Origin of the sequence: Duganella vulcania (assembly GCF_009857655.1) — a bacterium.
GTDB classification, from domain to species: domain Bacteria; phylum Pseudomonadota; class Gammaproteobacteria; order Burkholderiales; family Burkholderiaceae_D; genus Rugamonas; species Rugamonas vulcania.
Window position 1 is genome coordinate 55902 of the sequence record NZ_WWCX01000005.1, and the last position, 90385, is coordinate 146286.

74 protein-coding genes, 4 tRNA genes and 1 pseudogene (1 of these 79 running past the window's edge) are annotated in these 90385 nt (G+C 63.4%); 34 read left to right on the forward strand and 45 right to left on the reverse strand.

The features are described from left to right. Positions 1-380, reverse strand: partial view of a hydroxypyruvate isomerase gene (gene hyi, locus GTP90_RS06285; RefSeq protein ID WP_161082688.1) — the 5' end (the start) only. Its footprint begins 400 nt before the window's first position; the window shows 380 of its 780 coding nt (coding positions 1-380); its start codon is at positions 378-380; its stop codon lies off the left edge, out of view. Between the two features lie 12 nt (positions 381-392). Then, positions 393-2168, reverse strand: a complete 1776-nt coding sequence (gene gcl, locus GTP90_RS06290) for a glyoxylate carboligase (protein ID WP_161082689.1) — start codon at positions 2166-2168, stop codon at positions 393-395. A 131-nt stretch (positions 2169-2299) separates the two neighbouring features. Here gcl and GTP90_RS06295 point away from each other — a divergent pair, with 131 nt between their 5' ends. The 4 genes from GTP90_RS06295 to GTP90_RS06310 all read left to right on the forward strand — a co-directional run bounded on the left by GTP90_RS06295 (position 2300) and on the right by GTP90_RS06310 (position 6186). After that, positions 2300-3208 carry a LysR family transcriptional regulator gene (locus GTP90_RS06295; protein WP_161082690.1) on the forward strand — a complete coding sequence of 303 codons (909 nt, stop codon included), beginning with the start codon at positions 2300-2302 and terminating at the stop codon, positions 3206-3208. 58 nt (positions 3209-3266) lie between these two features. Beyond that, a complete protein-coding gene (locus tag GTP90_RS06300; protein ID WP_161082691.1) occupies positions 3267-4013 on the forward strand; it encodes a DUF481 domain-containing protein in 747 nt (248 codons plus the stop codon). Positions 4014-4169: 156 nt separating this feature from the next. Then, complete coding sequence (gene purT, locus GTP90_RS06305) at positions 4170-5381, forward strand: formate-dependent phosphoribosylglycinamide formyltransferase (RefSeq protein WP_161082692.1); 1212 nt, start codon at positions 4170-4172, stop codon at positions 5379-5381. A gap of 46 nt (positions 5382-5427) precedes the next feature. Then, entirely contained in the window at positions 5428-6186 is a 759-nt protein-coding gene (locus GTP90_RS06310; protein ID WP_161082693.1) for a substrate-binding periplasmic protein, read from the forward strand. A 2-nt stretch (positions 6187-6188) separates the two neighbouring features. On the opposite strand, the gene GTP90_RS06315 is transcribed toward GTP90_RS06310, so the two are convergent. Then, entirely contained in the window at positions 6189-8276 is a 2088-nt protein-coding gene (locus GTP90_RS06315) for a 3-hydroxyacyl-CoA dehydrogenase NAD-binding domain-containing protein (RefSeq protein WP_161082694.1), read from the reverse strand. A 377-nt stretch (positions 8277-8653) separates the two neighbouring features. On the opposite strand from GTP90_RS06315, the gene GTP90_RS06320 reads away from it, so the two are divergent. The 7 genes from GTP90_RS06320 (at position 8654) to GTP90_RS06350 (ending at position 15947) form a co-directional block, all read left to right on the forward strand. Further along, positions 8654-10351, forward strand: coding sequence for a methyl-accepting chemotaxis protein (locus GTP90_RS06320; protein WP_161082695.1), 1698 nt, complete (start codon positions 8654-8656; stop codon positions 10349-10351). 2 nt (positions 10352-10353) lie between these two features. Further along, a complete protein-coding gene (locus GTP90_RS06325) occupies positions 10354-11169 on the forward strand; it encodes a CheR family methyltransferase (RefSeq protein ID WP_161082696.1) in 816 nt (271 codons plus the stop codon). After that, a complete protein-coding gene (locus GTP90_RS06330) occupies positions 11166-11702 on the forward strand; it encodes a chemotaxis protein CheD (protein ID WP_161082697.1) in 537 nt (178 codons plus the stop codon). The genes GTP90_RS06325 and GTP90_RS06330 overlap by 4 nt, the downstream gene beginning before the upstream one ends. Next, the gene (locus GTP90_RS06335; protein ID WP_161082698.1) at positions 11689-13209 is read left to right on the forward strand and encodes a chemotaxis protein CheW; all 1521 of its coding nucleotides are present in this window, start codon (positions 11689-11691) and stop codon (positions 13207-13209) included. Before GTP90_RS06330 ends, GTP90_RS06335 begins: the two co-directional genes overlap by 14 nt. Before the next feature lie 64 nt (positions 13210-13273). Then, positions 13274-13966, forward strand: coding sequence for a DUF4197 domain-containing protein (locus tag GTP90_RS06340; RefSeq protein WP_161082699.1), 693 nt, complete (start codon positions 13274-13276; stop codon positions 13964-13966). Positions 13967-14070: 104 nt separating this feature from the next. Continuing rightward, positions 14071-14520, forward strand: a complete 450-nt coding sequence (locus tag GTP90_RS06345; protein ID WP_161082700.1) for a MarR family winged helix-turn-helix transcriptional regulator — start codon at positions 14071-14073, stop codon at positions 14518-14520. Further along, positions 14517-15947: an MDR family MFS transporter gene (locus GTP90_RS06350; RefSeq protein WP_161082701.1), complete on the forward strand. Its 1431-nt coding sequence runs from the start codon at positions 14517-14519 to the stop codon at positions 15945-15947. The genes GTP90_RS06345 and GTP90_RS06350 overlap by 4 nt, the downstream gene beginning before the upstream one ends. Before the next feature lie 7 nt (positions 15948-15954). Here GTP90_RS06350 and GTP90_RS06355 read toward each other — a convergent pair whose 3' ends face one another. Further along, positions 15955-17601 carry a 3-(methylthio)propionyl-CoA ligase gene (locus GTP90_RS06355; protein ID WP_161082702.1) on the reverse strand — a complete coding sequence of 549 codons (1647 nt, stop codon included), beginning with the start codon at positions 17599-17601 and terminating at the stop codon, positions 15955-15957. A 209-nt stretch (positions 17602-17810) separates the two neighbouring features. Here GTP90_RS06355 and GTP90_RS06360 point away from each other — a divergent pair, with 209 nt between their 5' ends. From GTP90_RS06360 to GTP90_RS06395, 8 genes and pseudogenes are all read left to right on the forward strand, one after another. After that, on the forward strand, positions 17811-19208 hold the full coding sequence (locus GTP90_RS06360) for a protein adenylyltransferase SelO (RefSeq protein WP_254451757.1): 1398 nt from the start codon (positions 17811-17813) through the stop codon (positions 19206-19208). A 120-nt stretch (positions 19209-19328) separates the two neighbouring features. Then, a complete protein-coding gene (gene msrB / locus GTP90_RS06365) occupies positions 19329-19724 on the forward strand; it encodes a peptide-methionine (R)-S-oxide reductase MsrB (RefSeq protein ID WP_117015030.1) in 396 nt (131 codons plus the stop codon). A gap of 13 nt (positions 19725-19737) precedes the next feature. Further along, positions 19738-20367 carry a septation protein A gene (locus GTP90_RS06370; RefSeq protein WP_161082703.1) on the forward strand — a complete coding sequence of 210 codons (630 nt, stop codon included), beginning with the start codon at positions 19738-19740 and terminating at the stop codon, positions 20365-20367. Then, positions 20364-20636: a BolA family protein gene (locus tag GTP90_RS06375; RefSeq protein ID WP_161082704.1), complete on the forward strand. Its 273-nt coding sequence runs from the start codon at positions 20364-20366 to the stop codon at positions 20634-20636. The genes GTP90_RS06370 and GTP90_RS06375 overlap by 4 nt, the downstream gene beginning before the upstream one ends. 122 nt (positions 20637-20758) lie before the next feature. Then, positions 20759-21538, forward strand: coding sequence for a peptidylprolyl isomerase (locus GTP90_RS06380; protein WP_161082705.1), 780 nt, complete (start codon positions 20759-20761; stop codon positions 21536-21538). A 102-nt stretch (positions 21539-21640) separates the two neighbouring features. Beyond that, positions 21641-22417: a peptidylprolyl isomerase gene (locus tag GTP90_RS06385; RefSeq protein ID WP_161082706.1), complete on the forward strand. Its 777-nt coding sequence runs from the start codon at positions 21641-21643 to the stop codon at positions 22415-22417. A gap of 92 nt (positions 22418-22509) precedes the next feature. Beyond that, positions 22510-23133, forward strand: a pseudogene (locus GTP90_RS36365) (methyl-accepting chemotaxis protein); the annotation flags it as partial. Between the two features lie 39 nt (positions 23134-23172). Beyond that, the gene (locus GTP90_RS06395; RefSeq protein WP_161082707.1) at positions 23173-23841 is read left to right on the forward strand and encodes a DNA alkylation repair protein; all 669 of its coding nucleotides are present in this window, start codon (positions 23173-23175) and stop codon (positions 23839-23841) included. A gap of 36 nt (positions 23842-23877) precedes the next feature. On the opposite strand, the gene GTP90_RS06400 is transcribed toward GTP90_RS06395, so the two are convergent. After that, positions 23878-24348 (reverse strand): PEP-CTERM sorting domain-containing protein, encoded by a 471-nt coding sequence (locus GTP90_RS06400; protein WP_254451758.1) that lies wholly within the window; start codon positions 24346-24348, stop codon positions 23878-23880. 215 nt (positions 24349-24563) lie between these two features. Beyond that, positions 24564-28613 (reverse strand): phosphoribosylformylglycinamidine synthase, encoded by a 4050-nt coding sequence (gene purL / locus GTP90_RS06405; protein WP_161082708.1) that lies wholly within the window; start codon positions 28611-28613, stop codon positions 24564-24566. Positions 28614-28881: 268 nt separating this feature from the next. Between purL and GTP90_RS06410 the strand changes: the two genes are divergently transcribed. After that, entirely contained in the window at positions 28882-30522 is a 1641-nt protein-coding gene (locus tag GTP90_RS06410; RefSeq protein WP_161082709.1) for a response regulator, read from the forward strand. Here the strand turns inward: GTP90_RS06410 and GTP90_RS36370 are convergent, their stop codons facing one another. The 5 genes from GTP90_RS36370 to GTP90_RS06430 all read right to left on the reverse strand — a co-directional run bounded on the left by GTP90_RS36370 (position 30523) and on the right by GTP90_RS06430 (position 35720). Then, positions 30523-30666: a hypothetical protein gene (locus GTP90_RS36370; RefSeq protein WP_175047992.1), complete on the reverse strand. Its 144-nt coding sequence runs from the start codon at positions 30664-30666 to the stop codon at positions 30523-30525. It abuts the gene before it with no gap. Positions 30667-30784: 118 nt separating this feature from the next. Beyond that, entirely contained in the window at positions 30785-31291 is a 507-nt protein-coding gene (locus GTP90_RS06415) for a Clp protease N-terminal domain-containing protein (RefSeq protein ID WP_161082710.1), read from the reverse strand. Between the two features lie 21 nt (positions 31292-31312). After that, positions 31313-31525 carry a helix-turn-helix domain-containing protein gene (locus GTP90_RS06420; RefSeq protein ID WP_161082711.1) on the reverse strand — a complete coding sequence of 71 codons (213 nt, stop codon included), beginning with the start codon at positions 31523-31525 and terminating at the stop codon, positions 31313-31315. Positions 31526-31575: 50 nt separating this feature from the next. Beyond that, positions 31576-32109, reverse strand: a complete 534-nt coding sequence (locus tag GTP90_RS06425) for a GNAT family N-acetyltransferase (protein ID WP_161082712.1) — start codon at positions 32107-32109, stop codon at positions 31576-31578. Beyond that, on the reverse strand, positions 32106-35720 hold the full coding sequence (locus tag GTP90_RS06430; protein WP_161082713.1) for a hydantoinase B/oxoprolinase family protein: 3615 nt from the start codon (positions 35718-35720) through the stop codon (positions 32106-32108). Before GTP90_RS06430 ends, GTP90_RS06425 begins: the two co-directional genes overlap by 4 nt. A gap of 97 nt (positions 35721-35817) precedes the next feature. On the opposite strand from GTP90_RS06430, the gene GTP90_RS06435 reads away from it, so the two are divergent. Continuing rightward, the gene (locus GTP90_RS06435) at positions 35818-37323 is read left to right on the forward strand and encodes an NAD(P)H-hydrate dehydratase (protein WP_161082714.1); all 1506 of its coding nucleotides are present in this window, start codon (positions 35818-35820) and stop codon (positions 37321-37323) included. Positions 37324-37327: 4 nt separating this feature from the next. Here the strand turns inward: GTP90_RS06435 and GTP90_RS06440 are convergent, their stop codons facing one another. Next, complete coding sequence (locus tag GTP90_RS06440; protein WP_161082715.1) at positions 37328-38047, reverse strand: ABC transporter ATP-binding protein; 720 nt, start codon at positions 38045-38047, stop codon at positions 37328-37330. Between the two features lie 31 nt (positions 38048-38078). On the opposite strand from GTP90_RS06440, the gene GTP90_RS06445 reads away from it, so the two are divergent. Both GTP90_RS06445 and mnmH read left to right on the forward strand, forming a co-directional pair. Then, a complete protein-coding gene (locus tag GTP90_RS06445; RefSeq protein WP_161082716.1) occupies positions 38079-38738 on the forward strand; it encodes an arylesterase in 660 nt (219 codons plus the stop codon). Beyond that, entirely contained in the window at positions 38735-39796 is a 1062-nt protein-coding gene (gene mnmH / locus GTP90_RS06450; protein ID WP_161082717.1) for a tRNA 2-selenouridine(34) synthase MnmH, read from the forward strand. The genes GTP90_RS06445 and mnmH overlap by 4 nt, the downstream gene beginning before the upstream one ends. Positions 39797-39886: 90 nt before the next feature. Here the strand turns inward: mnmH and GTP90_RS06455 are convergent, their stop codons facing one another. From GTP90_RS06455 to GTP90_RS06515, 13 genes are all read right to left on the reverse strand, one after another. After that, positions 39887-40393 carry an FxDxF family PEP-CTERM protein gene (locus tag GTP90_RS06455; protein WP_161082718.1) on the reverse strand — a complete coding sequence of 169 codons (507 nt, stop codon included), beginning with the start codon at positions 40391-40393 and terminating at the stop codon, positions 39887-39889. Between the two features lie 219 nt (positions 40394-40612). Next, on the reverse strand, positions 40613-42526 hold the full coding sequence (locus tag GTP90_RS06460; protein ID WP_161082719.1) for a SurA N-terminal domain-containing protein: 1914 nt from the start codon (positions 42524-42526) through the stop codon (positions 40613-40615). Positions 42527-42974: 448 nt separating this feature from the next. Continuing rightward, positions 42975-43051: transfer RNA gene (locus tag GTP90_RS06465), tRNA-Asp, on the reverse strand. A 27-nt stretch (positions 43052-43078) separates the two neighbouring features. Next, positions 43079-43155, reverse strand: a tRNA-Asp gene (locus GTP90_RS06470). 36 nt (positions 43156-43191) lie between these two features. Beyond that, positions 43192-43267 (reverse strand) — tRNA-Val (locus GTP90_RS06475). Between the two features lie 49 nt (positions 43268-43316). Beyond that, on the reverse strand, positions 43317-43589 hold the full coding sequence (locus tag GTP90_RS06480; RefSeq protein WP_008448340.1) for an HU family DNA-binding protein: 273 nt from the start codon (positions 43587-43589) through the stop codon (positions 43317-43319). Positions 43590-43803: 214 nt separating this feature from the next. After that, positions 43804-46215 (reverse strand): endopeptidase La, encoded by a 2412-nt coding sequence (gene lon / locus GTP90_RS06485; protein WP_161082720.1) that lies wholly within the window; start codon positions 46213-46215, stop codon positions 43804-43806. A 284-nt stretch (positions 46216-46499) separates the two neighbouring features. Next, positions 46500-47768 carry an ATP-dependent Clp protease ATP-binding subunit ClpX gene (gene clpX / locus GTP90_RS06490; RefSeq protein WP_008448338.1) on the reverse strand — a complete coding sequence of 423 codons (1269 nt, stop codon included), beginning with the start codon at positions 47766-47768 and terminating at the stop codon, positions 46500-46502. A gap of 162 nt (positions 47769-47930) precedes the next feature. Beyond that, entirely contained in the window at positions 47931-48548 is a 618-nt protein-coding gene (clpP, locus tag GTP90_RS06495) for an ATP-dependent Clp endopeptidase proteolytic subunit ClpP (protein WP_020703301.1), read from the reverse strand. An 88-nt stretch (positions 48549-48636) separates the two neighbouring features. Beyond that, on the reverse strand, positions 48637-49977 hold the full coding sequence (gene tig, locus GTP90_RS06500) for a trigger factor (protein WP_161082761.1): 1341 nt from the start codon (positions 49975-49977) through the stop codon (positions 48637-48639). 32 nt (positions 49978-50009) lie between these two features. Continuing rightward, positions 50010-50096, reverse strand: a tRNA-Leu gene (locus GTP90_RS06505). Positions 50097-50258: 162 nt separating this feature from the next. After that, positions 50259-53348 (reverse strand): efflux RND transporter permease subunit, encoded by a 3090-nt coding sequence (locus GTP90_RS06510; protein WP_161082721.1) that lies wholly within the window; start codon positions 53346-53348, stop codon positions 50259-50261. Further along, the gene (locus GTP90_RS06515; protein WP_161082722.1) at positions 53345-54523 is read right to left on the reverse strand and encodes an efflux RND transporter periplasmic adaptor subunit; all 1179 of its coding nucleotides are present in this window, start codon (positions 54521-54523) and stop codon (positions 53345-53347) included. Before GTP90_RS06515 ends, GTP90_RS06510 begins: the two co-directional genes overlap by 4 nt. Before the next feature lie 115 nt (positions 54524-54638). Between GTP90_RS06515 and hpnC the strand changes: the two genes are divergently transcribed. Beyond that, entirely contained in the window at positions 54639-55481 is an 843-nt protein-coding gene (hpnC, locus tag GTP90_RS06520) for a squalene synthase HpnC (protein ID WP_161082723.1), read from the forward strand. Positions 55482-55583: 102 nt separating this feature from the next. Beyond that, a complete protein-coding gene (locus tag GTP90_RS06525; RefSeq protein ID WP_161082724.1) occupies positions 55584-55781 on the forward strand; it encodes a hypothetical protein in 198 nt (65 codons plus the stop codon). Here the strand turns inward: GTP90_RS06525 and GTP90_RS06530 are convergent. The 3 genes from GTP90_RS06530 to GTP90_RS06540 form a co-directional block, all read right to left on the reverse strand. After that, positions 55770-56069, reverse strand: a complete 300-nt coding sequence (locus GTP90_RS06530) for a hypothetical protein (RefSeq protein ID WP_161082725.1) — start codon at positions 56067-56069, stop codon at positions 55770-55772. The genes GTP90_RS06525 and GTP90_RS06530 overlap by 12 nt on opposite strands. Positions 56070-56153: 84 nt before the next feature. Then, complete coding sequence (locus GTP90_RS06535; protein WP_161082726.1) at positions 56154-56564, reverse strand: VOC family protein; 411 nt, start codon at positions 56562-56564, stop codon at positions 56154-56156. Continuing rightward, positions 56561-56995, reverse strand: coding sequence for a VOC family protein (locus GTP90_RS06540; protein ID WP_161082727.1), 435 nt, complete (start codon positions 56993-56995; stop codon positions 56561-56563). The genes GTP90_RS06535 and GTP90_RS06540 overlap by 4 nt, the downstream gene beginning before the upstream one ends. 148 nt (positions 56996-57143) lie before the next feature. On the opposite strand from GTP90_RS06540, the gene hpnD reads away from it, so the two are divergent. The 5 genes from hpnD to GTP90_RS06565 all read left to right on the forward strand — a co-directional run bounded on the left by hpnD (position 57144) and on the right by GTP90_RS06565 (position 61254). Then, positions 57144-57977: a presqualene diphosphate synthase HpnD gene (gene hpnD, locus GTP90_RS06545; protein ID WP_161082728.1), complete on the forward strand. Its 834-nt coding sequence runs from the start codon at positions 57144-57146 to the stop codon at positions 57975-57977. Continuing rightward, complete coding sequence (gene hpnE / locus GTP90_RS06550; protein ID WP_161082729.1) at positions 57970-59376, forward strand: hydroxysqualene dehydroxylase HpnE; 1407 nt, start codon at positions 57970-57972, stop codon at positions 59374-59376. Before hpnD ends, hpnE begins: the two co-directional genes overlap by 8 nt. A gap of 116 nt (positions 59377-59492) precedes the next feature. After that, complete coding sequence (locus tag GTP90_RS06555) at positions 59493-59630, forward strand: hypothetical protein (protein ID WP_161082730.1); 138 nt, start codon at positions 59493-59495, stop codon at positions 59628-59630. A 4-nt stretch (positions 59631-59634) separates the two neighbouring features. Next, on the forward strand, positions 59635-60435 hold the full coding sequence (locus GTP90_RS06560) for a DUF1700 domain-containing protein (protein WP_161082731.1): 801 nt from the start codon (positions 59635-59637) through the stop codon (positions 60433-60435). Positions 60436-60447: 12 nt separating this feature from the next. Then, positions 60448-61254: a head GIN domain-containing protein gene (locus GTP90_RS06565; RefSeq protein WP_161082732.1), complete on the forward strand. Its 807-nt coding sequence runs from the start codon at positions 60448-60450 to the stop codon at positions 61252-61254. 1 nt (position 61255) lies between these two features. Here GTP90_RS06565 and GTP90_RS06570 read toward each other — a convergent pair whose 3' ends face one another. Further along, positions 61256-62491, reverse strand: a complete 1236-nt coding sequence (locus GTP90_RS06570; protein ID WP_161082733.1) for a TIGR03862 family flavoprotein — start codon at positions 62489-62491, stop codon at positions 61256-61258. Positions 62492-62529: 38 nt separating this feature from the next. Here GTP90_RS06570 and GTP90_RS06575 point away from each other — a divergent pair, with 38 nt between their 5' ends. Next, positions 62530-62781 (forward strand): hypothetical protein, encoded by a 252-nt coding sequence (locus GTP90_RS06575; protein WP_161082734.1) that lies wholly within the window; start codon positions 62530-62532, stop codon positions 62779-62781. 10 nt (positions 62782-62791) lie between these two features. Here GTP90_RS06575 and moaD read toward each other — a convergent pair whose 3' ends face one another. The 3 genes from moaD to thrC are packed head-to-tail and all read right to left on the reverse strand — an operon-like array spanning position 62792 to position 65762. After that, a complete protein-coding gene (moaD, locus tag GTP90_RS06580) occupies positions 62792-63046 on the reverse strand; it encodes a molybdopterin converting factor subunit 1 (protein ID WP_161082735.1) in 255 nt (84 codons plus the stop codon). Next, on the reverse strand, positions 63046-64281 hold the full coding sequence (locus GTP90_RS06585) for a molybdopterin molybdotransferase MoeA (RefSeq protein ID WP_161082736.1): 1236 nt from the start codon (positions 64279-64281) through the stop codon (positions 63046-63048). Before GTP90_RS06585 ends, moaD begins: the two co-directional genes overlap by 1 nt. Positions 64282-64283: 2 nt before the next feature. After that, complete coding sequence (gene thrC, locus GTP90_RS06590; protein WP_161082737.1) at positions 64284-65762, reverse strand: threonine synthase; 1479 nt, start codon at positions 65760-65762, stop codon at positions 64284-64286. 189 nt (positions 65763-65951) lie between these two features. Between thrC and GTP90_RS06595 the strand changes: the two genes are divergently transcribed. Continuing rightward, positions 65952-69080, forward strand: coding sequence for an EAL domain-containing protein (locus GTP90_RS06595; protein WP_161082738.1), 3129 nt, complete (start codon positions 65952-65954; stop codon positions 69078-69080). Here GTP90_RS06595 and GTP90_RS06600 read toward each other — a convergent pair whose 3' ends face one another. The 3 genes from GTP90_RS06600 to kbl are packed head-to-tail and all read right to left on the reverse strand — an operon-like array spanning position 69081 to position 72732. Beyond that, positions 69081-70484: an L-serine ammonia-lyase gene (locus GTP90_RS06600; RefSeq protein WP_161082739.1), complete on the reverse strand. Its 1404-nt coding sequence runs from the start codon at positions 70482-70484 to the stop codon at positions 69081-69083. 44 nt (positions 70485-70528) lie between these two features. Continuing rightward, a complete protein-coding gene (locus tag GTP90_RS06605; protein WP_161082740.1) occupies positions 70529-71500 on the reverse strand; it encodes an NAD-dependent epimerase/dehydratase family protein in 972 nt (323 codons plus the stop codon). Positions 71501-71526: 26 nt separating this feature from the next. Further along, complete coding sequence (gene kbl, locus GTP90_RS06610; protein WP_161082741.1) at positions 71527-72732, reverse strand: glycine C-acetyltransferase; 1206 nt, start codon at positions 72730-72732, stop codon at positions 71527-71529. Positions 72733-72891: 159 nt separating this feature from the next. On the opposite strand from kbl, the gene GTP90_RS06615 reads away from it, so the two are divergent. Then, on the forward strand, positions 72892-73467 hold the full coding sequence (locus GTP90_RS06615) for a helix-turn-helix domain-containing protein (RefSeq protein WP_161082742.1): 576 nt from the start codon (positions 72892-72894) through the stop codon (positions 73465-73467). Here the strand turns inward: GTP90_RS06615 and GTP90_RS06620 are convergent, their stop codons facing one another. The 6 genes from GTP90_RS06620 to GTP90_RS06645 form a co-directional block, all read right to left on the reverse strand. Further along, the gene (locus tag GTP90_RS06620; protein WP_161082743.1) at positions 73468-74670 is read right to left on the reverse strand and encodes an ammonium transporter; all 1203 of its coding nucleotides are present in this window, start codon (positions 74668-74670) and stop codon (positions 73468-73470) included. It lies immediately after the preceding gene. Positions 74671-74853: 183 nt separating this feature from the next. Then, positions 74854-77352: a zinc-dependent metalloprotease gene (locus GTP90_RS06625; RefSeq protein WP_371875028.1), complete on the reverse strand. Its 2499-nt coding sequence runs from the start codon at positions 77350-77352 to the stop codon at positions 74854-74856. Continuing rightward, the gene (locus GTP90_RS06630) at positions 77349-79520 is read right to left on the reverse strand and encodes a prolyl oligopeptidase family serine peptidase (protein WP_175047994.1); all 2172 of its coding nucleotides are present in this window, start codon (positions 79518-79520) and stop codon (positions 77349-77351) included. The genes GTP90_RS06625 and GTP90_RS06630 overlap by 4 nt, the downstream gene beginning before the upstream one ends. A 157-nt stretch (positions 79521-79677) precedes the next feature. Continuing rightward, positions 79678-80760 carry a DUF5694 domain-containing protein gene (locus tag GTP90_RS06635; RefSeq protein WP_161082744.1) on the reverse strand — a complete coding sequence of 361 codons (1083 nt, stop codon included), beginning with the start codon at positions 80758-80760 and terminating at the stop codon, positions 79678-79680. Between the two features lie 129 nt (positions 80761-80889). Beyond that, positions 80890-83307, reverse strand: a complete 2418-nt coding sequence (locus GTP90_RS06640) for a putative bifunctional diguanylate cyclase/phosphodiesterase (RefSeq protein WP_161082745.1) — start codon at positions 83305-83307, stop codon at positions 80890-80892. Between the two features lie 14 nt (positions 83308-83321). Further along, entirely contained in the window at positions 83322-83966 is a 645-nt protein-coding gene (locus GTP90_RS06645; RefSeq protein ID WP_161082746.1) for a methylamine utilization protein, read from the reverse strand. Positions 83967-84132: 166 nt separating this feature from the next. On the opposite strand from GTP90_RS06645, the gene GTP90_RS06650 reads away from it, so the two are divergent. Next, positions 84133-85953, forward strand: coding sequence for a GGDEF domain-containing protein (locus GTP90_RS06650; protein ID WP_371875029.1), 1821 nt, complete (start codon positions 84133-84135; stop codon positions 85951-85953). Positions 85954-85958: 5 nt separating this feature from the next. Here the strand turns inward: GTP90_RS06650 and GTP90_RS06655 are convergent, their stop codons facing one another. The 4 genes from GTP90_RS06655 to GTP90_RS06670 form a co-directional block, all read right to left on the reverse strand. Then, positions 85959-87344: a tetratricopeptide repeat protein gene (locus tag GTP90_RS06655; RefSeq protein ID WP_161082747.1), complete on the reverse strand. Its 1386-nt coding sequence runs from the start codon at positions 87342-87344 to the stop codon at positions 85959-85961. A 106-nt stretch (positions 87345-87450) separates the two neighbouring features. Beyond that, positions 87451-88233: a metal ABC transporter permease gene (locus GTP90_RS06660; protein ID WP_161082748.1), complete on the reverse strand. Its 783-nt coding sequence runs from the start codon at positions 88231-88233 to the stop codon at positions 87451-87453. Next, positions 88230-89135, reverse strand: a complete 906-nt coding sequence (locus tag GTP90_RS06665; RefSeq protein WP_161082749.1) for a metal ABC transporter substrate-binding protein — start codon at positions 89133-89135, stop codon at positions 88230-88232. The genes GTP90_RS06660 and GTP90_RS06665 overlap by 4 nt, the downstream gene beginning before the upstream one ends. A 9-nt stretch (positions 89136-89144) precedes the next feature. Then, a partial coding sequence (locus tag GTP90_RS06670) for a putative porin (RefSeq protein WP_161082750.1) occupies positions 89145-90385 on the reverse strand: 1241 nt, incomplete at its 5' end.

Here is a 90385-nt window from a genome sequence, read left to right on the forward strand (position 1 = left end):
CGCAGGTTATCCACCAGCGTGACCTGCGCGTCCTGCCGCGTCACGCCCTGGGGCAGGATGCCGACCAGGCAGTTCACCTGCTTCACGCCCAGCTCCTTGGCGTAGGCAATGGCCGTCCAGACGCCATCACGGAACTCGGCCACGCGGTCCGGATGGCACGCGATGCCGCGCTCACCGGATTCCCAGTGGCCCGCCGGCAGGTTGTGAAGCACCAGTTCCAGCTTGTTGGCCTTGAGGCGCTCGGACAGGTCGCGGGCGCTGTACGCATAGGGGAACAGGAACTCCACTGCCTGGAAGCCCGCGCGGGCCGCCGCTTCGAAGCGGTCGACAAACGGGAGCTCGGTGAACAGCATGGTGAGGTTGGCTGCAAGTTTGGTCATGTGGTTTTCCTCTCAGTCCAGCAGGGAGATCGCGGTCGGCGCATCGGATCCGCGCAGCGCCAGCTCTTCGAATTCGTTGATCTTGTCGATGTCGGTACCCATGGCGATGTTGGTCACGCGCTCAAGGATCACTTCCACCACCACCGGCACCTTGAACTCTTCCATCCATTTGTTAGCCTGCTCGAAGGCGGCCGGCAGCTCGTCCGCATTGGTCACGCGGATCGCCTTGCATCCCAGGCCCTCCACCACGGCGATGTGGTCGACGCCGTAGCCGTTCAGTTCCGGCGCGTTGATGTTCTCGAACGACAGCTGCACGCAGAAGTCCATGTCGAAGCCACGCTGCGACTGGCGAATCAGGCCGAGGTAGGAGTTGTTCACCACCACATGCAGGTACGGCAGCTTGAATTGCGCGCCCACGGCCAGTTCTTCGATCATGAACTGGAAGTCGTAGTCGCCCGAAATGGCCACCACTTTGCGCTGCGGGTCGGCCGCGGCCACACCCAGTGCGGCAGAGATGGTCCAACCCAGCGGGCCGGCCTGGCCGCAGTTGATCCAGTGGCGGGCGTTATATACGTGCAGGAACTGCGCGGCGGCGATCTGCGACAGGCCGATGGTGCTGACGTAGCAGGTGTCGCGGCCGAAGGCCTTGTTCATTTCCTCATACACGCGCTGCGGCTTGACCGGCACCTGTTCGAAGTGGGTCTTGCGCTGCATGCTGCGCTTGCGCTCATTGCACTGCGCCACCCACGCCGAACGGTCTTTGAGCTTGCCGGCGGCCTTCCATTCGGTTGCCACTTCGATCATCAACTTGAGCGCGGCGCCGGCATCGGAGACGATGCCGAAGTCCGGGCCGAACACGCGGCCGATCTGGGTGGGCTCGATGTCGATGTGGACGAATTTGCGGTCCCTGGTGTACACCTCGATGGTGCCCGTATGGCGGTTGGCCCAGCGGTTGCCGATGCCGAACACGAAGTCGGACGCCAGCAGCGTCGCATTGCCGTAGCGGTGGCTGGTCTGCAAACCGACCATGCCGACCATCAGTTTGTGGTCGTCCGGGATCGCGCCCCACGCCATCAGGGTCGGGATCACCGGCACGCCGGTCAGTTCCGCGAACTGCACCAGCAGGTCGGACGCATCGGCGTTGATAACGCCACCGCCGGCGGTGATCAGCGGGCATTCGGCGTCGTTCAACATCGTCAACGCTTTTTCGATCTGGGCACGGGTGGCTTTAGGCTTGTAGGCTTCCAGCGGCTGGTAGGTGTCCGGGTCGAATTCGATTTCGGCCATCTGCACGTCGAACGGCAGGTCCACCAGCACCGGGCCGGGACGGCCGGAACGCATGATGTGGAAGGCCTGCTGGAACACCATCGGCACCAGCGCCGGCTCGCGCACGGTGACGGCCCATTTGGTGACCGGCTTGGCGATCGACTCGATATCGACCGCCTGGAAGTCCTCCTTGTACAAACGGGCGCGCGGAGCCTGGCCGGTAATGCAGAGGATTGGTATGGAATCCGCCTGCGCCGAATACAGGCCGGTGATCATGTCGGTGCCGGCCGGGCCGGAGGTGCCGATGCACACGCCGATATTGCCGGCCTTGGCGCGGGTGTAGCCCTCGGCCATGTGCGATGCGCCCTCGACGTGGCGCGCCAGGATGTGCTTTGCGCTCCCCTGCTTCTTCAATGCCGCATAAAACGGGTTGATCGCGGCGCCCGGAACTCCGAACACCTGATTCACGCCCTCTTTTTCCAAAACGATTGCTGCCGCCTGCGCTGCTGTCATCCGTGCCATGCTTGTCCCCTGATGGTTAAGTACTGAACTTGATGGGATCATCGTAGCGGGAAAGGCGGGCCTTGATAAGAAGACAAACTCTCGCTTTATTCGATACTCAAAATATCGAATATGTGTGGAATAATCGAGCCATGGACAAATTGACGCAAATCGAGGCCTTCGTCGACGTGGCCGAAAAGGGCAGCCTGGTACGGGCGGCGATGGGCCAGCACATCACGCCCGTGATGCTGGGCCGGCGTATCGACGCGTTGGAGAAGCGCCTGGGCGTGAAGCTGATGCACCGCACCACGCGCCACCTGACGCTCACCGAACAAGGCACGCTGTACCTGGACCATTGCCGCAAATTGCTCGCGGATCTGGGCCATGCGGACCGCATGGTGTCCGAAGGGAGGCACCGCGCCACGGGCCACCTGATCGTCTCGGCGCCGGCCGCCTTCGGCCGCAAGCACGTGGCGCCCCATGCGGCGGGCTTTGTGCGCGCGCATCCCGACGTGCAGATCTCCTTCAACCTGACCGACCGCGTGGTGGACCTGGTGCGGGACGGTTACGACGTCGGCATCCGCATCGGCGGCGTGATCGATCCGAGCTTCGTCGCCGTCAAGCTGGCGAGCAACCGGCGCGTGGTGTGCGGCACGCCGGAGTACTTCGACCGCCACGGCATTCCACGCACGCTGGACGACCTGGCGCAGCACAACTGCCTGGCGTTCAACCTGCAGGGCGGGCAGCAGCGCGGCTGGTATTTCCAGGATCACGGCAAGCAGGTGACGGTACGGGCGGACGGTAACCTGAACTGCAACGACGGCGAACTGCTGCACCGCTGGGCCACCGAGGGCCTGGGGCTGGCGTGGCGCTCATCGTGGGAGATCCAGTCGCAGCTGGCATCCGGTGAGCTGATCACGGTACTGGACGATTACGCGCTGCCGCAGTACGACATCGTCGCGGTCTATCCGCAGCAGCGGCACTTGCCGGCCAAGGTGCGCTTCTTCATCGACATGCTAAAGGATATTTACGCCCGTCCGGACTACTGGCTCACCAGCTGATTCGCACCCGCGATCCGGTTGGATGCGCTGATTTTCGGGCTAAGGTACAATATTCGGCATGAAAGCGATCCTACTTATTCCCGCCCTCACCCTCTCCCTGGTCCACGGCTACGCCGCCGCTGAATCCATCCTCGGCCACGACTGGAACAACTCCGCGGAGTTGGGCGCCATCTCCACGTCAGGTAACACGGTCGGTACCTCGGTCACCGGCAAGCTGGATGCCAAGCAGGAGCTGCCCGACTGGAGCAACGAGTATGTCCTGGCCGGATACTTCAAGGACGAACAGGTCTCCAAGGCCGATGGCGAAAAGGTGCGCGAGCGTTCCGCCCAGCGCTATTCGTTCTCCGCCAAAGCTGCGTACAAGCTGCTGCAGGACCATGACAAATTGTTCGCGCTGGCCACCCACGTCAACGACAAATTCGGCGCGTACACCCGCTACTCCACGGTGGGTGTCGGTTACGGCACCGAGACCTACAAAACGCCGGACCACAGCATGGACGTTGAAATTGGCCCGGGCTATTTCAACGGCATCCGCTCGACCGGTGAAATGGAAAGCGGCATGACCGTACGCGGCGCGGCCAACCTGAAATGGAAACTGAGCGACACCGCCCTGTTCAGCCAGAACCTGAGCGTCGAACGCGGCACCTCGAACATTCACTCGCTGGCCGAGACGGCGCTGCGCACCAAAATCAACAGCACCATGCAGATGAAGGCCGCGTTCAGCGTCCGCAACGACACCAACGTGCCGGAAGATAAAAAGAACACCGACACCCAAACCTCGGTGACGCTGGTCTACTCGTTCTAAAAGTGCCGCATGCCCCTGAACCGGTGCCGGGAGCGCCGGCTCACGGGCAGCTGGTCACCCGCCGCTGTCCAAAACAGCCGGATTTTGCTATAGTCGGCCCGCGCGGCGCTACGGCGGCGCACTGTCAACCGTTATCCCTCACTCCCGGACTTCCACATGAACACTCCACGCATTTTCGGCACTCCACTGTCTCCCACCGCTACCAAAGTCATGCTGCTCGGCTCCGGTGAACTAGGCAAGGAAGTCATCATCGCCCTGCAGCGCCTGGGCGTGGAAGTGATTGCCGTGGACCGATATCCGAACGCGCCAGGCCACCAGGTCGCGCATCGCGCCCACGTCATCAACATGGCCGACGGCGCCGCGCTGGCCGCGCTGATCGAACAGGAGAAGCCTGACCTGATCGTGCCGGAAATCGAAGCCATCGCCACCGACACGCTGGCCGCGCTGGAAAAAGCCGGCAAGATCACCTGCATCCCGACCGCGCGCGCGGCCCAGCTGACCATGAACCGCGAAGGCATCCGCTGCCTGGCCGCCGAAACCCTGGGCCTGGCGACGTCGCCGTACCGCTTCGCCAGCAGCCTGGCAGAACTTGAAGCCGCCACCGCCGCCATTGGCTTCCCATGCGTGATCAAGCCAGTCATGTCGTCGTCGGGCAAAGGCCAGTCCAAGATCGACAGCGCGGCCGAAGTCAAGGCCGCATGGGACTACGCCGCCGCCGGCAGCCGCGTGGATGCGGGCCGCGTGATCGTCGAAGGCTTCATCGACTTCGACTACGAAATCACCCTGCTGACGGTACGCTCCATCGGCGCCGACGGCCAGGTCGAAACCCAGTTCTGCGATCCGATCGGCCACGTGCAGGTACAAGGCGACTACGTCGAATCCTGGCAGCCTTGCCGCATGAATCCACTGGCGCTGGCGCGTGCCCGCGACATCGCCGGGAAGGTCACCGGCGACCTGGGTGGCCTCGGCCTGTTCGGCGTGGAGCTGTTCGTCAAGGACGACATGGTCTGGTTCTCGGAAGTGAGCCCGCGCCCGCACGACACCGGCATGGTGACCATGGCGACCCAGGTGCAAAGCGAATTCGAACTGCACGCCAAGGCCATCCTCGGCCTGCCGGTCAACGTCGCGCTGAAAGCGCCGGGGGCATCGGCCGTCATCTACGGCCAGCATGAAGCGGCCGGCATCGCCTTCGAAGGCGTGGCCGAGGCGCTGCGCGTGCCGGGCACCGACATCCGCCTGTTCGGCAAGCCGGAGTCGTTCGCACGCCGCCGCATGGGCGTGGCGCTGGCCACCGCCGACGACGTTGAAACCGCCCGCGCCCGCGCCAAGGAAGCGGCGGCCAAGGTCAAGCCGGTATTAGGTAAGTAAAATCCTGCGCCGCCTGCTCTTTGCGATAACGGCGCTGGCGGCGTCGGTGCCGGCGCTCGCGCACGCGGAGCCGGAAAGCGGAGAGCATACGCTGATCCTGGCGGTCAACAAGATGCTGCCCTGGATTACCGAGGAGGATGGCGTCTATGGCGGCGCCTATACCGAAATCGCGCGCGAGCTGGCCCGGCGCGCCGGCCTGACCCTGCAGATCAAATCCTGCCCGCTCAAGCGTTGCCAGTTCATGCTGGAGCAAGGCACGGCAGACATCATGATCGGCCTGCGCGAGACGCCGCGCCGCGACACCTTCCTGTACTTTCTGCAGACGCCATACCGCGAACGCAGTGCGGACCGCGTGTTCTACGTGCGCAAGGACGGCAACGTCACCATCAACGACTATGCGGACATCGCGCCGCTACGCATCGGAACCAAATGGGGCGCGGAGTATCTGCGGCGCTTCGACCGCGATTGGTCGGTGCAGAGGGATCCAGCCAAGGACATGGAGGCCAACTTCCGCAAGCTGGTGCTGGGCCGCATCGATGCGGTGCTGATCCCCGAGGACCAGGGCGATGCGCTGGTGTCGGCGCTACACATGGACGGGCAGCTGGAGAAAGCGGCCTTCCGCATGCCCTCGGACGGCCAGCCACGTTCGATAGCGGTATCGCGCGCATCCGTCTCGCCGGAGCGCCTGGCGGCGCTGGAAACCGCCATGCACGATATGCACAAGGCCGGCGCCCTGACGGCGATCTACAAGCGCTATTACTACGACGCCTATCACATCCCGCAGGGCACTGGCCTGGTCAAATAAGATCAGCTATTGAAGCCCTTGCCCTCTTCCGCCAGCTTGACCAGCAGCGGCGCGGGTTTCCAGGCGCTGCCCTGGTGGCCCTTGGCGTACTTGTTGATCGCCGCCAGCACGTTCGGCAAGCCCACCGTATCGGCATAGAACATCGGGCCGCCGCGGAACAGCGGGAAGCCGTAGCCGGTCAGGTAGACCATGTCGATGTCCGAGGCGCGCAAGGCGATGCCCTCTTCCAGGATATGGGCCGCTTCGTTGACCATCGAGTACACCAGCCGTTCGACGATTTCCTGGTCGCTGATCTTGCGGCGCGCGACGCCGATGTCGGCCGAGTGCTGCACGATCATCGCATTGACCTGCTCATTCGGATAGGCCTTGCGGTCGCCGGCCTTGTAGTCGTACCAGCCGGCGCCGGTTTTCTGGCCGTAGCGGCCCATCTCGCACAGCAGGTCGGCGGTCTTGGAGTAGCTGATCTCCGGCTTCTCCACATAGCGGCGCTTGCGGATGGCCCAGCCGATGTCGTTGCCGGCCAGGTCGCCCATGCGGAACGGGCCCATGGCGAAGCCGAACTTCTCCACCGCCTTGTCAACCTGCTCAGGCAGCGCGCCTTCCTCCAGCAGGAAGCCGGCCTGGCGGCTGTATTGCTCGATCATGCGGTTGCCGATAAAGCCGTCGCAAACGCCGGATACCACGCCGGTCTTCTTGAGCTTTTTCGACAGCGCCAGCGCGGTGGCCAACACGTCCTTGCCGGTCTGCGCGCCGCGCACGATCTCCAGCAGCTTCATCACATTGGCGGGACTGAAGAAGTGGGTGCCGATCACGTCCTGCGGACGCTTGGTGAAGCTGGCGATCTGGTTCAGGTCCAGCGTCGACGTGTTGGAGGCCAGGATGGCGCCCGGCTTCATCACCTCGTCCAGCTTGCGGAACACGGTTTCCTTCACGCCCATGTCCTCGAACACGGCTTCGACCACGATGTCGGCCTGGCCGATATCCTCATACGCCAGCGTGCCGCTGACCAGGGCCATGCGCTGGTCGAACTTCTCCTGCGTCAGCTTGCCCTTCTTCATGGTGTTTTCGTAGTTCTTGCGGATCGTGGCCAGGCCCTTGTCCAGCGCTTCCTGTTTGGTCTCGAGCATGACGACCGGGATGCCGGCGTTCAGGAAGTTCATGGCGATGCCGCCGCCCATGGTGCCGGCGCCGATCACGGCGGCCTGTTTGATGGCGCGCACCGGCGTGTCGGCCGGCACGTCCGGCACCTTGCTGGCGACGCGCTCGGCGAAGAAGGCGTGGCGCAGCGCTTTCGATTCGGTGGTCTGGATCAGGTGCAGGAAGCGTTCGCGTTCGAACTTCATGCCGTCCTCGAACTTCATCGTGACCGAGGCGGCCACGGTTTCCACGCACTCCAGCGGCGCCGGGAACGGGCCGGACATGGCCTTGACCGTGTTGCGCGAGAATTGCAGGAAGGCTTCGTGGTTCGGGTAATCGACCTTGCGGTCGCGCACTTTCGGCAGCGGACGCACGTCGGCGATGGTTTCGGCGAGGGCCACGGCCGAGCTGACCAGGTCGGCGTCGGCGGTGAACACGGCATCGAACAGCGCGGTGTTGGCCAGCTTGTCGGACGCGACCGGCGTGCCGGAGACGATCATGTTCAGCGCCATTTCCAGGCCCAGCACGCGCGGCAGGCGCTGCGTGCCACCAGCGCCCGGCAGCAGGCCCAGCTTCACTTCCGGCAGCGCGATCTGCGCGCCCGGCATCGCCACACGGTAGTGGCAACCGAGCGAGAGCTCCAGGCCGCCGCCCATGCAGACGGTGTGGATGGCGGCAACCACCGGCTTGGTCGAGCTTTCGGCGGTGGCGATCAAGGTGTGCAGGCTGGGCTCGGCCAGCGCCTTGGGCGAATTGAATTCCTTGATGTCGGCGCCGCCGGAGAAGGCCTTGCCGGCGCCGGTGATCACGATGGCCTTGACGGTGTCGTCCGCCAGCGCCTGCTGGATGCCCTTGACCGCCGCCGTGCGGGTGGCCAGGCCCAGGCCGTTGACCGGCGGATTATTCAGCGTGATGACGGCAACCGTGCCGTGGACTTGATATTCAGCAGTCATGTCTCTTCCTTATGTTTTAGTGGGAACCTCAGCCCACTTACTATACCCCATAAAAGAACGGTCGTATTATTTTTTTTGTTGTCCTGACAGCATGGTACAGGATGGCCCGGTGGGCAGCCACGCAAACTTGCCTCTTTCACCTGCGCTTTTGAATGCGGAGAAACCGCTTTTTAAATAAGCGAGATTCTCACGCATATACACGCCAGCATTAATTCCTCGTAGCAAATTCAGTACAGACGCGTTGAAATAATAAATACCGGCCTTGTGCTTTGTCAGAGTTCGGATAAATAATAAATCCGAATGCCGTGGAATGCCCTGTCGTGCCGCGATCAATATTTCCCGCAAATTAACTCTCACAAAATATAACGGAGTCCAAAATGGATGCAGACAGCGAGGCAATCAAATCGCAGGATCTGGATATTCAGGCAATTAACACCGCGCTGAACCGGGTACAGGCGTTGATCGAGTTCGATCTCGACGGCACCATCCTGCATGCCAACGAAAACTTCCTGAAGACCGTCGACTACACGCTGGCGGAAGTCCAGGGCAGGCACCACTCGATCTTCTGCGACCCCGAATACGTAAGCTCCCCGGAGTATCAGCAATTCTGGGCCCGGTTGAGGAACGGCGAGTACGACCGGGGCGACTACAAGCGGCTGGCCAAAGGCGGCCGCGAAGTGTGGATCAACGCCTCCTACAACCCGATCATCGGCCCTGACGGCAAGGCCTACAAGGTCATCAAGTTCGCCACCGTCATCACCGACAGCAAAATCAAAGCCGCCGAGTACGAAAGCAAGCTGGCGGCCATCTCCAAGGCCCAGGCGGTGATTGAATTCGACATGAGCGGCCATGTATTGAATGCCAACGATAATTTCCTTAACACCATGGGTTACACCATCGAGGATATAAAAGGCGAACACCATCGCATGTTCTGCGAGCCGGAATATGGCAATAGCTCGGAATATAAGCGCTTCTGGCAAAAACTGAATCGTGGCGAATTCGATAGCGGCCGTTATAAACGAATTGGCAATAATGGAAGAACCATATGGATCCAGGCCACTTATAATCCGGTGCTGGACCTGAACGGCAAGCCGTACAAGGTGGTGAAGTTCGCCAGCGATATCACCGACCAGGTCAACCTGGAAAACTCGGTGGCCGCCAAGGCCGAGTCGGATGGCAGAAAAATCAAGCGCCTGCTGGAATCCGTGGACCGGGCCGCCTCGGGCGACCTGACCAGCAAGATCGCCATCGATGGCGACGAACCGCTGGATCACCTGGCCGAAGGCATCAGCAAGATGATCACCGACCTGCGCAAGGTCATCAGCGACGTGGTGGCGTCGGCCAATGGCTTCGCGGAAGCATCGACCACCATCGCCGAACGCTCGAATGGCGTGGCCGTGGGCACGCAGGCGCTGGGCGCCACGGTGGAGGAAATGAACGCCTCCATTGACGGCCTGACCAACTCCATCAACACCATCGCCCAGAACACCAACGACGCCGATACGCTGGCCAAGGCCACCCAGCAGGAAGCCCAGGCCGGCGCCAAGGCCGTGGCCAAGTCGATCGAGGCAATGGACCTGATCAACCGCTCGTCGGAGGACATCGGCGAAATCGTCAAGGTCATCAGCGAGATCGCCAACCAGACCAATATGCTGGCTTTCAACGCCGCCATCGAGGCGGCCCGCGCCGGCGAACACGGACTGGGCTTCTCGGTGGTCGCCGACGAGGTGCGCAAGCTGGCCGAGCGCTCGTCGCAGGCCACCAAGGAAATCTCCAAGCTGATCAACGAGTCGGTCAAGCGGGTCTCGGCCGGCAGCGAGATCTCGCGCCAGGCCAGCGACGCGTTCGACAAGATCGTCGACGGCGTGGCCAAGACCACGGTCGCCATCTCGGACATTTCCACCGCCACCAACGAGCAGCTGCTGACGGCGCGCGAAGTGAGCACCGCCGTGCAGTACATTGCCGAGGAGGCCGAGAAGTCGGCCGCCGCCTGCGACAGCATCGCCCGCCAGACCGAAGGCTTGAACCAGCGCGCCGGCGACTTGAACAAGACCGTGGCCGGCTTCGTGGTGTAGGCATGAACATCGGCGCAGGACTGTCCCCGGCCACGCTGAGCGCCCTCATCGCGCTGGTGCGCAAGCACACCGGCATCGCGATGAACGAGCGCAAGAGCGTGCTGCTGGAACGGCGCCTGCGCCCGCGCATGCAGGCGCTGGAGATCGCCAGCTACCAGGCCTATCTGGACAAGGTGGAGCATGACCGCGCCGAAATCCCGCATTTCATCGACCTGGTCACCACCAACGACACGCTGTTCTTCCGCACCCCGCAGGTGTGGGACTACGTGGAGCACGAGTTCCTGCCTGCGTGGTGGGACACGCAACGCGGCCGGCGGCTCGATATCTGGTCGGCGGCGGCCTCCAGCGGCGAGGAACTGTACTCGATGGCGATGCTGTGCGAAGAGTTCCAGGCCACGCATCCGGGCTTCAGCTACCGCATCCTGGCAAGCGACATTTCGCGGCAGATCCTGGCGGTGGCGCGCGCCGGCGAGTACGGCGGGCGTTCGGTCGAGCGCATCCACCTGTCGCATCCGGAATGGGTGAGGAAGTACTTCAAGGCCGGCGGCAAGGGGCTGCGCGTGGTCGACGCGCTCAAGCAGCATGTGGAACTGGCCCAGCACAACCTGCTGACGCCACTCAAGCCGCACCGGCAGTTCGACCTGGTCTTCCTGCGCAATGTGCTGATCTATTTCGACCAGGAACACCAGGAAGCCGTCTTGAGACTGGCCCGCCACAGCATGGCGCCGCACGCCAGGCTGATCCTGGGGGAATCCGAATCGATCGGCGGCCTCAACACGGCCTACCGCTACGAACGTCCGATGATTTATACGATATGAAAAACACCGCCACCGCCCCTTCCGCCAAGTCCACTCCGGCCACCATGCCGCGCTGCCTGCAGGTGCAGATCGGCAAACTGGAGGTTGGGGAGCGCAGCGACCAGCTGCATGCGTTGCTCGGTTCCTGCGTCGGCATCGCCTTCCTGTGGAAGAAGCGCGGCTGCTGCGGCCTTGCCCATTGCCTGCTGCCCGAGGCGCCGGCGCGCGAGCCGGCATTCGGCGCGCGCTACGTCAGCCAGGCCGTGCCGTCGCTGTTGCGGCTCATGGGCGCGGCCGAGGCCGACTATCCCGACATCGAGGTGGTGGTGGCCGGCGGCGCCCATATGTTCCAGCATCAGACACCGCGGCTCCAGGTCGGCCAGAAAAACGCGGCCGCCGCCCACAAATACCTGCGCCAGTGGGGGCTCAACGTCAGCTATTGCAGGCTGGGCGGCCACCATGGCCGCACGCTGACCGTCGATTGCACCACCCAGAGTTTCGCCGTCACCGACATCATCGCCACCCAGGAGGAGCGTCCCCATGCACGCCAATAGCAGCAGCGCGGCCCCCGCCACCGAACTGTTCGGCTCCTTCGTGCTGGACGGCGACGAGTTCGCCCTGCCCGCAATCTGCATCCGCGAGGTGGTGCACATGCCCGAAAAGATCAGCGCCCTGCCGCTGTCGCCGGCTTTCCTGGAGGGCGTGTTCACCTTGCGCGGCACGGTGATCCCTGTGGTCAACCTGGGCCGCGTGTTCCGTCCGCAGGCGCGTGCCGCCCAGGCTGGCGACAAGATCGCCATCCTCGATTACCAGGGGGTGCTGGTGGGCATGCTGTTCCACGCCACCGGCGAGATCCTGCGCGTGCGTCCCGAGCAGCGCAGCACGCTGAGCTACGCCGATGGCGACACCCGCGGCGTGGTGGCGGGCACCATTCTGCTGGACGACGGCGCCCGCCTGGTGCAGGTGCTGGACCCGGCCGCACTGGCGCGCATCGAGAACGTGCCGCAGGTGCTGGCGCTGCAGGGCGCCCACCGCCAGGCCGCGCGCCGCAGCCAGGGCGAACGGCGCAAATGCGTCAGCTTCCGCGTGGGCGCCTCGTCGTTCGCGCTGGAGATGGGCGCGATCCAGGAAATCATGCGCGTGCCGGCGTTGCAGGCGTCCGTGCTGAACAGCGCGCTGTGCCTGGGCCGGTTCAACTTCCGCGGCAGCCAGGTGGCGGTGGTCGACTTCGCCGCGCTGCTGGACGCCGCCCACGGGGCCGCACCGGACGGGCGCGAGTTCCTGCCGGAACAGCGCGTCATTGTCGCCCGCATCGACGACGCCACCGTCGGCTTCCTGGTCGATTCGGTCGACAACATCGTCAGCTTCTACAGCGAAGAAGTGATGGCGATTCCACTGCTGAGCAAGGCCCGCGCCGGCATGTTCGGCGGTTGCCTCTCCAAGCCGGACCTGGGCGACATCATCGTCCTCGACCACCGCCAGATCTTCAGCAGCAACGAGATCCGGGAAATGCGCGCCGGCCACGCCAACCTGTACCCGGCCGACGCCGCCGTCAAGGCCGAGGGCGCCACACGGCGCGGGCAGCGCCAGGTCTACATCACCTTCGCGCTGGAGAGCAGCTACGCGGTGGAGATCAGGCAGGTGCGCGAGATCATCGACTATTCCGGCGACATCAGCTGCCCGCCCGGCATGCCGGCCTTCATGCGCGGCATGCTGAACCTGCGCCAGCAGATGATCACGGTGATCGACCTGCGCAGCCTGTACCAGATGCCGCCGCTGGCCGGCGTCGGGCAGTCCAAGATCCTGATCGTCGAGCGCGGCGCGGACCTGTACGGGCTGGTGGTGGACGCGGTCGAGAATATCCTGACCATCAACGACAACCGCCGCTTTGCGGCGCCCAAGATGATGCGCAACACCGGCGCGCACGACGATCCGCGTAGCGAGATGGACGAGGTGATCGACATCGAGGGCGAAGGCGACAGCCACAAGACGCTGAGCGTGTTCGAGTGCGACCGACTGCTGCAGCGGCTGGCGCGCGAGATGCCGGCGCTGGCGGCATGAGCGGCGCTGGGGTAAAGTAGCGGCGAACCGGCAGCCGCCGGCCCAGCCAACTTCGAGGTCCACCATGTCCATCTCCCGCCGTTCCATCGCCCTGCTGCTTCCCCTGACACTGGCGGCTGCCAGCGCCTATGCGCTGTCGCTGGCCGACCTGAGCAACCAGGACGCCTCGGGCGGACTGAAGGCGGCGCTGGAAAAAGGCTCGACGCTGGCGGTCTCCAAACTGGGCGCGGAGAACGGCTTCCTCAACAACGAGAAGGTCCGCATCCCGCTGCCGAAGATCCTGGAGCAGGCGCGCCCGCTGCTGAAGATGACCGGCAAGAGCCAGCAGCTCGACGACCTGGTGGTGCAGATGAACCATGCGGCCGAGGCCGCAGTACCGATGGCCAAGCCGCTGCTGCTGGACGCCGTCAAGTCGATGACCATCACCGACGCCAAGAACATCCTGACCGGCGGCGAGACCTCGGTGACCGACTTCTTCCGTGAGAAGACTTCGCCCAAGCTGGCGGTGCAGTTCCTGCCGATCGTGAAAAAGGTCACCGACCGCTCCGACCTGGCCAACAAGTACAACACCGCGATGGCGATGGCGCCCAAACTTGGCGTGCTGGCCAAGGAGCAGTCGACGGTGGAAGGCTATGTCACCCAGCGCGCGCTGGACGGCCTGTACACGATGATCGGCGAAGAGGAAAAAGCCATCCGCGCCGATCCGCTCGGCGCCGGCAGCAAGCTGATCGGCAAGGTGTTTGGCGCCCTCAAGTAACAACGCGCTCCGCCCTGAGCCCGGTTCGCCGGGCTTTTTTTTCGCCTTGAAGTCCGGCCGGCCATCGCTTAATATAGATAGGTAGCCTACCTATATTGAAAGCCATGATCAAAGAAACCCCGGTCCCCAAGGACGCCATCGCGCTGGCGGACGATCTGCGCACTGCCCTGCACCACGTCTTCCGCCGTATCCGCCAGGAAGGCGACAGCGATCCCTACGGGCTGTCGCTGCAGCACAAGCTGCTGCTGTCCATCATCAGCCAGACGCCCGGCATCGGCGTGGCCGAGCTGGCACGCATGGAGAAGCTGCGCGGCCCGACCATGAGCGGCCACATCAAGGCTCTGGAAAACGCCGGCCTGGTGCGGCGTGACACGCCCAATCCCGAGGATCGCCGCCGCATCGGCCTGCTGCTGACCGAGCAAGGCGCGGCCGTGATCGACGACATCCGCGGCCGCCGCCGCGACTGGCTCGCCCGCAAGCTGGCGCAACTGCCGCCGGAAGGCGCGCGGGCGCTGCGCAACGCCATCCAATACCTGAACGAGATCGGCGAATGACCATGCATGCAGACAACGCGCCCATCACGGCCAAGGAAATCCGCGCCATCTACATGGGCCTGGTCATCATGATCGGCCTGTCCGCGCTGGACCAGAGCATTGTCGCCACCGCGTTGCCGCGCATCGTCACCGACCTGGGCGGCATCGCCCACCTGTCGTGGGTGGTGACGGCCTATGTGCTGGCCTCGACCGCCATGATGCCGCTGTACGGCAAGCTGAGCGACCAGTACGGCCGCAAGCCGCTGCTGTACACAGCCATCGCCACCTTCCTCGCCGGCTCCGCCTTGTGCGGGCTGGCGCAGAACATGACCGAGCTGATCGCCTTCCGCGCGATCCAGGGCCTGGGCGCGGGCGGCTTCCTGCCGCTGGCGCAGATCGTCATCGGCGACCTGGTGCCGCCAGCCGAGCGCGGCAAGAGGCAAGGCAGCATCGCCGCCGTGTACGCGGTGGCCAGCGTGCTGGGGCCGGTGCTGGGCGGCCTGCTGACGGACTGGCTGTCGTGGCACTGGATCTTTTACGTCAACCTGCCGATGGGCGCGCTGGCGCTGTATGTGATCTCGAAATCGCTGCACCACACCAGCCCGCATCACGCGCACAAGATCGACTATCTCGGCTCGGTGCTGCTGACCGGCGCGGTGACCGCCGCGCTGCTGGTGCTGGCCCTGGGCGGCACGCAATGGCCGTGGAACTCCGATGAGGTGAAATATCTGAGCCTGCTGGCGGCGGCACTGGCGGCGGCGCTGCTGTGGCACGTGCGCCGGGTGCCGGAGCCGGTGCTGCCGCCGGACCTGTTCCACAACCGCGTGTTCAACGTGGCCAGCGCGGTGCTGGCGCTGACCTTCGTCGGCATGATGGGATCGAGCGTGTTCTTTCCGCTGCTGTTCCAGATGGTGATGGGCGTCAGCCCGGCCCACTCGGGCCTGCTGACGATGCCGATGATGATCGGGCTGGTGATCGCGTCGACCCAGAACGGCCGCGTGCTGGCCAAATTCCACGGCCGCTACAAGCCGGCGCAGACCATCGGCCTTGGCCTGGCGACGCTGTCGTTCGCCGTGCTGGCCTGGGGCATCGCCAACTCGGCCGGCTACCTGGTGCTGGAGCCGGCCATCTTCACGCTGGGCGCCGGCCTGGGCCTGGTGATGCCGAACATGACGATGGCCGTGCAGAACGCCCTGCCCGCCAACCGGCGCGGCGTCGGCACCGCGATGATGACCTTCTTCCGCTCGCTGGGCGGCCTGATCGGCGTGACCGGTTCGGGGGCCATCCTGGCCCAGCGCCTGCACGGGCAAACGGCCACGGCCGGCCTCTACCGCCATGCCATCGGCAATATCTTCGCCACCGGCACCGTGCTGGTCGGCCTGGGGCTGCTGATGCTGGTGTTCCTGCCGGAGCTGCCCATGGGCCAACATGCTCCGGCCAGGAAATAGCGCCGCCTCAGATGTTGGGCAGGCGGTAGTTGCGGTACTGTTCGCGCAACTTGTTCTTCTGGATCTTGCCGGTGCCACCGACCGGCAGCGCATCGGCGAACACCACGTCGTCCGGCAGCCACCATTTGGCGACCTTGCCGTCGAAGTGGGCCAGCAGGTCTTCACGCTTGAGCTCCTGGCCGGGTTTCAGCACGACGACCAGCAGCGGCCGTTCGTCCCACTTGGGATGCGCCACGCCGATGCAGGCGGCCTGCATCACCGCCGGGTGCGACATGGCGACGTTCTCCAGGTCGATGGTGCCGATCCACTCGCCGCCGGACTTGATGACGTCCTTGCTGCGGTCGGTGATCTGCATGAAGCCGTCGGCATCGATGGTGGCCACGTCGCCGGTCGGGAACCAGCCGTCCTCCAGCACGTCGCCCCCCTCGTCCTTGAAATAGCGCGAGATGATCCACGGGCCTTTGACCATCAGGTGCCCATAGCTGACGCCATCCCACGGCAACTCCTTGCCATCGTCGTCGGTGATCTTCATGTCGACGCCGTAGATGCCGTGGCCCTGCTTTTGCAGGATCTTGCGCTGCGCTTCCTTGCCCAGGCCCAGATGCTTGGTCAACAGGCCGCCGGCGGTGCCGAGCGGCGACATTTCCGTCATGCCCCAGGCGTGCACGACCTCGACACCAAATTCGTCGATGAGCGTGTCCATCATCGCCGGCGGGCAGGCCGAGCCACCGATCACCGTGCGGCGGAAGGACGAGAACTTGAGCTTGTTCTGCACCGCGTAGTTGATCAGGCCCAGCCACACGGTCGGCACGCCGGCCGAGAACGTGACCTGCTCCTGCTCCATCAGCTCGTAGACCGACTTGCCGTCCAGCGCCGCGCCGGGGAACACCATCTTGGCGCCGGACAGCGGCACCGAGTACGGCAGGCCCCAGGCATTGACGTGGAACATGGGCACCACCGGCATCACGGTATCGCGTGAGGACACGTTGAGCACGTTGGGCAGGGCCGACGCGTAGGCGTGCAGCACGGTCGAGCGGTGCGAGTACAGCGCGCCCTTGGGATTGCCCGTGGTGCCGGAGGTGTAGCACAAGGTGCAGGCGGAATTCTCGTCGAACAGCGGCCACTCGAACTCGGCGGAATGGGAGTTGATCAAGTCCTCGTAGCACAGCAGGTTCGGGATCCTGGTCTCGGCCGGCATGCGGTCGGCCGCGCCAAGCAGGATGTAGCCCTTGATGGTCTTGCACAAGGGCGCGAACGCTTCCACCAGCGGCAGGAAGCAGAAGTCGAACATCAGGTACTGGTCTTCGGCGTGGTTGCAGATGTAGGCCAGCTGCTCGGGATGCAGGCGCGGGTTCATGGTGTGCAGCACGGCGCCCGAGCCGGACACGGCGTAGTAGGCTTCCAGGTGGCGGTAGCCGTTCCAGGCCAGCGTGGCCACGCGTTCGCCCATGCCGACGCCAAGACCATGCAGGGCGTTGGCCAGGCGCTTGACGCGCTGTTGGCAGTCGCGGAAGGTGTAGCGGTGCAAGTCCCCTTCAACGCGGCGCGAAACGATCTCGCTGTTGGCGTAATGCCGGGCGGCGAAGTCCAAAATGCTCGAAACGAGCAAGGGCTGGTTCATCATCTGGCCCATCAGCGGACTCTGGGGATACATGTGTGGACTCCTGGGAAAGTTTGGTATTGGATGAATGAGTTTGTAGCGCCCACGCGACGACCGTCAACGCATTTCGATGCTGCAGCGCAGCACCTGCGCGCTGGGGTAAAATCGGGACTTACTTCGAACCGGGAACTGCCATTACTGCCTCTAAACTGCCCCTGGACAATTCCTTCGCGTCCCTGCCGCCCGCTTTTTACACCCGCCTGATGCCGACGCCGTTGCCGGCGCCTTATCTGGTCGCCATCAGCGCGCCGGCTGCGGCGCTGATCGGATTGACGCCGGCGCAAGTGGCCGACAGCCTCGACATCCTGGCCGGCAACGCCGCGCCGGAGCGCGCCGAGCCGCTGGCGGCCGTGTATTCCGGCCACCAGTTCGGCGTCTGGGCCGGCCAGCTGGGCGACGGCCGCGCCATGCTGTTCGGCGACGTCGCCACCGCCGATGGGCCGATGGAATTGCAATGGAAAGGCGCCGGCCTGACGCCCTACTCGCGCATGGGCGATGGCCGCGCCGTGTTGCGCTCGTCGATACGCGAGTTCCTGTGCTCGGAAGCCATGCACGGGCTCGGCATTCCGACCTCGCGCGCGCTGTCGGTGGCAGGCTCGGACCAGGGCGTGATGCGGGAGACCGTCGAAACCTCGGCCGTGGTGGTCCGCATGGCGCCCAGCTTCGTGCGTTTCGGCTCTTTCGAACACTGGTTCTACCGCAACAAGAACGATGAGCTGAAGGTGCTGGCGGACTACGTCATCGACCGCTTTTACCCGGAATTGCGCGCGGAAGCCAATCCATACCAGGCGTTCCTGGCCGAAGTCACGCGCCGTACGGCGCACATGATCGCCCACTGGCAGGCGGTCGGCTTCATGCATGGCGTGATGAACACCGACAATATGTCCATCCTGGGCCTGACCCTGGATTACGGCCCGTTCGGCTTCATGGAAGCTTTCGATTCCGACCACATCTGCAACCATACCGACCAGCAAGGCCGCTATTCGTATGCAAATCAGCCACAGGTTGGCCACTGGAATTGCTACGCACTGGGTCAGGCCCTGCTGCCTTTGATCGGCGAAGTGGATGCGACGCAGGCCGCGCTGGACGTCTACCAGCCCGCGTTCGCCGCCAAAATGGATGAGCTCCTGCACGGCAAGCTGGGCTTGGCCATGCTGCCCGAACACGCTGATGCCGACCGCGCGCTATGCGACGCCATGTTTGCGCTAATGCAGGCCAACAGCGTCGATTTCACCCTCTTCTTCCGCCGTTTGAGCGGCTTGAAAGCGGCTGATGCCAGCGGCGACGAGCCGTTGCGCGACCTGTTCATCGACCGCCCGGCCTTCGACGCCTGGGCGATTCAATATCGCGCCCGCCTGCAGGCCGAGGCCAGCGACGACGCCACGCGCAAGCTTGCGATGAACAAGGTCAACCCCAAATACGTGCTGCGTAATTATTTAGCGCAGGTTGCTATTGAAAAGTCTCAGAATAAGGACTTTACTGAAGTGGAACGTCTGCTCTCAGTTTTGCAGCGCCCATACGACGAACAGCCTGAGCATGATCAATACGCCGCCTTGCCTCCGGACTGGGCAAGCCACCTTGAAGTAAGCTGTTCTTCATGAAATTGCTCAAAAAGGCCATGGCTTTGTTGCAACTCCTCGCCGTGCTAGCGCACTGCCTTCGTCGTTGCGCCTAGCCCTGTCCATTTTGAACAATTTCATCTTTTAAGCGAGCAATAAGCCATGACCAATAAAGTCACCAAATCCGACGCCGAATGGCGCGCCATGCTGGACCCGATGGAATATCAAGTCACGCGCCACGCCGCCACCGAACGCGCTTTTACCGGCAAGTTCTGGGATCACCACGAACACGGCATCTACACCTGCGTGTGCTGCGATACGCCCTTGTTCCGCTCCGACGCCAAATTCGATTCCGGCTGCGGCTGGCCGAGCTATTTCGAAGCGCTCGATCCCGCCAATGTCATTGAAAAAACCGACCGCACCCATGGTATGCTGCGCACCGAAATCATCTGCGCGGTATGCGACGCCCATCTGGGCCACGTGTTCCCGGACGGCCCGCCCCCGACTGGGTTGCGCTATTGCATTAATTCGGCGTCCTTGCGCTTCGATCCACAATAACATTTAAAACAACATGAAATTTCTGTTCGACCTGATCCCGCTGCTGCTGTTCTTTGCCGCCTACAAGCTGTCGGGCTGGAATGCCGAGGCGGCCCAGCACTTCATCAATACCTACCTGAGCGGCATGATTTCCGGCGGCTCGGTGAAGCCGGACGAGTCCCCGATCGTGATCGCGACGCTGGTCGGCATCCTGGCGACGATGGCCCAGATCGGGTATATCAAGGCGCGCGGGCGCAAGGTCGACTTCGTGCTGTGGTTCTCGCTGGCCATGTTTGTATTCTTCGGCGGCCTGACCATTTACTTGCACGACGAAGATTTCATCAAATGGAAATTGAGCATCGTCTATTGGTTCTTTGCATCCGGCCTGCTGGTTAGCGAACTGGTCTTTAAAAAGAACTTGATGCGCAAATCGATGGAAGAGATCATCCAATTGCCGGACCTGATCTGGGCCCGCCTGAACCTGGCATGGATCTGTTTCTTTGTCGCGATGGGCTTCCTGAACTGGTATGTCGCCTTCGTTTTGTTTAAAGGCGACACCAGTTCCTGGGTCAGCTTTAAGGCGTTTGGTTCGACCGCGATCATGTTTGTGTTTATCGTCGGCCAGACTATTTATCTGTCCCGCCACATCAAGGATGAAGCATGACCGATACCCGCATAGACCGCATGCGCAGCCGCTTCCAGGCCGCCCTGGCACCGCTGGAACTGACGCTGGAGGACGATTCCGCATTGCACGCAGGCCATGCCGGCGCCGCCTCGGGTGGGGGTCATTACAACGTTAGAATTGTTTCGTTACAATTCGAGGGGCTCAAACTCGTCACAAGACATCGACTCGTGTATGATTCCGTGCACGATATGATGCATAAAGAAATTCATGCATTGGCCATTACCGCATTGGCTCCGTCCGAAGTATGATGTAGCGCTTGGTCTGGGAACGGTCGCTATCGGTTTCAAAATAATTGAACACAAAGACAGATAGCTGATCTAACTCCTGCCCAGGCAATTTCGCTAAAACTTTCCCCTTACAGGAATTAATAATGACTTTCAAGCCAGCCAGTTTGCTGATTGCACTTCTCGCCGTTGCCGCAGTACCTGCTTTCGCACAAAACGTTGCCGTAGTTAATGGCAAAGCCATCCCTACCTCGCGCGTGGAGGCGGTTGTCAAGCAGGTCGTCGCCCAAGGCCAGCAGCCTGATTCGCCACAACTGCGCGAACTGATCAAGAAGGACCTGATCGGCCGCGAAGTGATGATGCAGGAAGCGGAAAAGCAAGGTTTCGGCAAAGATGCAGCGGTAAAAACGCAAATCGAAAACGCCCGCCAAGCCATCATCATCAACGCGCTGGTCGGCGACTACATTAAGAAGAATCCGGTTTCGGACGCCGACATCAAGGCTGAATACGACCGCTTCGTGGCCCAGAACGGCGACAAGGAATACCACGTACGCCACATCATGCTGGCCACCGAAGCCGAAGCCAACGACGTGATCGCCAAGATCAAGGGCGGCGCCAAGTTCGAAGAGCTGGCCAAAGCCTCGAAAGACACCGGTTCGGCAGCCAATGGCGGCGATCTGGACTGGGCAGTGCCTTCGTCCTTCCCACCAGCGTTCTCGGCAGCCTTCGTCGGCCTGCAAAAAGGCCAGGTCACCGAGAAGCCAGTTCAAACCCCGAACGGCTTCCACGTGATCAAGGTGGACGACATCCGTCCAGCCAAGCTGCCTACCCTGGAAGAAGTGAAGCCGCAAGTTGCGGAAGCACTGGCCCAGAAGAAATTGCAAGCCTACCAAGAAGAACTGGTCAAGAAAGCAAAAGTGCAGTAATGTTACAGATGAAGGCGGCGCCCTGCGGGGCGCCGTTTTTAATTTTGCGTTGATACAATGCACCGCCGAGTGCGATTTCTAGTTTTTTTATAGGATTTAATAATGATGTTGAAGCCAGCCCGCCTGTTGTTAGCACTGATCGCTGTCGTAGCAGCACCGGTATTCGCGCAAAACGTCGCGACCGTCAATGGCAAGGCTATTCCCGCCGCCAAAGTGGATCAAATGGTCAAGCAAGTGGTCGCCCAAGGCCAGCAGCCTGACAGCCCGCAACTGCGTGAAATGGTCAAGAAAGAACTGATCGGACGCGAAGTCATGATCCAGGAAGCGGACAAACAAGGTTTCGGCACCAAGCCGGAAGTCAAGGCGGCAATCGAAAACGCACGTCAGAGCATCATCATCAACGCGATGCTGGCTGACTACGTTAAAAAGAATCCGGTAAAAGATACCGAAATCAAAGCCGAGTACGACAAGTACAAGGCCGCCATGGGCGACAAAGAATACCATTCGCGTCACATCCTGGTCGCCACCGAGCAGGAAGCCAAAGACATCATCGCCAAGCTGAAAGCCGGCGGCAAGTTCGAGGAACTGGCCAAGGTATCGAAAGACGGCTCCGCCAACAACGGCGGCGACCTGGGCTGGATGACTCCAGGCAAACTGGTCAAGCCTTTCGCCGACGCGATGGTTGCCCTGAAAAATGGCGAGATCACCCAGACCCCGGTGAAGACCGAGTTCGGCTACCACGTCATCAAGCTGGAAGAATCCCGCGCCACCAAGCTGCCTTCGCTGGAAGAAGTCAAAGGCCAGGTCGCAGAAGCCCTGCAACAGCGTAAGATCGCCGCCTTCCGCGACGAACTGACCAAGAAAGCCAAGATCCAGTAATACTGTTTCTTGCTGTCCAAAGGGCGCCCTTCGAGGCGCCTTTTTGTTTTTGGCGGCGACGCAACAGGCGCCGATCTGTGCACTTCCCTGGTATGACGTCGACGGTTAAACAGAATGCCGCCAATGCCAACCAGGCGAATGGATTGGCCGCCAAAGCCTCCGAGGTGGCGATGAAAAGTGGCGCGGTGGTTTCTGAAGTCGTCAATACCACGACTTCAATAAACGCTTCCTCCCGATATTATCTCGGTTATTGATGGCATCGCGTTCCAGACTAATATCCTTGCATTAAATGCCGCGGTAGAAGCGGTGTGCGCGGGTGATCAAGGACATGGATTTGCAGTCGTGGCTTCTGAAGTTCGCAATCTAGCGCAACGCTCCGCAGCGGCGGCCAAGGAGATTAAGGAATTAATTACCGATTCGGTCGCCAACCTGGATACGGGCAGCAATGTTCGAGGAAGCGGGTAGTATCATGACCGAAATCGTCGACAGCGTAAAAACATGTCGCTGATATTATGAGCGCAATCAGCACGGCGAAGCAGCAACAGACATCGGGTATCGAACAGGTTAATCTGGCGCAGAATCGTCAGCATATTCCAGCTTGGGCAGCAGTCGCGTCAAAACGCATAAGTACGAGCCGTTCAAGGCACTCCGTCGAGTGCCTTGCTTTTTGCCCATGCAGGCCAGAAACTGGCAAGTTCATGCCAATTTTTGGCTAATTCTCCGGGCTGGAGCCGGAATCATCTATACTTGACCCCATGAATGCCCAATTCCATGCCGACCTCGACACTGCCCTCGCCTCCGCCGTGACGCCCGGCCGCGCGCCCGCCATGCGCGCGTATATGCGCGACCAATTTCCTTTTCTGGGAATCGCCACGCCACAGCGCCGGCAGGCAACCCGGATTCTATTAAAGTCTTTACAAGGATCAAGTGCGAAGGATATTCTGCAATATGCAGAACAATTTTGGCAGCGTCCCGAAAGGGAATATCAGTATGTGGCAGCAGATTTGCTCAGCATGCACTCGAAAATACTCGACATCTCACATGTGCCGGTTTTACTTGAATTGGCACAGAAAAAGTCCTGGTGGGATAGCGTAGATCCGCTGGCTTCAGTTATTGGAAAGATCCTGCGTTTTGGACATGAAGGAATGGATCAGGCGCTATTGCACGATAATATGTGGGTGCGACGAATTGCGCTATTACATCAATTGGGCTGGCGAGAAAAGACTGACAAAAATAGGTTATTCAACTATTCCGTCGCATTGGCACATGAGAAAGAGTTTTTTATACAAAAGGCGATCGGTTGGGCATTGCGGGACTATGCCCGTCACGATCCTGAAGCGGTCCGGGCATTTATACTCAAAGAGAAACAGCAGCTTTCGAAACTCAGTTATCGTGAGGCGAATAAGCATTTTGGTGATAACTGAGCTGAAAAGCGAAAAATTAAATATAGCAAAGTACGCTTATTTCTTTCCTCGCCGCCCCCTCAAAATAATAGTACCTAAGCCAAGCAGCAACATTGTATAGGTCTCGGGTTCGGGAACGGCCGTTACCGTCCAACTTGCGTTAAGGTTAAAATCGGACAGGCCCACCTCATCGGTCGAACCATCGCCGTTAGCAAAGTACAACACAGCGTTCAGTTGGTCGGGCTCCCGTCCAGCCTCGGCTGTATAGCTGCGGAGACTTGCCGACACTCCGGCCCCCTGGCGACCATAAAGCCAAAAGTCGTTGGACTTGCCGCTGAATGACAGAATAGCCTCGCCGAAATCGCCATACATCGGGACGGCAGAGTCAATGGAATTGATAGATGTCCCACCGATTTTCAAGCTACTGAACTGCAGTTGACGTATGAGGTCGCCCTCACTTTGACCGGTAAAGTCGGCCTCCACCACCCATGGTGAGCCACCGTAGAGCGAACTGGACGTGTATGACAAGTGGTACTGCTGGTTTGCGGCGCTGGCGGTAGCGCTAAGCAACGCAGCCATCAAAACCAAATATGGTCGGAAAATTCTCACTTTGCCTCCCAAAAAGTTATCTAAAACTATTCTATATTAATTAACCAACCTGGGAAAATGAAATTCGTTTGCTCAGCATGAAAAAACCCCGGAGTTGGCAGGCAACTCCGGGGTTTTCAGAAGGCTCCTAATGCTTAGCCGACGAACTTGCGCGCGTTGCGGAACATGCGCATCCATGGCGAATCTTCGCCCCACGATTCAGGATGCCACGATTGCTGCACCGAGCGGAATACACGCTCCGCGTGCGGCATCATTACCGTAAAGCGGCCGTCCGCCGTGGTTACCGACGTCAAACCTTGCGGCGAGCCGTTAGGATTGTACGGATAGGCTTCGGTGGCAGCGCCGCGGTTATCGACAAAGCGCATCGCTGCCACGGCTTCATTGATGTTGCCGGTCTGCGTGAAGTCCGCATAGCCTTCGCCGTGGGCGATGGCGATGGCGGTCTGCGTGCCAGCCATGCCGTTGAAGAAGATCGACGGCGAATCCAGCACTTCCACCATCGCGAAGCGCGCCTCGAATTTTTCCGATTTGTTGGTGGTGAACTTGGGCCACGCATGCGCGCCTGGGATGATCGACTTCAGGTTGCTCATCATCTGGCAGCCGTTGCAGACGCCCAGGCCGAAGCTGTCGGTGCGTGCGAAGAAGCGGGCGAACTGCTCAGCCAGCGCGGCGTTGAACAGGATGGTCTTGGCCCAGCCTTCGCCGGCGCCCAGCACGTCGCCGTACGAGAAGCCGCCGACGGCGATGATGCCCTGGAAGTCATCCAGTTTGACACGGCCTGCAATCAGGTCGCTCATGTGGACGTCGACCGCGTTGAAGCCCGCCTGGTGCATCACGTAAGCGGTTTCAATATGCGAGTTGACGCCCTGCTCACGCAGGATCGCAACGCGTGGACGCACACCGGTCGCCAGGAACGGCGCGGCCACATTCTCGGTCAGGTCGAAGGTGATCTTCGGCGTGATGCCTGGATCGGCTTCGTCCAGGATGCGGTCGTATTCGGCATCGGCGCAAGCTGGGTTGTCGCGCAGGCGGGCGATGCGCCAGCTGGTTTCGCTCCACAGGCGATGCAGTTCCGAACGCGGCTTGCTGTAGATGTTCTTGGCATCGCGGGTAAACTCGATCACGCCACGGTCGTTCGGCTTGCCGATGATATGACTGCAGGCGCCCAGGTTGAAGGTGCGCAGCACGTCCATTACCAGCGACTTCTCTTCCGCGCGAACCTGGATCACCGCGCCCAGCTCCTCGGAGAACAGCGCGCGCAGGGTTTGCTCGTTGCGGCGCTCGGCGATCTGGCCGGCCCAGTTCTTGGCGTCGCCCTGGTCGGCGCCGTGCCCCTCTTCCAGCGTCAGGATGTCGAGGTTGATCGACAGGCCCGCGCGGCCGGCGAAGGCCATCTCGGTCAGCGTGCCATACAGGCCGCCGTCGGAACGGTCGTGGTAGGCCAGCAGCTTGCCGTCGTTGTTCAGTTGCTGGATCGCGGTGAAGAAGGCCTTCAGGTCTTCAGGGCTGTCCACGTCAGGCGTCTCGTTGCCCAGCTGGCCCATGACCATCGACAGCGCGGAAGCGCCCAGGCGGTTCTTGCCACGACCCAGATCGATCAGGATGATGGCGGTGTCGCCGGCATCGGTCTTGATCTGTGGCGTCAGCGATTTGCGCACGTCGTGCACCGGCGCGAAGGCCGAGACGATCAGCGACACCGGCGAGGTGACAGCCTTGGCGTCGCCCTCGTCCTTCCACGTGGTGCGCATCGACAGCGAATCCTTGCCGACCGGGATGCTGATGCCCAGGGCCGGGCACAGCTCCATGCCGACCGCCTTGACGGTGTCGAACAGCGCCGCGTCCTGGCCAGGCTGGCCGCAGGCGGCCATCCAGTTGGCGGACAGTTTGATGTCGGAGATATCCTTGATCGGCGCGGCGGCGATGTTGGTGATCGCCTCGGCGACCGCCATGCGGCCCGACGCGGCGGCGTTGATGACGGCCAGCGGCGTACGCTCACCCATCGCCATCGCTTCACCCAGGTAGCCTTCGAAGCTCATCGCGGTGACGGCGCAATCGGCCACCGGCACCTGCCATGGGCCGACCATCTGGTCGCGCACGGACATGCCGCCCACGGTGCGGTCGCCGATGGTGATCAGGAAGGACTTGTCGCCGACGGTAGGCAGCAGCAGCACGCGCTTGGCGGCTTCCTCCAGGTCCATGCCGGTCAGGTCGATGGCCGGGAATTGGTTCTGCACGTGGTGCACATCGCGCTGCATCTTCGGCGGTTTGCCCAGCAGGACATCCATCGGCATGTCGACCGGTTCGTTGCCCAGCTCCGGGTCGATCAGCTTCAGTTGACGCTCTTCGGTCGCGGTGCCGACCACGGCGAACAGGCAGCGCTCACGCTCACACAGCGCCTTGAACATCGGCAGGCTGTCCGGCGAGATCGCCAGCACATAGCGCTCTTGCGATTCGTTGGACCAGATCTCTTTCGGCGCCATGCCGCTTTCTTCCAGCGGGATCTTGCGCAGGTCGAAGATCGCACCGCGCTTGGCGTCGTTGGTGATCTCAGGGAAGGCGTTCGACAGGCCGCCGGCGCCGACGTCGTGGATCGAGATGATCGGATTGTTCGCGCCCAGCTGCCAGCAGCCGTTGATCACTTCCTGCGCGCGGCGTTCCATCTCGGGATTGCCACGCTGGACCGAATCGAAGTCCAGGTCCGCGGTGTTGGTGCCGGTGGCCATTGACGAAGCGGCCGAGCCGCCCATGCCGATGCGCATGCCGGGACCGCCCAGCTGCACCAGCAGGCTGCCGACCGGGATGTCGTTCTTGTGCGTGTGCTGGCCGGAGATGTTACCGATGCCGCCCGCGATCATGATCGGCTTGTGATAGCCGAACACGGTGTCGTGCGCGCCCGCGAACTGCTTGCCGATATTCTGCTCGTAGGTACGGAAGTAACCGCCCAGCACCGGACGGCCGAATTCATTGCTGAAAGCGGCGCCGCCCAGCGGGCCTTCGATCATGATCTGCAGCGCCGAAGCGATGCGGTCTGGCTTGCCGTATGCCTTGCCGCTGCTGCGGTAGTCGGCCACCGGCGCAGTGACCGGAGCGTCGTTTTCCCACGCCTGCACGGCGCCCGGCAGCATCAGGTTCGACACGGTGAAGCCAGTCAGGCCGGCCTTCGGCTTGGCGCCACGGCCGGTCGCGCCTTCATCGCGGATCTCGCCGCCGGCGCCGGTGGAGGCGCCTGGGAATGGGGAAATCGCGGTCGGGTGATTGTGGGTTTCCACTTTCATCAGCGTGTGCGTCAACTCGGTGGTCGGCGCGTACTGGTGGGCGTCGCCCTGCGGGAAGAAGCGCATCACTTCCGCGCCTTCCATGATCGACGAGTTGTCGCTGTAGGCGACGATGGTGCCCTTGGGCTGCAACTGGTGCGTGTTCTTGATCATGCCGAACAGCGACTTCGGTTGCGCGACGCCGTCGATGGTCCAATCGGCGTTGAAGATCTTGTGGCGGCAGTGCTCCGAGTTCGCCTGCGCGAACATCATCAGCTCGACGTCGGTCGGATTGCGGCCTGCCTTGGTGAAGGCGGCGTCCAGGTATTCGATCTCGTCGTCCGACATCGCCAGGCCCAGGTCCGTGTTGGCCTTTTCCAGCGCGGCCTTGCCCATGCCGATCACGTCGACCGATTCCAGCGGCTTCGCTTCCAGCGTGCGGAACAAGCCGGCCGCTTCGTCCGGATGACGCAGCACCGATTCGGTCATGCGGTCGTGCAGCAGCGCGGCGACGGCCTGCACTTCTTCATCCGACAGCTTCTTGGCGGCGCCGATGCTGCTGCCCAAAATGCCGCTCTTCAAATTGATGCGGAACGCGATGCCGCGCTCGACGCGCTTGATGTGCGCCATGCCGCAGTTGTGGACGATGTCGGTGGCCTTGGAGGCCCACGGCGAGATCGTGCCGAAGCGCGGGATGACGAAGAACTCTTCGACCACGCCATCGGTGTTGTCGGCGTGGGCCGGCTCACCGTAGGTCAGCAGCGCGCCGAGGCGGCTGGTGTCGTCGGCCGACAGCGGTTCGGCGGCGTCGATGAAGTGGACATAGCGCGCCTGGACGGCGGCGACGGCAGGCAGCGCGGCTTGCAGTTGAGTTAACAGGCGTTGGCTACGGAATGCGGACAGGGCGTTGGAGCCCGGCAGAATCAACATGTTTGGAGGATGGTTGATGCAGCATGGCTGCGGATTAAAGGTAGATGGAGCACGAGATACTTGTAATGCAGAATTTCCTTTGCGCGCATTATACCCTTTACCAGCCTGCCTATACAGCGCCAATTCGGCCAAAAAAGTGCTGCGGAAGCAACATTTTTGGCAATTTGAGGCTGGATTAATCCACAGCCCCGCTCTTATTGCCGGTTTTTCATAACATTTCGACTTGCCATGGAGTATGCTAGATTTAACTTTAGCTTGAATGCGTAACATGGCGGAATATAGTGAATTGTCGGTGCTGATCGTCGACCCGAATCCCGGGATGCGCGGCAGCCTGCACAACATGTTGAACCAATCCGGCATCACCAAGATCGATTACGCGGTCAGCTCCGGCACGGCCATCCGCCAGCTGGCCAAGAAACCGTTCGACATTGTGCTGTGCGAGTACGACCTGGGCAACGGCAGCGGCGAAAACAATGGCCAGGACGGCCAGCAGCTGCTGGAAGACCTGCGCCACCACAAGCTGATCGCGCCGTCGACCATCTTCATCATGCTCACCTCCGAGGGTGTGTACAGCAAAGTGATCGGGGCGGCCGAGCTGACGCCGACCGACTACGTGCTCAAGCCCTTCACCGTGGACGCGCTGCTGCAGCGGCTGCGCAAGGCGGTCGAGCGGCGCGACGTGTTCCTGCCCGTCCACCAGCTGGTTGAACTGGGCAGCGTCCGCAAAGCCATCGGCGAATGCGGCATCGCCGAGGAAAAGAATCCCCGTTACGCGATCGACTTTGCGCGCCTGCGCGCCGAGCTGCTGGTGTCGCTGGACGAACTGGCCGATGCCGAAGTGGTGTACCAGGTCATCCTGATGAACCGCCCGATCGCCTGGGCGCACCTGGGCATGGCGCGTTGCCAGTTCGGCCAGCAAAAGTACGTCGAGGCGCAGGAGACCTTGCAGGAACTGCTGGTCCACAATCCCAAGTTCATGGCGGCCTACGATCTGCTGGCGCGCACCCACGAGGCGCTGGGCCAGCAGGAAGCGGCAAAGAAGATACTGGAAGACGCGGTGGCGATCTCGCCCAACATGGTGCGCCGGCTGCGCCACCTGGGCGAAGTGGCGTTCGAGACGGGCGACGTTGGCGTCGCCGAGAAGGCGTTCAAACAGGTCGTGGCCAAGGCAAAGTACTCCGAGTTCCGCGACCCCGAGGACCACGTCAAGCTGGTGAAGACGCTGGTCAAGAAAGGCGACGCCCATCAGGCCAGCGGTGTGATACGCGACATGGAACGCTCGTTGCGCGGCAGCGCCAACGTCGAGGCCTGCCGCGCCATCGCGGCCGGACTGCTGCAGGAAATGACCGGCAATATCAGCGGCGCTGCGGCGGAACTGGCCACCGCCGTCAACGCCGTCGGGGCCAGCCGGGGCCTGTCGACCGGCCTCAAAATCGGCCTGGTACACAGCTGCCTGAATGTGAAGCTGGACCAGCAGGCCTCCGACCTGATGCTGAACCTGATGAACGATACCGAGAGCGGCGTGTCGATGGACGACGCGGTGCAGGTATTTGAAAAAGCCGGCCGCCACGACCTGGCCGCCGGCATGGGAGAACAGATCAAGCTCCAGGTGGACGAGCTGATTGCACACGCCTCCGAACAGCGCGGCCAGGGCGACCTGCGGGCTGCGGTCGATACGCTGAACGCGGCGCTGCGCAAGGCACCTGCCAATATGTCGCTGCTGCCGGCCGCGACATCGGCGATACTCAAGCAGCTGGACGATCTGGGTTGGGAAGTGCCGCTGGCCGAGCAATGCGCCTATCTGCTGGAGCGCATGCGCAAGATCGATCCGACCCATCCTTCGCTGGAGGCGCTGCAGTTGCAATATTCGCACACCCAGCGCAAGTACGGTATCGCGACGACGGCTTAGTTACTGCATCAGCGAACCGGGGAAGTTCGACAGGTGGGAAATCAGGTACCAGGTCACGAAGTACAGGGCGCACAGCAGGAAGGCCGACAGGATCGCGCCATTCGCCGACCTGCGCCCGCGCAGGAGCTTGAGTAGCGTACGCACCGGGTTCTCCCTTCCATCTGTTCATCGAATCAAAACTTTACGCTCCCCGCCCTGTACTGGACAAGCCGGGAATCGCCGGTACCGTTTTTTGATGCCGATGGTATTGGATGGCGGGCCGTCAGGCGGCCATGGTGCGCAGCTCCTCTTCCGCCGCGCGGCCCAGTGCCTGCAGATCGACGTTGATGGCGCCAAAGGCGCGGCCTGCGGCGCTTTGCCGCATGCCCGCCACCACGAGCAGGATATGCGCCCCGCACAACGCGGCAGGCAGCCGGCGTTGCGCGTCGCGCAGCTTTTGCATCAGCGCCTGGCCGGACGGTTGGGCGTCGAACAGTTTGCCGGCCGTCGCTGGCGGCGGCGCCATGTCGTCCGCATCGACCTCCAGGCCCAGCGAGGACAGCGCCGCAGCGTGCCGCTTCTCCAGTGCCGCGCGATACGCCTGCGGATCGGCGCCGACGCGCTGGAACACACGCCGCGCCGAGCCGTCGGCCAGGTCCAGCGCGGCCAACGCGTAATGCTCCGCGCCAGGGTGCTGCTGGCCCGCTTTCAAGGCCCAGCGCTCGGCATTGTTCGATAAATTGGCAATGGTGCGCAGGTCGTGCCAGCGCTGTTTGAGCTTCGCGAACATCGTGCTTTCCTCCTGATGGCTTCAGCCGCGCGCCAGACTCGCCGCGTGCTTTTTATGGGCGGCCTGCCTGGAGACGCCGAGCGCCTCCGCTATCTGGGCCCAGGTCCAGCCGTCCTCCAGCGCCTTGCGCACGGCTTTGCGCTCTACCTGGTCCGCGAGCTCGCGCAGCGCCAGCACCGCCGCCAAGGCTTCGCTTGGCGCGGTGGGAATCTTGAGGTGAAGGAGATCGGTCATGCGTCAACTTTAGTTGACAAGCCAGGACTTGTCAACATGCGTTGACGGACTTAGTCGGGGACCAATGAAAACACATGTGCCGCCACGGGCCCGTCGCGCAGCACCAGCCGGTTTCGCGCCAGGCATTCATGCGTGGCGCCAGCCTTGCGCGCCACTGCGGCGCTGGGCTCATTGCCGTCGGCGACGACAATCTCTACCCGCACCTGGTTCAGGTGCAGGAAGGCGTAGCGGGCCAGCGCGATTGCCGCGGCGACCGCGGCGCCCTGCCGCTGCGCGGATTCCCTCACCCAGTAGCCAAGATTACAGAAACAGTTGTGGGTATTCAGCTTGTTCAAGCCGCCGCCGCCAACCAGCGTAACGCCGTCCAGCTGAAATATCCCGAATTCATGCGCACTGCCCTCGGCGCGGCTGGCGTCGCAAAACGCGAACCACGACAACGCCTCCTCCTCCGTGTACCCGGCGTGCGCCCAAGGCATCCATTTGCCGACGCTGGACATCGACTCGCGAATGGCGGCCGCGAACGCTGGCGCGTCCGCAGGGACGAAGGGTCGCAACAAATAATCACCCGCCTGCAGTTGTGTCATTGCTTATCCTTGCTAAAGCCGTAGCCGCCACCACCCGGCGTTTCGATCACGAACAGATCGCCGGGCTGCATGTCGGTCTTGCCGATGTGGGCCAGCTCCTCGACGCGGCCATCGGCCCGCACCACGGTATTGCGTCCCAGCGCACCCGGCTCACCGCCAGCCATGCCGAACGGCGCGTGGATGCGGTTGTTCGACAGGATGGCGGCGGTCATCGCTTCAAGGAAGCGCACTTTGCGCACGCCACCGTTCCCGCCATGCCACTGGCCCGCGCCGCCGCTGCCTTCGCGGATGGCGTAACTTTCGAGGCGCACAGGGAAGCGGAACTCCAGGATCTCGGGGTCGGTCAGGCGCGAATTGGTCATATTGGTCTGCACGACGCTGGTGCCGTCGAAGCCGGGGCCCGCGCCGGAGCCGCCGCTGATGGTCTCGTAGTACTGGTAGCGGGCGTTCCCGAAAGTGAAGTTGTTCATCGTCCCCTGCGCCGCAGCCATCACGCCCAGCGCCCCGTACAGCGCGTTGGTGATGCAGGTGGAGGTCTCTACATTGCCCGACACCACCGACGCCGGATAGTGCGGGTTGAGCATGGAGCCTTGCGGTATCAGCACCTTCAGCGGTTTCAGACAGCCCGCGTTCAGCGGAATCTCGTCATCCACCAGCGTGCGAAACACGTACAGCACGGCCGCCATGCACACCGCCGACGGCGCGTTGAAGTTGTTCTCCAACTGCGGCGAGGTGCCGGTGAAATCGATCTCCGCGCTGCGGCTGGCGTGATCGACGCGCACCGTCACCTGTATCTGCGCGCCGTTATCCAGTTGCAGCGTGTAGCTACCGTCCTTCAAGGCGCTAATTACGCGCCGCACCGATTCCTCGGCGTTGTCCTGCACGTGGCCCATGTAGGCCTGCACCACATCCAGGCCGAAGTGGGCCACCATCTTGCGCAGCTCGTCCACGCCCTTCTGGTTGGCCGCCGCCTGCGCCCGCAGGTCGGCCATGTTCTGGTCGGGATTGCGCGCCGGGCAGCGCGCGCCTGCCAGCATGGCGCGCGTCTCGGCCTCGCGCAGCTGGCCACCGGCGGCGCCGTCCACCAGCTTGAAGTTATTGATTAACACGCCCTCTTCCTCGATCACGCGCGAATCCGGCGGCATCGAACCAGGCGTGGTGCCGCCGATGTCCGCATGGTGGCCACGCGAGCCGACGTAGAACAGGATATCCCGGCCCGCCTCGTCGAACACTGGCGAGATCACCGTCACATCCGGCAGATGGGTGCCGCCGTTGTACGGATCGTTGAGCATGAAGACGTCGCCGGCGTGCATGCGGCCGGCGTTCTCGCGCATCACGGTCTTGATGCTCTCGCCCATCGACCCCAGATGCACCGGCATGTGCGGCGCGTTGGCGATCAGGTTCCCGTCGGCGTCGAAGATGGCGCAGCTGAAGTCCAGCCGCTCCTTGATGTTGACCGAGTAGGCGGTGTTCTGCAGGCGCAGCCCCATTTGCTCGGCGATCGACATGAACAGGTTGTTGAAGATCTCCAGCATCACCGGATCGGCGCTGGTGCCAATGGCGCGGCGCTCCGGCAGCGCCGCCACGCGCTTGAGCACCAGATGGTCATGCAGCGTCACCTCCGCCTGCCATCCCGCTTCGACGATGGTGGTCGCATTCGCCTCGGCGATGATGGCCGGGCCCTTGACGATATCGCCGATGCGCGTGGCGCCGCGCTGGTACAGATTGGTCTGGCGCCATTTGCCACCGGTGTACATCGGCACCACCGCATGCGGCATCAGGCCGGACACGCGGCGTGGCGCCGGCTCCACGCTCTCGGACGGCGCATCGGACTTGCCGACCGCCTCCACCGACACCGCCTCCACGATCAGCGCCTTGGACGGCATCAGGAAGGAATAGCGCTTGCGGTAGGCCGCCTCGAACTGCGCCTTCATGCTGTCGACGGTATCGAACAGGACGATCAGCGCCGAATCCGTGCCTTCGTAACGCAAATGTACGCGGCGTATCAGCACGATGCGCTGGTCGTCCACGCCCTGGTGATGCAGGTCGGCGCGCGCATGGCGGGCCAGCGCATGCAGGCGCGCGTCCAGGTCTTCCACCGAATCGGCGCCCAGGCGCGCTTCCACCGCGGCCTCGCGCATCGCGGTCTGGTCGGCCAGGCCCATGCCGTAGGCCGACATCACGCCCGCCAGCGAATGCACGAACACTGTCTTCATGCCCAACGCGTCGGCCACCAGGCAGGCATGCTGCCCACCAGCGCCGCCAAAGCTGGTCAGCGCGTACTCGGTGACGTCATGGCCGCGCTGCACGGAGATCTGCTTGATCGCGTTGGCCATATTGCCGACCGCGATTTCGATAAAGCCCTCGGCCACCTGCTCCGGCGTGGTCTCCTTGCCGGTGGCGGCCTGGATGCGCTCCGCCAGCCCGGCGAAGCGGGTACGCACGGTCTGCGCGTCGAGCGCCTGCCGGCCCTCCGCCCCGAACAGCTGCGGAAAATGGCTGGGCTGGATCTTCCCGAGCATGACATTGCAGTCGGTGACGGCCAGCGGGCCGCCGCGCCGGTAGCTGGCCGGCCCCGGATTGGCGCCCGCGCTATCCGGCCCCACGCGATAGCGGCTGCCGTCGAAATGCAGGATCGAGCCGCCGCCCGCCGCCACCGTATGGATGCTCATCATCGGCGCGCGCATGCGCACGCCGGCCACCTGGGTCTCGAACACGCGCTCAAACTCGCCGGAGAAATGCGAGACGTCGGTGGAAGTGCCGCCCATGTCGAAGCCGATCACCTTGTCGAAGCCGGCCAGCTTGCTGGCGCGGACCATGCCGACGATGCCGCCCGCAGGGCCGCTCAGGATGCTGTCCTTGCCCTGGAAGGCGCGCGCGTCGGTCAGGCCGCCGCTGGACTGCATGAACTGCAGGTTCACACCGGGCATTTCCTTCGCCACCTGGTCGACGTAGCGCCGCAGAATGGGCGACAGATAGGCATCCACCACGGTGGTATCGCCGCGCGCGACCAGCTTCATCATCGGGCTGACCTCGTGCGAGACCGAGACCTGCGTGAACCCCATCAGCCGCGCCATCTCCGCCACCTTGACCTCGTGCGCGTGATAACGGTAGCCGTGCATGAAGACGATGGCCAGCGAACGCAGGCCCATGTCGTAGGCCGCGGCCAGGCCGGCGCGCGCGGTCTCCATGTCAAGCGCGGCGACGGTCTCGCCATGCGCGCCCATGCGCTCGTCGATTTCGATCACATGGCTGTACAGCAGCTCGGGCAGCAGGATGCGGCGGTCGAACAGGCGCGGACGGTTCTGGTAAGCGATGCGCAGCGCGTCGCGGAAGCCGCGCGTGATGGCCAGCGCGGTGGGCTCCCCCTTACGCTCCAACAGCGCGTTGGTGGCGACAGTGGTGCCCATCTTGACGGCGCCGATCTGCGCCACAGGAATCGGCTTGCCCTTGGCGACACCCATCAGCTGGCGGATGCCGGCAATGGCCGCATCGGCGTACTGCTCGGGGTTCTCGGACAGCAGCTTGAGCGTACGCAGGCGCCCATCGGGCGGACGCGCCACGATGTCGGTAAACGTACCCCCCCGGTCTATCCAGAACTGCCAATCCATGCAAGCCTCGCTACGATAACTGAAGCGTGTATTGTAGTGTCTCGGCCGCGCGTGGGATAGCGGCCTTACAACATAATTTGGATGCTAAAATCACACCATGAATCCACTTTACTCCAGCGCGGAGATACGCGCCATCGAACACGCCGCAGCCGCCGCGCTGCCCGACGGCGTACTGATGCAGCGGGCCGGCCAGGCCGGCGCCAATGCCGCGCTGGATCTGCTGCCCTTCTCGACCTCCAAGGCCAAGGTCCTGATCCTGGCGGGCCCCGGCAACAACGGCGGCGACGCGCTGGAGACAGCGGCCCACCTGGCCTACGCCGGCGCACAGGTGACGATCCTGCACTTCCCGCCGCAATCGGCGCCATCCGACGAGCGCGCGGCCGCCATGCGGCGCGCACAGACCAGCGACGCCCGCTTTGCCGACCTGGATCTGGCGATGGTGGCCGGCACCGAGTGGACGCTGGTGGTGGACGGCCTGTTCGGCATCGGCCTGCAACGCCCGCTGGCCGGCGCGCTGCGCGACCTGGCGGAAGCGGTCAACACCCTCAAATGCTCGGTGCTGGCGCTGGACCTGCCGAGCGGCCTCGATGCCGATACCGGCGCCATCGTCGGCCCGGACGGCGTGGCGATCCACGCCACCCACACCATCACCTTCATCGGCAACAAGCCCGGCCTGCACACCTGCGATGGGCGCGATTACGCGGGCCTGGTGGACGTCTCGCGCCTCGACATCGACGCCAGCCATTTCGCGCCGGCGCGGCTGCACCTGAACGACGTCAAGTTCTTCTCGCGCCATCTGCGCGCACGGCGCCACAACACGCACAAGGGCAGCTACGGCAGCGTGGCGGTGATCGGCGGCGCGCGCGGCATGGGCGGCGCGCCACTGCTGGCTGCGCGCACTGCGCTCAACAGCGGCGCGGGCCGCGTCTACGCGCTGTTCGTCGAAGACCCGCTGCCCTGCGACAGCGGCCAGCCGGAGCTGATGTGCCGCCTCGCCGACGATTTCGACCTGGGCGCCGCCACGCTGGTGATAGGCCCCGGCCTGGGCGCATCGAGCCACGCTGCCGAACTGCTGGAGCGCGCCATCGCCAGCGGCAGCGCGCTGCTGGCCGACGCCGACGCGCTTAATCTGCTGGCCGCCAATCCCGCGCTGCAAACCGCGCTGGCGCGGCGCCCGGCCTCCAGCATTTTGACGCCGCATCCACTGGAGGCGGCACGGCTGCTGGGCTCCACCATCGCCGACGTGCAGGCCGACCGCATCGGCGCCGCCCGCAAGCTGGCGGCCAGCTTGAATGCCCATGTGGTGGTCAAGGGCTCCGGCACCGTGATCGCGGCGCCGAATGGGGATGCCGTCATCAACACCACCGGCAATCCAGCGCTGGCCACGGCCGGCACCGGCGACGTCTTGTCTGGCTTGTGCGGCGGCCTGCTGGCGCAAGGCTGGCCGCTGTGGGAGGCCGCGTTGGCCGGCGTCTGGCTGCACGGCATGGCGGCCGACGTGCTGGTCACCGAAGGCACGGGACCGATCGGCCTGACCGCCGGCGAACTGATACCGGCGATCCGCGTCGCGCTGAACCGCATGGTCCAGCACCACGGCCGCTAGCCGGTCAAACCAGCCGCCCCGCCGCGATGGTAATGGTGCGGGCGCAGCGCGCCGCCATCGCCTGGTCGTGCGTGACCAGCACCAGCGTCGAGCCATGCTGGCGATTCAGTTCGAACATCAGTTTGATGACCGCCTCGCCGGTGGCCGCATCCAGACTGCCGGTCGGCTCGTCGGCGAACAGCAGCGGTGGCTCGGTGACGAAGGCCCGCGCCAGCGCCACGCGCTGCTGCTCGCCGCCGGACAGGTACTTGGGATAGTGCTTCAGGCGGCTGGCCAGCCCCACCCGCTCCAGCATGCTCTCCGCCTTCTCGCGCGCATGCGTGGCGCCGCGCAGCTCCAGCGGCAGCATGACGTTCTCCAGCGCCGTCAGGTGCGCCAGCAGCTGGAACGACTGGAACACGAAACCCAGCTTTTCCTTGCGCAGCGCCGCGCGGCCATCCTCGTCCAGCGCGTAGATATCGACACCGTCGAGCAGCACGCGGCCCGCGCTGGGCGTGTCCAGGCCGGCCAGCAGCCCCAGCAAAGTCGACTTGCCCGAGCCGGAAGCGCCTACAATGGCGAGCGTCTCGGCTTTTTGCACGGTAAAATCCACCTCGTGCAGGATCGTCAGTTCGCCGCTGGCGTCGGCCACGCGCTTGGCCAGGCCGCTGACGGCGATGGCCGGCTGCGCGCCGGCAAGCGGCACAGCGGCGGCGCTGGACGCCAGGCCCGGTCCGTCCGGCATGAAATGGGAAGACGCTTTAGGGAAATCAGGCATGCTGAATGTATTAAATGTTTTATACGGTTTATCAAGAAAACTGAGTGGCCGGGCCTTGGCCGCGCTGCTGCTGGCATCGGCCATGGCGAGCGCCTATTCTGCACCAAAAACCGTGCTGGTGCTCGGCGATAGCCTTTCCGCCGAATATGGCCTGGCGCGCGGCGCCGGCTGGGTGGCGCTGGCCGAACAAAAACTCAAGAGCCAGAAGATCGAGGCCAACGTGGTCAACGCCAGCGTCAGCGGCGAAACCACCAGCGGCGGCCGCACGCGCTTGCCGGCGCTGCTGGCGAAGTACAAGCCGGCGCTGGTGGTGATCGAACTGGGCGCCAACGACGGCCTGCGCGGCCTGCCGGTGGCCGCCGCCGAGACCAATCTGCGTGCGATGGCCGATGCCGCCGCCAAGGCCGACGCCAAGGTCATGTTGATCGGCATGCGCATGCCGCCCAACTACGGGCGCGATTACGCCGACAAATTCTTCGCCATGTACGGCACCCTGAGCAAGGAGATCAAGGCGCCGCTGGTGCCGTTCATGCTCGACGGGATCGCCGACAAGCCGCAGCTGTTCCAGCCGGACCGCCTGCACCCGCTGGCCGAAGCCCATCCGACCATCCTGGCCAACATCTGGCCCGTCCTACAGAAAAGCATCAAGGCAAAATGAAGTATCCAGAAATCCTAGTATTCGACGACGCGCTCCAGCAACTGGACAAATTCGATGCCATCATCGACGTCCGCAGCCCCGCCGAATACGCGCTCGACCACCTGCCCGGCGCCATCAACGCGCCGGTGCTGGACGACGCCCAGCGCATCCAGGTCGGCACGATGTACAAGCAGGTCAACTCGTTCGAGGCCAAGAAGGTCGGCGCCGCGCTGGTGGCGAAGAATATCGCCGCCCACATCGAGGCGCTGTGGCTGGACAAGCCGCGCGAATGGCGGCCCCTGATCTACTGCTGGCGCGGCGGCAACCGCAGCGGCTCGATGGCGCACATCCTGGCCAAGATAGGCTGGCCGGTGGCGCAGCTGGACGGTGGCTACAAGGCTTTCCGTGCCCATGTCAACGCGGCGCTGGAACAGCCGCCGGGGTTGAAGTTCAAGGTCATCTGCGGCACCACCGGCAGCGGCAAGAGCCGCTTGCTGGAGGTGTTGCACGCGAGCGGAGCGCAAGTGCTGGACCTCGAGCAGCTGGCCGCCCATCGCGGCTCGGTGCTGGGCAACCTGCCAAGCCAACCGCAGCCCAGCCAGAAGGCTTTCGAGACCGCGATCTGGAATACGCTGCGCCGCTTCGACCCCGCGCTGCCGGTGTTTGTGGAATCGGAGAGCAAGAAGGTCGGCAACCTGCGCGTGCCGGCGGCGCTGATGGACGCCATGCGCGCCTCCGACTGCGTCGCGCTGACGCTGTCGCGCGCCAATCGCGTGCGCCTGCTGATGGAGGACTACGCGCATTTCACCGACAGTCCGGCCTCGCTCAACGAGCAGCTGGAGTTCCTGACGGCGCTGCACGGGCGCGAGAAGATCGGGCGCTGGCAAGCCATGGCGGTGAACGGCGCGATGTCGGCCCTGGTGGAGGAGCTGCTGGCCGATCACTACGACCCCGCCTATTTGCGCTCGATCGACCGCAATTTCGTCAAGTACGGCCAGGCCTTCCCGCTGGAGCTGGAAGACATCGGCAGCGCCGCCTTCCAGGCGGCCGCCGCGCGCCTGACAGCCATGCCGGTCTGACCCTGTCCCGCTAAAACATCAAACCCCGAGGACCGGCTTCCGGTCCTCGGGGTTTCTTTTTGTGCTAAGGGTTCATCTACTCAAAAGCGGTCAACTTTTTTTGCGGCGGCGTCCGATGTACGACAGGATACCCAGGCCGCCCAGCATCATGATGTAGGTTTCAGGTTCAGGCACCGGATCGATATTCAGCGTGCCGGAATAGCTGGCGGAAACACTGTTGGAGATGCCATACACGGTCAACACCAGGGGGCCTGAGACCCAGGTCGGATTGAGCCAGCCAGACTCGAAGACACCGGTCGGCGTGAACGTCAGGGCGTTGCCATTCAGGTCAGCGGAGTAGAAATCGATATCATGATTGCCACCCAGGTTCATGGTTTGCACCCAGGCATTCAACAGGCTGGGGCCCACGGCGGGACTGAAGGTGAATACATCGGTGAAGGCACCAACCACAGAGTGATCGGCCCCGAAGTGCGCGCTGTAGCCAGCGGCCGGACTGCCATTTAACACAACAGGAATGCTTTGACTGTCGCCGGCGGCATAACTGGTGATCGAGGTGGCCGCCATAACAGTCCCGATTAAGAGCGATTTTAGTTTCATAATTTCCCCGAGAAAAAAAGTGGAAACCGAACGCGCCTGATGAGTTAGTGCGCTATTTGACGTTACACCTGCTCAATTTAAGTGTCAATTAATTATTCAAATTAAACAATTAACTTGCAATATTGAAGCTGAAGGGAAAGGCTGGGAGGTGGCGAGGGCGCGCTGCAACGGCGGGAACTGCTGAGCCGGGAAGCGCGGTGCGCTTCCCGGAAAATCGACTTACTTCACTTCTACAACTGTGGTTTTTGCGATGGGCTTCAGGATCTTGACCTTGGCCTTTTGTTTCAACAGTTCGATGTAGTCGTACATCTCTTGCTGGGCCACGATGTTGTTGATCTGCTCGGCTTCGGATTTGCGGCGGGCTTCGTCCTGCGCCGCAGGCTGCTGCACCTTGCCAATACGGTAAAGGCCATAACCCATGCCAGGCACGTCCACGCCAACGTAGGCCGGCAGCTTGGTGGTATCGGCCTTCATGATTTCCTGCATCGCCAGGCCGTTCACGCCTTCCGGCTTGGAACGCGACACCAGCTTGGCGGCGCCAAAGCCTGTAGCGTCACCGGATTTCTTGAACGAAGCCAGTTTCTCAGCGCCGGCCTTGGCGGCCAACTTGGCGGCCTCTTCCATCGTCACGCGCTGGCGGATGGCGGCGTCGACTTCCGCCAGCGGACGCTTGGTCGCAGGCTTGAACTCGACGATGCGGCCGGCGATCAGGGTGCTCGGGGCGGTTTCGACGGCTTCGGTATTGCGCTTGCTGCTGATCGACTCATTGGAGAACAGCGCGGCCAGGAACTTGGCGTTGTTGTACGGTGCCGGGCCAGCCATCGGCGACGGCGTACGCGAGACGTTGGCGGCGGTTTCGATCTTCAGGCCCAGCTTGTCGGCGACCGGCTTCAGGCTGTCCGACTGCTCGTAGACGGTGTTGGTGAAGGCTTCAGCCATTTCCGAATACTTCTTGGCGGCCTTCTGCTTTTTCAGCGCCTCGGCCACTTCGGTCTTGACGGCGTCCAGCGGCTTGACGACGGCCGGCTTGAGCTCGGTCACGGTCAGGATGTGGAAGCCGAAGTCCGACTGCACCGGATCGCTGATCTCGCCCTGCTTGAGTTTCATGACAGCGGCTTCGACCGATGCGGCCGGCAACGAACCCTTGCTGACGATGCCCAGATCGCCGCCCTGCTCGCCCGACACAGGATCGTCCGACTTGGCCTTGGCGACATTGGCGAAATCGCCCGGATTCTTGCGCAGCTCGGCAACGATGGCATCGGCCTTGGCCTTGGCGGCGGCCACCTCGGCGGCGCTGGCGCCCTTCTTCAGTGCGACCTGGATGTGTGCGGCGCGACGGGTTTCCGGGGTGCTGAAAGCGGGCTGGTTGGCGGCATAGTACGCGGCCACGTCAGCGTCGGTCACGGAGATCTGGCTCATGACGGCGTCGCTGTTGAAGACCACGTATTCGATCTTGGCCTGTTCCGGCACTTCGAAGAACTTGCTGTTCTTATCGTAGTAAGCCTTGACCATGTCGTCGGTGATTTTCACCTGCGGCACGAAATCAGCGACCGGCAGCAGCAGTTCCTGCACCTCGCGCTCCTGCGCGCCGATGTCGGACAGGGTCTTGGCCACGGCGCGCGGCGCGAAGCCGGTCGACTGGATCGCGTTGCCCAACTGCTGCAGGGTCATGTCGCGGCGCATGCGCTGATCAAACATGGTCGGCGTCATGCCCTGCGCGGCCAGGATGGTCTTGTAGCGTTCCATATCGAACGCGCCCTCGCCGCCAAACTGTTCCTTGATGACTTTTTGCAACTGGGCGTCGCTGACGCTCAGATGCGCATGATTCACCTCGGCAGCCACGGCACGCTCGGCCACCAGCTGATCAAGGATGTTCTGCTTGAATTCGGGAGTGTCGAACATTTTCTGGTCGAACTGCGCGCCCAGGCGCTGGCGATAGCTGTCCAACTGAGTGCGGACCGCGTTATCGAACTCTTGCTGGGTCAGCGGTTTGCCGTCGATTTTGGCGATCGTATTGGCGTCATCGCCGAAGCTCTTGTAACTGCCGATACCAACGAAGGCGAACGACGGGACGATAATAATCGCCAGGAGTATCTGCATCAAACGTTGATGGGTACGAATAAATTCAAACATGGTCTGCCAATTCGGATTGAGTGGAACTTGCACATACAAGATTCCGGTTGCGGGATTTTACAGAGAGCCCCCCTCTATAGCAAGAGTAAATCCTTGGCAAAACAGTCACGCCGCCGGGCCGGACAACAAAATGGCCACCAGCGCACGCGTGGTGCGGCGCAGCAGACCCAGGCGCGCCCGGCCGGACGATGCCGTCAGAAAATATTAGTTTCCCAGCGCGATAATGTCCGCGCACATGCCTATTAAAAATAAATGGGGTCAAGTCTGGCATTCGGACACGAGCCCAACCAAAAACAAAATGGGGTCAAGTCTGACATTCGGACACAGGCTCAACCGTAAAGCATATATACGGTCGTGCTCGTGTCCGAATGTCAGACTTGACCCCAATTTAATACGGCGGAAAAAGAAAAACCCCGCAGCTAATAATAGCTGCGGGGTATCTTGTTCTTGGCGGAGCGGACGGGACTCGAACCCGCGACCCCCGGCGTGACAGGCCGGTATTCTAACCAACTGAACTACCGCTCCTTGGTCTTACTCAATTTAGCATTTTGTTGGCGGAGCGGACGGGACTCGAACCCGCGACCCCCGGCGTGACAGGCCGGTATTCTAACCAACTGAACTACCGCTCCAACAAAACACTGGGTACTACCTTGCTGCTGCAAAACTGGTGGGCGGTGAGAGGCTCGAACTCCCGACCTAAGCCTTGTAAGGGCTCCGCTCTACCAACTGAGCTAACCGCCCGTTTTGCGTTTTGTGAGCAACTTTACTGCTTGCTGCTCACTGAAGTCCGTTAGTTTACAGCATCTTTCAAAGCTTTACCAGCTTTAAATTTAGGAACTTTAGCTGCGTCGATGATGATCTCTTCTTTGGTGCGCGGATTGCGGCCGGTACGGGCAGCGCGTTCGCTCACGGAGAAGGTGCCAAAGCCGACCAGGGTGACGCTGTCGTTCTTTTGCAGGGTGGTGGTTACACCGTCGATCACCGCGTCGAGTGCGCGTGCAGCAGCCGCTTTCGAGATATCAGCGGTAGTAGCAATATGGTCGATCAATTCAGTCTTATTCAAAGCAATTCCCCGTCACAAAGGTTATATCGTTTTAGCCGGTAGATAGCGGTATTTGAATACCGTTCTCCAGGCCGAGAAAAATCTCAGGCCGTATTAAACAAGCCAGCCCGCCCCTGTGTCAAGCGCTGCACCATAGAAAATCGGGGTGAAATAACAAACAGGCGCTATAAAAGCGCCTGTTTGTGCATACACCGTTACTAAACTCTAGTAAAAGTTAATGTTTTACCACTTCCGTTTGGCCGTCCACCTTGGCGGCCGCGGCTGCCACGGCTTCCACCGGGGCGGTCTCGGTCAATGCTTCCGGCATGCGTTCCAGGGCGATTTCCAGCACTTTGTCGATCCAACGCACTGGCACGATTTCCAGTTTGTTTTTGACATTGTCCGGGATGTCGGCCAGGTCCTTGACGTTCTGTTCAGGGATCAGCACGGTCTTGATGCCGCCGCGCTGCGCTGCCAGCAGCTTCTCTTTCAGGCCGCCGATCGGCAATACTTCGCCGCGCAGCGTGATCTCGCCCGTCATCGCCACGTCGGCACGGACCGGAATGCCCGTGAATACCGACACCATCGCCACCGTCATCGCCGCGCCGGCCGAAGGACCGTCTTTCGGCGTCGCACCTTCCGGCACGTGGATGTGGATGTCGCTCTTCTCAAACACTTCGTTCTTGATGCCCAGGCGATTGGCGCGGCTGCGCACCACGGTGCGGGCTGCCTCGATCGATTCCTTCATCACGTCGCCCAGCGTGCCGGTGCGGATCACCCCGCCCTTGCCCGGCATCTGCACCGCCTCGATGGTCAGCAGATCGCCGCCCACCTCGGTCCATGCCAGACCCACGACCTGGCCGATCTGGTTTTCCTTCTCGGCCACGCCGAAGTCGTAGCGGCGCACACCCAGGAACTTGTCCAGGTTCTTGCTGGTGACGGCGACTTTCTTCTCCGTCTTTTTCAGCAGCAGCATCTTCACGACCTTGCGGCAGATCTTGGACACTTCGCGTTCCAGCGAGCGCACGCCGGCTTCACGGGTGTAGTAGCGGATGATGTCGCGCAGCGCCGACTCGGCCACCGAGATTTCCTCTTCCTTCAGACCGTTGTTCTTGACCTGTTTAGGCAGCAGGTAGCGCTGGGCGATGCTGGTCTTCTCGTCTTCCGTGTAGCCGGACAGGCGGATCACTTCCATGCGGTCCAGCAGCGCCGGCGGAATGTTGTACGAGTTCGACGTCGCCACGAACATCACGTCCGACAGGTCGAAGTCCACCTCGATGTAGTGGTCGGAGAACGTGTGGTTCTGTTCAGGGTCCAGCACCTCCAGCAGGGCCGACGACGGATCGCCGCGGAAGTCCGCGCCCATCTTGTCGATCTCGTCCAGCAGGAACAGCGGATTGCGCACGCCGACCTTGGCCAGCGATTGCAGCACCTTGCCCGGCATCGAGCCGATGTAGGTACGGCGGTGGCCGCGGATCTCGGCCTCGTCGCGCACGCCGCCCAGCGCCATGCGCACGAACTTGCGGTTCGTGGCGCGGGCGATGGACTGGCCCAGCGAGGTTTTACCGACGCCCGGAGGACCGACGAAGCACAGGATCGGTGCCTTCAGCTTGTCGACGCGTTGTTGCACCGCGAGGTATTCCAGGATGCGTTCTTTAACCTTGTCCAGGCCGTAGTGATCGCCTTCCAGCACTTTCTCGGCGTTCGACAGGTCGTTGTTGACCTTGGATTTCTTCTTCCAAGGCAGGCTGACCAGCGTGTCGATGTAGTTGCGCACCACGGTGGCTTCGGCCGACATCGGCGACATCAGCTTGAGTTTTTTCAGCTCGGCGGTGGCCTTGTCCAGCGCCTCTTTCGGCATCTTGGCCAGCGCGACTTTTTTCTCCAGCTCGTCCAGGTCGGCGCCGTCCTCGCCCTCGCCCAGTTCCTTCTGGATGGCTTTGACCTGTTCGTTCAGGTAGTACTCGCGCTGCGACTTTTCCATCTGGCGCTTGACGCGGCCGCGGATGCGCTTCTCGACCTGCAGAATGTCGAGTTCGCCTTCCAGCTGGCCCAGCAGGTGCTCCAGGCGCTTGGCCACGCTGAAGATTTCCAGGATCACCTGTTTCTGCTCGAGCTTCAGCGGCAGGTGCGCGGCGACCGTGTCGGCCAGACGGCCGGCGTCGTCGATGCCCGACAGCGAGGCGAGGATCTCAGGGGGGATCTTTTTGTTCAGTTTGACGTACTGGTCGAACTGCTGAACGATGGCGCGGCGCATCGCTTCGATCTCCGAATCGTCGCCCAGCTCGGAATCGAGCGGCGTCAGATCGGCGATGAAGTGCGTCGGCGCATCGGTGATGCGGTTGATGCGTGCGCGCTGAGCCCCCTCGACCAGCACCTTGACGGTGCCGTCGGGCAGTTTCAGCATCTGCAGAATATTGGCCACGCAGCCGATCTCGTAGATATCGGAAGCAGAAGGTTCGTCCTTGGCAGCGGCTTTTTGCGCGGCAAGCATGATGCTCTTGCCCTGCTCCATAGCGGCTTCCAGCGCCTTGATCGATTTTGGGCGCCCTACGAACAGCGGTATCACCATATGCGGGAAAACTACAACATCCCGCAGCGGCAATAACGGCAGTTGAGTTTGCTCAGTTAATTTGGAAGTTGTCATGGCGTACCTTATGTGAAAGCGTGATTATGATGTGGGCGCTGTTTTGCCGAATCACAAGACCGACCTGCAAGAAATAATTCCCTTTAAAAAAGGTTAATTTCAAAGTAGCTAGTCATGTTCTAAAAAAACGCGTCAAATAAAAAAGCCACGCGTGACAAACGCTGCTGTCACGTGTGGCTTTCCGAATGAAGCCTGCATTCTTTTATTGATTTAAATTGTACCGCCTTGCCCCACGGATGCGAAATGAATTTTGCTGCTGAGTGGGGTTAGTGTGCACAAGTTATTTAATTCTCACCAGATGCTTTGGCCTGGTCTTGGTAGATCAATAAAGGTTTGGCACCGCTGGTGATCGTGTTTTCATCAATGACCACTTTGGTGACATTGGTTTCGTTCGGCAGCTCGTACATCGTATCGAGCAGCGCGTGTTCCAGGATCGAGCGCAGGCCGCGCGCGCCGGTTTTGCGGGCCAGCGCCTTCTTGGCGATGGCGTGCAGTGCGGCCGGACGGATTTCCAGCTCGGCGCCTTCCATGTCCAGCAGCTTGGCGTACTGTTTGACCAGTGCGTTCTTCGGCTCGACCAAGATTTGGATCAGCGCTTCCTCGGTTAGTTCCGACAGCGTGGCGACCACCGGCAGACGGCCCACCAGCTCGGGAATCAGGCCGAACTTGATCAGGTCTTCCGGTTCCGCTTCCAGCAGCACGTCGCTGGCGCTGCGTTCCTTCTTGCTCTTCACGCTGGCCGAGAAACCGATGCCGGACTTTTCCGAACGGTTGGAAATCACCTTGGCCAGGCCGTCGAACGCGCCGCCGCAAATGAACATGATGTTGGTGGTGTCGATCTGCACGAAGTCCTGGTTAGGATGCTTGCGGCCGCCTTGCGGTGGCACCGACGCCATCGTCCCTTCGATCAGTTTGAGCAGCGCCTGCTGGACGCCCTCGCCCGACACGTCGCGGGTGATCGATGGATTGTCCGACTTGCGCGAGATCTTGTCGATCTCGTCGATATAAACGATGCCGCGTTGCGCCTTCTCAACATCGTAGTTGCAGCTTTGCAACAGTTTTTGAATGATATTCTCGACGTCCTCGCCCACATAGCCCGCTTCGGTCAGCGTGGTGGCGTCGGCGATGACGAACGGCACGTTCAGCATGCGGGCCAGGGTCTGGGCCAGCAGGGTCTTGCCCGAGCCGGTAGGACCGACCAGCAAGATGTTGCTCTTGGCCAGTTCGATGTCGTCTTTCTTGCCCAGGTGCTTGAGGCGCTTGTAGTGGTTGTACACCGCCACCGACAGGATGCGCTTGGCCGTTTGCTGGCCAATGACGTACTGGTCCAGCAAGTCCTTGATTTCATGCGGGGTCGGCAGGTCCGACTTGGCGCCCGTGACCGACTCGATGGCCGAGGTTTCATCGCGAATGATGTCATTGCACAAGTCGATGCACTCGTCGCAGATGAAGACCGATGGGCCGGCGATAAGTTTCTTTACCTCGTGCTGGCTCTTGCCGCAAAACGAGCAGTACAGTAATTTTTCGCCGCTGGAGGATTTTTTGTCTGACATGGGGCAGTTTTCTTTGGGTTACAGAATGGCGTTGCTCTTGCCAGGTAGCATAAGTGAAGTCTGGAAAGGTCCGCCTACGACTACATGCTACCTGAAATAAAAACGAAACGCCCGAACGATTAATCGCCCGGGCGTTCTTTTAGCAATGCTGCGAAGGAAGCATCAAGCCCGGTTGGACAACATTTTGTCGATCAAACCGTACTCTACCGCCTCTTCCGCCGACATGAAACGGTCACGATCCGTGTCTTTGGCGATCTGCTCCACGGTTTGACCCGTGCGTTCAGCCATGATCGAATTCAGACGGTGGCGCAGGTACAGGATTTCCTTGGCCTGGATTTCGATGTCCGAAGCCATGCCCTGCGAGCCGCCGGACGGCTGGTGAATCATGATGCGCGAGTTCGGCAGCGAGAAGCGCTTGCCCTTGGCGCCGGCAGCCAGCAGGAAGGCGCCCATGGAGGCGGCCATGCCGGTGCACAACGTCGAGACGTCGGGCTTGATGAACTGCATCGTATCGAAGATCGCCAGACCGGCCGAGACCGAACCGCCTGGGGAGTTGATGTACAGCGAGATATCCTTGTCCGGATTTTCGCTTTCGAGGAACAGCAACTGGGCGACGATCAGGTTCGCCATCTGGTCGTTGACGGGGCCGACCATGAAGATCACGCGCTCCTTCAGCAGGCGCGAGTAGATATCATAGGAGCGCTCGCCGCGGCCGCTCTGTTCGACCACCATCGGCACCAGGCCGAGCATTTCAGTGTCCAGCGCCGGGTTACGGTTCATACCAGTCATTCCATTTCCTTGTGAAGCAGCTATAGGCCGGAAGCTCGAATTTTACATCAATTCGTTACATCATCCGGCCCGTGCTGGATTACGCTTGTGCGTTGCTTCCCATCAGTTCGTCGAAGGCCACAACCTTGGACGACGTTTTCGACAGGCCCAGGACGTAGTTAACGACGTTTTCTTCCAATACAAGGGCTTCGACTTCAGCCAGGCGGCGACGGTCGCTGTAGTAGTACTTCAGCACTTCGCGCGGGTCTTCGTAGCTCTGCGCGAAGTCTTCGACTTGCGCTTTGACCTGCTCAGGCTGGGCTTGCAGCTTGTTCTCGCCGACCAGTTGCGACAGGATCAGGCCCAGGCGTACGCGACGCTCGGCTTTTTCCGCAAACAGTTCTGGTGGGAACGGGATGTCCTTGACGTTCATGCCGCGCTGGGCCATGTCCTGACGGGTCATTTCGGCCAGGCGCTCGGTGTCTTGGGCGATCAGGGCTTGTGGCACGTCCAGGGTCGCGGTTTTCACCAGCGCTTCCATCACGGCTTCCTTGTTGCGGGCTTTGACACGGCCGGCAACTTCGCGTTCCAGGTTGACTTTGATGTCTTCGCGCATTTTAGCGACGTCGCCATCGGCCACGCCCAGCGATTTCGCGAATTCAGCGTCGACTTCCGGCAGGTGCGCCCATTCCAGCTTCTTCAGGGTGATGGTGAACGATGCGGTTTTGCCGGCAACGTCCTTGCCATGGTAGTCCTCTGGGAAGGCCAGTGGGAAGGTCTTGGCTTCGCCGACTTTCAGGCCGACGGTGGCGGCTTCGAATTCTGGCAGCATGCGGCCTTCGCCCAGCACGAAAGCGTAGTCTTCAGCTTTGCCGCCTGGGAATTCAACGCCGTCGATCGAGCCGACGAAGTCCACGGTCACGCGGTCGCCGTTGGCTGCGACAGCTTCGCCGCCGTCGCCGTGTTCGCCAGCTTCGCCCTTGGTGTGGAAGTGCACGCGCTGTTTGCGCAGGATTTCAATGGTTTTGTCGATTTCGGTTTCCGACACGTCAGCCTTGACGGTTTCGATTTCCACGGTCGACAGGTCGCCAACGACCACTTCCGGGTAGATTTCGAAGGTCGCGTCGAAGGTCAGGACGCCCGCTGGCGAATCTTCCTTAGGCTCGATGCGTGGGTAGCCCGCTACGCGCAGCTCGGCGGCGTTGGCGGCGTCGTTGAAAGCGCGGCCAACTTTATCGTTCAGCACTTCGGTCTCGATCTGATAACCGTATTGTGCCGCGACCATTTTCATAGGAACTTTACCCGGACGGAAGCCTGGTGCCTTAGCCGATTTGGCTTGCACTTTCAGACGCTTCTCAACTTCAGCGCGGACCTCGGTCAGCGGGAAGGAGATCGTGATACGACGTTCGAGTTTGCCTAAGGTTTCGACTGCAGTTGCCATGTAAAAATCGTCCAAAAAAATAGTAATACAGTTGGTGCGAGGAGGGGGACTCGAACCCCCACACCATTGCTGGCGTCAGGACCTAAACCTGGTGCGTCTACCAATTTCGCCATCCTCGCGGCATGTTTGCACAAAAGCAAAGGGCGACCCGTAAGTGAAAACGGTCGCCCTATTCCCGCTGGAGTCCGCAGGAGCTTTCAACTTCAACGCGGTATTCTAACGGGTTTTTCAGCGAAATGTGACGATTTTTAATATGTCGCCAACATTCCGCTGTTTTTTCCTTATTTCACTGGCTTTTTCACTCTAAACCATGCCGCATACAGTGCCGGCAAGAATAATAAAGTCAGCGCCGTCGCCAATATCAGGCCACCCATAATCGCCACCGCCATCGGGCCCCAGAACACCGAGCGCGACAAGGGAATCATCGCCAGCGCCGCCGCGGCGGCCGTCAGGATGATCGGACGGCAGCGCCGCACCGCCGACTCGACGATCGCGGTCCACGGATCGTGGCCGGCCTTGATGTCCTGCTCGATCTGGTCGACCAGGATCACCGAGTTACGGATGATCATGCCGAACAGCGCGATGATGCCCAGGTTGGCCACGAAACCCAGCGGGCGGCCCAGCACCAGCAAGGCCATCGCCGCGCCCGCCACGCCCAATGGGCCAGTCAGGAACACCAGCAGCGCCCGCGAGAAGCTGTGCAACTGCAGCATCAGCAGCGTGAAGATGATGAAGATCGCCAGCGGCAGATTGGCCGCGATCGACGCCTCGGCCGAACCGCTGTCCGCCGCCGCGCCCTTGACCCTGATGGCGTAGCCGGCCGGCAGGTTGTCGCGCAGCTGCTTGAGCTTGGGCTCGATCTGGCCGGACACGGTCGGGCCCTGGATGTTATCGGCCACGTCGGACTGCACGGTGATCGCCCATTCGCGCCCTTCCCGCCACACCACGCCCGGCTCCCACACGAAGTGCGCGCGGGCCAGTTGGCTGATCGGCACCGACTTGCCGCTGGCGGTCGGAATGTTGGTGTCGTTCAGGATCGAGATCGTGTTGCGCTCCTCGATAGGCTGGCGGATCTGGATGTCGATCAGCTTGATGTCCTCGCGGAACTGGCCGATGGTGGTGCCGGACAGGATGGTGTTCGCGGCCCGCATCACGGTTTGCGAGGTCACCCCCAGCGCGCGCATCTTGTCCTGGTCCAGGTCGAGGCGCAGCACCTTGATCGATTCATTCCAGTTGTCGTTGACGCCCAGCGTGTTCGGGTTGGCGCGCATGATGTCCTTCACCTGGTCGGCGATGGCGCGCACCTTCTCCACTTCGCCGCCGGTCACGCGGAACTGCACCGGATACGGCACCGGCGGCCCGTTCGGCAGCAGCTTGACGCGGCCGCGCACTTCCGGGAAGTCATGCTTGAAGACGTCGACGATCTTGTCGCGCAAGGCGCCACGGGCATGCAGGTCCTTCGGCAGCACGACGATCTGCGACACGTTCGTCTGCGGGAAGATCTGGTCCAGCGGCAGGTAGAAGCGCGGGCTGCCGGTGCCGACGTAACTGGTCACGCTGACCACGCCTTCCTGCTTGCGGATGAAGGCTTCGAACTTCTTCACCTGCGCCTCGTTGGCGGCGAAGGTCGTGCCTTCCGGCGTCCACAGCTCGACCATCAGCTCGGGACGGCTGGAGTCCGGGAAGAACTGCTTCTCGATGAACTTGAAGCCGTACACGCCCAGTGCGAAGATCAGCAGCGTGGCCGCGATGGTGGTCTTGCGGTACTCGACGCACCAGTTGACCACCGCGCGGAACTTGCGGAAGCCCGGCGTGTCGAACAGGTCATGATCGCTGCCGCCCTCGGCGTGCGGCTTCACTTTTAGCAGCACGTAGCCGATGTAAGGCGTAAACACCACGGCCACCACCCACGAAATCACCAACGCCAGCGCGTTGACCGAGAACAGCGAGAAGGTGTATTCGCCGGCCGCCGACTTGGCCAGGCCGATCGGCAGGAAGCCCGCCACCGTGATCAGCGTGCCGGTCAGCATCGGAATCGCGGTCGAGGTGTAGGCGAAGGTGGCGGCGTCTAAGCGCGACATGCCCTCCTCCATTTTGCGCACCATCATTTCCACGGCGATGATGGCGTCGTCCACCAGCAAGCCCAGCGCGATGATCAGCGCGCCCAGCGAGATCTTGTGCAGGTCGATGTCGAGCATGCGCATGAACAGGAAGGTCACCGACAGCACCAGCGGAATGGTCAGCGCCACCACCAGGCCTGGACGCACGTCCAGCCGCAGCTTGGGCTTGCTGTGCATGCCCAGCGCGACGAAGCTGACGGCCAGCACGATCAGCACCGCTTCGATCAGCGTGTGCACGAACTCGCCCACCGAAGCCTTGACGGCCTCAGGCTGGTCCGACACGCGCTCCAGCTCGATACCGACCGGTAGCTTGGCTTTCATCGCGGCGACGGTCTTTTCCATGCTCTTGCCGAGCTGGATGATGTTGCCGCCCTTTTCCATCGACACGCCCAGGCCGATCACTTCCTTGCCGTTGAAGCGCATCTTGTTGCCCGGCGGGTCCTGGTACTCGCGCTTGACAGTGGCGAAGTCGCCCAGGCGGAAGGTGGTACCGTTGGCGCGCAGCTCCAGCTCCTCAAGGTCCTTGACGGTCTTGAGCGCACCGGTCACACGCACTTGCAGGTTGTCGGTCGGCGTGACCAGCACGCCGGTCGCCTCCACCGTGTTCTGGGTGGCGATCTGGTTGGCGATGGCCTCGATCGGAATGCCCAGCTGCGCGAACTTCTTGTGCGAGAACTCGATGTTGATCTTCTCGTCCTGGACGCCGAACAGCTCGACCTTGGACACCAGCGGCACGCCCAGCAGCTGCTGGCGGACGAAATCGGCATAGTCCTTCATCTCGGCATAGGTGAAGCCGTCGCCGGACAGCGCGAAGATCGAGCCGTAGGTGTCGCCGAATTCATCGTTGAAGAACGGCCCCTGCACGCCCGGCGGCAAGGTGCCGCGGATGTCGCCGATCTTCTTGCGCACCTGGTACCAGGACTGCGCCACTTCCTTGGGCGGCGCCGATTCGCGCAGCTTGAGGATGATGGTGGTCTCGCCCGGCTTGGAGTAGCTGCTGATCTCGTCGATGTCCGGCGTCTCCTGCAGCTTCTTCTCCAGCTTGTCGGTGACTTGCTCGGCCATCTGCAGCGAGGTCGCGCCCGGCCAGTTGGCCCGCACCACCATCGCGCGGAAGGTGAACGGCGGATCCTCGTCCTGGCCCAGGTTGGAATAGCTCAGCATGCCGCCTATCAGCAGCACGGCGATCAGGTAGCGCGTCAGCGGGATGTGTTCAAGCGCCCAGCGTGAAAGGTTGAAGCCCCCCTTCATTTGACGGTCTCCGCGACCGCAGGCGCAACGGCAGGCGCGGCGGCAGGCAGATCGTTACCGAGGATCTTGACCTTCTGGCCCGGCTTGAGCAGGTTGACACCCGCCGTCACCACCGTCTGGCCCGGCTTGACGCCGCCCGCCAGCACGATCTCGTTGCCGGCCGCGCCGTCGATGGTGACCGGCACCAGCTTGACCACGCCGCCCTCCACCACCCAGACCGACGAGGCGGATTTTTCATAGTACAGCGCCGTCAGCGGCACCTTGATCTGCGGCTTGGCCGTCTTGGAGGCGAACTGCACCACGGCAGTCATGCCCAGCTTGGCTTCGGACAGCGAGTCCGGAATCACCACCTTGACGGTGTAGGTGCGGGTCGATGGATCGGCCACCGGCGAGATCTCGCGGATCTTGCCCGCCACCACGTTGCCTGGATCGGCCCACAGACGCACCTGCACGTCCGGAACGCGGCGCAGGGTCTCGACCTTGTCTTCCGGCAGGCCGATGACGATTTCCTTCTCGCCCTGCTTGGCCACGCGCACCACGGGCGTGCCCGGCTGCACCACCTGGCCGACTTCGGCATCCACCGCCGTCACAACACCGTCAACATCGGACACTAAACTGGCATAGGCCGCCTGGTTGGACTGCCCACGATAAGCCGCCTGCGTGGCGTCCACATTGGCTTGGGCGGCCTTGTAGGTGGAATCCTTGGCGTCCAGCACGGCCTGGCTGACGAAGTTCTTGTTGCGCAGTTCCTGATAACGTTTGAGCTCGGCCTTGGCGAGGTCGCGGTTGGTTTCGGCCGCGCGCAGCCCGGCCAGCGCCTGGGCCTGCGACAGCTGCAAGTCCTGCGGATCGAGCTGCATCAACACCTGGCCGTGCTTGACCAGCGTGCCGACATCGACCTTGCGGCTGACGATCTTGCCGCCGACGCGAAAGCCCAACCGCGATTCCACGCGGGCGCGCACCTCGCCGGAAAACTCGGCATTGACGTCGACGTCGCTGCTGGCCAGGACCATGGCGCGCACAGGGCGAATGTCTTCGGTTTTCTCGGCGGGTTTGGAGCAGCCCGCCAGCGCGGCGGCGGCCAGCACGGCAATAAGAAGGGGGGAAATCTGACGCTGTTTTTCAAAGGCGACCACGGTGTATTCCTTTAGCTTGCTCTGGAGTGTAGATGGCACTACTATTACGGCTCGGAAATTAATGACTTTCCGTTAATTTATTATATGCCGACCTCGTGTGTTTGCAAATGACTTTCGCGTCATTAACTTTATTTTTTGCTTTTGGGCCAGTTTTATGCCGGTAGATCACTACGAGAATTTCCCTGTTGCATCTTTTCTACTGCCCAGCCGCTTGCGGCCGGCGGTGGAAGCGATCTACGCCTTTGCCCGCAGCGCCGACGACCTCGCCGATGAGGGCGACGCCGCGCCCGAGCAGCGGCTTGCCGAGCTGAACGCCTATGAAGCCGCGCTGGCCCAGATCGAGGCCGGCGGCACCCCGCACGATCCGATGTTCGAGCGGCTGGCGCAGGTGGTGCGCCAGTACGACCTGCCGCTCAAGCCGCTGTTCGACCTGCTGTCGGCCTTCAAACAGGACGTGCTGGTGAGCCGCTACGCCACCTACGATGCGCTGCTGGACTATTGCGCCCGCTCGGCCAATCCGGTCGGCTTCATGATGCTGCACCTGTACGGCCAGGCCGATGAAGAGAATATCCGCGATTCCGACGCCATCTGCACCGCACTGCAGCTGATCAACTTCCTGCAAGATGTGGCGATCGACATCCATAAGGAGCGCATCTACATCCCATTGGAGGATTTGAGCCGCTACGCCATTTCGCCGGCGGCGCTCGACCACGCCAGCGCCCGCCCCCGCTGGCGCTCCATGATGAAGTTTGAAGTGGACCGCGCCCGCGCGCTGATGCGAAGCGGCGCGCCATTGGCCCTGCGCCTGAATGGACGGATAGGTTTCGAGCTGCGCATGGTGGTGCAAGGCGGCCTGCGCATCCTGGACGCGATCGAGGCGGCCGAATACGACGTATTCCTGCACCGGCCCAAGCTCACCAGGCGCGACTGGCTGGGTATTTTCTGGGCGGCCGTGCGGATGAAGAAGCGGATGAAGGCGGTATTGAGGACCGCTTGAGGCGATCCCGCAGTCCAAAAATAGCCGAGCACGATTAGATCGTTTCCGCTGCACAATGTTCCTTCCCCATGCTACCTTCCCGGAAAATGGAGAGGTGGCATTATGATTATGGAAGATCGGTCGTCGCGACCGGATTTGGAAACATCGAAAGTGGTGGAATTGGGCGTGAACCTGCTGCAAAGCCGTGGACGGGCATTCGCGTCGGAGTTTCTGGTGCGCAGGAACATTCCATTCAGCGTCATCGTGCGGGTGCTGTCCGACCCGCCTGGCCGCCGCCGCGCAGGCAGCTTAAGGCGATAGCGCCGCGTTCGCCCCGTGCGACGGTGGCGGCTTGAGCAGCGAATCGCGCAGCGCGGCCGCGTCCGTCACCGATATCGCGGTATGACAATTGGCCCATTCATTCGAAATGCGCCACTCCTGGTAATCGCGCCCGCTGAGCTTGCGCTGTTGCTGTTCATTGAGCAGATGGCAGCGGCTCGCCACCTGCGCGGCCTCCTGCAGGTGCATTTCGTAATAGGTAGCGGATTTCATTGGGACATCGGCCGCGGCTGGCGCGCGGCCGCAGCCCCATAACAGTGGAATGAACAAGATGGCGGCGGCTGACTGCTGGTACATACGGGGCATCTCCAGGGAAACGTAACATATTGTATCCCCGATGATAACAACCCGTCGTCACAGTTGATTTGGTGCACCTTTCAACTCAACAACATTGCCCTCCGGGTCAGTCAGATAGATGGACGGCCCCTCTCCTTCCGCACCGTAGCGCGATTCCACTTGCCCTGCCTTCACTCCGTGCGCCAGCAGATGGACGCGGATGGCCGGCTCGTCGAAGGGCTCCACCCGCAGACAGAAATGGTCCATATTGCGCCCTTCGGCGCCGGGCGCTGCGCCGCCCACGCGGCCCAGCTTGCCATCCACCGGCACCAAGTCGATCAGGCTGCCGCCGGCGCGCAATTGCACCAGGCCGATTTCATCCTGCCGGCGCTCGATCGTGCAACCCAGCGCGCCGCAGTAAAAGTCAAGCATGCGCGCCAGATCGACGACGCGCAGCACCAGGTGATCGATTTCACGAATTTGTATCATGCATACATCTCATTCAAAAGGCGCTGCATTTCCGCGCCGGAGACCTGTTTCTGATGCGTGGCGATGGTCCAGGTATTACCGAACGGATCCATCACCCGCCCCTCGCGCGTGCCGAAGAACATATTGCCGACCGGGCTCAGCGCCTTCGCGCCGGACTCGATCGCCAGCGCCACAGTGGCATCGGCGTCCGGCACGTAGATCTGCGCCAGCAGCGGCTGCTCCGGCCAGCCCTCCATGGATTCACCCAGGTTGATGCGCGAATCGCCTATCCTCAGCTCGCAATGCACAACTTTGCCATCCGGCGTATGCAGGCGCAACAATTCTTCAGCGCCGAATACCTTCTGGTAATACGCGACCGCATCGGCCACATTGCTGACGATGCAGTTGGGTGTGACGGTGTTGCAGCCTTCCGGACGGCCAGTGGCATTCATGGAAGTTCCCCTTAGCTAGTGAACAATCTTGTTTAATTGAGAACTTGGAACTGTACTCCAATCCATGCCCGCTGTGCCGACAGTGGCCCACATTGTTACACTTAACCTATAGAATAGCGGCTTCGATGTCATCCTTGCTTTTTTATCCATGTCTCCCGACGACTACTGCCAGCAAAAGACCGCCCAGAGCGGCTCCAGTTTCTACTACAGCTTCCTGTTCCTGCCGCCGGAGCGTCGCCGCGCAATCACCGCCCTGTATGCGTTTTGCCGCGAAGTGGATGACACAGTCGACGAGTGCACCGACGAATCGGTCGCCCGCATCAAGCTGGCCTGGTGGCGCAAGGAAATCGCCAGCATGTACGAAGGCCAGCAGACCCACCCCGTCACGCAGGCGCTGCAGCCGCACCTGAGTCCGTACAACCTGCAACAGCAGCACCTGCAGGCCATCATCGACGGCATGGAGATGGACCTGAACCAGACCCGCTACCTCGACTACGCGGCGCTGACCAAGTACTGCTGGCACGTGGCCAGCGTGGTGGGCATCCTGTCGGCCAGCATCTTCGGCGCGACCCGCCCGGAGACGCTGCTGTACGCGGAAAAACTGGGCCACGCCTTCCAGCTGACCAATATCATCCGCGACGTCGGCGAAGACGCGCGCAAGGGCCGCATCTACCTGCCGATTAACGAGCTGCAGCAGTTCAACGTGACCGCCGCCGACCTGCTCAACGCCCGCCACAGCGAGAACTTCGAAAAGCTGATGGCCTTCCAGGCCGCGCGCGCGCAGAAGGTTTACGACGAAGCCTTCGCGCTGCTGCCGAAGGAAGACCGGCGCGCCCAGCGCCCCGGCCTGATGATGTCCGCCATCTACCGCACGCTGCTGGACGAAGTGCAGGCAGACGGCTTCCACGTGCTCACGCAGCGCATTTCGCTGACGCCGATCCGCAAGCTCTGGCTGGCGTGGAAGACCTACATTCGTGGCTAAGGAAGTCGCCGACCAGCGCACCGGCAAGGTCGAGCCGGGGCTGACTTCGCGCGCGGTCGCGGTGATCGGCGGCGGCTGGGCCGGTTGCGCGGCGGCCGTCGAACTGGCGCGCGCCGGCTACAAGGTCACGCAGCTGGAGGCCGCGCGCACATTGGGCGGCCGCGCGCGCCGCATCGAAACCGACCACCGCCACCTGGACAACGGCCAGCACATCCTGCTGGGCGCCTACAGCGAAACGCTGCGGCTGATGAAGCTGACCGGCGTGGACCGCGAGCAGGCCTTGCTGTCCCTTCCGCTGCAGATGCGCTACCCGGCCGGCAGCGGCGGCATGAACTTCGTCGCGCCGCGCCTGCCCGCGCCGCTGCACCTGGCGCTGGCGCTGCTGCGCGCCAAAGGGTTGCAGCGCGCCGATAAACTCAGCCTGGCGCGCTTCTCCACCACCGCGCGCTGGATGGGCTGGACCCTGCACACCGATTGCAGCGTGACGGAACTGCTGCAACGCTTCGACCAGACGCCGCGCCTGATCCAGCTGATGTGGCGCCCGCTCTGCCTGGCCGCCCTGAACACGCCGCCGGAACGCGCCTCGGCCCAGGTCTTCCTCAACGTGCTGCGCGACAGCCTGGGCGCCAAACGCAGCGCCTCGGACATGCTGCTGCCGCGCGCCGACCTGTCCGCCCTGCTGCCCGAGGCGGCGGCGGCCTACGTCGAGGCGCACGGCGGCTCGGTGCGCACCGGCGCCAAGGTGCAGGCGTTGCGCTCCATCGAAGGCCGCCTGTGGCAGCTCGACATCAGCGGCGCCGCCGTGGGCGGCAACTGGAGCACCTATTTCAGCGGCGTGGTGCTGGCCACCGGCGCCAGCCAAGCCGCCACGCTACTGCACGCGATACCGGACTGCGACACCTCCGCCCTGTGCAGCCAGCTGACCGCGTTCGAGCCGGAAGCCATCACCACCTGCTACCTGCAATACGACGCCGCGACCCGGCTGGAACTGCCCTTCTTCGCCCTGCTGGACGACCCGGACAACCATCAATGGGGCCAGTTCGTGTTCGACCGCGGCCAGCTCGACGCCGGCCAGGCCGGCCTGCTGGCGGTGGTCATCAGCGCCTCCGGCAGCGCCACCGCGCAAAGCCAGGACCTGCTGGCCGAGGCGGTGGCGGTCCAGCTGGCGGCGGTTTTCCAGCGCCCGGAGCTGGGCCGGCCGAAGTGGTTCAAGGTCATCACCGAGAAGCGCGCCACCTACGCCTGCGCGCCCGGCGTGTCCCGCCCGGCCAACGACAGCGGCCTGCCCGGCCTGGTCATCGCCGGCGACTACACCGCCGGCGACTACCCTGCCACGCTGGAATCGGCGGTCCGCAGCGGAGTCGCCGCCGCCGCGCTGCTCAAGGGGGCCACCATCTAGTCCCCGGTTTTGGTCGTCTGCCCCGCTATTTATGCAGCCTGTCTCATGCCGATGGCGCCTGGCCGGGCGCTTGCGTACAGTAGCATCATCGACAAAAGACCAACATTGGAATCAACATGAACATCGCCCTCAGCCTCAAAACCCTTGCCTTGATCGCCTTCGTCGCGGCCAGCACGGTGGCCATCGTGCAGACCGCGCCGGTGGCAAGCAGCGCGATGGCCATGGCACACAACAGCGCAACATTAGGTATTTGATATCATGAACAAGCAGGCATACCTCGACGCGCTCAAACAGGCCATGCAGGGCCTGCCCCCGGAAACGGTGGCCAAGACCCTGGCCTATTACGAGCAGCGCTTCATCGACGGCCTGGTCGCCGGCCGCAGCGAGGCGGAGGTGTACAAGGAGCTCGACGAACCACGCAAGGTCGCCATGACCTTGCGCGCCAACGTCCACCTGAACGCCTTCGAGCAAAAGAAAACCCCGGTCAACCTGGCCCGCATGGTGGTGTCCTTCATCGGCCTGGCCATCTTCAACCTGTTCATGGTGATCCCGGCGATGGTGTACGCCTCGCTGCTGGGCGCCGTCTACATCTCGGCCTTCGCCTTCTACATCGCCGGCATCGCACTGGTGTCGAGCGGCCTGTCGGGCCAGAACGAGCTGGCGCTGGAAGGCCCGCTGCGCCATGTGATGGCGTTCACCAACTCGCACTTCGACACGGACCAGGAAGAACAGGATATCCAGGGCTGGCGCATGGCGATCAACAGCATGGGCGTCCAGATCAACAAGGACCCGGCCAACACCGACAACAGCACCAGCGGCGACGAGAACCTGAGCCGCAGCGGACGCCTGCTGAACCGCGCCGAGGCGGTCGCCACCGGCGACCTGCACATCACCACCGATTTCGACAGCGGCGCCCGCACCAGCCAGTCGCTGATCGGCTTCGGCCTGATACTGGGCGGGATCGCGCTTTGCCTGATCAGCATCGTCGTCACCCGCTACACCATGATCGGCCTGAAACGGTATATCGCAATGAACGTGTCCCTGCTTCGCGGACGCTAAGGAGGCATGACCATGCGCGCATTATTGAAAATCGGGACCAGCCTGTTGCTGCTGTCCTTCGTCCTGATCGCCATCAGCTACAGCATGTTGAAGGCTTACGGCAGCACCAGCCCGACCAGCTCCGCCGGACGCGCCCTGGGCAGCGAAACCCGCAAGATCGACGCCATGGCCACCGCGGTGGAACTCAACGGCCCGATCGACCTGATTCTGATCCAGGGTCCGGTGGCGTCGCTGAAGGTGCGCGGCGAACAGCGTTCGCTGGCCAATATCGAAACCATCCAGGACGGCCGCGACCTGCACATCGGCACCAAGGGCATGCTGCTCAATCCGCGCCACCCATTGCAGGTGGAGCTGGTGCTGCCGCAGCTGGAAGAGCTGGCGGTGCGCAGCAGCGGCGAGACCAAGGTGACGGGCTTCAACGGCGACAAGCTGGAACTGCAACTGCACGGCTCGGGCAATGTGAACTTCACCGGCCGCTATCGCGAACTGACCGCCGGCGCCCATGGCAGCGGCCATCTGAACCTGAACGCGGGCAGCAGCGAGAATGTGGAGCTGGAGCTGGTCGGCTCGGGCCAGATCACCTCTTCCGGCAGCTGCAAGACACTGAACGCCGAGTTGACCGGTTCCGGCGACCTCGATGCGCGCCACCTGGCTTCGGAAAAGGTGACGGTCAACCTGAAGGGCTCCGGCACCAGCCAGGTGTTCGCCAAGCAGTCGGCGGACCTGACGCTGCGTGGCAGCGGCGATATCCGCGTATTCGGCAATCCCGACAACCGCAACGTCAGCCGCACCGGTTCCGGCGACGTGACCTGGGAATAAATCAGCCGCGCTTCAGCCAAGCCAGGACATCGCGTCCCGCCGCCTGGCCGCCGGCCAGGCAGGCCGTCAGCAGATAGCCGCCGGTGGGCGCTTCCCAGTCCACCATCTCGCCGGCCACGAACACGCCCGGCGCCGACTTCAACATCGTCCCCTCCAGCGCATCCCAGCGCACGCCGCCGGCGCTGCTGATCGCCTCGTCGATCGGGCGTGGCCGCAGCAGGCGCACCGGCAGCCGCTTGATGGCCTGCGCCAGCTGGTCCTCGTCCGCATACTGTTCCTTGCCCAGGCACTCGCGCAGCAGGCCGGCCTTGACGCCCTTGATGCCAAGGCGGCTTTGCAGATGGCTGGCCATCGAGCGCGCGCCGCGCGGGCGCGCCACCTCGTCCGCCACCCGCTGCGGCGACAGGTCCGGCAGCAGGTCGAGATGGATGGTGGTGCTGCCATTTGCTGCGATCTGGTCGCGCAGCGCGGCCGACAAGGCATAGATCAAACTGCCCTCGACGCCGCCCTGGGTGACGACGAACTGCCCCTGCTTGCGGAATTCCTTGCCGTCCGCGCCGGTGGAGATGATGGCGACGGTGGTCAGCGGCTCGCCCGCGTGGCGGCTGCTGAAATGCTCGCTCCAGTCGACGTCGAAGCCGCAGTTGGCCGGCGCCAGCGGCGCCACGCCGACGCCGCGCGCCGCCAGCAGCGGCACCCATGCGCCATCCGAACCCAATCGCGCCCAGCTGCCGCCGCCCAAGGCCAGCACCACCGCGTCGGCGCGCACCAGCAGTTCGCCGTCGGGGGTATCCATCAGCAGCGCGTCGTCGCGCCAGCCCAGCCAGCGGTGGCGCATGTGGAACCGCACACCGCTTTCGCGCAACCGATGCAGCCAGGCGCGCAGCAATGGCGCGGCCTTCATATCGGTCGGGAACACGCGGCCCGAGGTGCCGATGAAGGTGTCCACGCCCAGCCCATGCACCCAGTCGCGCACGTCTTGCGGGCCGAAGGCGTCGAGCATGGGGCGCAACGGTGCGGTCCCCTTGCCGTAGCGCGTCACGAAATCGGCATACGGTTCGGCGTGCGTGATGTTCATGCCGCCGCGCCCGGCCAGCAGGAACTTGCGGCCGACCGACGGCATCGCGTCATAGACGTCGACCTGCGCCCCGCCCTGGGCCAGGGTTTGGGCGGCCATCAGCCCGGCAGGACCGCCGCCGATGACGGCGACACGAAAAGGTGTCAAACTAGACTGCATGAATTCGGTCCGATATGAGACAAAGTACAGGAGATACGATGGGCGCCACTTTTTGGATTAAACGCTATTTGCAAGCCGCAGTGCCCTTGTTTTTGATACTGGCGGCGGTGGAGTGGTTCAAAGGCTCGACCGCGCGCGAAGACTACGTGAGCGCCGCCGTCTGGGCGCTGTTCGCGGCGGCCATTTTCACCTACGCGGCATGGCGCCGCTACCGCAACAATCAGGCCTGCGCCTTGTGCGATAACCTGGACGCGGCGCGCGGCGCCGGCGCCAAGCCTAAAAAGCGCTAGGCCTCAGGCCTCAGCCGCCGGTCACCGGCGGGAAGAACGCCACCTCGGCGCCGTCGGCCAGCGCCGTATCGGCGCCGCACATTACCTGGTTGCAGGCCATGCGCAATGCCGGGTTGCCCAGCGCCTGCTGCCAGGCCTCGCCGCGCGCGGCCAGGTGGGCGCGCAAGGTGCCAACGGTGCCCACGCCGGCCGGCAGGTCCAGCGTCTCGGACGATGCGCCCAGCGCCTCGCGCACGCTGGCGAAAAATTTTACGGTAACAGACATCAGTGCATTAACTCGCTAAACGGTATAAATCGAACGGCGTCGCCGGCCGCGATGGCCTGGCCCGGCGGATTATCGATCACGCCATCGCCCCACACGGTCGACGTCAATACGCCGGAACTCTGGTTGGTGAACAGTTCAAGGCCCCCGGCCGCGTTGATGCGGGCGCGCAGGAATTCGTTGCGCTTGTCCGCCTTCGGCCAGTTGAAATCGGCGCGCATGGTGAACGCGCGCGGCGCCAGCGCCTCGGTCACGCCCTGCAGGCGCAGCACGAACGGGCGAACGAACATCAGGAAGGTGATGAAGCTCGACACCGGATTGCCCGGCAGGCCGACAAAGAAGGCCTGCCCCACCTCGCCGAACGCCAGCGGCTTGCCCGGCTTGACGGCGATCTGCCACATATTCAGCTTGCCCTCCGCCTCGACGGCGGGCTTGATGTGATCCTCCTCGCCGACCGACACCCCGCCGGAGGTGATGATCAGGTCATGCCCTTGCGCGCACTCGCGCAGCACCGAGCGGGTGGCCTCCAGCGAATCGGGCACGATGCCGAAATCGCTGATCTCGCAGCCCAGGTTTTCCAGCAGCGCGCGCAACGTGAAGCGGTTGGAGTTGTAGATGGCGCCGGGCGCCAGCGGCTCGCCCGGCATCGTCAACTCGTCGCCGGTGAAGAACACGGCCACACGCAGCCTGCGCTTGACCGGCAGCTCGGCCAGGCCGACCGAGGCGGCCAGTCCCAGCTCCTGGCTGCGCAGGCGCGTGCCGGCCGGCAGGATGATGCTGCCGTTGGTGATGTCCTCGCCGGCGCGGCGTATCCATTCGCCGGACTTGGGCGTGTGGCGGATCGTGACCACGTTGCCGGCCAATTCACACTGCTCCTGCATGACCACCGCGTCCGCGCCTTCCGGAATCAGCGCGCCGGTGAAGATGCGCGCGGCGGTCCCCGGCAGCAAAGGCTGGCCGACATGGCCGGCCGGGATGCGCTGCGACACCGTCAGCGCCGCGCGGCCGCTGGCGCAATCGGCGGCGCGTACCGCGTAGCCATCCATCTGCGTGTTGTCCATGCCCGGCACGTTCATGCCCGACACCTGCGCCTTCGCCAGCACGCGGCCGTTGGCCGACAGCGTCGATACGACTTCAACGTCGGCCACGGGACGCGCGGCGGCGGCCATCAGGGCCAGCGCCTCGGCGACCGCCAGCATCGGCTTGGCCTGGAACTTGGGCTTGGATTCGTCGCTCATGGTTACAGGCCGGTGTTGGCGGCGATGTAGGCTTTCATCTTCTCCACGTCCGGCGGCATGACGACGAACTTCTGCGGCAGGTCTTCGATGTTCTCGAAGCCTTCCGGACGTTCGGCGTCCTCACCCAGCGCATCGAGGATGGTTTCGTTGAACTTGGCGGCCAGCGCGGTCTCCAGCACGATCATCGTCACGCCGGGTTCCAGGTTCTCGCGTGCGACCTTGATGCCGTCGGCGGTGTGAGTGTCGATGACGATACCGTAATCGTCGGCCACGTCGCGGATCGTGTTCAGGCGGTCCTCGTGGGTCGACTTGCCGGACTTGAAGCCGTACTTGGCCACCAGCTTGAACTCGTCGCCGTCGCTGCCCGGTTTGCCGGACAGGTCGAAGCCGCCGTGGGTTTCCACTTTCTGGAACAGCGCGCGGGTGCGGTCGCCGTCGCGGCCCACCAGGTCGTAGATGAAGCGCTCGAAGTTGGACGCCTTGGAGATGTCCATCGACGGGCTGCTGGTGTGATAGGTCTCGGACGACTTGCGCACGCGGTACACGCCGGTGCGGAAGAACTCATCGAGCACGTCGTTTTCGTTGGTGGCGGCGACCAGCTTGTCGATCGGGAGGCCCATCATGCGGGCGATATGGCCGGCGCAGATATTGCCGAAGTTCCCCGACGGGACGGTGAAGGACACCTTCTGGTCGTTCGAGGTGGTCGCCGACAGGTAACCACGGAAGTAGTACACCACCTGCGCCACCACGCGCGCCCAGTTGATCGAGTTGACGGTGCCTATCTTCTGTTTGGCCTTGAACGGCAGGTCGTTGGAGACCGCCTTGACCATGTCCTGCGCGTCATCGAACACGCCTTCGATGGCGATGTTGAAGATGTTCGGGTCCTGCAGGGAGAACATCTGCGCGGTCTGGAAGGCGCTCATCTTCTTGTGCGGCGACAGCATGAACACGCGGATGCCCTTCTTGCCGCGCATCGCATATTCGGCGGCGCTGCCGGTGTCGCCGGAGGTGGCGCCGAAGATGTTCAGCTGCGCGTTGTGCTTGGCCAGCGTGTATTCGAACAGATTGCCCAGCAACTGCATCGCCATGTCCTTGAAGGCCAGGGTCGGGCCGTTGGACAGCGCCTGCAATACCAGCTTGGTGCCGTTCGCCCCCTCTTCAAGCACGCGCAAAGGCGTGATCTGGCTGGCTTTTTCGCCTTTGCGGGCGTTTTTGTAGACTTCCTTGGTGTAGGTCTTGGCGGTCAGCGCGCGCAGGTCGGCTTCCGGAATATCGGTCGCGAACTTCTTCAGGATCTCGTAGGCCAGGTCGGCGTAGGACAGCTGGCGCCATGCATCGAGTTCGGCGCCGGTCACTTGCGGGTATGCGGTCGGCAGGAACAGGCCACCATCGGCTGCCAGGCCACCCAGCAGGATGTCGGAGAATTGTTGGGAAGAAGACGAAGCGGCCGATGCGGCGGCGCGGGTAGACACGTATTGCATAGATTAGAAAGTCCGGTTGAGCTGACGGATAAAAGGCAGAACGGTACAAAGCGAGCGGATATTATAGTGCGCCGCGCCGGTTCCCGTGAAATTCGCGTTGTTTTATGGTTATCGGCGCCGGGCGTGGGGCTGGCCTTGCGCTTGTCCCGCACTCTATACTATGAGGCACACTCTCAAAAAAATAGCGAAATGAGCCCGACAGCCAACCGCCAGCCCTACCGTTTCGCCTATTATCTGTGGCTTTGCCTGGGGTTCCTGCTGGTCGCCGCGCTGGCCTTTTCGGTCTACGTGTGGACGGAAAAGCGCATCGACCGCGCCAATGCCCTGCGCTACCAGTCCCATAACATCGTCGGCGAGTTGCGGCAGTCGTCGGACGACCTGACCCGCATGGCACGCAGCTATGTGATCACCGGCGACGAACGCTATCGGCAGCATTATCAGGAAATCATCGAGATTCGCGAAGGCCGCCTGCCGCGCCCGCAGGACTACGACAACGTCTATTGGGACCTGGTGCTGGACCCGACGCACCGGCCACGCCCTGCGGGTCCCGCCATCCCCTTGCTGGAAATGATGCGCGCCGAGGGCTTCAGCACGGCGGAACTGGCGCTGCTCGCCGAAGCCAAGCAGAACTCCGACCGCCTGACCGGCATCGAACACGCGGCCATCGCCATCCGTGCCGGCGGCGATCCGCAGGCGCTGCCAGGCGCCATGGCGATGCTGCATGACGCGGCCTACCATCGCGCCAAGGCCGACATCATGCGGCCAATCGGGGAAGTCAACGCCAGTGTGGACCTGCGCACCAGCGAAGCTGTGGCTGATGCGACACACGATGCCAACATCGCGCGCATCACGTTCGCGCTCATCGCGCTGCTGCTGGTGCTGCTCCTGTGGCGCACCAAGCGGGGACTGGACGCGGCGCTGGGCTGCGGCGTCGACCAACTGCGCGCCGGCATCGAGCGTCTGGGCCGGGGCGACTTTGCCGAAGCGCTGGTGGTTCCGCCGGCGGCGCGCAACAGCGTCTGGGGATGGCTGGCGCAAACGCAGCAAAGCCTGGCGCGGCTCGACGCCGAGCGCGAGGCCGCGCTGGAGCGCATGCGGCGTGTCAGCAGGCTGTACTCCGCGCTCAGCCTGTGCAACCAGGCCATCGTGCGCTGCGGCAGCGAGGAGGAATTATTCGAACAGATTTGCCAGGCCGTCGTCACCCACGGCGGCATGAAGATGGCCTGGATCGGCATGGTCGATCATGAAGCCGGGCGGGTGATGCCCGTGGCCTCGGCCGGCAACGGCACCGAATATCTGGCCAACCTGCAGGTATCGCTGGACGCCGCCGAGCCGCAGGGACGCGGTCCGATCGGCCTGGCCTTCCGCAGCGGAGAACCGTATTGGTGCCAGGATTTCGTCAACGCGCAGGAAACGGCAAACTGGCATCAGGTGGGCGCGCGCTACGGCTGGAGGGCGTCGGCATCGATCCCGCTGCGGCGCAAAGGCCGGGTGGTCGGCCTGTTCTGCCCCTATGCCGACACCGTCAACGCGTTCGACGAGGAAGTGCGCTCGCTGCTGCTGGAGATGCAGCTGGATGTCGAATTCGCGCTGCAGAACTTCGACCAGCGAACCGCCCGCAAACAGGCCGAGGAATCGCTGCGCACCAGCGAGCAGCACCTGCGCACCATCATCGAGACCGACCCCGAATGCATCATGCTGATCGACGCCGGGCGCCGCATGGTGCAGATCAACGCCGCCGGACTGGCGATCATGGGCGCGGAATCGCTGGAGCAATTGCAGCGGCACGACGCGGTCGACCTGATCGTGACTGAATACCGGGAAGCGTTCCTGGCGCTGCACCAACGCGTGATCGGCGGCGAACCCGGACGGCTGGAGTTCAAGATACAAGGCCTCAACGGAAGCATCCGTTGGCTGGAAACGCACGCCGCGCCGATGGACGGCGCCGCAGGCCAGCGCCTGCTGCTGGGGATCACCCGCGACGTCACCGACCGCAAGCTGGCCGACGAACGCATACAGTACCTGGCGCGCTACGATCCCCTGACAGGACTGCCGAACCGCGCGCAATTGCAGGAACATGCGCGCCTCGCGCTGGCCATAGCGGAGCGCAACCAGGAGCCGATGGCGGTGCTGATGCTGGACCTGGACCATTTCAAGGACATCAACGACTCGCTGGGCCACAGCATCGGCGACGACCTGCTGCGCGAGCTGGCCAAGCGCCTGCGCGGCGGCTTGCGCGCGCAGGACATTCTCGCGCGGTTGGGTGGCGATGAGTTCATTTTCATACTCCAGCGGGTGGAGGCCGACGAGGCGGCAGACGTGGCGAGCAAACTGCTCGACCTGATCGACCAGCCCTTCCGCGTCGGTCCACACGACCTGAAGGTGACCGGATCGATAGGCGTGGCGATGTACCCGGCCGACGGCGGCGACCTGGAAACCCTGCTGCAGCGGGCCGACGCCGCCATGTACCAGGTCAAGCACAGCGGCCGCCACGGGCTGCGCTTCTTCACCGCGGCCATGCAGCAGAAGGCCGCGCGCCATCTGCAACTGGTCAACGCGCTGCGCTACGCGCTGGAGCGCGAGCAGATGCACGTGGTCTACCAGCCGCAAATGTCGCTGATCGAGCGGCGCATCGTCGGCGCGGAGGCGCTGCTGCGCTGGAGCACCCCGGAACTTGGCACGGTGTCGCCGGCAGAATTCATTCCGGCCGCCGAGGAAAGCGGCTTGATACAGTCCATCGGCACCTGGGTGCTGCGCCAGGCCGTGCGCCAGGCGCGGGCTTGGCTGGATCTGGGGCTGCCGCCCATCGTCATGGCGGTCAACCTGTCCGCCATCCAGTTCCGCTACCGGGAACTGCCGGCTCTCATTACGCGGATACTGGACGAGGAAGGCCTGCCGCCGGAATACCTGGAGCTGGAATTGACGGAGGCGGTGGCGGCGCATGATCCGCAGGGCGCCATCGCGATCATGAACGAGCTGCACGAGCGCGGCGTGCGGATGTCGATCGACGATTTCGGCACCGGCTTCTCGTCGCTGAGTCATCTGAAGAAGTTCAAGGTCTATAAGCTGAAGATCGACCAGTCCTTCGTGCGCGACATCAGCACCGACGCCGAGGACAAGGCCATCGTCAGCGCCATCATCAACATGGCGCGCAGCCTCGGTTTGAAGACCATCGCCGAGGGCGTGGAGACGGCGGAGCAACTGGCCTTCCTGCGCGCGCAGCAGTGCGATGAAATGCAGGGCTACTACTTCAGCAAACCGGTGCAGCCGGCGGCGTTCCAGCAGCTGTCGCTGGAGATGGCCGCCAAGGACCTCTGATCAGCAGGCCGCGTGGTTGACGGTGATGACGTGGATCGCCAGGCCGCCCAGCGAGGTTTCCTTGTACTTGGCCTGCATGTCGGCGCCGGTCTGGCGCATGGTTTCGATCACTTCGTCGAGGCTGACGAAGTGGGTGCCGTCGCCCTTCAGGGCCAGCGAGGCGGCCGTGATGGCCTTGACCGCGCCCATGCCGTTACGCTCGATGCAGGGAATCTGCACCAGGCCGCCGATCGGGTCGCAGGTCATGCCGAGGTGGTGCTCGATGCCGATTTCCGCCGCGTTTTCAATCTGGTTGTTGGTACCGCCCAGCGCCGCCACCAGGCCCGCCGCCGCCATCGCACAGGCCACGCCGACCTCGCCCTGGCAGCCGATTTCCGCGCCCGAGATCGAGGCGTTCCGCTTGCACAGCATGCCGATGGCCGCAGCCGTCAGCATGAAGTTGCGCACGCCGGTGACCGGGTCGCTCGGCTTGCAGTCTTCCGCGTAGTAGCGCAGCACCGCCGGGATGATGCCGGCCGCGCCGTTGGTCGGCGCCGTCACGACGCGCCCGCCGGCGGCGTTTTCCTCGTTGACCGCCATTGCGTACAGGCTGACCTGGTGCAGCGCGTCGTGCGGCAGGTCGTTGGAGCGGTTGTCGGACGCCTTGGCGTCGCTGGCCTGCTTCCAAAGGTTGGCGGCGCGGCGCTTGACATGCAGGCCGCCCGGCAGTTGGCCCGCCGTTTCAAGGCCGTGGGCGATGCAGTCGCGCATGACGTGCCAGATCTTGTCGATGCCGGCGTTCAGCTCATCGTCGGTACGTTTGACGTTCTCGTTCGCGCGCAGCATCTGCGGGATGGTCAGGCCGGTGCGTTCGCCGTGGGCCAGCAGCTGGTCCATGGTGTCGAAGGCGAAGGGAATCGCGGCGGCGGGCGCGCTGCCCACCATCGGCGCGGCCTGGTGGGCCTCGCCCTCCTCTTTAATGAAGCCGCCGCCGACCGAGTAGTACACCTTGCTGAAGGTGCTGCCGTCGGCGCGGGTCAGCGTGAAGCGCATGCCATTCGGGTGCTCGGCCAGCGACTCGGCCATGTGGAAGATCAAGTTTGTGCCGCGCTTGAACGGCACCTTGTGGGAACCTAACAACAAAAGCTCGCCCATTTCTTCGGCTTTTGCCAGTTGAGAGTCGACACTGGTGGGCACCACGTCCTGCGGAGTCTCGCCCATCAGGCCGAGGATCACCGCCTTGTCGGTGGCGTGGCCGACGCCGGTCAGCGCCAGCGAGCCATACAGCTCGGCGGTGACGCCGGTGACGTCGTTCAGCGGAGCGCTATCGAGCAAAAAACGGCGCGCCGCCACCATCGGTCCCACGGTGTGGGAACTCGACGGCCCTATGCCGATTTTAAACAGGTCGAATACGCTCATGTCCATCAGTTGTCTCTCTCTTTTTTATGTGTGTTTTATATGTGCTTGAATTACGCCGCTTTGCCCAGGTGGACGTCGACGTTGGCCAGCATGTCGGCGACCATCTCGTCGACGCCGATGCGGGCTTTCCAGCCCCAGTCGGCGCTGGCGGTGGAGTCGTCCAGGCTTTGCGGCCAGGTGTCGGCGATGGCCTGGCGGCTGTCCGGTTTATAGCCGATCTTGAAGTCCGGCAGCGCGCGCGTGATCGCGGCGGCCAGCTGCTCCGGGTTGAACGAGACGCCGGCCACGTTGTAGGCCGAACGCACCTTCACCTGTTCCTTCGGTGCGTCCATCAGTTCGATGGTGGCGCGGATCGCATCGGGCATGTAGATCATCGGCAGCGTGGTCTGCGGGCCGAGGAAGCATTCATAGCGCTCGCCGCGCAGCGCCGAGTGGAAGATGGCGATGGCGTAGTCGGTGGTGCCGCCGCCCGGTGGCGATTTGAAGCTGATGATGCCCGGGTACCGGATCGAGCGCACGTCGACGCCGTACTTGATGAAGTAGTACTCGCACAGGCGCTCGCCGGCCAGCTTGCTGATGCCGTAGATCGTGGTCGGGTCCATCACCGTGGTTTGCGGCGTGTTGACGGCCGGGGTGTTCGGGCCGAAGGCTGCGATCGACGAAGGCCAGAAGATGCGCAGCGGCTTGCCGATGGCGCCGCGCTCGCGCGCCACTTCCAGGATATTCAGCAGGCCGTCCATGTTCAGCGTCCAGGCTTTCAGCGGAGCCGCTTCGCCGGTGGCCGACAGCATCGCCGCCAGCTGGTAGACCTGGGTGATGCCTTCTTCCGTGACCAGCGCCGACAGCGCCACTTTATCCAGTACGTTGAGCGTGGTGTAGCGCGCGGCGTTGTAAAGATTGGTCGGGCTGATGTCGGCGGCGATGACGTTTTGCGCGCCATGCTGGGCGGCCAGCGCCTCCACCAGTTCACTGCCGATCTGGCCGTTGGCGCCGATCACGAGGATGCGTTCTTGAGTGTTCATATTATTGTTCCTGACGATTTTCATGTTTAGTTCTTCAGCAGGCCAAGTTCACGGCCTGCCTGTTCGAATGCTTTGAGCACGGTCTCCAGCTGTTCGCGGCTGTGGGCCGCCGACAGTTGGACACGCACGCGCGCCTGGCCCATCGGGACCACGGGGTAGAAGAAGCCGCTGAGCAGAACGCCCAGCTCATACATTCGTGCCGCGAATTTCTGCGCGACGGGTGCGTCGAACAACATGACAGGAACTACAGGGTGCGTACCAGGCTTGATGGTGAAGCCGATACGCTCGATCTCCTTGCGGAAGAAGGCGGTGTTCTCGTGCAGGCGGTCGCGCAGCTCGGTCGATTCCGACAGCTTTTGCAGCACGGCCAGCGAGGCGCCGGCGATCGAAGGCGCCAGCGTGTTCGAGAACAGGTAAGGACGCGATTTCTGGCGCAGCATGTCGATCACTTCCTTGCGCGCCGAGGTGAAGCCGCCCATCGCACCGCCCAGGGCCTTGCCCAGGGTGCCGGTGATGATGTCGATGCGGCCCATGACGTTGTGGTGCTCGTGCGTGCCGCGGCCGGTCTTGCCCATGAAGCCGGAGGCGTGGCATTCGTCGATCATCACCAGCGCGCCGTATTTGTCGGCCAGGTCGCAGATCTTGTCCAGCTGGGCGATGGTGCCGTCCATCGAGAACACGCCGTCGGTGACGATGACCTTGTGGCGCTTGCCGGCGGCCGCCAGCAGCTGCGTTTCCAGGTCGGCCATGTCGTTGTGGGCGTAGCGGAAGCGCGCAGCCTTGCACAGGCGGATGCCGTCGATGATGGAGGCGTGGTTCAGCGCATCCGAGATGATGGCGTCGTTCTCGTCGAACAGCGGCTCGAACACGCCGCCGTTGGCGTCGAAGGCGGCCGCGTACAGGATGGTGTCCTCGGTGCCGAGGAATTTGGAGATCGCCTGCTCCAGCTGCTTGTGCACCGTCTGCGTGCCGCAGATGAAGCGTACCGACGACAGGCCATAACCATATTTTTCAGTCGCCGCGATGGACGCCTGCGCCACCCACTCCTGGCCGGACAGGCCCAGGTAGTTGTTGGCGCACATATTGATCAGCATTCGACCGTCTTCGCTCATCACTTCCGCGCCCTGGCGCGAGGCCAGAACGCGTTCTGGCTTGTAGAGGCCCTGCTCGCGCAATTGATCGAGGTTTTGCTGCAGGCCGCTGAAGAAGGTGCTTTTTGCTGGATTGGTCATGATGATTCCTGTCTGTGGTACGATTTCACTACGTTATGCGAAATCCGTTATGCCGAACTCAAATTCAATATATCGAATATTACAGAACACCAGTGAACAGCGCAAGCCACGCGCGCGCAATGATTCACTTGAAATTTAGCCCATCTGCCGAATAAAACAATGAAAACACCTGTTTCGACCAATGCACCTCCAGAAGTCGGCGCCGCCCTGCAGCGGCTGCGCCTGGCCCGTGGCCTGACGCTGGAGGATCTGTCGCGCATTGCCGGCGTCTCCAAGTCGATGCTGTCCCAGATCGAGCGCGAAAAGGCCAATCCGACCATCGCCATTACCTGGCGGCTGGCCAATGCGTTGGGCGTGCAGATCGGCGAGTTGCTGGCGACGGCCGAGCGGCAGACGGAGACCATCCGCGTGATCGACGCGCACGAAATCCCCACCCTGCCCGGCCATCACGCCGGCTATGTGCTGCGCATCCTGGGTCCGCTGGAACTGGCCAGCAGGTATGAGTGGTATGAGCTGACGCTGGCGCCGGGTGGCGAACTGGCGTCGCAGGGACACGATCCTGGCGCGCAGGAGCACCTGACGCTGCTGCACGGCTCAGTGGAGGTGGAGGTGGGAACCGACAAGAAGAAGGTAAAGCTGGGCAGCACGGCGCGCTACCCGGGGGACCAGCAGCACATCATCCGCAACGTCGGCAAGACCGAGGCAAAGGCTGTGCTGGTGGTCATACACCGGTAATTACCAGTTAGATTCACGCTCCGGCGTGGAGCTGATGCGGTGGATGGCGAGGTCGGCGCCCTGGAACTCGTCCTCCGGGTCCAGGCGCAGGCCCAGCGTGGCTTTCAGCACGCCGTAGATGGCGAAGCCGCCGGCCAGCGCGATCACCACGCCCAGCACGGTGCCGCCCAGCTGCGCGGCAAACGACACGCCGCCGATACCGCCCAGCGCCTTCTGGCCGAAGATCCCCGCCGCGATGCCGCCCCAGGCGCCGCACAGGCCGTGCAACGGCCACACGCCCAGCACGTCGTCGATCTTCCACTTGTTCTGCGCCAGCGTGAACATCCACACAAACACCGCGCCGGCGATGGCGCCGGTGGCCAATGCGCCCAGCGGGTGCATCAGGTCCGAGCCGGCGCACACCGCCACCAGGCCGGCCAAGGGGCCGTTGTAGGCGAAGCCGGGATCGTTCTTCCCCATCAGCAGCGCAACCAGCGTGCCGCCGACCATCGCCATCAGCGAGTTCACCGCCACCAGGCCGTTCATCTTGTCCAGCGCCTGCGCGCTCATGACGTTGAAGCCGAACCAGCCCACCGTCAAGATCCACGCGCCCAGCGCCAGGAAGGGAATCGACGATGGCGGATGGGCGGCGATGGCGCCGTTCTTCATGTAGCGTCCACGGCGCGCGCCCAGCAGCAGCACCGCCGGCAAGGCGATCCAGCCGCCGACGGCGTGCACCACCACCGAGCCAGCGAAGTCGTGGAACTCGGCGCCGAAGGCGGACATCAACCATTCCTGCACACCGAAGCGATGGTTCCAGACGATGCCCTCGTAGAAGGGATAGACCAGGCCGACCAGCAGCGCGGTGGCGATCAGCTGCGGATGGAAGCGCGCCCGCTCGGCGATGCCGCCCGAGATGATGGCCGGGATGGCGGCGGCAAACGTCAGCAGGAAGAAGAATTTGACCAGCTCATAGCCGTTCTTGGCGGCCAGCACCTCGGCCGAGGAGAAGAAATTGACGCCGTAGGCGATGCTGTAACCGACGAAAAAGTAGGCGATCGTCGATACCGCGAAATCCACCAGGATCTTGACCAGCGCGTTGACCTGGTTTTTCTTGCGCACCGTGCCCAGCTCCAGGAATGCGAAGCCGGCATGCATGGCCAAAATCATGATAGCGCCTAGCAATATGAACAGTGCATTAGCGCCGTCTTTGTATCCATCCATCAAAATCTCTCCCCAAAATAATGCAAAAATTAACAACGAGCACTGATAAAAGCAATTTTCGTTCCAATTTGGTGCAGATTTTAAGTGGTTGATTTTATGATGTTTTTATTTTGTGCAGTGAGCCGCACCAAGTCCGTGCGCACCGAAATAAGGCGTCATTTTGGTGCGCACGGGCATTGGGGCTCAGATCGGGGCGCCTGGCGGGATGGCCGGCAACGCGCGTAGCTTGACGCTGCGCGGATCGGCCAGATACGCGTTGATCTGCGCGGCGGCCTGCTTGCGGCTGTCGGCGGTGACGCCTTTGCCGGGGTTCTTTTGCAGCCATTGCGCCAGCTCGCGCGCGGACTGGCGCACCTCGGCGTCAACCTGCGGATGCAGCTTGCCGCCGTCGAGCAGATTCAAGGTAGCATCGATCACGACCCAGTTGGCGGCCAGTTGCACCGCTTCTCCGCCCGCAACTGAAGCAGGTACCGGTTCGCGCTTCCACGTCTTTTGCAGCAGCAGCGACAGCACTTCCTGCACGCCTGGCTGCTGCGCGTCGCGCGCGTGCTGCCACGCGACGCGATTGATGCGGGCCGGATCGAGCAGGAAGCCGGCGGTCTGCGCGGCGCCCGCCTCGGCGATCGAGAAGGCGTCGAACACCGAGTCCATGCGGGTGGTGAAGTATTCGCGGCTGCGCTCATGGCCCATGGCTGGCGGCGTCAGGACGTCGAGCACATTGGGCGGCAGCGCAAGATATTCGGCGCGCAGGCTGTCCGCCAGACGGTTCAGGGCTTGGCGCTGCACCGATGCGTCGACGGCCTTGATACCCGCATTGGCGATGCCGGCCTTGACGTCGCCGCTGCTGGCGTAGTCGAAATCGCCGCCGCCAACCAGGCGCGCCAGCGCTTCGCCTTGATAGCGCTGCAGCAGGTAGACCGGCACCAGGCGCGCTTCCAGTTCGCCAAGCTGGCGGCTGTCGGGCAGCACGTCGGCCGAGAAGGTTTGCAGCGCGCGCTGGCGTACGGCGCCCAGCTGGTCCCAGGTCTTGATCGAGTCGGCGCCGAAGTCCCACAGCAGGCCGTCGGGATGACTGGAACCGGGCGAACGGTCGTCCTGGTCGCTGGAGTAAAGCATGCCCGCCGCGCGCGCGTCGGCGCGCAGCTTGGCCAACGCCGCCTGCTCCTGCACGCCGCTGCCGAAATCGCCGTAGACGTATTTAACGATGTAGTCGTCCCACGGCCCGACGCCGACGCCGTAGGCATCGGCGATGTCGACGTTGCCCTTGGCATCCAGCTTGAGGATGGGGTGCGGGTAGTCCATCACCGAGCCATTGCCCATGCGGCTGGCGGCGAAGTTGTGGGCGAAGCCCAAGGTGTGGCCGACTTCGTGCGCGGCCAGCTGGCGCAGGCGCGCCAAGGCCATGGCTTCGGCCAGTTTCCGCTTGTCGGCCGGTGCGTTCTTGCCGTATGGGGCGAGCAGGCTTTCGGCGATCAGGATGTCCTGCCGCACGCGCTGCGAACCCAGTGTGACGGCGCCACGGATAATCTCGCCGGTACGCGGATCGGCCAGCGCGTTCCCGTACGACCAGCCGCGCGTGGCGCGGTGGGCCCAGTGGATCACGTTGTAGCGGATGTCCATCGCGTCCACGCCTTCCGGCAGCAGCTCGACGCGGTAGGCGTCCTTGAAGCCGGCCTTCTCGAAGGCGCTGGCCCACCACGACGCGCCGGCGATCAGCGCCGAGCGCACCGGCTCCGGGGCGCCCCGGTCGACGTAGTAGACGATCGGCTTCCTGACCGTGCTGACCGCCGCCGATGGATCGGTTTTCTCAAGGCGGTGGCGCACTTGCCAGTGCACGTCGATGCTGCTCGCGAGCGGCGTCGCGAAGTCGTAGTAAGTGGCGTCGAAGCCGCCGGAATATGGATGGTAGGTGCGCGGATGCCAGCCGCCGGCGGCGGTGGTGATGGCGGGCAGGCGCACCATGCTGATGCGCTGGCGCAGCGACAGGCTGCTGGCGTCTGCCGCGACCTGGCGCACGTACTCGGCTTGTCCGGGCCCGGCAAAGGTCAGCAGCGATTCCAGTTCGACGTTGTCGGGGAAGGCTTTGGCCTGCTCCGCCAGCACCGCGCTGCGCGCCGCATCGACCTGATACGCGCCCTGCTTGGCCCCGGCCAGCCGCGCAGCGACGCCATGGCGGTCCGCCAGCAGGAAGCTGGAGAAGTCGACCAGATGCCGCTCGCCTTCGCTGGCGAGGATGTCGCCGGACCACAGCACGCCGCTGGCGAACGATTCGGTGACGGCGGCGCGTTCGTCCTTGTCCGCCGAGGCGGCGATGAAGTTGGTGTTCTCCTGCACCAGGAACAGCCTGGCGCCGTGCTTCTCGAAATGCACCATGCGCATCTCGCCCGGTTGGCCGCGATCGAGGCCAACGTCGTTAGAACCGAGCGCATAAGGCAAGGAGCTCAATAGCAGAAAGGGCTGCTCCAGCGCCGACACGGACAGCAGCACCCGGCCCTTGTCCGTGTCGCGCCAGACGTCGATGAAGCCAGGCTGCGATTGCATGCCGCGCGTGACATCGACGATCTTCTTGGCCGCCGGCTGCGATGCGGCGGCCGTACTATCGGCGGCGGTGGCCAGCCCCGGCGCCACGCCCGACATCAACATGGCGAACAGCAGCGGTCCGGCGGCTGGCCCGGCCCTCACTGCTGACCCGCCGCTTTGACTGACTCCAGGGCGCCGTCCATCTTCAGCGCGCGGCTGAGGAAGCCCCAGCGGTCCGCCACTTCCTCGATCTGTTTGGTGGTCGGCTTGCCGGCGCCGTGGCCCGCCTTGCTGTCGATGCGGATCAGGATGGGCGCGCCGCCCGCCTGGTCGGCTTGCGCGGTGGCGGCGAACTTGAAGCTGTGGGCCGGCACCACGCGGTCGTCATGGTCGGCGGTGGTGATCATGGTGGCCGGGTAGCAGGTGCCCTTCTTCAAATTGTGCAGCGGCGAATACTTGACCAGCGCCTTGAACTCGTCGGCGTTGTCGGACGAGCCGTAGTCCGAAGTCCACGCCCAGCCGATGGTGAATTTATGGAAGCGCAGCATATCGAGCACGCCCACCTGCGGGATCGCCGCGGCGAACAATTCGGGACGCTGCGTCATCGCCGCGCCGACCAGCAGGCCGCCGTTGCTGCCGCCGCCGATGGACAGCTTGGCCGGCGACGTGACCTTGTGCGCGATCAGCCATTCGGCCGCGCCGATGAAGTCGTCGAACACGTTCTGTTTTTGCAGCTTGGTGCCGGCCGCGTGCCACGATTCGCCGTACTCGCCGCCGCCGCGCAGGTTGGCCATCACGTAGACGCCGCCCATTTCCAGCCACGCCAGGTTGGCAACCGAGAACGACGGCGTCAGCGAGATATTGAACCCGCCGTAGCCGTACAGGTAGGTCGGGTTGCTGCCGTCAAGCTTCAGGCCCTTCTTCGAGACGATGAACATCGGCACCCGGGTGCCGTCGCGGCTGGTGAAGAACTCCTGGCGCGTTTCAAACGCTGCCGGATCGAAGTCAACCTTGGCCTGGCGATAGACGCTGCTCTTGTTGGCTTTCAGGTCGTAGCGGTAGATGGTGGTCGGCGTGGTGAAGCTGGTGTACGAATAGAAGGTCTCCGTATCACCGCGCTTGCCGCTGAAACCGCCCGCCGAGCCCAGGCCTGGCAGCTCCAGGTCGTGCAGCGGTTTGCCTTTGAGGTCGTACACCTTGACCAGGCTATGAGCGTCGCTCAGGTAGTCCACCAGCAGCTGGTTGTTGACGATGGACGCCGACACCATGGTGTTCGAGCTTTCGGGAACGATCTGCTTCCAGTTCAGCACATCCGGCTTGCGGGTGTCGATGGAGATGATGCGGCCGCGCGGCGCATCGCGCTCGGTGCGGAACCAGAAGACCATGCCGTCGTTGCCGATGAAGTTATACGACGCGTCGAAGTCCTCCAGCAGCGGCACCACCTTGGCGTCCTTGCGCGACAGGTCCTTGTAGTAGACGCGGTTCTTGTTCTCCGTGCCCTGCGAGGCGGAGATGATCAGGAAGCGGCCGTCCTCGGTGACCTCGGCGCCGAAGCCCCAGTCCTTGTGGTCCGGGCGGTCGTACACCAGCGTGTCCGCGCTTTGCGGCGTGCCGATCTTGTGGAAGTACAGCTTCTGGAAGTAGTTCACGTCGGCCAGCTTGGTCGCTTCCTTCGGCTCGTCGTAGCGGCTGTAGAAGAAGCCGGAACCGTCGTGCAGCCACGCGGTGTTGGAGAACTTGACCCACTGGATGCGGTCCTCGATGTCCTTGCCGCTGTCGATGTCGCGCACCTTGATCTCGTTCCAGTCGGAGCCGGATGCCGCGGTGCTGTAGGCCAGGTAGCGGCCATTCGGGCTCACCGCCAGGCCGGCCAGTGCGACGGTGCCGTCGGCGGCCAGCGTGTTCGGGTCGAGCAGCATGCGGGGCACATCGGCCAGGGTCTTCATCGTGTACAGCACCGATTGATTCTGCAGGCCGTCGTTACGGCTGTAGAAATAGCGGCCGCCTTCCTTGAACGGCACGCTGAAACGCTCGAAGTTCCACAGCTTGGTCAGGCGGGACTTGATGGCGTCGCGGCCGGGGATCTGCGACAGGTAACCCTGCGTCAGCTTGTTCTGCGCTTCGACCCAGGCGTGGGTCTCGTCGCTGTTGGCGTCTTCCAGCCAGCGGTATGGATCGGCCACCTTGACACCGTGGTAGTCGTCGGTCTGGTCGACGGTGCGGGTGACGGGATAGTTCATGCCGGGGCCGGCGACGGCGCAGGTTTGGGCGGAGGCGCTGTGCGCCAGCAGGACGGCGGCCGCCAAGGCAGCGCATTTCAAATGCTTCATGCGAAAGTCCGTAAGATCGAAGAATATTCGGAAGCGGCTGACCGGGCTGCGGCGCCGCCAAGGCTCATTGGCACCCGCCGTTACAGCGGGTGCAGTGGTAAATCATAGCTTGCTTTGTGACAAATAAGCAATGATAGGAAAGCGTTATCGGCGTGGTTTATTCGGCGCGCAGGATGGCGTCCGTGCTGATCACGCGCACGTCGTGCATCTGGTTCAGGTACGCTTCCAGGTAGCCTTTGTGCGACGCGCCGACGATGACCAGCGTGCGGCTGCCGGGCAGATAGCTCATCGCCTCGCGGATGTTGGAGGCCATGCGCAGGTTGCGCGTTTCCCAATAGGCGACGTAGCCGCGGCCGTAATGCTTGGGCGACGGCTCCTCCAGCGCGGCGCCGAAGTCGCTGTGGAATACCTGTTCGGCGGCGCCGGCGGCATTGTAGGCGCGGTACATCGCCAGCACGCCGGCGGGTGTCGTCAACGCGCCGCGCAAGGCCTCGTCCTGGCGCTTGCGGGCCGCGCTGGCGGGATTGTCCCAGGCTTTCATGATCGCTGCGCCGTAGGCTTTTTCGTCGTCCACGTTGGAGTCGGAGGTATGGTCATCCATCGCGTACAGCCGCTCAAGCCCGGAGCGGGCGGCGAGCGGCGCGGCGATCAGATAGGTCTCGTTGCGCTTTTGGCGCAGGCCGTTGAGAAGCTCCACCAGTTTGTCGTTCAAGCCATCGCCCGCGTGCTGCTCGTCGTCCGGTAGCCGCAGCCATTGCACCATCGCGGACGCGGGCTCGCCCGCCGCCAGGAAAAGCGACGCCAGCTTGCGGCGCTGCGCGGCGGCCGGCGCCGACGGCCAGGTGGCCAGCGTGCGATCCACTTGCGCGGTCGCGGCGGGGACATCCAGCCCCGTGGCGGTGGCGGCCGGCGCCGGATCCCAGCAATAGGACTTGATCGTATCGTCGTAGCGCTCGCGGTAGTTGCGCAGGTAGGCACACTGCGTCCCGGAGAGCGCTTCGATGGCGATGGCCTTGGGCTGCCAGCCCGCCAGGCGCTCCATCAGCACACTCAGGCTGGCGGGATCGAAGGACTTCGGCAATTGCGACAGATGCGCGGTGCCCAGCACCATCAGCTCGTTCTGGGGTCCTCGTTGCAGCTTGAACGCGCCGGGCTTGAACTCCTGGCCGGGCGATTCGGCGGCGATGGCACTACCGCAAAGCGCGGCGACAACAAGAATACCGGCGGACAGGCGCTGCATGGAACCTCCTTGGATGGTTGGAATCGCGCCAGCTTAAGGAGGCCGTGGCTTGCCCGCCCGGATTATGCGATGTACCGCAGATTCCGCCCACCGAAATGCAAATATCCCGGATGGGGCGCGCGGAGTGAATCAGCCGCCGATATCGATTTCGACGTGGGCGGGCGCCGCGATGGCGCCGGGCGCCTGCCACTTCTCCAGCCATGCGGTCAACTGGTCGCCGGGGATCGGGCGACTCATGAAGTAGCCCTGCCCCTGGTCGCATCCCAGCTCCGCCAGCAGGCGCCATACAGCCTCGCTCTCGATGCCCTCGGCCACCACGCGCAGGCCCATGTTGTGGCCAAGGTCGATGGTCGAGCGGACGATCTTGGTGTCGCCGATGTCGTTCTCCATGTTCAGCACAAAGGACTTGTCGATCTTCAGTTCATTCACCGGCAGGCGCTTGAGGTAGGCCAGCGAGGAATAGCCGGTGCCGAAATCGTCGATCGACAAATCGAAGCCCATGGCGCTCAGGCGCTCCAGCGTGTGCTGGGCGCGCACCGGATCGTCCATGATGGCGCTCTCCGTGATCTCCAGGCAGAACGAGGCGGGGGCCAGCTTGTGGCGCGCCAGCGTCTCGGCAAACTTGGCCGGCAGGTCCTGGTCCATCAGGTCGCGCGTGGACAGGTTGACCGATATCTTCAGCGGATAGCCTTTGGACGCCAGCTCCTGGCACAGCTCCGCAGATTTCTCCATCACCCAGCGCGTCAACACGCGGATAAAGCCGGTCTGCTCGGCGAAGGGAATGAACTCGTCGGGGAACACGTTGCCGCGCTCCGGGTGCACCCAGCGCACCAGCGCCTCCATGCCCACCACCTTGCCGGTATCGAGCATGATCTTCGGCTGCACATGCAGGCGGAACTCGTTGCGCTCGATGGCGTTGCGCAGCTCCGTCAGCAGCGACAGGCTTTTCTCGCTGGACTTGTCCATCACCGCGTCGTAGACAACGGCGCCATCGTTGCGCTGCTTGGCCGCGTACATCGCAACCTCCGCCATGCTGAGCAAGGTCTCGCCGTCGCTGCCGTGTTCCGGGTAGCCGGCGATGCCCACGCCCGCGCCGATGTCCACCGTCTGGTCCTCCAGCGACAGCGGCGTCTCCAGCGCGTGCAGGATCTCTTCGGCCATGCGCAGCGCGGAGTCGCGGTCTGAGGCCGGCAGCAGCACGGCGAATTCGTCGCCGCCCAGCCGCGCCACCTGCGCCGACGACTGGCGCCGGTTGGCCAGCAGCAGCTGCAAACGGCCGGCCACCTGGCGCAGCAAGGCGTCGCCGAAACTGAGGCCCATCACGTCGTTGACGTGCTTGAAGCGGTCCAGGTCCATCATCAGCACGAACACGGTTTCCTCGCGCCTGGCGGCATCGGCCAGCGCGTCGTTCAGCAGCAGCACGAACTGCGCGCGGTTCGGCAGGTTGGTCAACGTGTCCCAATACGCCAGCCGGCGGATTTCCTGTTCGCGCTTGGCGATCCCTTCGCGCATGGCGTCGAAGGCATGGGCCAGCGCGCCGATCTCGTCTTCGCGGCTGGTGTCGATCTGGCCTTTGTAGTCGCCCTGCTCCAGGCGCTTGGCCGTGACGGCGAGCTCGCTGATCGGCTGCGCGATGCGCTTGGCGGTGAAGACAATGGCCAGCGCCGAGATCACGATGCCGCCCAGCGTCAGCGCGATCAGCCAGCGTTCCAGCCGGCTGTATTCGGCGGTCGCCTCGTCGATCGAGCGGGCCAGCATCACGTTGGCGGTCTGCCCGCCGTCCTGGCCGATCGCCAGCAGGCGCGCGCTGTACTTGCCCGCGTCCAGCGTCAGGTCGAACGGACCGGCCGGCGTGGCCTCCATGGCTTGCATCTGGTCGATCACCGTTTGCGCGACAGCGCCGCTGAACGTCGAGCCGACCGCCAGCCACTTGCCCTGCGCGTCGCGGGTCAGCACGGTGGTGTCGAGCGCGCTGACTTCGCGCATGTCGGAGGCCAGCTGGCGGTCGATCGGGAAGGTCATCACGATCCAGCCGATGGTGGTCGGCGCCAGGATGGGCATGACCACGATCTGGTAAGGCCGGTGCTCGACGATGGCGATGCCGTTGGCGCCGCCCGAGGATTCGGCGGTATCGAGCATGCTGGCGACCTGCTTCTCCAGCGCGGCCGCCTGCTCAAGGTTGGTGGCGACGCTGATCTTGCGGTCGGCGTTGATCAGCATCGACAGCGAGGCGTGTATGCGCTTGCCGCTGTTGTCCAGCGCCGACAGGATGGTGCTGCGGTCGTTCTCGTCGTTGTTGCCGATGGTGGCCACGAAGGCCGTGTCGCGCGCCAGCAGGCGGGCGCCGAAGCGCAGGCTCTGGGCGTTCTGGTCGAGCAGGCGGCGGAACACCTTGGCGCCGTTCGCCAACTCGCTGCTGATGGACATCCGCGCGTTGTTGTCGATGCCGCGCTGGATCACCAGCAGGCCGATCACCTGCACGGCCACGATCAGCACCAGGAACAGTGTGACGATCCGGCTCTCCAGGCTGCGGAAGCGCATGCGCATGCTCGGGCTGTCCCTTAAAGTGTGGTCGACGAGGCGTCGTCGGCCACCGTCGGTTTCATCGGCAGCTTGAAGGCGGCGCTGGCCGGGGTGTCGCCCGCCTTCACCGTCACCAGCTGTTCCGGCGTGGCGCCGCCGACCGTGTTGTAGTGCCAGGCCCTGACCACGTACTTGCCGCCGGCCGGCAGCTCGACGTGGGCGCCGCCGGCAGCGTCGGTCTTGGCGAAGTACGGCGTGTCGACCACTTTGACGTAGGCCAGCATCTTGTCGTGGATATTGCAGCCCAGGACCACCGTGCCGGCCCTGTCGAAGACCTGCGGCGTGGCCGACTGGCCGGAATACAGCTTCTGGTCGAACTTGTGGGCCGGCGAGAACGAATAGATGTGGTGGCGGACCTTGTCGTTATTCGGGAAGAAGATCTTGGCGCCGGTCTGGACCACGGTGACCAGCGGCAGGAATTTCAAGCCCTTCTGCTCGATCTCCGCCATGGCCGGCGCGCGGCCGGTGGCCTGGCCGCTTTCCGGCTCCACGTAGATCACGGTGTCGGCCAGCGCCTTGCCGCCGGCGTCCTGCACCAGCACGGTGACGCCGGTGGCGCCCGCGCCGGCCGCGCTCAGCAGCATCAAGGGGAGTACGGTCTGGCGGATGACTACACGGAGCATGGCGGGCCTGGTCTCGTTTTTAAGGTTGAGCTGCGATTGTAGCGCCTGGAAAAAGATCCACGGAGCGCTTTTTGCCAGTTTGTCGCAAAATATTTCCACTGGTCATCAACTGGTCACAAAAAGACACTAGTATCGTGCCGTTAAACCGACTTGGCCAGCGCTCATCGTGAACTCCGTACTCAGCTCCAACATCAGCTATCTTCAGCCCAAGGCCGAGGATGATGAGGTGGTGCTGCGTGCCCATCTGTTCGACATCCTGGTGCGCCGCCAGCTCAGCGCGCTGTTCCAGCCCATCATCCACATGCAAAGCGGCGAGATCATCGCCTACGAGGGCCTGATACGGGGGCCGTCCGACAGCCCGCTGCATGCGCCGATGAACCTGTTCAAGGTGGCGCGCGCCAACGGCCTCACGGTCGAGGTCGAACATCTGTGCCGGCACGTGGTGCTGGAGCGCTTCGCCGAGCTCGGCCTGCCGGGCAAGCTGTTCCTCAATGTCAGCCCGGAGTGCCTGCTGCAGCGCGACGCGCGCCACGGCGAGACGCTGGAGTACATCCACCAGATCGGCATCAACCCGGACCGGGTCATCATCGAACTGACCGAAAACCAGCCGACCTACGACTACGAGCTGATGCGCGACGCGGTGCTCCATTACCGCAACATGGGCTTCCAGATCGCCATCGACGACCTGGGCGAAGGCTTCTCCAGCCTGCGGCTGTGGTCGGAGCTGCGGCCCGAGTACGTCAAGATCGACATGCATTTCATCCAGGGCATCAACCACGATCCCGTCAAGCTGCAGTTCGTGCGCTCGATCCAGGAGATCGCCGACAAGTCCGACACGCTGGTGATCGCCGAAGGCATCGAGACCCAGGCCGAGCTGCTGGTGCTGCGCGATGTCGGCGTGGCCTTCGGCCAGGGCTACCACCTGGGCCGGCCGCACGCCCAGCCCGCGCGCACGGCGCCGGCCGAGGTGGTCAAGGCGCTGGCGCGCCACGGCGTGGCGGTCTACCCGCAGCGCGGCGCGGAGAAGCACGGCGCCAGCATTTCCAAGCTGCTGCATCAGGTGGACGCGGTGCCGTCCAGCCTGAGCAACAACGAGGTGTATGAAATCTTCGTGCGCCAGCCCAAGCTGCTGATCATCCCGGTGGTGGACGACGGCCTGCCGCTGGGCCTGATCAGCCGCTTCGACATGATCGACCACTTCGCCCGCCCCTACCAGCGCGAGCTGTACGGCAAGAAGTCCTGCAAGCAGTTCATGGACAGCCAGGCGCTGATCGCCGACAAGGACACCAGCCTGCAGGACCTGAGCTTCCGCATGGCGCAGGCCGACGCCCACCAGCTGTTCAACGGCTTCATCATCACCGACCAGGGCCGCTACCTGGGCATGGGCACGGGCCACGACCTGATGCGCGAGATCACGCAGATGCAGATCACGGCCGCCCGCTACGCCAATCCGCTGACGCAGCTGCCGGGCAACGTGCCGATCAACGAGCACATCGACCGGCTGCTGGAAAGCGGCGCGCGCTTCTGGGTCTGCTATTTCGACCTCGACCATTTCAAGCCGTTCAACGACGTGTATGGCTACCGCCGGGGCGACGACGTGATCCAGCTGACCGGCAAGCTGCTGGCCGAGCGCACCGACGCCGACCGCGATTTCGTCGGCCACATCGGCGGCGACGACTTCATGGTGCTGTTCCAGAGCGAGGATTGGGAGGCGCGCTGCAACGTCATCCTGCAGGAATTCGGCCGGCACGTGCAGGACTTCTACAGCATCGAGGACCGCGAGCGCGGCGGCTACCTCAGCGAGGACCGCCAGGGCAAGAAAGTGTTTTACTCGTTGATGAGCTTATCGATAGGCGCGATCCGGGTCGATCCGCACAAGTACCATACCCACCATCAGATCGCCACCGCCGCGGCGGAATCGAAGAAGCAGGCCAAGAAGATCCACGGCAACAGCCTGTTCATGGACCGCCGCCAGCACATGGCCTGAACCGGTCACAGCGGCCGCGTGCGCGCGGCATGCGCGGCGCGCCAGCGCTGGGCCGACGCGGCCGCCAGCTCCCGCGCCTGCGGCGTCAGGTCCAGTTCGGCGTTCTTGCGGTTGCTGGCGGCGGCCAGCTCGCCGGCCTCGGCCGCCAGAGTCAGCCACATGCAGGACTTCTGAGCGTCGCGCGCCACGCCGCGCCCGCTGCCATACATGCCGCCCAGGTTGAACTGCGCCAGCGCATGACCCTGCTCGGCAGCCCTGCCGTACCAGCCGACGGCCACCTCCTCGTCGCGTTCCACGCCCAGGCCGTTGGCGTACATCACGCCCAGGTTGTTTTGCGCGCTGGCGTCGCCCTGCTCGGCCGCGCAGCGATACCACGCCACCGCGCGCGCCTCGTCCTTGGCCACGCCGTGGCCGTTGGCGTACATGACGCCGACGTTGAACTGGGCGTTGGGCGCGCCCTGCTCGGCCGCCATGCGATACCACTCCAGCGCCCGCTGATCGTCCCGCGCCACGCCGCGTCCACGCGCATACATGCCGCCGAGGTTGTACTGGGCCAGCATGTGACCGGACTCGGCCGCACGGCGATACCAGGTGAAGGCCAGCTCGTCGTCGCGCTCCACGCCCTTGCCGTTGGCCAGCATGATGCCGAGGTTGAATTGCGCGTCCGCGTCCTCCTGCTCGGCCGCGCGCACCAGCCACGCGTAGGCGCGCAAGGGATCGGCCGGCACGCCCTGCCCCTCGGCGTAGGCCACGCCCACCAGCCGCTGGGCCACGGCGCACTCCTGCGCCGCAGCCTGCTTGAACCAGGCCAGCGCCTGCGCGTCGTTGCGCGCCACGCCGTGGCCGTGCTTGTACATCAAACCGAGATTGAGCTGGGCGCTGGCGTCGTTCTGCAGCGCCGCCTTGCGAAACCAGGCCAGCGCCAGTGGATAGTTGCGCCGCACGCCGGTGCCGTGGACGTAGGCCTCGCCAAGCAGGGTCTGCGCGCTGGCGACGCCCTGCTCGGAGGCGCGGTAGAACCATGACACGGCGGTCTCGTCGTTGCGGGCCACGCCGCGGCCCTTCTTGTACATCTGGCCGAGGTTTTGCTGGGCCGAGACCTCGCCCTGCAGCGCGGCGGCGCGAAACCAGCGCACGGCTTCCTTGTCGTTGCTGGCGACGCCGCGGCCGTTGTAGTACATCACGCCCAGGTGATTCTGCGCGAAGGCCAGGCCCTGCTGGGCCGCCTTGAGCATCCAGTAGAAGGCGCGCACCTCGTCGCGTGCGACGTCCTGCCCTTTTTTATAGACCAAGGCCAGATTGAACTGCGCGTAGGGATTGCCGCGCTCAGCCGCCTCCCGGTACCATAAAAAGGTGTCGTAACCTGCCCGTGCCGAGCTTTGATTCTTCATGGTACACCTCTGGCCAACACCGCAACATTGTTGGTTAAAGTGTAAAACGCGGTCCCGGCCAGAGTTTGACCGCGCTCAAACGGACCATGATAAAATGTTATCGTTTTTAGTGATGCGCTGCCCGGCGCTTGCCGTCGGGTTTTGGACCGAACGCGTACACCACAATCGCCAATACCGTCAGGCACCAGACGATCAAGGCGCCCGATGGCAAGTCGTAGAGCGTGGACAACACCAGCCCGCTGGCATACCCCGCTGCGCCGATCAGATAGGCCAGCACCAGCCGTTTCTTGCCGACATAGTGGCGCACGGCCAGGCCCGGCACGATCAGGCTGGTAAACACCAGGTAGACGCCCACCAATTGCACCGACGCCGTCACGGCCAGTGCGAAGATCAGGTAGAAGCCCAGCCGGCTCAGGCGTTCGCGCAGGAAGTACAGCAGCCCGCAGATCACCACCGTGCCAACCGCAGGCAGCAGCAGCTGGTCGTAGCGCACCCACAGGATCTGCCCGGCAAGCAGGTCCTGCAAATGCTCGCCGCCGTGCGGATTGTGCGCCACCAGCAGCAAGCCCGCCGTCGCGGCCAGGATGAACATCACGCCGATCTGCGCCTCCTGCACTTCCGGCCAGCGCTTCTCGGTCCAGGTCAGCAGCAGCGCGCCGCACACGGCGGCGGCAGCGGCGGCGGCCTGCACCGCCCAGCTCTGCGGATCGAGCTCGGCGGCGCCGGCGACGATCACACCCAGCGCGGCGATTTGCGCGATCGCCAGATCGATAAACACGATGCCGCGCTTGAGCACCTGCGCACCAAGCGGCACGTGGGTCAGCAACACCAGCAGGCCGGCCAGCAGCGCCGGCGCGATGATCATCAGATCGAGCGATTCAGCGTTCATTTATTGGCATCCAGCAGGCGTTGTACAGTCGAATCGAACAGGCCGAACAAGTCCTTGCTCTTGTCGTCCCCCCCGACCGAGAACGGCAGCACCACCGCCGGTATCTTCGCGTGCTCGGACAGCCACTGCGATGCGCGGCCATCCTGGTAGGCGGCACGCAGCACCATCCTGGCCGGCGCGCGCTGCAACTGCGACAGCAGTTCGGACAGGTGGGCCGCGCTTGGCTCCACGCCCGGCTTGGGTTCCAGCGTGCCCACTTGGTGCATGCCGAGCCAGCCCATCAGGTACTCCATGTTCTTGTGGTGCTCGACCACGGCCACGCCCTTCAGCGGCGCGGCCTGCTTCTCCCACTTGAGCATGGCCGCATCCCAGCGCGCCGCGAAGTCCTTCTGCCGCGCCTGATAGTAGGCGGCGTTGGCCGGGTCCAGCTCGGCCAGGCGCTTGGCCAGCGCCACGGCCACCAGCGCAATGTTATGCGGGTTCTGCTGGATGTGCGGATTGCCGGCGGCATGGACATCGCCCTCGCTGCGGTCGACCTTGCCCGGCACGTCGAGGCGCGGCACGAAGGCGCCCGCCTCGAAGTAGCCGGGCTGGCCGGCCGCGATCTTGCTGTTGCCCGATTGCTGGATCAGCACCGGCAGCCAGCCCACCTCCAGCTCCAGTCCGGTGCACACCAGCAGGTTGGCGTTACGCGTGCGCGCGATCAGGCTGGGCCGCGCCTCGATGCGGTGCGGATCCTGCAGCGCGTTGGTGGCGCTGGAGACCTTGACCTTGTCGCCACCGAGCTCGGTGGTCAGCGCTTCCCATTCCGGCTCGCAAGCGAGCACGTTGACGGCCGCGTGGGCCGAGGTGGCCGCCACGCAGGCGGCGGCGATCAGCAGATGTTTGAGTGTGCGTTTCATGCCTGCTCCTTAGAACGAGTGGGCCGCGTGCGTGCCCAGGCTCATGATGTATTGAAGGAAAATCTGGTTGTCGGTCACGCCGGGACGGGACTGGTCGCGCGCCAGCTGCAGGCGCAGGCGCGAGAATTCGGACGGGCTGTAGTCCACCATGAAGCTGGTGCGCTTGGGATTGTAGGCTTGCAGTATCGGCAGGTTGGCCCAGGCCAGCGCGCCGCTGTCGATCAGGCCGATGCGCGGCGAGCCGGACGACAGGCGGTCATAGCGCAGGCCGGTGCGCCAGGTCGGCATGAACTGGTAGACCCCTTGCAGGTACCAGCCCGACTGCACGCTGCGATAATCGCCGCTGGCCGCCGCGTCGGTGTCGACCGCGTAGTTCAGCGTGCCGGTTTCCTTGCGGCGGAAGTATTCGCCCTGCAGCTTGAAGTTGGTGTTGGTCGGGTTGCCGTTCGGCGCCCACTTGTAGATGGCATCGGCGATCCAGGTGTTGGACTTGCCGCTGAAGTTGTTGGTCAGGCCTTCGTCCTCGTAGGCGCGCTTCTCGGCAGCGGTGTGCAGGTAGGACAGGCCCGCGCGGTAGCTGGACGATGCGCCGATATCGTCGCCGATGTGGGCGAATACGCTGACGGCGCCGGCGCCGTTCTTGTTGCGGTCGTTGCCGGGGAAGGCCGCACCGCTGCCGGCCTCCGCGCCGATCTCCAGGAACTGGTCGAGCGGCGCCAGCCACTTGGCCTGCACGCCGTCCGGCTTGTACTGGCCGCCGAGGAAGGCCTGGTAGGCCAGCGGCGCATCGACGAAGTCCCAGGTGTGGGCATGTTGAGCGTTCAGGTAGCCGATGGCCGACAGGAAGCGGCCGGCCTTGATGTTCAGGCCGTTCTCCATCGCGCGCGTCTGGATGAAGGCTTCTTCGACGCTGACCTCGTTCTCGCCGCTCAGCGAGAAAGTCAGCTGGCCGGCGAACTGCGGATCGATGTTGGCCGCCATGGTCAGCTCGGATTCGCCCAGGTTGAAGCCGCGCTTGCCGGGACCGACCTCGCCGCCGCTCGGCGCGAAACCTTGCAGGCGATACTGGGACGGATCCTGCTTCAGGTTCTGCAGCGTGCCGCCCAGGATCATCGAGATGTTCGGATTGAACAGGTTGCTGGCCGGGTTGGCGCCGCCGGCTGATGCCGTGGCGACTGGCGCGGCGGGCGGCTCGACGTAGGCCGCCACGGCTGGCGCGGCGGCGGTTGACGTGGCAGGCGTGGCGGGTG

Bases quoted from the DNA above. Each gene is read 5' to 3' on its own strand.
- gcl (WP_161082689.1), bottom strand. From the start codon at position 2,168: ATGGCACGGATGACAGCAGCGCAGGCGGCAGCAATCGTTTTGGAAAAA.
- GTP90_RS06295 (WP_161082690.1), top strand. From the start codon at position 2,300: ATGGACAAATTGACGCAAATCGAGGCCTTCGTCGACGTGGCCGAAAAG.
- GTP90_RS06300 (WP_161082691.1), top strand. From the start codon at position 3,267: ATGAAAGCGATCCTACTTATTCCCGCCCTCACCCTCTCCCTGGTCCAC.
- purT (WP_161082692.1), top strand. From the start codon at position 4,170: ATGAACACTCCACGCATTTTCGGCACTCCACTGTCTCCCACCGCTACC.
- GTP90_RS06315 (WP_161082694.1), bottom strand. From the start codon at position 8,276: ATGACTGCTGAATATCAAGTCCACGGCACGGTTGCCGTCATCACGCTG.
- GTP90_RS06320 (WP_161082695.1), top strand. From the start codon at position 8,654: ATGGATGCAGACAGCGAGGCAATCAAATCGCAGGATCTGGATATTCAG.
- GTP90_RS06325 (WP_161082696.1), top strand. From the start codon at position 10,354: ATGAACATCGGCGCAGGACTGTCCCCGGCCACGCTGAGCGCCCTCATC.
- GTP90_RS06330 (WP_161082697.1), top strand. From the start codon at position 11,166: ATGAAAAACACCGCCACCGCCCCTTCCGCCAAGTCCACTCCGGCCACC.
- GTP90_RS06335 (WP_161082698.1), top strand. From the start codon at position 11,689: ATGCACGCCAATAGCAGCAGCGCGGCCCCCGCCACCGAACTGTTCGGC.
- GTP90_RS06340 (WP_161082699.1), top strand. From the start codon at position 13,274: ATGTCCATCTCCCGCCGTTCCATCGCCCTGCTGCTTCCCCTGACACTG.
- GTP90_RS06345 (WP_161082700.1), top strand. From the start codon at position 14,071: ATGATCAAAGAAACCCCGGTCCCCAAGGACGCCATCGCGCTGGCGGAC.
- GTP90_RS06350 (WP_161082701.1), top strand. From the start codon at position 14,517: ATGACCATGCATGCAGACAACGCGCCCATCACGGCCAAGGAAATCCGC.
- GTP90_RS06355 (WP_161082702.1), bottom strand. From the start codon at position 17,601: ATGTATCCCCAGAGTCCGCTGATGGGCCAGATGATGAACCAGCCCTTG.
- GTP90_RS06360 (WP_254451757.1), top strand. From the start codon at position 17,811: ATGCCGACGCCGTTGCCGGCGCCTTATCTGGTCGCCATCAGCGCGCCG.
- msrB (WP_117015030.1), top strand. From the start codon at position 19,329: ATGACCAATAAAGTCACCAAATCCGACGCCGAATGGCGCGCCATGCTG.
- GTP90_RS06370 (WP_161082703.1), top strand. From the start codon at position 19,738: ATGAAATTTCTGTTCGACCTGATCCCGCTGCTGCTGTTCTTTGCCGCC.
- GTP90_RS06375 (WP_161082704.1), top strand. From the start codon at position 20,364: ATGACCGATACCCGCATAGACCGCATGCGCAGCCGCTTCCAGGCCGCC.
- GTP90_RS06380 (WP_161082705.1), top strand. From the start codon at position 20,759: ATGACTTTCAAGCCAGCCAGTTTGCTGATTGCACTTCTCGCCGTTGCC.
- GTP90_RS06385 (WP_161082706.1), top strand. From the start codon at position 21,641: ATGATGTTGAAGCCAGCCCGCCTGTTGTTAGCACTGATCGCTGTCGTA.
- GTP90_RS06395 (WP_161082707.1), top strand. From the start codon at position 23,173: ATGAATGCCCAATTCCATGCCGACCTCGACACTGCCCTCGCCTCCGCC.
- purL (WP_161082708.1), bottom strand. From the start codon at position 28,613: ATGTTGATTCTGCCGGGCTCCAACGCCCTGTCCGCATTCCGTAGCCAA.
- GTP90_RS06410 (WP_161082709.1), top strand. From the start codon at position 28,882: ATGGCGGAATATAGTGAATTGTCGGTGCTGATCGTCGACCCGAATCCC.
- GTP90_RS06415 (WP_161082710.1), bottom strand. From the start codon at position 31,291: ATGTTCGCGAAGCTCAAACAGCGCTGGCACGACCTGCGCACCATTGCC.
- GTP90_RS06420 (WP_161082711.1), bottom strand. From the start codon at position 31,525: ATGACCGATCTCCTTCACCTCAAGATTCCCACCGCGCCAAGCGAAGCC.
- GTP90_RS06425 (WP_161082712.1), bottom strand. From the start codon at position 32,109: ATGACACAACTGCAGGCGGGTGATTATTTGTTGCGACCCTTCGTCCCT.
- GTP90_RS06430 (WP_161082713.1), bottom strand. From the start codon at position 35,720: ATGGATTGGCAGTTCTGGATAGACCGGGGGGGTACGTTTACCGACATC.
- GTP90_RS06435 (WP_161082714.1), top strand. From the start codon at position 35,818: ATGAATCCACTTTACTCCAGCGCGGAGATACGCGCCATCGAACACGCC.
- GTP90_RS06440 (WP_161082715.1), bottom strand. From the start codon at position 38,047: ATGCCGGACGGACCGGGCCTGGCGTCCAGCGCCGCCGCTGTGCCGCTT.
- GTP90_RS06445 (WP_161082716.1), top strand. From the start codon at position 38,079: ATGCTGAATGTATTAAATGTTTTATACGGTTTATCAAGAAAACTGAGT.
- mnmH (WP_161082717.1), top strand. From the start codon at position 38,735: ATGAAGTATCCAGAAATCCTAGTATTCGACGACGCGCTCCAGCAACTG.
- GTP90_RS06455 (WP_161082718.1), bottom strand. From the start codon at position 40,393: ATGAAACTAAAATCGCTCTTAATCGGGACTGTTATGGCGGCCACCTCG.
- GTP90_RS06460 (WP_161082719.1), bottom strand. From the start codon at position 42,526: ATGTTTGAATTTATTCGTACCCATCAACGTTTGATGCAGATACTCCTG.
- lon (WP_161082720.1), bottom strand. From the start codon at position 46,215: ATGACAACTTCCAAATTAACTGAGCAAACTCAACTGCCGTTATTGCCG.
- clpX (WP_008448338.1), bottom strand. From the start codon at position 47,768: ATGTCAGACAAAAAATCCTCCAGCGGCGAAAAATTACTGTACTGCTCG.
- clpP (WP_020703301.1), bottom strand. From the start codon at position 48,548: ATGAACCGTAACCCGGCGCTGGACACTGAAATGCTCGGCCTGGTGCCG.
- tig (WP_161082761.1), bottom strand. From the start codon at position 49,977: ATGGCAACTGCAGTCGAAACCTTAGGCAAACTCGAACGTCGTATCACG.
- GTP90_RS06510 (WP_161082721.1), bottom strand. From the start codon at position 53,348: ATGAAGGGGGGCTTCAACCTTTCACGCTGGGCGCTTGAACACATCCCG.
- hpnC (WP_161082723.1), top strand. From the start codon at position 54,639: ATGCCGGTAGATCACTACGAGAATTTCCCTGTTGCATCTTTTCTACTG.
- GTP90_RS06525 (WP_161082724.1), top strand. From the start codon at position 55,584: ATGATTATGGAAGATCGGTCGTCGCGACCGGATTTGGAAACATCGAAA.
- GTP90_RS06535 (WP_161082726.1), bottom strand. From the start codon at position 56,564: ATGATACAAATTCGTGAAATCGATCACCTGGTGCTGCGCGTCGTCGAT.
- GTP90_RS06540 (WP_161082727.1), bottom strand. From the start codon at position 56,995: ATGAATGCCACTGGCCGTCCGGAAGGCTGCAACACCGTCACACCCAAC.
- hpnD (WP_161082728.1), top strand. From the start codon at position 57,144: ATGTCTCCCGACGACTACTGCCAGCAAAAGACCGCCCAGAGCGGCTCC.
- GTP90_RS06555 (WP_161082730.1), top strand. From the start codon at position 59,493: ATGAACATCGCCCTCAGCCTCAAAACCCTTGCCTTGATCGCCTTCGTC.
- GTP90_RS06560 (WP_161082731.1), top strand. From the start codon at position 59,635: ATGAACAAGCAGGCATACCTCGACGCGCTCAAACAGGCCATGCAGGGC.
- GTP90_RS06565 (WP_161082732.1), top strand. From the start codon at position 60,448: ATGCGCGCATTATTGAAAATCGGGACCAGCCTGTTGCTGCTGTCCTTC.
- GTP90_RS06570 (WP_161082733.1), bottom strand. From the start codon at position 62,491: ATGCAGTCTAGTTTGACACCTTTTCGTGTCGCCGTCATCGGCGGCGGT.
- GTP90_RS06575 (WP_161082734.1), top strand. From the start codon at position 62,530: ATGGGCGCCACTTTTTGGATTAAACGCTATTTGCAAGCCGCAGTGCCC.
- moaD (WP_161082735.1), bottom strand. From the start codon at position 63,046: ATGTCTGTTACCGTAAAATTTTTCGCCAGCGTGCGCGAGGCGCTGGGC.
- GTP90_RS06585 (WP_161082736.1), bottom strand. From the start codon at position 64,281: ATGAGCGACGAATCCAAGCCCAAGTTCCAGGCCAAGCCGATGCTGGCG.
- thrC (WP_161082737.1), bottom strand. From the start codon at position 65,762: ATGCAATACGTGTCTACCCGCGCCGCCGCATCGGCCGCTTCGTCTTCT.
- GTP90_RS06595 (WP_161082738.1), top strand. From the start codon at position 65,952: ATGAGCCCGACAGCCAACCGCCAGCCCTACCGTTTCGCCTATTATCTG.
- GTP90_RS06600 (WP_161082739.1), bottom strand. From the start codon at position 70,484: ATGGACATGAGCGTATTCGACCTGTTTAAAATCGGCATAGGGCCGTCG.
- GTP90_RS06605 (WP_161082740.1), bottom strand. From the start codon at position 71,500: ATGAACACTCAAGAACGCATCCTCGTGATCGGCGCCAACGGCCAGATC.
- kbl (WP_161082741.1), bottom strand. From the start codon at position 72,732: ATGACCAATCCAGCAAAAAGCACCTTCTTCAGCGGCCTGCAGCAAAAC.
- GTP90_RS06615 (WP_161082742.1), top strand. From the start codon at position 72,892: ATGAAAACACCTGTTTCGACCAATGCACCTCCAGAAGTCGGCGCCGCC.
- GTP90_RS06620 (WP_161082743.1), bottom strand. From the start codon at position 74,670: ATGGATGGATACAAAGACGGCGCTAATGCACTGTTCATATTGCTAGGC.
- GTP90_RS06630 (WP_175047994.1), bottom strand. From the start codon at position 79,520: ATGAAGCATTTGAAATGCGCTGCCTTGGCGGCCGCCGTCCTGCTGGCG.
- GTP90_RS06635 (WP_161082744.1), bottom strand. From the start codon at position 80,760: ATGCAGCGCCTGTCCGCCGGTATTCTTGTTGTCGCCGCGCTTTGCGGT.
- GTP90_RS06640 (WP_161082745.1), bottom strand. From the start codon at position 83,307: ATGCGCATGCGCTTCCGCAGCCTGGAGAGCCGGATCGTCACACTGTTC.
- GTP90_RS06645 (WP_161082746.1), bottom strand. From the start codon at position 83,966: ATGCTCCGTGTAGTCATCCGCCAGACCGTACTCCCCTTGATGCTGCTG.
- GTP90_RS06655 (WP_161082747.1), bottom strand. From the start codon at position 87,344: ATGAAGAATCAAAGCTCGGCACGGGCAGGTTACGACACCTTTTTATGG.
- GTP90_RS06660 (WP_161082748.1), bottom strand. From the start codon at position 88,233: ATGAACGCTGAATCGCTCGATCTGATGATCATCGCGCCGGCGCTGCTG.
- GTP90_RS06665 (WP_161082749.1), bottom strand. From the start codon at position 89,135: ATGAAACGCACACTCAAACATCTGCTGATCGCCGCCGCCTGCGTGGCG.